This is a genomic window from Aeromonas sp. JL9, from assembly GCF_024436075.1.
GTDB lineage: Bacteria > Pseudomonadota > Gammaproteobacteria > Enterobacterales > Aeromonadaceae > Aeromonas > Aeromonas veronii.
This window is the reverse complement of sequence record NZ_JANFNV010000001.1, coordinates 227,756-340,553: the sequence shown is the minus strand read 5'-3', so window position 1 is coordinate 340,553 and position 112,798 is coordinate 227,756. Positions and strand designations below refer to the sequence as shown.

111 protein-coding genes, 1 tRNA gene and 1 other annotated feature are annotated in these 112,798 nt (G+C 58.6%); of the genes, 67 read left to right on the top strand and 45 right to left on the bottom strand.

Annotation, left to right across the window (positions count from 1 at the left end; genetic code table 11):
- The first annotated feature begins 49 nt into the window (after positions 1-49).
- Together NOM06_RS01625 and NOM06_RS01620 are read left to right on the top strand one after the other, a co-directional pair.
- The gene (locus NOM06_RS01625) at positions 50-658 is read left to right on the top strand and encodes a LysE family translocator (protein ID WP_255909378.1); all 609 of its coding nucleotides are present in this window, start codon (positions 50-52) and stop codon (positions 656-658) included.
- 97 nt (positions 659-755) lie between these two features.
- Positions 756-2,615, top strand: coding sequence for a U32 family peptidase (locus NOM06_RS01620; RefSeq protein WP_255909377.1), 1,860 nt, complete (start codon positions 756-758; stop codon positions 2,613-2,615).
- 68 nt (positions 2,616-2,683) lie between these two features.
- Here NOM06_RS01620 and NOM06_RS01615 read toward each other — a convergent pair whose 3' ends face one another.
- A complete protein-coding gene (locus NOM06_RS01615) occupies positions 2,684-3,157 on the bottom strand; it encodes a methylated-DNA--[protein]-cysteine S-methyltransferase (protein ID WP_201994675.1) in 474 nt (157 codons plus the stop codon).
- Entirely contained in the window at positions 3,154-4,692 is a 1,539-nt protein-coding gene (locus NOM06_RS01610) for an AlkA N-terminal domain-containing protein (RefSeq protein ID WP_255909376.1), read from the bottom strand. The genes NOM06_RS01615 and NOM06_RS01610 overlap by 4 nt, the downstream gene beginning before the upstream one ends.
- Before the next feature lie 401 nt (positions 4,693-5,093).
- Between NOM06_RS01610 and NOM06_RS01605 the strand changes: the two genes are divergently transcribed.
- The 6 genes from NOM06_RS01605 to NOM06_RS01580 all read left to right on the top strand — a co-directional run bounded on the left by NOM06_RS01605 (position 5,094) and on the right by NOM06_RS01580 (position 8,971).
- Positions 5,094-5,483 carry a type IV pilin protein gene (locus NOM06_RS01605; protein ID WP_255909374.1) on the top strand — a complete coding sequence of 130 codons (390 nt, stop codon included), beginning with the start codon at positions 5,094-5,096 and terminating at the stop codon, positions 5,481-5,483.
- 1 nt (position 5,484) lies between these two features.
- Positions 5,485-5,904 (top strand): GspH/FimT family pseudopilin, encoded by a 420-nt coding sequence (locus NOM06_RS01600; protein ID WP_236381868.1) that lies wholly within the window; start codon positions 5,485-5,487, stop codon positions 5,902-5,904.
- Entirely contained in the window at positions 5,901-6,293 is a 393-nt protein-coding gene (locus NOM06_RS01595) for a prepilin-type N-terminal cleavage/methylation domain-containing protein (protein ID WP_255909373.1), read from the top strand. The genes NOM06_RS01600 and NOM06_RS01595 overlap by 4 nt, the downstream gene beginning before the upstream one ends.
- Positions 6,287-6,847 (top strand): PilW family protein, encoded by a 561-nt coding sequence (locus tag NOM06_RS01590; protein ID WP_255909372.1) that lies wholly within the window; start codon positions 6,287-6,289, stop codon positions 6,845-6,847. Before NOM06_RS01595 ends, NOM06_RS01590 begins: the two co-directional genes overlap by 7 nt.
- Positions 6,844-8,475 (top strand): hypothetical protein, encoded by a 1,632-nt coding sequence (locus NOM06_RS01585; protein WP_255909371.1) that lies wholly within the window; start codon positions 6,844-6,846, stop codon positions 8,473-8,475. The genes NOM06_RS01590 and NOM06_RS01585 overlap by 4 nt, the downstream gene beginning before the upstream one ends.
- Positions 8,476-8,569: 94 nt before the next feature.
- On the top strand, positions 8,570-8,971 hold the full coding sequence (locus NOM06_RS01580) for a VOC family protein (RefSeq protein WP_160881887.1): 402 nt from the start codon (positions 8,570-8,572) through the stop codon (positions 8,969-8,971).
- A gap of 135 nt (positions 8,972-9,106) precedes the next feature.
- Here NOM06_RS01580 and NOM06_RS01575 read toward each other — a convergent pair whose 3' ends face one another.
- The 4 genes from NOM06_RS01575 to NOM06_RS01560 form a co-directional block, all read right to left on the bottom strand.
- Positions 9,107-10,585 carry a carboxypeptidase M32 gene (locus NOM06_RS01575; RefSeq protein WP_255909370.1) on the bottom strand — a complete coding sequence of 493 codons (1,479 nt, stop codon included), beginning with the start codon at positions 10,583-10,585 and terminating at the stop codon, positions 9,107-9,109.
- 138 nt (positions 10,586-10,723) lie between these two features.
- Entirely contained in the window at positions 10,724-11,305 is a 582-nt protein-coding gene (gene smrA / locus NOM06_RS01570) for a DNA endonuclease SmrA (protein ID WP_255909369.1), read from the bottom strand.
- A gap of 175 nt (positions 11,306-11,480) precedes the next feature.
- Positions 11,481-11,660, bottom strand: coding sequence for a DUF3149 domain-containing protein (locus tag NOM06_RS01565; RefSeq protein WP_005338733.1), 180 nt, complete (start codon positions 11,658-11,660; stop codon positions 11,481-11,483).
- Positions 11,661-11,796: 136 nt separating this feature from the next.
- Positions 11,797-12,684 carry a TraB/GumN family protein gene (locus NOM06_RS01560; RefSeq protein WP_255909368.1) on the bottom strand — a complete coding sequence of 296 codons (888 nt, stop codon included), beginning with the start codon at positions 12,682-12,684 and terminating at the stop codon, positions 11,797-11,799.
- A gap of 88 nt (positions 12,685-12,772) precedes the next feature.
- Between NOM06_RS01560 and NOM06_RS01555 the strand changes: the two genes are divergently transcribed.
- Positions 12,773-13,156, top strand: coding sequence for a DUF1904 family protein (locus tag NOM06_RS01555; RefSeq protein ID WP_255909367.1), 384 nt, complete (start codon positions 12,773-12,775; stop codon positions 13,154-13,156).
- 40 nt (positions 13,157-13,196) lie between these two features.
- Here NOM06_RS01555 and NOM06_RS01550 read toward each other — a convergent pair whose 3' ends face one another.
- The 6 genes from NOM06_RS01550 to NOM06_RS01525 form a co-directional block, all read right to left on the bottom strand.
- Positions 13,197-14,024, bottom strand: coding sequence for an SDR family oxidoreductase (locus NOM06_RS01550; RefSeq protein ID WP_255909366.1), 828 nt, complete (start codon positions 14,022-14,024; stop codon positions 13,197-13,199).
- Between the two features lie 137 nt (positions 14,025-14,161).
- Entirely contained in the window at positions 14,162-15,604 is a 1,443-nt protein-coding gene (locus NOM06_RS01545; protein ID WP_255909365.1) for an OprD family outer membrane porin, read from the bottom strand.
- A gap of 503 nt (positions 15,605-16,107) precedes the next feature.
- On the bottom strand, positions 16,108-18,045 hold the full coding sequence (locus NOM06_RS01540) for a methyl-accepting chemotaxis protein (protein ID WP_255909364.1): 1,938 nt from the start codon (positions 18,043-18,045) through the stop codon (positions 16,108-16,110).
- A gap of 105 nt (positions 18,046-18,150) precedes the next feature.
- A complete protein-coding gene (locus tag NOM06_RS01535; protein WP_255909363.1) occupies positions 18,151-19,035 on the bottom strand; it encodes a DMT family transporter in 885 nt (294 codons plus the stop codon).
- Positions 19,036-19,222: 187 nt separating this feature from the next.
- Positions 19,223-19,299 (bottom strand) — tRNA-Arg (locus tag NOM06_RS01530).
- A 50-nt stretch (positions 19,300-19,349) separates the two neighbouring features.
- A complete protein-coding gene (locus tag NOM06_RS01525) occupies positions 19,350-20,504 on the bottom strand; it encodes a flagellar assembly protein FlgT (protein ID WP_255909362.1) in 1,155 nt (384 codons plus the stop codon).
- Positions 20,505-20,710: 206 nt separating this feature from the next.
- Here NOM06_RS01525 and NOM06_RS01520 point away from each other — a divergent pair, with 206 nt between their 5' ends.
- Together NOM06_RS01520 and NOM06_RS01515 are read left to right on the top strand one after the other, a co-directional pair.
- Complete coding sequence (locus NOM06_RS01520) at positions 20,711-21,331, top strand: FlgO family outer membrane protein (protein WP_005338718.1); 621 nt, start codon at positions 20,711-20,713, stop codon at positions 21,329-21,331.
- A gap of 10 nt (positions 21,332-21,341) precedes the next feature.
- Positions 21,342-21,767 (top strand): LPP20 family lipoprotein, encoded by a 426-nt coding sequence (locus NOM06_RS01515; RefSeq protein WP_005349622.1) that lies wholly within the window; start codon positions 21,342-21,344, stop codon positions 21,765-21,767.
- 76 nt (positions 21,768-21,843) lie between these two features.
- On the opposite strand, the gene pheA is transcribed toward NOM06_RS01515, so the two are convergent.
- Positions 21,844-23,016 (bottom strand): prephenate dehydratase, encoded by a 1,173-nt coding sequence (pheA, locus tag NOM06_RS01510; RefSeq protein ID WP_005343631.1) that lies wholly within the window; start codon positions 23,014-23,016, stop codon positions 21,844-21,846.
- A 38-nt stretch (positions 23,017-23,054) separates the two neighbouring features.
- Positions 23,055-23,176 (bottom strand) — a sequence feature (Phe leader region).
- A 170-nt stretch (positions 23,177-23,346) separates the two neighbouring features.
- On the opposite strand from pheA, the gene NOM06_RS01505 reads away from it, so the two are divergent.
- From NOM06_RS01505 to NOM06_RS01425, 17 genes are all read left to right on the top strand, one after another.
- Positions 23,347-23,958, top strand: coding sequence for an HAD family phosphatase (locus NOM06_RS01505; RefSeq protein ID WP_255909361.1), 612 nt, complete (start codon positions 23,347-23,349; stop codon positions 23,956-23,958).
- A gap of 18 nt (positions 23,959-23,976) precedes the next feature.
- Complete coding sequence (locus NOM06_RS01500; protein WP_069554313.1) at positions 23,977-24,255, top strand: DUF6482 family protein; 279 nt, start codon at positions 23,977-23,979, stop codon at positions 24,253-24,255.
- A gap of 79 nt (positions 24,256-24,334) precedes the next feature.
- A complete protein-coding gene (locus tag NOM06_RS01495) occupies positions 24,335-25,171 on the top strand; it encodes a hypothetical protein (RefSeq protein WP_255909360.1) in 837 nt (278 codons plus the stop codon).
- 106 nt (positions 25,172-25,277) lie between these two features.
- Positions 25,278-25,850, top strand: a complete 573-nt coding sequence (locus NOM06_RS01490) for a DUF3157 family protein (RefSeq protein WP_255909358.1) — start codon at positions 25,278-25,280, stop codon at positions 25,848-25,850.
- Positions 25,851-26,040: 190 nt separating this feature from the next.
- Positions 26,041-26,688, top strand: coding sequence for an autotransporter (locus tag NOM06_RS01485; protein WP_255909356.1), 648 nt, complete (start codon positions 26,041-26,043; stop codon positions 26,686-26,688).
- A gap of 189 nt (positions 26,689-26,877) precedes the next feature.
- On the top strand, positions 26,878-27,825 hold the full coding sequence (locus NOM06_RS01480) for a DUF523 and DUF1722 domain-containing protein (RefSeq protein WP_255909355.1): 948 nt from the start codon (positions 26,878-26,880) through the stop codon (positions 27,823-27,825).
- 69 nt (positions 27,826-27,894) lie between these two features.
- Positions 27,895-28,779: a MerR family transcriptional regulator gene (locus NOM06_RS01475; RefSeq protein WP_255909354.1), complete on the top strand. Its 885-nt coding sequence runs from the start codon at positions 27,895-27,897 to the stop codon at positions 28,777-28,779.
- Positions 28,779-30,200, top strand: a complete 1,422-nt coding sequence (phrB, locus tag NOM06_RS01470; RefSeq protein WP_255909352.1) for a deoxyribodipyrimidine photo-lyase — start codon at positions 28,779-28,781, stop codon at positions 30,198-30,200. Before NOM06_RS01475 ends, phrB begins: the two co-directional genes overlap by 1 nt.
- Position 30,201: 1 nt before the next feature.
- Positions 30,202-30,630: a nuclear transport factor 2 family protein gene (locus NOM06_RS01465; protein ID WP_255909351.1), complete on the top strand. Its 429-nt coding sequence runs from the start codon at positions 30,202-30,204 to the stop codon at positions 30,628-30,630.
- Complete coding sequence (locus NOM06_RS01460; protein WP_255909349.1) at positions 30,627-31,361, top strand: SDR family NAD(P)-dependent oxidoreductase; 735 nt, start codon at positions 30,627-30,629, stop codon at positions 31,359-31,361. Before NOM06_RS01465 ends, NOM06_RS01460 begins: the two co-directional genes overlap by 4 nt.
- Entirely contained in the window at positions 31,358-32,617 is a 1,260-nt protein-coding gene (locus tag NOM06_RS01455; RefSeq protein WP_255909347.1) for an NAD(P)/FAD-dependent oxidoreductase, read from the top strand. The genes NOM06_RS01460 and NOM06_RS01455 overlap by 4 nt, the downstream gene beginning before the upstream one ends.
- Positions 32,614-33,396 carry a DUF1365 domain-containing protein gene (locus NOM06_RS01450; protein ID WP_255909345.1) on the top strand — a complete coding sequence of 261 codons (783 nt, stop codon included), beginning with the start codon at positions 32,614-32,616 and terminating at the stop codon, positions 33,394-33,396. The genes NOM06_RS01455 and NOM06_RS01450 overlap by 4 nt, the downstream gene beginning before the upstream one ends.
- On the top strand, positions 33,396-34,652 hold the full coding sequence (locus tag NOM06_RS01445) for a cyclopropane-fatty-acyl-phospholipid synthase family protein (protein WP_255909343.1): 1,257 nt from the start codon (positions 33,396-33,398) through the stop codon (positions 34,650-34,652). Before NOM06_RS01450 ends, NOM06_RS01445 begins: the two co-directional genes overlap by 1 nt.
- Before the next feature lie 2 nt (positions 34,653-34,654).
- Positions 34,655-35,131, top strand: a complete 477-nt coding sequence (locus NOM06_RS01440) for a DUF2878 domain-containing protein (protein WP_021230328.1) — start codon at positions 34,655-34,657, stop codon at positions 35,129-35,131.
- Positions 35,128-35,349, top strand: coding sequence for a TIGR02450 family Trp-rich protein (locus NOM06_RS01435; RefSeq protein WP_019445887.1), 222 nt, complete (start codon positions 35,128-35,130; stop codon positions 35,347-35,349). The genes NOM06_RS01440 and NOM06_RS01435 overlap by 4 nt, the downstream gene beginning before the upstream one ends.
- On the top strand, positions 35,306-35,848 hold the full coding sequence (locus tag NOM06_RS01430) for a chalcone isomerase family protein (protein ID WP_255909341.1): 543 nt from the start codon (positions 35,306-35,308) through the stop codon (positions 35,846-35,848). Before NOM06_RS01435 ends, NOM06_RS01430 begins: the two co-directional genes overlap by 44 nt.
- A 14-nt stretch (positions 35,849-35,862) precedes the next feature.
- Positions 35,863-36,402 (top strand): DUF3833 domain-containing protein, encoded by a 540-nt coding sequence (locus tag NOM06_RS01425; protein ID WP_255909339.1) that lies wholly within the window; start codon positions 35,863-35,865, stop codon positions 36,400-36,402.
- Between the two features lie 73 nt (positions 36,403-36,475).
- Here the strand turns inward: NOM06_RS01425 and nqrM are convergent, their stop codons facing one another.
- The 9 genes from nqrM to NOM06_RS01380 all read right to left on the bottom strand — a co-directional run bounded on the left by nqrM (position 36,476) and on the right by NOM06_RS01380 (position 44,336).
- Positions 36,476-36,700, bottom strand: a complete 225-nt coding sequence (nqrM, locus tag NOM06_RS01420; protein ID WP_005338668.1) for a (Na+)-NQR maturation NqrM — start codon at positions 36,698-36,700, stop codon at positions 36,476-36,478.
- Between the two features lie 9 nt (positions 36,701-36,709).
- Positions 36,710-37,747 carry an FAD:protein FMN transferase ApbE gene (locus NOM06_RS01415; RefSeq protein ID WP_005338666.1) on the bottom strand — a complete coding sequence of 346 codons (1,038 nt, stop codon included), beginning with the start codon at positions 37,745-37,747 and terminating at the stop codon, positions 36,710-36,712.
- A gap of 3 nt (positions 37,748-37,750) precedes the next feature.
- Positions 37,751-38,974, bottom strand: coding sequence for an NADH:ubiquinone reductase (Na(+)-transporting) subunit F (gene nqrF, locus NOM06_RS01410; RefSeq protein ID WP_005338656.1), 1,224 nt, complete (start codon positions 38,972-38,974; stop codon positions 37,751-37,753).
- Between the two features lie 32 nt (positions 38,975-39,006).
- Positions 39,007-39,603: an NADH:ubiquinone reductase (Na(+)-transporting) subunit E gene (nqrE, locus tag NOM06_RS01405; protein WP_005338645.1), complete on the bottom strand. Its 597-nt coding sequence runs from the start codon at positions 39,601-39,603 to the stop codon at positions 39,007-39,009.
- A 3-nt stretch (positions 39,604-39,606) separates the two neighbouring features.
- Positions 39,607-40,239 carry an NADH:ubiquinone reductase (Na(+)-transporting) subunit D gene (locus tag NOM06_RS01400; protein ID WP_005338644.1) on the bottom strand — a complete coding sequence of 211 codons (633 nt, stop codon included), beginning with the start codon at positions 40,237-40,239 and terminating at the stop codon, positions 39,607-39,609.
- Positions 40,232-41,020, bottom strand: coding sequence for a Na(+)-translocating NADH-quinone reductase subunit C (locus NOM06_RS01395; RefSeq protein WP_005338643.1), 789 nt, complete (start codon positions 41,018-41,020; stop codon positions 40,232-40,234). Before NOM06_RS01395 ends, NOM06_RS01400 begins: the two co-directional genes overlap by 8 nt.
- On the bottom strand, positions 41,010-42,239 hold the full coding sequence (locus NOM06_RS01390) for an NADH:ubiquinone reductase (Na(+)-transporting) subunit B (RefSeq protein ID WP_005338642.1): 1,230 nt from the start codon (positions 42,237-42,239) through the stop codon (positions 41,010-41,012). Before NOM06_RS01390 ends, NOM06_RS01395 begins: the two co-directional genes overlap by 11 nt.
- A 3-nt stretch (positions 42,240-42,242) precedes the next feature.
- On the bottom strand, positions 42,243-43,586 hold the full coding sequence (locus tag NOM06_RS01385; protein ID WP_005349684.1) for a Na(+)-translocating NADH-quinone reductase subunit A: 1,344 nt from the start codon (positions 43,584-43,586) through the stop codon (positions 42,243-42,245).
- 435 nt (positions 43,587-44,021) lie between these two features.
- Positions 44,022-44,336, bottom strand: coding sequence for a BolA family transcriptional regulator (locus NOM06_RS01380; RefSeq protein WP_255909331.1), 315 nt, complete (start codon positions 44,334-44,336; stop codon positions 44,022-44,024).
- A gap of 205 nt (positions 44,337-44,541) precedes the next feature.
- Between NOM06_RS01380 and NOM06_RS01375 the strand changes: the two genes are divergently transcribed.
- The 5 genes from NOM06_RS01375 to NOM06_RS01355 all read left to right on the top strand — a co-directional run bounded on the left by NOM06_RS01375 (position 44,542) and on the right by NOM06_RS01355 (position 49,383).
- Positions 44,542-45,675: a methyltransferase gene (locus NOM06_RS01375; protein ID WP_255909329.1), complete on the top strand. Its 1,134-nt coding sequence runs from the start codon at positions 44,542-44,544 to the stop codon at positions 45,673-45,675.
- A gap of 17 nt (positions 45,676-45,692) precedes the next feature.
- A complete protein-coding gene (locus NOM06_RS01370; protein ID WP_005349692.1) occupies positions 45,693-46,277 on the top strand; it encodes a YajG family lipoprotein in 585 nt (194 codons plus the stop codon).
- A gap of 2 nt (positions 46,278-46,279) precedes the next feature.
- Complete coding sequence (locus tag NOM06_RS01365; RefSeq protein WP_042053243.1) at positions 46,280-46,867, top strand: peptidylprolyl isomerase; 588 nt, start codon at positions 46,280-46,282, stop codon at positions 46,865-46,867.
- 173 nt (positions 46,868-47,040) lie between these two features.
- Positions 47,041-48,420, top strand: a complete 1,380-nt coding sequence (locus NOM06_RS01360) for an MFS transporter (RefSeq protein WP_255909327.1) — start codon at positions 47,041-47,043, stop codon at positions 48,418-48,420.
- Positions 48,421-48,576: 156 nt separating this feature from the next.
- Positions 48,577-49,383 (top strand): outer membrane protein OmpK, encoded by an 807-nt coding sequence (locus NOM06_RS01355; RefSeq protein WP_005349699.1) that lies wholly within the window; start codon positions 48,577-48,579, stop codon positions 49,381-49,383.
- A gap of 107 nt (positions 49,384-49,490) precedes the next feature.
- On the opposite strand, the gene NOM06_RS01350 is transcribed toward NOM06_RS01355, so the two are convergent.
- On the bottom strand, positions 49,491-49,973 hold the full coding sequence (locus tag NOM06_RS01350; protein ID WP_005338634.1) for a YajQ family cyclic di-GMP-binding protein: 483 nt from the start codon (positions 49,971-49,973) through the stop codon (positions 49,491-49,493).
- Between the two features lie 200 nt (positions 49,974-50,173).
- Here NOM06_RS01350 and NOM06_RS01345 point away from each other — a divergent pair, with 200 nt between their 5' ends.
- Together NOM06_RS01345 and NOM06_RS01340 are read left to right on the top strand one after the other, a co-directional pair.
- Positions 50,174-51,127 carry a ketopantoate reductase family protein gene (locus NOM06_RS01345; RefSeq protein WP_255909325.1) on the top strand — a complete coding sequence of 318 codons (954 nt, stop codon included), beginning with the start codon at positions 50,174-50,176 and terminating at the stop codon, positions 51,125-51,127.
- Positions 51,128-51,164: 37 nt separating this feature from the next.
- Positions 51,165-51,725, top strand: a complete 561-nt coding sequence (locus NOM06_RS01340) for a DJ-1 family glyoxalase III (protein ID WP_255909323.1) — start codon at positions 51,165-51,167, stop codon at positions 51,723-51,725.
- A 110-nt stretch (positions 51,726-51,835) separates the two neighbouring features.
- Here NOM06_RS01340 and NOM06_RS01335 read toward each other — a convergent pair whose 3' ends face one another.
- Entirely contained in the window at positions 51,836-52,042 is a 207-nt protein-coding gene (locus tag NOM06_RS01335) for a hypothetical protein (RefSeq protein WP_040068504.1), read from the bottom strand.
- 131 nt (positions 52,043-52,173) lie between these two features.
- Between NOM06_RS01335 and dinB the strand changes: the two genes are divergently transcribed.
- The 6 genes from dinB (at position 52,174) to rlmM (ending at position 58,789) form a co-directional block, all read left to right on the top strand.
- Positions 52,174-53,229, top strand: a complete 1,056-nt coding sequence (gene dinB, locus NOM06_RS01330; protein WP_255909469.1) for a DNA polymerase IV — start codon at positions 52,174-52,176, stop codon at positions 53,227-53,229.
- Positions 53,230-53,295: 66 nt separating this feature from the next.
- Complete coding sequence (locus tag NOM06_RS01325; protein WP_255909289.1) at positions 53,296-55,437, top strand: methyl-accepting chemotaxis protein; 2,142 nt, start codon at positions 53,296-53,298, stop codon at positions 55,435-55,437.
- Between the two features lie 284 nt (positions 55,438-55,721).
- Positions 55,722-56,642, top strand: a complete 921-nt coding sequence (locus tag NOM06_RS01320; protein WP_255909287.1) for a transcriptional regulator GcvA — start codon at positions 55,722-55,724, stop codon at positions 56,640-56,642.
- On the top strand, positions 56,635-57,264 hold the full coding sequence (locus NOM06_RS01315) for an alpha/beta family hydrolase (RefSeq protein ID WP_255909285.1): 630 nt from the start codon (positions 56,635-56,637) through the stop codon (positions 57,262-57,264). Before NOM06_RS01320 ends, NOM06_RS01315 begins: the two co-directional genes overlap by 8 nt.
- A 51-nt stretch (positions 57,265-57,315) precedes the next feature.
- On the top strand, positions 57,316-57,702 hold the full coding sequence (locus NOM06_RS01310) for a DUF423 domain-containing protein (RefSeq protein ID WP_204380776.1): 387 nt from the start codon (positions 57,316-57,318) through the stop codon (positions 57,700-57,702).
- Positions 57,695-58,789 carry a 23S rRNA (cytidine(2498)-2'-O)-methyltransferase RlmM gene (gene rlmM, locus NOM06_RS01305; RefSeq protein ID WP_005338617.1) on the top strand — a complete coding sequence of 365 codons (1,095 nt, stop codon included), beginning with the start codon at positions 57,695-57,697 and terminating at the stop codon, positions 58,787-58,789. Before NOM06_RS01310 ends, rlmM begins: the two co-directional genes overlap by 8 nt.
- A gap of 82 nt (positions 58,790-58,871) precedes the next feature.
- Here the strand turns inward: rlmM and NOM06_RS01300 are convergent, their stop codons facing one another.
- From NOM06_RS01300 to queF, 7 genes are all read right to left on the bottom strand, one after another.
- Positions 58,872-59,330 (bottom strand): hypothetical protein, encoded by a 459-nt coding sequence (locus NOM06_RS01300; RefSeq protein ID WP_370688890.1) that lies wholly within the window; start codon positions 59,328-59,330, stop codon positions 58,872-58,874.
- 117 nt (positions 59,331-59,447) lie between these two features.
- A complete protein-coding gene (locus NOM06_RS01295; protein ID WP_255909280.1) occupies positions 59,448-60,455 on the bottom strand; it encodes an isocitrate dehydrogenase in 1,008 nt (335 codons plus the stop codon).
- A 159-nt stretch (positions 60,456-60,614) separates the two neighbouring features.
- Positions 60,615-61,415, bottom strand: a complete 801-nt coding sequence (gene xni / locus NOM06_RS01290; RefSeq protein ID WP_255909278.1) for a flap endonuclease Xni — start codon at positions 61,413-61,415, stop codon at positions 60,615-60,617.
- A gap of 138 nt (positions 61,416-61,553) precedes the next feature.
- Complete coding sequence (gene ppnN, locus NOM06_RS01285; protein WP_019445906.1) at positions 61,554-62,909, bottom strand: nucleotide 5'-monophosphate nucleosidase PpnN; 1,356 nt, start codon at positions 62,907-62,909, stop codon at positions 61,554-61,556.
- Positions 62,910-63,057: 148 nt separating this feature from the next.
- Positions 63,058-64,674, bottom strand: a complete 1,617-nt coding sequence (locus NOM06_RS01280) for a diguanylate cyclase (RefSeq protein ID WP_255909276.1) — start codon at positions 64,672-64,674, stop codon at positions 63,058-63,060.
- 83 nt (positions 64,675-64,757) lie between these two features.
- Complete coding sequence (locus NOM06_RS01275) at positions 64,758-67,040, bottom strand: hypothetical protein (RefSeq protein WP_255909274.1); 2,283 nt, start codon at positions 67,038-67,040, stop codon at positions 64,758-64,760.
- A gap of 210 nt (positions 67,041-67,250) precedes the next feature.
- Complete coding sequence (gene queF / locus NOM06_RS01270; protein WP_255909272.1) at positions 67,251-68,099, bottom strand: NADPH-dependent 7-cyano-7-deazaguanine reductase QueF; 849 nt, start codon at positions 68,097-68,099, stop codon at positions 67,251-67,253.
- Between the two features lie 204 nt (positions 68,100-68,303).
- Here queF and syd point away from each other — a divergent pair, with 204 nt between their 5' ends.
- Complete coding sequence (gene syd / locus NOM06_RS01265; RefSeq protein WP_255909270.1) at positions 68,304-68,852, top strand: SecY-interacting protein; 549 nt, start codon at positions 68,304-68,306, stop codon at positions 68,850-68,852.
- A 92-nt stretch (positions 68,853-68,944) separates the two neighbouring features.
- On the opposite strand, the gene NOM06_RS01260 is transcribed toward syd, so the two are convergent.
- The 5 genes from NOM06_RS01260 to NOM06_RS01240 form a co-directional block, all read right to left on the bottom strand.
- Complete coding sequence (locus tag NOM06_RS01260; protein ID WP_255909268.1) at positions 68,945-69,730, bottom strand: Zn-ribbon-containing protein; 786 nt, start codon at positions 69,728-69,730, stop codon at positions 68,945-68,947.
- 3 nt (positions 69,731-69,733) lie between these two features.
- Complete coding sequence (locus tag NOM06_RS01255; RefSeq protein ID WP_255909266.1) at positions 69,734-70,030, bottom strand: DNA-binding protein; 297 nt, start codon at positions 70,028-70,030, stop codon at positions 69,734-69,736.
- Positions 70,031-70,114: 84 nt separating this feature from the next.
- Positions 70,115-70,351, bottom strand: coding sequence for a DUF2789 family protein (locus NOM06_RS01250; RefSeq protein WP_005338602.1), 237 nt, complete (start codon positions 70,349-70,351; stop codon positions 70,115-70,117).
- Positions 70,352-70,425: 74 nt separating this feature from the next.
- Positions 70,426-70,725 (bottom strand): DUF3301 domain-containing protein, encoded by a 300-nt coding sequence (locus NOM06_RS01245; protein ID WP_005338600.1) that lies wholly within the window; start codon positions 70,723-70,725, stop codon positions 70,426-70,428.
- Positions 70,726-70,836: 111 nt separating this feature from the next.
- On the bottom strand, positions 70,837-71,877 hold the full coding sequence (locus NOM06_RS01240) for a DUF3549 family protein (RefSeq protein WP_201952222.1): 1,041 nt from the start codon (positions 71,875-71,877) through the stop codon (positions 70,837-70,839).
- A gap of 276 nt (positions 71,878-72,153) precedes the next feature.
- Between NOM06_RS01240 and NOM06_RS01235 the strand changes: the two genes are divergently transcribed.
- The 6 genes from NOM06_RS01235 (at position 72,154) to ptsG (ending at position 78,563) form a co-directional block, all read left to right on the top strand.
- Positions 72,154-72,489 carry a YqcC family protein gene (locus NOM06_RS01235; RefSeq protein ID WP_005338596.1) on the top strand — a complete coding sequence of 112 codons (336 nt, stop codon included), beginning with the start codon at positions 72,154-72,156 and terminating at the stop codon, positions 72,487-72,489.
- On the top strand, positions 72,486-73,259 hold the full coding sequence (gene truC, locus NOM06_RS01230; RefSeq protein WP_041202291.1) for a tRNA pseudouridine(65) synthase TruC: 774 nt from the start codon (positions 72,486-72,488) through the stop codon (positions 73,257-73,259). Before NOM06_RS01235 ends, truC begins: the two co-directional genes overlap by 4 nt.
- A gap of 90 nt (positions 73,260-73,349) precedes the next feature.
- The gene (locus NOM06_RS01225) at positions 73,350-73,790 is read left to right on the top strand and encodes a flavodoxin (RefSeq protein WP_042055099.1); all 441 of its coding nucleotides are present in this window, start codon (positions 73,350-73,352) and stop codon (positions 73,788-73,790) included.
- Between the two features lie 542 nt (positions 73,791-74,332).
- On the top strand, positions 74,333-75,646 hold the full coding sequence (locus tag NOM06_RS01220; protein WP_305120708.1) for a maltoporin: 1,314 nt from the start codon (positions 74,333-74,335) through the stop codon (positions 75,644-75,646).
- Between the two features lie 91 nt (positions 75,647-75,737).
- Complete coding sequence (locus NOM06_RS01215) at positions 75,738-76,709, top strand: MalM family protein (RefSeq protein WP_255909262.1); 972 nt, start codon at positions 75,738-75,740, stop codon at positions 76,707-76,709.
- A 423-nt stretch (positions 76,710-77,132) separates the two neighbouring features.
- A complete protein-coding gene (ptsG, locus tag NOM06_RS01210; protein ID WP_005338586.1) occupies positions 77,133-78,563 on the top strand; it encodes a PTS glucose transporter subunit IIBC in 1,431 nt (476 codons plus the stop codon).
- Positions 78,564-78,847: 284 nt separating this feature from the next.
- Here the strand turns inward: ptsG and NOM06_RS01205 are convergent, their stop codons facing one another.
- From NOM06_RS01205 to map, 4 genes are all read right to left on the bottom strand, one after another.
- The gene (locus NOM06_RS01205) at positions 78,848-79,231 is read right to left on the bottom strand and encodes a DUF3461 family protein (protein WP_005338583.1); all 384 of its coding nucleotides are present in this window, start codon (positions 79,229-79,231) and stop codon (positions 78,848-78,850) included.
- 127 nt (positions 79,232-79,358) lie between these two features.
- On the bottom strand, positions 79,359-80,186 hold the full coding sequence (gene dapD, locus NOM06_RS01200; protein WP_005338581.1) for a 2,3,4,5-tetrahydropyridine-2,6-dicarboxylate N-succinyltransferase: 828 nt from the start codon (positions 80,184-80,186) through the stop codon (positions 79,359-79,361).
- 174 nt (positions 80,187-80,360) lie between these two features.
- Positions 80,361-82,997, bottom strand: a complete 2,637-nt coding sequence (gene glnD / locus NOM06_RS01195; RefSeq protein ID WP_100654337.1) for a bifunctional uridylyltransferase/uridylyl-removing protein GlnD — start codon at positions 82,995-82,997, stop codon at positions 80,361-80,363.
- Between the two features lie 86 nt (positions 82,998-83,083).
- A complete protein-coding gene (gene map, locus NOM06_RS01190) occupies positions 83,084-83,872 on the bottom strand; it encodes a type I methionyl aminopeptidase (RefSeq protein WP_255909260.1) in 789 nt (262 codons plus the stop codon).
- Between the two features lie 371 nt (positions 83,873-84,243).
- Here map and rpsB point away from each other — a divergent pair, with 371 nt between their 5' ends.
- The 17 genes from rpsB to accA all read left to right on the top strand — a co-directional run bounded on the left by rpsB (position 84,244) and on the right by accA (position 103,550).
- Complete coding sequence (rpsB, locus tag NOM06_RS01185; protein ID WP_005303470.1) at positions 84,244-84,972, top strand: 30S ribosomal protein S2; 729 nt, start codon at positions 84,244-84,246, stop codon at positions 84,970-84,972.
- A 104-nt stretch (positions 84,973-85,076) separates the two neighbouring features.
- Positions 85,077-85,958: a translation elongation factor Ts gene (tsf, locus tag NOM06_RS01180; RefSeq protein WP_005338578.1), complete on the top strand. Its 882-nt coding sequence runs from the start codon at positions 85,077-85,079 to the stop codon at positions 85,956-85,958.
- A 71-nt stretch (positions 85,959-86,029) separates the two neighbouring features.
- On the top strand, positions 86,030-86,764 hold the full coding sequence (gene pyrH, locus NOM06_RS01175) for a UMP kinase (protein WP_005338577.1): 735 nt from the start codon (positions 86,030-86,032) through the stop codon (positions 86,762-86,764).
- A gap of 101 nt (positions 86,765-86,865) precedes the next feature.
- Positions 86,866-87,423 carry a ribosome recycling factor gene (gene frr / locus NOM06_RS01170; protein WP_005338576.1) on the top strand — a complete coding sequence of 186 codons (558 nt, stop codon included), beginning with the start codon at positions 86,866-86,868 and terminating at the stop codon, positions 87,421-87,423.
- 72 nt (positions 87,424-87,495) lie between these two features.
- Positions 87,496-88,272, top strand: a complete 777-nt coding sequence (gene uppS / locus NOM06_RS01165; protein ID WP_005338574.1) for a polyprenyl diphosphate synthase — start codon at positions 87,496-87,498, stop codon at positions 88,270-88,272.
- A gap of 27 nt (positions 88,273-88,299) precedes the next feature.
- A complete protein-coding gene (locus NOM06_RS01160) occupies positions 88,300-89,157 on the top strand; it encodes a phosphatidate cytidylyltransferase (RefSeq protein ID WP_255909258.1) in 858 nt (285 codons plus the stop codon).
- The gene (gene ispC / locus NOM06_RS01155; RefSeq protein WP_255909256.1) at positions 89,157-90,353 is read left to right on the top strand and encodes a 1-deoxy-D-xylulose-5-phosphate reductoisomerase; all 1,197 of its coding nucleotides are present in this window, start codon (positions 89,157-89,159) and stop codon (positions 90,351-90,353) included. Before NOM06_RS01160 ends, ispC begins: the two co-directional genes overlap by 1 nt.
- Positions 90,353-91,705: a sigma E protease regulator RseP gene (rseP, locus tag NOM06_RS01150; RefSeq protein ID WP_005338567.1), complete on the top strand. Its 1,353-nt coding sequence runs from the start codon at positions 90,353-90,355 to the stop codon at positions 91,703-91,705. The genes ispC and rseP overlap by 1 nt, the downstream gene beginning before the upstream one ends.
- 34 nt (positions 91,706-91,739) lie before the next feature.
- Complete coding sequence (bamA, locus tag NOM06_RS01145; protein WP_255909253.1) at positions 91,740-94,256, top strand: outer membrane protein assembly factor BamA; 2,517 nt, start codon at positions 91,740-91,742, stop codon at positions 94,254-94,256.
- A 149-nt stretch (positions 94,257-94,405) separates the two neighbouring features.
- Complete coding sequence (locus tag NOM06_RS01140; RefSeq protein WP_005338563.1) at positions 94,406-94,918, top strand: OmpH family outer membrane protein; 513 nt, start codon at positions 94,406-94,408, stop codon at positions 94,916-94,918.
- Positions 94,919-94,921: 3 nt separating this feature from the next.
- Positions 94,922-95,941, top strand: a complete 1,020-nt coding sequence (gene lpxD / locus NOM06_RS01135; protein WP_005338561.1) for a UDP-3-O-(3-hydroxymyristoyl)glucosamine N-acyltransferase — start codon at positions 94,922-94,924, stop codon at positions 95,939-95,941.
- A 24-nt stretch (positions 95,942-95,965) separates the two neighbouring features.
- Positions 95,966-96,427, top strand: a complete 462-nt coding sequence (gene fabZ, locus NOM06_RS01130; protein ID WP_005338559.1) for a 3-hydroxyacyl-ACP dehydratase FabZ — start codon at positions 95,966-95,968, stop codon at positions 96,425-96,427.
- Between the two features lie 5 nt (positions 96,428-96,432).
- On the top strand, positions 96,433-97,224 hold the full coding sequence (gene lpxA, locus NOM06_RS01125) for an acyl-ACP--UDP-N-acetylglucosamine O-acyltransferase (protein WP_255909251.1): 792 nt from the start codon (positions 96,433-96,435) through the stop codon (positions 97,222-97,224).
- Complete coding sequence (gene lpxB / locus NOM06_RS01120) at positions 97,217-98,356, top strand: lipid-A-disaccharide synthase (RefSeq protein ID WP_040098041.1); 1,140 nt, start codon at positions 97,217-97,219, stop codon at positions 98,354-98,356. Before lpxA ends, lpxB begins: the two co-directional genes overlap by 8 nt.
- A gap of 119 nt (positions 98,357-98,475) precedes the next feature.
- Entirely contained in the window at positions 98,476-99,066 is a 591-nt protein-coding gene (gene rnhB, locus NOM06_RS01115; protein WP_255909249.1) for a ribonuclease HII, read from the top strand.
- 38 nt (positions 99,067-99,104) lie between these two features.
- Positions 99,105-102,584: a DNA polymerase III subunit alpha gene (dnaE, locus tag NOM06_RS01110; RefSeq protein WP_255909247.1), complete on the top strand. Its 3,480-nt coding sequence runs from the start codon at positions 99,105-99,107 to the stop codon at positions 102,582-102,584.
- Positions 102,585-102,599: 15 nt separating this feature from the next.
- A complete protein-coding gene (gene accA / locus NOM06_RS01105; RefSeq protein ID WP_005338549.1) occupies positions 102,600-103,550 on the top strand; it encodes an acetyl-CoA carboxylase carboxyl transferase subunit alpha in 951 nt (316 codons plus the stop codon).
- A gap of 287 nt (positions 103,551-103,837) precedes the next feature.
- Here the strand turns inward: accA and NOM06_RS01100 are convergent, their stop codons facing one another.
- On the bottom strand, positions 103,838-104,020 hold the full coding sequence (locus NOM06_RS01100) for a DUF3545 family protein (RefSeq protein ID WP_005338547.1): 183 nt from the start codon (positions 104,018-104,020) through the stop codon (positions 103,838-103,840).
- 160 nt (positions 104,021-104,180) lie between these two features.
- A complete protein-coding gene (tal, locus tag NOM06_RS01095) occupies positions 104,181-105,131 on the bottom strand; it encodes a transaldolase (protein WP_255909245.1) in 951 nt (316 codons plus the stop codon).
- A 701-nt stretch (positions 105,132-105,832) separates the two neighbouring features.
- On the opposite strand from tal, the gene NOM06_RS01090 reads away from it, so the two are divergent.
- Positions 105,833-107,263: a sodium:alanine symporter family protein gene (locus tag NOM06_RS01090; RefSeq protein ID WP_013724018.1), complete on the top strand. Its 1,431-nt coding sequence runs from the start codon at positions 105,833-105,835 to the stop codon at positions 107,261-107,263.
- A 62-nt stretch (positions 107,264-107,325) separates the two neighbouring features.
- Here the strand turns inward: NOM06_RS01090 and NOM06_RS01085 are convergent, their stop codons facing one another.
- Genes NOM06_RS01085 through NOM06_RS01075 form a run of 3 tightly spaced genes read right to left on the bottom strand, consistent with a single transcriptional unit; the run spans position 107,326 to position 111,243 of the window.
- Entirely contained in the window at positions 107,326-109,341 is a 2,016-nt protein-coding gene (locus NOM06_RS01085) for a DUF3488 and transglutaminase-like domain-containing protein (protein ID WP_255909243.1), read from the bottom strand.
- Positions 109,328-110,323, bottom strand: coding sequence for a DUF58 domain-containing protein (locus tag NOM06_RS01080; RefSeq protein ID WP_110303292.1), 996 nt, complete (start codon positions 110,321-110,323; stop codon positions 109,328-109,330). Before NOM06_RS01080 ends, NOM06_RS01085 begins: the two co-directional genes overlap by 14 nt.
- Positions 110,323-111,243 carry a MoxR family ATPase gene (locus NOM06_RS01075; RefSeq protein WP_110303291.1) on the bottom strand — a complete coding sequence of 307 codons (921 nt, stop codon included), beginning with the start codon at positions 111,241-111,243 and terminating at the stop codon, positions 110,323-110,325. The genes NOM06_RS01080 and NOM06_RS01075 overlap by 1 nt, the downstream gene beginning before the upstream one ends.
- A 212-nt stretch (positions 111,244-111,455) precedes the next feature.
- On the opposite strand from NOM06_RS01075, the gene ampC reads away from it, so the two are divergent.
- Positions 111,456-112,604: an FOX/MOX family class C beta-lactamase gene (gene ampC / locus NOM06_RS01070; protein ID WP_110303290.1), complete on the top strand. Its 1,149-nt coding sequence runs from the start codon at positions 111,456-111,458 to the stop codon at positions 112,602-112,604.
- Positions 112,605-112,798 lie beyond the last annotated feature (194 nt).

The following is a 112,798-nucleotide window of genomic DNA, read 5'->3' as shown; positions in this document are numbered from 1 at the left end:
CCCGTACCCTGAGTGCAGGTCATTATATCGAGCGCAAAAGAGGAAAAGCATGGAACTGACGAGTTGGCTGGCACTGGCCGCAATCTGCGTGATGGGGGCCATCAGCCCGGGGCCGAGTCTGGCGCTGATCATCCGCAACACGGTGCAGGGCGGGCAGGGGCATGGCGTCGCCACCGCGCTTGGCCACGGCCTCGGGGTTGGTATCTATGCGCTGGTTACCGCGCTTGGCCTCTCGATCCTGATCACCCAGACCCCTATCCTGTTTGATCTGATCCGCTACGGCGGCGCCGCATTTCTCGCCTGGCTCGGGGTGAAAGCCCTGCTGGCAAAACCAGCCAGTGACGAAGGGAATGAAGAGGTGCATCAACTGCTCGGTCGGCAGGGGGCCTTTGAAGGTTTTATGGTTGCTTTCCTTAACCCCCAGCTGGCGGTTTTCTTCATCGCTCTGTTCAGCCAATTTGTGCGGGCCGATACCGGCTGGAGCGAAGGGGGCATCATGATGCTCACCGCTGGCGGGATCGATGCCGTCTGGTACGTGCTGGTGGCGCTGGTGCTCTCGCGCGGGCCGGTGCTGGCGTGGCTCAAAGCCAAATCCTTTGTTATCGACAAGGTGAGCGGGCTGGTGCTGCTCGGGTTGGCGCTCAAGGTGGTTATCTAATCCTGCATTTCGCAGATACCTTAAGCGGGATCAAGGCACGAGGGTGGTGAATGGGCTAGAGTGGCGTCCATTTGCTGTCCGCCCTGATCCCGAGACCATGCACCAGAACAAGCACCCGTTAAGCCACAACAACCGGTTGGAGCTGCTGGCTCCGGCCAAGAACCTCGCCTACGGCATCGAAGCCATCAACCATGGCGCCGATGCCGTCTACATGGGGGGGCCAGCATTTGGCGCCCGTAGTGCGGCGGGCAACTCCATCGAGGATATCGAGGCGCTGGCGCGCCACGCCCACCGTTTCGGCTCCCAGGTCTTTGTCGCCTTCAACACCCTGCTGCACGATCACGAGCTGGAGCAGGCCCGGCGGCTGACTCACCAAATATATGAAGCGGGAGCAGATGCGCTCATCGTGCAGGATATGGGGCTGTTGGCCCTCGATCTGCCACCCATCGCGCTCCATGCCAGTACCCAGACCGACAACCGCACGCCAGAGAAGGTGAAATTTCTGCAGGATGTGGGCTTCTCTCAGGTGGTACTGGCGCGCGAACTGTCTCTTGCGCAGATCCGCGAGATCAGTGCGTCGACCAATGTGCAGCTGGAGTTCTTTATCCACGGCGCGCTCTGCGTTTCCTACAGCGGTCAGTGCAATATCAGCCATGCCCGCACCGGCCGCAGCGCCAACCGAGGTGAGTGTGCCCAGCTCTGCCGTCTGCCCTGCTCACTGCAAAAGCCGGACGGTGAAGTGCTGGTGGCCGACAGCCACCTGCTGTCACTCAAGGATATGGATCAGACCGATAACCTGGAGGCCTTGATCGAGGCGGGGATCCGCTCCTTCAAGATCGAGGGGCGTCTCAAGGGGCTCGATTACGTCAAGAACGTTACCGCCTGGTATCGCCAGAAGCTCGACGCCATTCTGGATAGTCGCAGCGATCTGGTGGCCGCTTCGGCGGGTCGTTGCAGCTACAGCTTCACGCCTGACCCCAAGAAGAGCTTCAACCGCGGCAGCACCGACTATTTCCTCCATGGCCGCCAGCAGGGGATCGACTCCACCAAGAGCCCGAAATATGTGGGTGAACCGCTCGGGCGTGTCACCAAGGTGACCCGTGACGGTATCGAGATCGATGGCAAACAGGTCACCCTCAACAACGGCGACGGACTCGGCTTCTTCAAGCCGAACAACGAGCTGGTGGGGATGCGCCTCAACAAGGTCGAAGGTAAGCAGTTACTCCTGTCTGAACGCATGCCGGGGTTGAAGGTGGGGACCGAAATCTACCGCAACCACGATCAGGCGTTCAGCAAGATGCTGGAGAAGGCGAGCGCGGATCGTCGCATCCGGGTCGATATGGTGCTGGCAGAGTGCGATGAGGGCGTGAGCCTCACGCTCACCGACGAGCAGGGCATCAGTGCCACGGTGACCCTGCCTTGCGACAAACAGCCTGCCGACAACCCGGAGCGGGCGTTGCAGCAGGCGCGGGATCAACTTGGCAAACTCGGCAATACCCTGTTTGTGGCGCGCAAGATTGAGTTGGCAGTAACGAGGCCGCTCTTTATCGCCGCATCACAGCTCAACGGTTTGCGCCGGGACGGCATCGCCGCGCTGGAGGCGGCACGGGTGGCCAGCTACCAGCGCCCCGAGCGACGCATCGCCCTGCGGGATATCAGCTATCCCCAGCACCGCCTCTCCTACCTTGGCAACGTGCTGAACAGCGCCGCCGAGCAGTTCTTCCGCGAACACGGGGTGGAGCGGATTGCTCCCGCCTATGAGGCGAACAAGGAGGAGCGGGAAGTGGTGCTGATGATCACCAAGCATTGCATCCGCTATAGCCAGAACCTCTGCCCGAACGAGGTGCCCGGTCTCAAGGCCGAGCCGCTGGAGCTCAAGATGGGTAAAGACACCTTCCGTCTGCGCTTTGACTGCAACCGCTGCGAAATGCATGTGATGGGCAGCCTGAAACGCTGATCAATGAGCCCCTTTCTCCATCTGGAAAAGGGGCAATTTTTTATCGCAGGTGCTCTACTCAGACTCCTTTAATTGCCCCTCTCCAGCGCCAGCAGCGCTTTTTTAATCTCCAATCCCCCCGCATAGCCGGTCAGGCTGCCGTTTTGGCCGATCACCCGATGGCAGGGAACGATGATCGAGAGTGGATTGCGGCCGTTTGCCGCGCCCACTGCCCGCACCGCATCGGGTTTGCCGATGGCGCGGGCAATATCGCTGTAGCTGCGGGTCTCGCCGTAGGGGATGTCGCACAGCGCTTGCCATACCGCCTGCTGAAAGGCGGTGCCACGGGCGGCAAGGGGCAGGGAGAAGCGCTGCAAGCGACCGGCAAAATAGGCGTCAAATTCGGCGAGGAAGGGGGCCAGCGCCTCGTGATCTTGCTGCCAGCCGCTCATGTCAGGCAGTGCCCGCAGGCCCGCCACAAAGTCCACGTGTACCAGACCAGATTCATTGATGGCGACCAGCAGATCGCCACAGCGGGTCGGCAGGATATCGTAGCGGATCATGGGGTTATCTCCTGTTGCTGGGTATCTGGCTGTTGTTCGTTGCTGGTGGCATGGAGCAGCAAATCGGGCGCTTCACTCATTGCGTACCACAGCCAGCTGGCCGCATAGCTGCGCCACGGTTGCCACGCTGCGCTTTGCGCCAACACCTCCTTCACCGGCAGCTTGGCTCCGCCCCCGAGCGCCTTTTGCAGCACCAGATCGGAAGCGGGGAAGGCATCGGTATCCATCCCGCAGCGCAGCCGCCAGTAAGCGACCGTCCAGGGGCCTATGCCCGGTAGTGCCAGCAACTGCTCATCACTGGCTGTAGTGAGGGTCAGCTCGCCGCTGGCCAGCGCCTTCGCCACTCCACGCAGGGTACGAATGCGGCTGCCGGGCATGCCGATGCCGTCGAGATCGAGTTCGCACAACTGGCCGGGGGTCGGTAGTTGCGCCACCCCGAATTGCGCCTCGGTACGAGCTACCAGCCGCCCGAGTATGGTGATGGCTCCCTTGACCGAGACCTGCTGGCCGACGATGGCGCGCAGCATCACCTCGTATTCGTCCCAGCCTCCCGGCAGTCGTACGCCGGGCCAGCGCGCCTGCAAACGGGCGAGCAGCGGATCCTGACCGAGCTGATCGCCGATCCGCTGCATGTCGGCATCGAGGTCCCACATCCTGCGCACCCGATAGAGCAGATCGGGCAGCGCTGCGAGCGGCAGATCATGGACTGTGAGTTGCAGGCTGTGCACCTTGCCCTGCGCGATGCGCACCAGCGCGACCTGATCGCCGACCCGGTAGCGTCGCTCATACCCCTCGCCATCTACCCGCTCCAGTCCGGGGATCGCCCGTAGCCGATAAAACGCCAGCATGGCCGCCACGTCATACGGGGGGCGATAGGGCAGTTGCAGCGTCAGGGTTGCGCCGCGGGGCTGCGTGCTCATGTGCTCTGGCGCATGATCCTCTTGTTGGCGCAGGGTGCGCGGGGCCAGTCCGTAGGCGTTGAGCCAGGCGTCATTGAAGCGGCGGATGCTGGCAAAACCGGCGGCAAACGCGATGTCGGTGATGGGCAGCCCGGTTTCGGTCAGCAGCCGTTTCGCGAGCAGCAGGCGGCGCGTCTGTTCCACCTGTTTTGGTGAGGCGCCGAGGTGCTGCTCGAACTGGCGGCGCAGCGTGCGTTCGCTTATTTCGGCCTCTGCAGCCAGTTCGGCGAGCGTGCCATCAGCCAGCTCACCACGATCGATGCGTGCCAGCAGGCGTGCCAGCTCAACCGGCAGATCGCCACGGGCGGCGGGGGCCAGCTCCGGCCGGCAGCGCAGGCAGGGTCGCAGCCCATATTGCTCGGCGGCAGCGGCGCTTTGGAAGTAGCGCACATTGTGCTCGTGCGGTGGCCGTGCCGGGCAGACCGGGCGGCAGTAGATGCCGGTCGAGAGCACGCCGGTAAAGAAGCGGCCATCGAAGCGAGCATCGCGGGCGAGCCGTGCGGCGTGACACTGTTCGCGGCTGAGGGTGTTGATCACCTCATCCGGTGACGACTCTGGGCTGGGCTTTGCATTCATGGTGTTGGCGGCTTTGCTGGAATAGATGGCAAGAGAGTAAGGGGGCTCGGGGGCCATGACTAGCCAGAAACGGACAGGGATAGCAAAAATTGGCCAAAGGTTATTTTGCTCTTTCATTGCACGGCCGGGTTTCACTCTTCGTCACGCTGTTATTCATATGTCTCGGCTCGACAGAAGGGGGCATAACGGATGTCGATTGGCCTAGCTTTATTTGCTTAGCGAGATTAGTGGCGGTGAAAACTGCTTAAAAATTAATAACAGATCACATAATTATCTTTTTTACATTGAGTGTGGCGATTTAGTGTTGTTCAATCGAGTCAGTTAATTTTTTATGATTATTAAGTCATTGCATTTGCGGCCCAGGGCCGACCAATAACAACAACACTTGCCAAGGATGATAAGTGAACGACTGTAAGGCATGGCCCCATTGCCGGGGCTTTAGTCTGATCGAGTTGTTGATCGCCATGACGGTTGTCAGCATTCTCGCGGCCATCGCGTTGCCAGCGTATCAGGGTTATCTGCAACATGGACGCCGTTACGAAGCGCAGCAGCAATTACTGGAGCAGGCGCTCGTCCTCGAACGTATCTATACCCAACAGGGCCGTTATCCCGATACGTTCGCAACCCCTTCCAACACGGATTTCTACCAGTTCAGCTACAGCCAGCAAGATGCTGGCGACTACCTGCTCAAAGCCATTCCAACGACGCGACAACAGGATGGGTGCGGCACTCTGACCCTCGATCAGACCGGTTATCGCGCGGCCAATCGCCATGACTGCTGGGGATCATAAGATGAATGTGCGCGGATTTACTCTGATTGAGTTGATGATCACGGTCGGCATCGCCGCCATCTTGCTATTGGTCGGGTTGCCCTCCATGAGTCAGCGCCTCGCGGCCGAACGGCTCGATCGCAGTGCGACCGAACTCGCGTCAGCCTACCGCTTTGCCCGCAGCGAAGCGGTCAAGCTGACCCTGCCGGTGGTCCTGCAGGGCACCGATAACGGTGGCTGGGAGGTGATGGCCGACAGCCAGCGGTTGCGTCAGGCATCAGCTCCCGGTGGCGGCGTGGTGATCAAGCCGTTTGACCCCATCCAGATCGCGCCAACCGGCAGCAGCAGCCACGCCGAGATCATTCTGGCCAATCGCCTCGGTGAGCAGCGGGTGCTCTGCGTGGCCCCGAGCGGCCAGCTGCTGCAAGGGAGCTGCTCATGAGATACGCCGCACTTGCCCGCCAGCAAGGCTTCAATCTGGTGGAGATCATGGTCTCCATGGTGTTGGCGGTGATGGTGTTTCTCGGTCTCGCCAAGGGGCAGGTGGTCTCGTTGCAGCAGGCGGATTACAGCTTGCAGAGCACGCTGGCCACGATCGAGGCGAGCAACAGCGTGGAGCAGATCTGGAGCTCGCTGTGTGAAGTGCAGCGCAAGCCCGAGCGGTTCACCCAGGCCGATTTTCTTGCCCGCTTCACCCTGCAGGATGGCCACCGGCTGGTGCTGCCGAACCGTTATAGCGACAACTTTGTGGTCGCTATCGAGTGGCAGGATGAGCGGGTCTCCGGCGCCAAGCGAGTGGAGCTGAACGCAGGATTTCCGCCTTTATGCTGAGCGTCCCCTCACGGCAACGAGGCGTCAGTCTCGTCGAGCTGATGATCTCCATGGTGCTCGGTCTGATGCTGATGCTGGCGATTTTTGCCGGTTACGCCCCGATCAAGAGTACGGTCGAACAGAGCAAGGCGCTGGAGCAGGCGAACGAAGTGCTGCGCTTTGCCACTCTCACCTTTACCAACAGCATCAAGCAGGCGGATCAGCTGATAGCCGTGACCCCTGATCGCCTGACGCTGGCCTTCAAGGTAGAGGGGGGCAATCAGGTGCTCTCCTGCCTTGGCAACCAGAAAACCGCCGATTTTACCGAGCAGTACCGCTTCACGCCGCCGGTACTCAGTTGCGATGACGGAGATGGCCCGCGCCTGTTGCTGGCCCATCTTCAGGATCTTGAATTCGGCCAGCAGGGTGCGTTGGTCAATATCCGCATCTTGCCCGAAGGGCTGCCGAGCTATCTGGCACCGGGAGTAGAGGTGCAGGTGGCCCGCCGCAAGGCGGTCTGGGCGGCAGCGTTGGCCACATCCGGTGCCAACGCCACAGCAGGGGGATCGGGATGAACAAGGGATTGCAGGGGCAGCGAGGAGCCGTACTGCTGGTGGTGCTGGTGGTGAGCCTGCTGTCGAGTCTGCTGGTGTTTACCAGCATTCAGGAGAACCAGTTGCAGACCCGCCTGAGCGGCAATTTTCACAAGAAGATCAATGCGCAGCTCAGTGCCGAGCAGGGGATGAACGAGAGTTATCGCGCCCTGCATCAGGCCCTTGGCGCTGAACCACGGATAGAGTGGGCTCAACTGGTGCAGAAGGTGCCAAGCAAGGGCGAAGGGGCAATGGCGGGCAGCCGCTTCAGCATCGATCAGCTGGATGCCTCCGCCGGCAGCAAGTTGGCGTTGCAGAGCCATGGCCGCTATCTGGAGGGAAATGCCAGCCTCAACGCGCTGTTTGCCCTCAAGCGCGAGCCCGGCAATCTAATCTTTCAGGATTCGGTGGTGGCATGCGAAGGGCTAAGTCTTTCCGGTAGCGGTTTTATTGACAGCTACGATTCGCGCAAGGGGGCGTACAAGGAGTCTGTTTCCGGGACTCTTAATCAGGGGCAAAACGCCAAGGTGGCGACCGTCAGCGATAAGGCCAATGTAGTGCTCGCCGGGCACTCCCCCATCTGGGGTGATGTGCGGGCGACCGGCTCGGTGACCTTGAACGGCTCTTCACCTGTTGCGGGTAATGTACTTGCTGGCGGCGATATCACCATTTCTCCCTCTGATGGGGTCGTCAGGGTTGAGGGCAGCGTGAACGGGAGTGGAAATTTTGCCTTGCAAGGGGGGCATATTGCCGGAGCTGTTGCGATCAATGGTGATGTCTCTATGGGTCATGGCACAAGCATTGCTGGCGACAAGTTGAACTATGGTGGGAACGGGGCATTCCTTGATGCCAAGCATCAGAAGTATCTGGATCCCCAATACCGCACTCATCCCAAGCTACCGCCTGTTGCCGGACAGGTGTGTGACCCGCTCAATGTGGCCGCGCTGCCCAAATCGTTTCCCCCTGCCACACTGCCCATCAATGGGCCGCTGACGCTGGGCGCCACCCAGCAGATGGTGCTGACCACGGATCCCGCCACTGGCTCGGTAACCAGCAGCAACCAGCACAAGCCCGGGCTGCCGCTCCCCGGCAAGGGGGAGCTGTTTGGCAAGGATCAGACCATTTATCAGCTCGACAGTCTCAATATGGGGGCCGATGCCACACTAACCATCAAGGGGGATGTGGTGCTGCTGATCGACAAGGATTTCACCATGACAGGCAGCAACAAGTTGACGGTGAGCGAGGGGAGCAGCCTGACCCTGATCGTCAGCGGCAAGGTCGATCTCGGGGCCGGTGCAGAGGTGACGGCAGCCAAGCAGGGGCTGACCACTGGCGGTACGCCTGCTATCTCCATCTATTCCGCGTATAGTGGCAAGGATGGGGTCAAGCTGTCGGGTAATACCCCGCTCTATGCCGCCCTCTATGCCCCGCTCACCGAGATGAAGATCAGCGGAAGTGGCGGTCTGTACGGGGCGGTGCGGGCAAAACACTTGACCGAGAGCGGTGCGGGCGGGGTGCACTATGACGAGGCGCTGGGCATGGCGGATATGGGCGAAGATCAGGGGCCGCCGCCGACACTGGCGCTGCGGCAGTGGCACTTTGTGCAGTGAGGCTGGCGAGCGGCTAAAAAGGATCGAACGGGGCGCGCAACTGTGAGAAGGTGGAGATCTGTCCACCCAGCCGTTCACTGTTGAGGAGTGCTCCATGCCAGGCCCCGCTCGTGCCGGTGCCCTGATCTATGCCAAGGATCCGGGCCTGCTGACCCACTTTTACCGTACCCTGCTGCAGATGGTGGTCTGCAGTCAGGATGAGCAGCTGGTGGTGCTGGAAAACAGCGATATCCAGCTGCTGATCCACGCCATTCCAGAGCCCTATGCTGAGCAGGTCGTTATCAACCGCCCGCCAGAACTGAGGGAAGAGGGGGCCATCAAGCTGTTCTTCACCGTCTCCAGCCTCGCCTGGGCAGAAGCGAAGGCGGCGGATCTCGGCGGCGGCCTGCTGCCACAGCAGTGGACGGGGCCCGGCTTTGTGGTGCGCAATGCCTTCGACCCTGAGGGCAATATCCTGCAACTGCGCGAGTTGCTGGGTTCCCCGGACCCCCTCTGAACCCTCTCTTTTTACAGCATTGCCGTGACGGCGTGCTGTGCCATGCACCGCCATAAAAATGAACCGCCATAAAAACGGGGCCCTGTAGTGGTTAACTAAAAAGGGCCCCGTTCTGCTGTTAGCATACTGCGCTCATTACTTCAGATAACGCTGTTCCAGATGCTGGCGCAGCCAGTGCGGATTGAGCGCTTCACCGGTGGCGCGGCGCACCAGCTCGTCGGTGCTGTGCAGGCTCCCCTGTGACCAGATGTGGCGTCCGAGCCAGCCGAAGATCTCCGGCAAGCGACCCGCCGCGATCACCTCCCCCATGCTGCCCAGCTCTTTTTCGAGGGCAAAACGCAGCTGGGCGGCATACATGGCACCCAGGGTATAGCTCGGGAAATAGCCGAACGAGCCGTCGGTCCAGTGAATATCCTGCATGCAGCCATTGCGGTAGTTGCCCTTGGTGGAGAGCCCCAGCCACTGCTGCATTTTGGCATCCCACAGCTCGGGGATGTGGGCCACCTCGATCTTCCCTTCCACCAGATCGCGCTCCAGCTCGTAGCGCAGGATAACGTGGGCCGGATAGGTCACCTCGTCCGCATCAACCCGGATAAAGCCCGGCTCGACCCGGCTATAGAGCTTGGCCAGATTGTCCGGCGCAAACGCCGCCTGTTCGCCGAAGTGGTGACGAATGCGTGGTGCCAGCAGCGCGAGGAAGGCCGGATGATGCCCCAGCTGCATCTCGCAAAACAGGCTCTGGCTCTCGTGGATCGCCATGGAGCGGGCCTCGGCCACCGGCTGGCCCAGCAGATGGCGCGGCAGCCCCTGTTCGTAACGGGCGTGGCCGGTCTCGTGCACTATGCCCATCAGGCTGGAGACAAACTCCTGCTCGTTGTAGCGGGTGGTGATCCGCACATCGGTCGGCACGCCGCCACAGAAGGGGTGACTGCTCACATCGAGGCGGCCGTGTGCGAAATCAAAGCCGAGCAGCCCCATTACCTCCTGACCGAGCGCCTGCTGGTTGGGGATGGGGAAGGGGCCTTGCGGCAGCAGCAGGGCATCGCCCTTTTGTTGTTCACTCACGGTCTGGATAAGAGCCGGCAGCCAGCTGGCGAGATCGCCGAAGATCTGATCGAGCCGTGCGCTGGTCATGTCCGGCTCATAGAGCGCCAGCATGGCGTCGTAGGGGCGCACGCCAAGCGCATCGGCCCGCAGCTGCGCCACTTCACGGGAGAGTTTCACCACCTCCTCGAGATTGGGGGCAAAGCCGGCCCAGTCGTTGTTCTTGCGCTGGCTGCGCCAGGCGTGCTCGCACTTGCTGCCAGCGAGCGACAGCGCTTCGACCAGCTCACCGGGCAGCAGGCTTGCATCTTGCCACTGGCGCTTTATCTCGCCGAGGTTGGCGCGTTGTACTTCATCGAGCGGTTCGCTCTCGGCCCTGGCAATCCAGTCGCCCAGCTCGGGAGCGGTGCGCTTCTGGTGGATCAGCAGACCGAGTTCGGCCATCGCTTCGGCGCGAGCATCGTTGCCCCCTTCCGGCATCATGGCCGCCTGATCCCAGCCGCAGATGGCGGCGAGGTGGCTAAAGCGGTGGATCTGTTGCTGATGTTGTTCAAGCTTTTGATATGACATGGGATTGTCCTTGTTATCGTCCCTGATGGTATGCCGCCCCGTACCTGGCATGCTCGGGGCCGTTCGATGCTAACACCGCCGCTGTATAGTTGACCACCTTCATGCAGGCGGGCCAAAGGCGTAGTGGCGAGAGGCGGATTAGCCGAGCCGCTTCTGGTGCCGTTCGCGGTTTTCCGCTTTTTTGCGTTCGCTTTTGCGCAGCAGCACATAGAGCGCGCCGCTGCCGCCGTGGCGACGTTCGGCGCTGTGGATCGCCATGACGGCGGGCAGTTGCGGCAACCAGGCGCTGACATAGCTTTTCAGCAGGGCGCGCGGGGTGCTGCGCTCCCCCTTGCCGTGCAGGATCAGCAGACAGCGGATATCCCGGACTTCACAATCCGTAATGAACTGCACCAGCGTCTGGCGCGCTTCGTTGAGGGTTTTCTGGTGCAAATCCAGGCTGGCCTGCAGCTCGTATTTGCCGAGCCGCAGCTTCTTGTAGACCCCCTCCTGCACCCCATCACGCTTGAAGCCGATGATTTCGTGCGGATCCCGCATCTCGATGGCCTCCATGGTGAGGTGGTCGAGGGCGAGTTGCTCGGCGGTGGCAGCCTGACGGCGAGCGAGCTGCGCCTCGGTCGGGGCGGATTTGGCCGCATGGGGATGGATGTTGTCGCTGCGAATGGGCCGCACGTCGGCCACTTCATTCATGAATAGCGAGAGTTCGTCGTTATGAGACACGGCAGGCTCCCCATAAGAAAAAGTGGGGGCCATTATAACGGCCGCAACCGGCACAGAAAACGGGGAAAGGGGGAGGCCCAGCATGGATACCAGTGCTGCCTGGCCCGGGAATCACAGTCGCGAACCATAAAACAGCACAGGCGGTCAGTGTGAACTGCCGCCTGTGGTCAGAGGATTATTTGCCCTCTTTGGGTTGTTGAGAATGGGGTTGCTGTGAATGAGGCGGTTGCGAGTGCATCACCTTGTAGATGAAATAGGCCGCGTAAGAGCTGATGAGCAAGAAGGTGCCGATAATCACCAGCATCGACATCAATCCCACGCTGTTGCCAAACATCAGGTCCAGCCAAAAGTCCATTTTATTGCTCCTGTCACCCGGTTGATGACAGGCATGATAAATACCTCTTTGCCCCGTCCGGGATGATCCCGATCAACTCCCTTGCAGGTTGTTTAATAACCAGCGCGATCTGTGATCGTTCTCACTGGACTCCTTGCTAGAGAGCCTGCACAGGGCCCGGTGTGGTGAGCGGGGTAATGCGCCACCCTTGCTGCTCCAGCAACGCCAGCAACCCCTGTTCGCCGTAAAGGTGCAGGGCGCCTACCACGATAAAGCTCTCGTTGGGCAGGGTGGACCATTTCTTCAGCCAGTTGTGGTTGCGCTCGGCCAGCAGGGTCTGCTCCATCCAGCTTTGTAGCGCGGGCGGGGCCATCTCCTCCTTGAGCAGATTGATCAGCGTCGCCTCATCCCCCTGCTGCCATGCCTTCATCACGGCGGCGAAACCACTCTCCAGCATCGGTAGCTCATCCAGGGTGCTGGCGAGCATCAGGGTCTGGTTATCACCCACGCTGGCCAGATAACCTAGCTGCTCCAGCAGGGTCTCAAAGCCCACCACCGGTTTGCCCTCTTTGGCGGCCCGGACGGCAAAGTGCTGGTCTATCCCGAGTTCACTCTTGAAGTCGGAGCGGGCCATGGCGGCCTGGGTCAGGGTAATGGCGGCAAACCAGGGGCGCAGGGTGGCGAGGGTCGCCTCGTCGATGCCATAGCGGGCCCCCGCCATCAGGGTGCGTTGATAGAGCTCGGCAGGCAGATGATCCTTGAGCGGTTTGCCATCCACCAGTCGGGTGAGGGAGCTGGTCTGTTGCCACTGATCCGGCGTGATGCTGTTCATGTCCACCTCCATCACCAGTGCGTGACTCTGCAGCCAGGCACGCTCCACCGGCTCGGGCAGAGGATAGAGTGCTGGTTTGCCCGCATGGATGGAGCCCAGAAGCCAGTGTTGCTGGTTGCCCTTGCTCACCCGATAGAAGGCGGGATCGGCAAAGGCGTGCAGCGGTAGCAGCAGGCAGAGCAGGAAGGCAAAGAGGGTGCGATGAAATCTCATGGGGATCCTTAATATGAGCCGGGTGACTTCTCTTGCTGACAATAACTCCTATGATAAGTCCTCATTTCAGATAACCAAGAGGTTTGCCATGCCCCATCTTCGTTTTCGCGCCGTGACGCTCGATACCCTGCAACAGGTGAGCGGCCCGCTGCTGGCCGAGCTCTGCGAGCTGACCGGCGGTAAGCCGGAGTTTGTCACCATGGAGCGGATTGATAGCTGCTGGATACGCAACGGTGAGTCAGAGGTGGGTTTTCCGTTTGTCGAGCTGCACTGGTTCGAGCGGCCGCAGGAGATGCAGGACGCCGCCGCGCGCCTTATCACGCGCCATTTGAAACGGGTGCTGGGGGAGCAGACCTATGTGGTGGTGCAGGTGATACCTTTGGTCAAGAGCGCCTACTACAGCAATGGCGAGCACTATCGAAGAGAGGGGCAAACAAGGTTGGCGGATTGGATTACGCCGCTATACAGCTAACGCAATCCGGGCGGCAGGATGCTTGTCGCCCATCACGGGATCAGGTCGATTTGGCCAGCAGTTTGTCGAGCCAGCGAGTGGGCAATACCCGTCGCAAGAAGGCAAACAGCCGGGTCGGAGTGGTCACCGGATAGCGTGCCTTGGGATGGGCGTGGGTCAGCGCATGGAGCAGCGGAGGGATGCAGGCTTCGCTCGGGAGGGTAAAGCCGCTGGTGGCCCCCTCTTTTTCCAGCCGCGTCAGGGTCTGGCGGTAGGCCGACTGATGACGGCTCTGAGCCGGATCGATGTGGCGCAGGAAGGCGTTGCGAGCATTGGCACGAAAACGGGTATCGATGGGGCCCGGTTCAATCAGGCTGATATGTACCCCGCTACCCGCCAGTTCGAGGCGCAGAGTGTCGCTATAACCTTCCAGCGCAAACTTGCTGGCGTTATAGGCGCCGCGATACTTCATGGCAACCAGTCCCAGTACCGAGCTGTTCTGCACTATCCGCCCCTCTTTGGCCTCCAGCATAGGCGGCAGCACCTGACGGATCAGATGGTGCCAGCCAAACAGGTTGGTATTGAACTGTTCCCTGAGCGCTTCGGTGGGCAGATCTTCCAGCGCCCCGGGTTGGCCATAAGCGCCATTGTTGAACAGGCCATAGAGGCGCCCGCCTGCCAGATGGAGCGCCGCACTGGCACCCAGCTCGATAGAAGCAGGGTCCGCCAGATCCAGCTGTACTGCCAGCAATCCCTGTTGCTGCAAACGGGTAACATCTTCCGCCTTGCGCGCCGAGGCGATCACGGTAAAACCGTGCTGCCCGAGCGCTTGCGCGGCGGCGAGGCCAATACCGCTGGAACAACCGGTGATCAGAACAAAACGGGGCATGATGGCGTCCTTGTGACTGCTGACAAAAGCGTGCGGGTGAGTGGATAAAACCCTTATCCGGCTCGCATGTTAGCCTGCCAACCGGTAAAAAGAAAACCGGGCCAAGTGGCCCGGTTTGCTGACATCGTATTGCCTGATTACATGATGGTAAACGGCATGATGATGTGGAACTTGACGTCTTTCTCTGACGCAAATACGTTCGGGTATGCCCAGCTAGGCAGATCGTTGTTGTAGTCGGTGTAGTGCAGCTTGAACAGGGTGCCTTTCAGCTTACCATCCTGCACGGTATAGCTGACATCGAAGTTGGCTGCCCATTCAGTATCTTCACCGGAAGCATGCTTCTTGCCATAGCCATCCTCAATATCCCAGCCATAAGCACCGGATACACCGACAGACCAGCCAGGGGCACCAACCAAGTCATCCAGAGAACGTGTCACGCCGAAGAACAGCGCTTTTTCGTTGTTGGCGTTCCAGTCAGAGCGGGAGTCCCACCAAATTTCGTTGGCGCCCTGAGAGTTGGCGTAGCCACGGGTCAGACGGGGCAGGTAGTTGCCTTCATCACCCTCAGCCTTGGTCCACAGACCTTCCAGACGGAAGCCGTATTGGGCGTAGTTCCAAGCTGCGGTCAGCGCTTGTTGCCATGCCAGCCCATCGTAGGTCTTGCCTGAATCGCCGCCAGCAACGGTACTTGCATCAAAGTCAGATGTTTCGGAACCGTAGAATTGGTAGCTGGTGGAGAGACCGCCAATCACATCAAACTTATGAGCCAGTTTGAAGTGGTAGCTATCCATATAGTCTTTGGATTGACCGAAAGAACCGGTTACAGCAGTGCCATTTTCGAAGGTATAGCGCGCAGCGATACCATGGATGTAATCGATCTTGTATTGCTCTTCTTGCGGGCTGTAGCCAGAAACCCACGGCTTGGATTTAGCTCGTGAGAAAATTTGGGTTTCTTTGAACCATGGTGCTTTGTATTCATCTGCGATGGCGTAGGTCAGGTAGAGACCGCCAAAGTTGCCTTCGACTTGACCACCACGATAGGTACCCGGCTGATAAGACCAGTTAACACCGATAACGCCTGGAACATAGAGCTGGGTATAGCCGCCTTTGGCTGTAACACTGTCACCAAATTTGAACTTCAGAGCTGCGTTAGTGACGCTAAAACCGTTGCCGGCATTTCCATCTTTAAAGTTGTTATCCCAGTTTCTACCGGCGAAAGAAAATTCATTCTCTTGGTTGGCAGGAGAGCGATCATCGGTGAGGTCATAGGCTCCATAGCCACCCAAGTCCAATCCAACGACATTCCAAGCGTAACCGGAGTTAAAGTTCAGTGCCGCTTGAGTCGTTGCGTGACTCAGATTGGATGCGTACTCACCTGTGCCGCCAGTATCTTTGCGGTCGCGATCACGCTGGAAGTAGAACAGACCGCCGGTCAGTTTGGAGTCTTTAACGAAGGTTTCATAGGACTGGCCGTATTCCGGGCTCATCATATCCTGAGCTGCCAACGCCATACCGGGGGCGACCAGAGCGGCTACCACAGCGGCACTCAAAGCGGCGCGCTTGAAGATCACTTTTTCCATTTTTATTGCTCCTGATTTTATGGACTTAGCTTTTTTTTCCGGCAGTTGGCATCGGGCCTACCGCTCGGTATTGGCATTGCAATCAAAACCCCGAAGGGCAAAAGATCTTGTCTTGGCTACCTGCAAACCCGGATGTCTTGGCACATCTGTAGTTGGCAGTCCTGATCATCACATGTTGTTTTTTTATGTTCCGATTCTTGGCTATCGGACAACCTCAAGAGTACGTTCGCGGTGCGAAATATCAATGAAAAGTTCCCTCAACGTTTCAAAAGTATGACCGAGTGCAAATAATCATGGGCAAGGTCGTAAACCGCCTCATGGCAGGTATCACGGTGATGAGAGCGTTTTCTTGAGGCTGCGGCCAGCGCCAGTGCGGGTTTTCATCCGGTACGGCGGAAGAGGTGTCAGTTAACCTGCCGATAACAGATAATTTTGTGCCACAAAAAAACTTTCCCTCTGGTCGTAGGGAAAGTGATCTGGTGGGGATGCGGGGCGAATAGGGTTCAGCCTTGCTGGCCGAGGATGCGGGGGATCTGCTGCGCCTGATGGTGGATATGGGAGGAGACCTGCACCGAGAGCTGACTCACCTGACGGGCATGCTGATGGATACGGGTGATCAGATCGGCAAAACTGGCCAGCTTGTGTTCCTGACTTTTGGCGTTGTCGGCGCCCTGCAGGGCGATCACTGCGGTGTTGCGGGCGATCTCCCGCACTGCCTGGGTGGTCTGGCGCAGTTGTTCCGCCTGCGCCCGCTGGCGGCTTGATTCGCTGGTGATCCGGTTCAGTACAGTGCCAAGCTGTTCACCGGATTGGGTCAGACGTCCCAGAATATCGGTGATCTGGTTGAGGGATTGCTGGGTATTGGCCGAGAGGTGGCGCACCTCATCGGCAACTACGGCAAAACCGCGTCCCTGTTCCCCTGCGCGGGCCGCTTCGATGGCGGCGTTGAGGGCCAGCAAGTTGGTCTGCTGAGCGATATGACCGATCACATCGACAATGGCTGTCACATCGGCAACCGAGCGGGTGAGGGCTTGCAGCGCCTCATCGCTTTCGTCAATCGCCAGTCCTGTCTGATGAGTGGCGTGCAGCATGCTCCCCACCAGATCTTCGCTCTGGCTCATCGCCTGTTCGTTATGGTGGGCATGCTGGGCGATGTCGGCGGCGACCTGATGGACCTCTCCGGCCAGCTGGTTCAGCTCATCCATCATCTGGCCGCTCTCGTCGACCACCTGTTCGGTGGTGCGGGTGCTGTGGTGGATCTCGTCAACCTGACTGACCATCCCTTGCAGACTGAGGGATACCGCTGACAGCTGCCCCTCTTTTTGTTGTTGGTCCAGTTGCAGGCGACCGATCAGCCGGTTGTAGCTGGCAACAATATCGGCCAGCTCGTTGCGATCGCGCCCGGTAGGCAACGGCTCGGCCTGCCCCGTCTGATCGAGCTGCAGAAAGGCTCCGCGCAGTCGCAACAAGGGGGCGAGCAGCCAGCGTCGTTGCACCAGCGCAAACAGCAGGGCGACAACCACCAGGCAGAGCGCCAGCGTACCGAGGATGGTGGCCAGCTCCTGATTGACTGCTTGCCGTTCGCGGGCAAGTTGTTCCCCCATCTGTCTGGTCGCTTGCAACATGGCCATGATGTCTTGCTGCACGGTCTGGCGGCCAGCCTGTTGCTGTTGTAGCGCCGTGCGGCTGTTGGCCAGCTCCTGCGGATAGCGGCCCAGCAGCGAGCGTAATTCGCTGCGCGGTTGATCTCCCAGCTCCTTGCGTACCGGCTCCCCTAGGGTGAACTCATCGGCGGGCGCCTCTTCATACAGGCCGAGCAGCGGCAAGGCTTGCAGCGCTTGCGCCTGTTTCTGCAGCGCTTCCAGCTCGAAGCGGATCCCTGCGAGCAGCTTCTCATTGCCCTGTTCCATATAGCTTTGGCGCAAATGGGCGAGGCGCGGCAGGCCCGCCAGGATCTCGGCTGCGCCGCGGCGATATTGCTGTGCTGCGGCAGATTGTTCCGTGCTGAAGCCTTGCTCCCCATAGCGGATCAGCGCCATGGCCTGGCTGCCCAGCTCACTCTCGGCATTTTGTAGCAGCAACTGGCTGTTGCCCGAGAGCTTGCCTGCTGCCTGGTAGTCGTGCGCGATGCGCTGCGCCATCTGTTCGAGTTGCTGCCTGAGCGGGGCCGCCACGGCATCATCCTGAGCGGCCAGCGAGGAGAGCGCTTGCTGGCGGATCTTCTCCGCAGCGGTCAGTTGCTGTGGATCGCCGCTGTTGAGGTAGTCACGCAGGCTGTTTTGCAGGGTCACCGTCACCAGTTGCTGCAGCGTCTCGTGCTGATGCTGGGCCTGATTGGTATGGGCAAGCTGCTGCCAGCCGTGGTAGAGGGCCAGCGCCTGTCCTCCCGCAACCAGTAGCAAAACAAGGGAGGATAGGGTGGCGTAATGGGCGATTTTCACGGGGTAATTCCTGTCAGCACAGACCATGGGGGAGCGTGGCCCGAGCCTAAACAGGGATGATGGCGTTTTTATGACAGCATGGTCAGGTGGCCCTATTATACCGACTTAACTGGCTGGTGATGCCAGTGCTCTGTTGTGTTGGCCAAGCATACCGAGCAGGGCGCCTCCCATGATAAGTGCACCGGCCAGCAGATGGCGCGAGGTCAGTGCTTCTCCATTGAGCAACACCAGCAGCAAGGTGCTCAGCAGCGGTGTCAGGTAGGCAAGGGCACCGATCCGGCGTGGATCGCCGTCTCGCAGTGCCAGATACCAGGTCACAAAGGCCGCCCCCATCGGGCCCAGCGCCAGCCCGATGATCAGCCACCAGTCACTGGTGGGGATCTGCGCGAGTGGCAGGGGCCCCTCCAGCAGACGGGCGAGCAGCAGCGCCAGCAAACCAGCGGGCAGGCAGGCTGCCGCAGTGACCACGGCAGGGGCTGGCGGCAGACGGCGTGACAGCACCGAATAGGCCCCCCAGACGACAGCTGCACCGAGCGCCAACAGGTATCCCGGCAGATAGGTCTGCTGTAGTTGCAGCTCGCCGTTGACCATCACCAGCATGGAGCCCGCCAGACCGAAGGCGCCAGCCAGCAGGTGACGGGCATGGAGGGGATGGCCGGGCAACAACAGCGGGGTGAACAGAATGATGCAGAGCGGCCAGAGGTAGTTGATGAGGTTGGCCTCCAGCACCGGGGCGTGGCGAAAGCTCATAAAGAGCAGCAGATGGTAGAGCAGCAATGCCGTAACCGTCACCAGCCAGGTAATAGGACGAGCGCGCCATTGGCGCCAAAACGGCAAGGCCCCAACCCCGCAGAAAAACAGCACCAGCCCGACCAGCACCAGCGGTGACACGCTGGTGACCCGTGACGTCAGCGCCGCCAGCGAGGCCCACAGCACAATGGTCAGCAGTGCAAAACCGGTGGATCTATCCCACCAGGAACATCCGGACATCCAACACTCCTTTGCAAGATGAAACAGGGCTTGGCCTCAAAGACAAGCCAAAGAGAAGCAGTCTATCAGAGAGCGCATGCTCTGAACGCAGAAAGGAGAGGGTCATTACGGTTGGATGGTCGGATTCATTGTCGCCAAAAAAGACCAAGGGGTTGGCATCATGATGATGCCAACCCCTTGTTTTATATGGCGCTCCCGACTGGAGTCGAACCAGTGGCCTGTCCCTTAGGAGGGGACCGCTCTATCCTGCTGAGCTACGGGAGCTGTGTGGCGGGCATTATACAAGAAGCAACTCCCTTTTAAACCCTTGATTCTTATTCCAATACTGCCAAATCCCCATTCTGGATGTTAAACGGCGAATATTTGTTCTGGCTGCTGATGATGGCGCCATCGTCGAATACCTGTATTACCTCAAACAGGCCGTCGGCCGGGTTGCGCATCATGCGGGACTTGCCGTATGGGTCGATGAAGTCAGCGTTGTGCTGGATGCGGAACTGGTCGCCGAGTTTGACACCATTGCGCCGCCCCAGATTGATGTAGGGACCTCGCTCGTTCTGACCGACCACTCTTGCAGTGACCGGGGCACAGGTGAGCTGGGCTACCAGATCCTGAGCCGCCTGTTGCAACTGGTAGTTGACCTCCTGGCCATAACTTGACTGCCAGAACTGGCCGCTGCTGCTGCCCACTTGCTCCCGCTTGCCAAAGGTCCAGGTGGCGCGCCCTTCGTAGACCTTGCGGTTGACCAGACTGCCGTTGATGCCATCGAACAGGTAGAGCTGCATGCGAAAGTTGCGTACGGGATCCTCATACCAGCTGGTCAGCTGGTTGCCCTGCGGCTCGATGGAGAGATCGTCGATGCTGCCGAGCACCAGATACTGGCTGTCGGTACGCAGGCTGAGCGCCTTGATCTCTTCGAGGGCACTGCGATCCCCCTGTTGCAGATGCAGCGGATCGATGCGCAGGTTTTCATCCAGCCACTGGCGCACCGCGACCCCTTGCGGCGCGTTGGCGAGGGTTTCGAACAGCCGGCGTGAGAGGTTTTCCGGCATGTCGTCCATGGCGCCGTAGCTCGCTTGGTCCGGATAGCGCATCCGCAGCCTGACCAGTGTCAAATCCTTGGCGAAGTGCTGGGTCTGGCAGATCTGGCGCTCGGCCTGAATGTCGGCCACTAAGGTGATATACATGCGGCCGTTGCGCACCTCTTCCCGCTTGAGCCGGTACTGGCGAATGTCGCCGCCGGAGCGGATCTGGATCTGCTCGGATCGCAGGCTGCCATTTTCCAGACGCTGGACGCTGGAAACGGCCGCGCCGCTGGCCAGCAGCGCCTGACGCAGGGCGTCGCGGGTCGCCTGCTCGCGGGCATAGACCTCATCGCCCCCCAGAATGGCGGCGCTGCCCTGCGCTTCGATAAGCTCGGCGCGGGCGCTCAGGCTGGCCAGCAGCAGGGTCAACAGCAGCGGTAATTTCATAGCAGATACCTTGAGTTGGCGGGCAGCCGAGCCATTTTGAGGAAATGGCGCCTGCTGGCCGACATGGATCACAACACGTTCCAAGTGGCAGCGCACGTTGGCGCTGACGATGTCCATTAAAAAGCAAGAATCATGCCTCATTCCCGGCTCAAGCTTTGTCCGGCGCGTCCGATAATAAGTCAGGTGCAGATACAGGAAAGGTATCCATGAACAAACTCATCACGGCGTTGGCGCTTGCCTTGGCATTGACAGGGTGCGGCTCCGACCCTATCAATCGGGATCAGGGGGACCCCCGTCAGGCGGCGCAGGGGATGGAACTCAACTGGCTGGTGGCGCGCATGACCGATCAGCTGATGGAGCGCAAATCGCTGACCACTCTGACTGAACCCATCGCGGTGGCCTCTTTCGTCGATCTCGATACTCTGCAGGATACCAACTGGATGGGGCAGCAGATTGAGGAGAGCTTTATCTACGAGCTCAACCGCCGCGGCGAGGTGGTGGTGGACTTCAAGCTGACCGGTAGCATCAAGGTGACGCCGCAGGGGGACTTCGTGCTGAGCCGAAACTACAAGGAGCTCTCCTCCCGTTTGCCGATCTCCCGCATTCTGGTCGGCACCTTCAGCCGCAACAGCAAGGGGATCCTGGTCAACGCCCGCGTTATTGATATGCGCACCAAGATGGTGGAGACCACAGCCCAGAGCCTGATCCCGCAAAAATATCTGTTCGGTGCCAACAACTCGTTTGGTCGGGCATCGATCAATCGCGGTTATCTGATGCGTGACAGTCAGGCCCGGCCGGGCGGTCATCTGGTCAACCTGACCCCGTGAGGAGCGAGTCATGAAGATTCTGTTTGGTTGCCTGTTGGCACTCTTGCTCACCGGTTGCAGCTACAACCGGGTGGTGGATTACACCCAGGGTGGCAAGCCCGATGATTTTCCGGTGCTCAAGGCGGTGGGGTATGCGGTGATCGACATCCAGCCTGGCCCCTCCCAGTCGGAGAAAATGCTGCAAGCCATTCGCGCTTCCAAGATGGATGCCTATCGCGAGCTGGCCGAACAGCTCAATGGTCAGCAGGTGCGCGGTCAGAGCAGCTACCGCGATCTGACCCAGACCTCCAACTCGCTGGATGTCTCTGTGGCTGGGGTGGTGCGTGGTGCCCGGGTGGTGGCCTCCTATCCGCGCGGTAACACCTATGCCACCGAGATGGAGCTCGATACCCGTGCCCTCTACAACATCAATCAGTTGATGGCGGGTCAGTTCTGAGTTGATTGCCTGACCTGAAAACAGGCATCAAAACAAAAGGCGAGCAGGGTGCTCGCCTTTTGTCGTTGTGGGCTGGTTAGCTCCCCATCAGCACCGGCGGCACTGCGGTGGGTTTCACATCCTCACTCGGGTAGCAGCCAAGCACCTTGATATAGCGGGTGATCTTGGTCAGCTCCACCAGTGCGGCCTGCATCGCCGGGGTCTGCAGGTTGGCGGAGACGTCGAGGTAGAACATCTCTTCCCACGGGTTGCCCTGCACCGGACGGGACTCCAGTTTGGTCATGTTGATCTCGTGGCTGCGCAGCACCAGCAGCGCCTCGACCAGCGAACCCGGTTTCTGGGAGGTGGACATGATGAGGGTGGTCTTGGCCGGGATCTGCGGCGCCACGTCGATGGGCTTGCGCGCCACCACGATGAAGCGGCTGTAGTTCTCTTTCTGGTTGGCGAGCTGCTCGGCCAGCACATCCAGGCCATAGAGCTCGCCACCGGCGGCGCTGCCGATGGCGGCGGCCTCCGGGCTTGCCAGTTCTTTCACCTTCATCATGGCGCTGGAGGAGGAGTCGCAGATCTCGTGACGGGCCCCTTCCAGCTTGCTCAGATAGTGGGAGCACTGCTGAAACACCTGCGGGTGGGCATAGAAGGTCTTGATGCGACTCAGCTCGGTCGGGACTGCGGTGAGAATGCAGTGCTCGATGGGGTAGGTGAGCTCGCCGACGATGGAGAGGCTGGTGTGCTGCATCACGTCATAGACTTCGTTGATGGAGCCAGAGCTGGTGTTCTCGATGGGCAGCACGCCAAAGGCGGCGCGCCCCGACTCTACGGCATCCAGCACTTCGCGGAAGTTCTGGCAGTTCACCTCGATCACCTGATCCTTGTAGCGCGCCAGATATTTGCGGGCGGCCAGGCTGGAGTAGGAACCGCGCGGTCCCAGATAGGCGACGCTGGTCATCGGCTCCTGCTGCTCCGGGTTGAGCAGGCTCTGCAGATAGGCCTGCTGGGAGAGCACAGAGTCTTCGATGATGGTGTGATAGATGCGAGTGATGTACTGGGCATCCAGCCCCAGCACGCGCCCTTTCTGGATCAGGGCAACCAGCAGCTCCTGCTCCCGCTGGTGGTCACGGATGGGGCGCGGGTTGGCTTGCTTGGCACGGGCCACCTCGATGCTGAGGGTCTTGCGTTTCGCCAGCAGGGCAAGCAGCTCCTGATCCAACCGGGTGATGTCTTGTCTGATCTCGTCGAGCGTTGCCATGATTGTTCCCTATCCAAGTAATCGATTGATATTAATGCAAAAAAAAACCTCCGCTAGGGGAGGCTCAATTCGTCTTTGCTTTCTGTTCACACGACGACAGGCCTTCCCTCAAGCGGGCCGGATAAACGAGAAAGCAAAGAAGAATGGTGCGTGCATAGGTGTGTCCTTGAAGTAACGTCATAACCATTAAGGGATTTGCCGGTCTGATGCAAGTAAAACTTGCCCGCGGGCGGGGATGGGGGCAGGGTATCCGGTTAAGAAAATGACGTATGAGCGATGTTCTATTGACTCTGTTTTGATGACTGACACCCAGTGGGGGAGGTAAAGACGATGGCGATCATTTTCGATCTGGGACGGGTGGTGGTGAGCTGGGATCCGGTAGGCATAGTGCGTTCGGTGCGTGGCCCGCAAGGGGCTGAACAGTTGGCTGAGCAGCTCTTTAACCACCCGGATTGGCTGGAGGTGGACAGAGGCACCATGTCGCTCCACACCATGGCCCGGGAAGCGCAAGCGCGCACTGGCCTCTCGGCGGCACAGAATCTGGCCATTTTACAGGCAGTTCCCGCTTCCCTGCTGCCAGATCCCGCTATGCTAACCCTGATAGCCGAGCTGCACGGGGCGGGGCACACCCTGTATGCCCTCTCCAACATGGGTCATGCCAGCATCGACTGGCTGGAGCAGCATCAGGATTTCTGGCGCTTCTTCAGCGGCAAGGTGGTCTCGGCGCGGGTGCGGATGATGAAGCCGGAGCCGGATATCTACCGCTATCTGCTGGTGTCGTTCGATCTGAAACCGGCAGAGTGCATCTTCATCGATGACAGTCCCGCCAACATTGCGGCCGCCGAGGCCCTCGGTATCAGGGGGATCGTCTTTACCGACGCGGCGAGTTGCCGCCAGCAACTGGGTGAGCTGGGCTGTTTGCCCGCCACCGGCAAGGGGTGATGCCCCTCTAGGAGCACTATGGAGCATGGCCGGTTTCGCAATTGGCTCAGTCACTATCCCGAGGCGACCCTGATCATCGCCTGCAAGGATGGCAGCGGTTATCAGCTCTGTATCGAGGCGGAAGGGGAGTGCCTCTGCCTGACCGACAGCGAGGGAGGGCGCCTGACCTTCACCTCGCTGGATCAGGCGCAGGGTTTCTTGCGAGCCCATCGGGTTCACCAAGCAAGATTAAGAATTTATGACGCCCAAAATGAAGATTTAGCAGCAGAATCACAGGAAATAATCATCAAGTTTTAATTTTAACCAGACTCTTTAAGGGTCTATTCAGTTTGTTTGCCGCACAATACTGCACCTGTTCATCATCCGGAGCTGTTTAATGGGTGCCAATGTAGTTGTACTGAATCAGGGATATGATCACTCTTTTCAAGCCAGGGAACAGCTGCTGATTGAGCGACTGGCAAATTTTGACGAGCTGGTTGTCTCTTTTTCGGGACGGTTGGAATCCTGCTACAGCATCGAGCTGTGCCGCGCTGCCGGTGTGAAAATCCACGCAATTACCCTCGATAATCCGACCCGCAGTCGCAGCGAAGTGGCCCGTGCCCGCCGTTATTGCCAGCGTTATGGCATCGATCACTGGGTCATCAAGAGTGACGAGATCGTCTTTTGCGATCGCCTGCCAAATATGGAAGGGCTGATCGACCCGGTTCGCCGCATTGGTGAGTATGTGCAGACTCGTCCGGAATGGACTCATCTGCCGTTGCTGGTTCCGGCAGCGGTGGAGGAGCGTGATGATTATCTTGCCCAGTTCGGGTCTCTGCCTGCCAACTCAATCTGGTTTTTTGCCGACAACGGATTGATGCGCCGCGATTATCGTTACGGCTTCAACAAGCGTCAGCTCGGTCGTTGGGGCAAGGGGAGCAACGGTTGCCTCAGCAATCGCTTCACCAATCCACAGCAGCTTGAGCAGCGTTATCTGCGAATGGTGGATCAGGCCGAGCAGATGCTGGCCGACATGGGGCTGGACGAGGCACAGGTCTTTTTCCATACCCTGTGTGACTGCTCCACCACCCTGGCCCGGGTGCGTCTGCCCGAGCATCAGCGTGCGCAGGCTTTTGACATGCAATCGGATATTTTGTCCGCCCTCAAGGGGAGCAAGTTCGATCTGGTGACCCTGGATATGGCACAGAAAGAGCGGCACGATCTCGCCATCTAGCCTGCGGGCAAGCGATGCGGGTGCCAGAACGTGAGTGCTGTCATAGGCAAGGGGCGACGGGACTGTTTATACTGTCGCCCTTTCACCCGTTACCGAGCTTCGCCCTATGAAACCCTTCTCCCGTCTGCTGATTGCCCTGTGTCTCACTCCCGTGCTGGCACAGGCGGCTCCTCTTTCTCAGGTGACGCTGCCCGATGGTCGGCAGGTTCAGCTTAACGACGACTTCACCTGGGAGTATCTGGTGGTCAAACCGGCCGAGCCCGTGCAGGGCGTGGCTGCTGATGGGAAGGCCGGGGCCATGGTGGCCGTCGCTGCTCCGGTGCTGACCGATCAGGCCAAGGCCAATCCGGAGCTGCTTGCCCAGATAGCGCGTGACGGTGTGGTGGTCAAGCTGGACAAGATCGAGGGATCTGACCCGCTGGTGCTGACCTTTATGGTGAGCAATACCGGTACCCGCAATGTAGTCGGGGTGCGTGGCATGGTGACCCTGTTCAGTGCTGACGGAGTGCAGCTGAGCCGTCAGGAGGCCCGTTTCTGGGTTGCAGAGAACCGCCTGCCGGAGACCTATCTGCGCAAGGGGCAAGCCCGCCCGTCACTGGCCCTCGAGATCCCCCGTCCTGCCGGATTGACTGGTCAGCCGCTGGTGCGGGTCGAAATTGACGAGGTGGTCTTCCGCTGATTTTTTCGCGGATCCGGCCCATGCAAACCGTGTGGGCCGGCAACTTGTTGCCGCTGACACCCTCTGCAATATCTGCTTACATCTGACATGGTTCTGCAACAGCTTGCAGCTCGGCAAGCCGGGAACCTGATCGCACAATGACTCCATACCAGCTCGCTAGCAACGGGCCCAATCACATGGAGTTATCATCATGAAAAAAGCAACTGTCTCTCTTCTGGTTCTGGCCGGGTTTGCCTCTACTTCCGTCATGGCGCAGGATGCCTTCAGCTACGCCAAGGGTTCCGCCACCTGGGCGCACACCAAATCCGACTATCTGAACAACAACCCGCTGTTCCCACGTGATGCCAGCAATCAGGGTACTCGCGATTTTGGCGGTGTGACGCTGGATCTCTCCAAATCGTTCTCCAACAACTTCTACGGTCGTCTGCTCTCCGAGGGCACCTCTGCCCAGCACGGCAATGACAGCATGGGTATCGGCAGCCTGGGTATCGGTGTTTTCACCCCGCTTAGCACCGGCTTGAACCTCTACGGTGAAACCGGTCTGATGGGTTACACCATGGAGCGCGAGCAGGCGTATGACGTCAAGGGCTGGGATCTGGTGAGCCGCAAGAGCAGTGGCAGCATGTACGGTGAAGTCGGTTTGCGCTATGACATCGGTAATGTCGAGCTCTCCACCGCTTATCGCTACGCCAACATGACCGACGATATGCACGACTTCAAGGTGGGCGGTGCCTACAAGCTCAACCAGAACTGGGCGCTGACTGCCGATTACACCTATCGCAACTGGGATCAGCAAAAAGGTTCCATCTCCAGCCTGGGTGTGAAGTACAGCTTCTAATTCCCCTTCCCGTAGTCCGTAGTGTCTTGATTTTTACCCATGGCGTTCGCCATGGTTTTTTTCTTTTTCCGGTGATCCCTTTTTTCTCCTTGTGTCGTATCAGTCGCAAATAGTTATACAACTTTAATTTTTTTGTATAACTGCTATAACTGCTATAACTGAATCAATGCTTATACAAGGGGCGTCATCATGTACAAGATTAAAGTCGGTATCAGTGCCTGCCTGCTGGGTCAAGAGGTACGTTTCGATGGGGGCCACAAGCGCTCCAGCTTCTGTGAACGGGATCTTGGCGCTCACTTTGACTATCACCCCGTCTGTCCCGAGATGGCCATCGGTCTAGGGGCGCCTCGCGCCGCCATCCGGCTGGTCAAGCGCAACGGCGAGATCCGTGCCGAGGCGAGCAACGGCAGCTTCGATGTCACCGAAAAGCTGATTGCCTTCAGCGAGCAGAAAGCTCGCCAGCTCGACTTTATCTCCGGTTATATCCTCTGTGCCAAATCACCCAGCTGCGGCATGGAGCGGGTCAAGGTCTATGGCGCCAACAACGAGGGGAGCGCCAAGGAGGGGATTGGCCTCTTTGCCAAGGCCTTGATGGAGGCCAACCCCCTGCTGCCGGTGGAAGAGGATGGCCGCCTGTGCGACCCCATCCTGCGCGAGAACTTTGTGCTGCGGGTCTTCGCCTACCACGACTGGCAGCAACTCAGTGCCCGCGGCATCACTGCCTCTGCGCTGATCCGCTTCCACTCCCGCTACAAGTATCTGGTGCTCTCCCACGCCACCACCCACTACCGCATCCTCGGCAAGCTGCTCGGCAATCTGGGCAAGTCCACCAATTTGCAGGAGGTGGCCGACAACTACATCAAGGGATTGATGACGGCGCTGACCCTGCGGGCCAACCGCCGCAGTCACACCAATGTGCTGATGCACCTGCAGGGCTACTTCAAGCGGGTGCTGACCCCAGCCCAGAAGCAGGAGCTTGCCGATACCATCGACAAGTACCGCACTGGCATCTTCCCCTTGTTGGTGCCGCTCACCCTGATCCGCCACTACCTGCGCGAGTACCCCAATCCCTATCTCGCCGAGCAGGTTTATCTCAATCCGCACCCCGATACGCTCAAGCTGCGTTACGGGCTCTGAATCCGTTCTGTTGCCCCGGCGCATGGTTTGCGCCGGGGAGCCTTGCCCCTCTGTTTGATGGACGTTGTCATGTCTGATTTATCGCAAGAAATTGCTCCTCTCGCTGATGAGGGGATCTACCCCATTCGCGAGGTCTCCCGTCTCACCGGCGTCAACGCCGTGACCCTGCGCGCCTGGCAGCGCCGCTATGGTCTGGTGCAACCGGCCCGCACCGAAAAGGGCCACCGCCTCTACAGCGAGCAGGATATTCGCCAGATCGGCGAGATCCTGAGCTGGCTGGAGCGGGGGGTGAGCATCGGGCAGGTGAAGGGGCTCTTGAGCGAACCCCATTCCGAGCCGGTGAGCGATCACTGGCAGCAGACCCTGGAGCAGTTCAGTCAGGCGCTGCTTGCCTTCAACCAGCGCAAGGCGGAGGCTGAGCTCAACGATCTGCTGGCGAGCTACCCGTTCGAGCTGGTACGAAGCCGGGTACTGCAACCGCTGGTGGAGCGGCTGCTGGGGCTGTGGCGCGAGCGGCCGGATGGCGAGCTGCTGCAACAGGTGTGGCTGGGCTGGCTCCATACTCGCTTCGCCCGCCACCTGATCGAGCAGGAGAAGGCCGTGCCGATAACGCTGGCGAGCTGGGGACAGGTTGGCCCCCTCGATCTGGTCTGGGCCGCCTACGAGTTGATCGGTCAGGGCTATGAGGTGCAACTGCTGGGGGCGGTCGAGCCGCGCCATGCCAGCTTGCTGGAGGGGCGTGCCGTTACCCCCTGGCTGGTATTGCTGGGGGCAGGGCTTGGCAAACAGGAGCTGGCCGCCGGGTGGCCCGCAGGCACGCGCCTGTTTGGCGAACTGGGTCGTCTCTACGATGATGAGTGGCTTAAAGCCCACGGCTGGCAGGCGAACCTTGCCGAGCTGATGGCGGATGCCCCAGATGCTGCTGGTACCAGCGGACGCGGGAGGAAAAAATAATGAAACTGGTCTGGTTGCGCAATGATCTGCGCCTTGCCGACAACCCGGCACTGCGGCATGCCTGCGCCGGTGACGAACCGGTTGCCGCGCTCTTTATCATCTCCCCCACCCAGTGGCGGCAGCACAAAATGGCCCCCATCCGTCAGCGCTTTATGTTGGCGCAGGTGGATGAATTGGGCCGCGAGCTGGCGGCCCTCGGCATCCCGCTCCATCTGCTGCGAGTGGAGACTTTTGCCGAGGCGCCCGCTGCGTTGTCAGACCTCTGCCGCGAGCTGGGGGTGACCCAGCTCTATGCCAATCAGGCTATCGAGATCGACGAGCAGCGCCGCGATCACGCCGTCAGCGCCGTACTGGCAGAGCAGGCGGTGAGCTGTCACTGGCTCAACGGCTGTTGCGTATTGCCGCCGGAGCGGGTGCTGACCGGCTCGGGTGAGATGTTCAAGGTCTTCACCCCCTTCAGCCGAGCCTGGCTCAAGGCCCTCGACGAGGATGGCTTTGTTATTCACCGAGCCCCAGCGCGCCGTGGCGAGCCCTTGCCTTGGCTACCGCTGGCCGAGCGGGACTTCGTCGATGCCGCCCTTGGTGAACTGACGGCAGACCCCCGCTGGCCTGTGGGCGAGGTGGAAGCTCTGCGTCGTTTGAACATTTTTCTGGAGCAGGCGGTGCTCGACTATGGCGAGACCCGGGATTTTCCTGCCATCGCGGGTACCTCCGTGCTCTCCCCCTATCTGGCGGCGGGCATCATCAGTCCCCGCCAGTGTGTGGCGGCGCTCCAGCAGCGCCTTGGCTACCGGCCCCAGTCCAAGGCCCAGCCCGGCTTTTTCTGGCTCAATGAGCTCATCTGGCGTGAGTTCTATCGCCACCTGCTGGTGCTGATCCCGACCCTCTCCATGAATCGCCCCTTCAAACCCGAGACGGCAGCCTTGCCGTGGAGCTGGGACCCGGATGCCTTCGCCGCCTGGTGCGAGGGCCGTACCGGCTACCCCATCGTTGATGCAGCGATGCGCTGTCTCAACACCACCGGTTGGATGCACAACCGGCTTCGAATGATAGTGGCGAGCTTTCTCACCAAGGATCTCCATATCCACTGGCGGCTCGGGGAGGATTACTTCATGAGTCGGCTCATCGATGGAGATCTGGCGGCCAACAATGGCGGCTGGCAGTGGGCTGCGGGCACCGGCGCCGACGCGGCGCCCTATTTTCGGGTATTCAACCCCACCACTCAGGGGCAACGATTTGATCCACAAGGGGAGTTTATCCGTACTTGGGTAACTGAACTGGCCGATATTCCCGCCGCTTATGTGCATCAGCCCCACGATTGGCTGCGACTCAAGGGGCGACAGGATTATCCGGCTCCCATGGTGGATCACGCCGTTGCCCGGGTGAGAGCCATCGAGATGTTTCGCTCTCTGGAGAAATAGGATGAACGAGCCGCTGGCCCGCTTTATTGGCCTCTATCAGCAATTGGACAAACAGCAGTTGCACCGCTTGCCCGAGGTCTATGCCGAACAGGTGCTATTTACCGATCCGGCCCACCGTATCGAGGGGCTGGCGGCCCTTGGCGACTATTTTGCCGCTCTCTATCAGCGCCTCGCCTACTGTCGCTTCGTCATCACCAGTCAGCAGCAGCAGGGGCCGCAGGCCTGGCTCGGCTGGACCATGACCTTCTCTCACCCCAGATTGCGTGGTGGTGAGCCGGTGACGGTGGAGGGGGCCACCCGCCTCGAATTTGACGAGGCGGGCAAGGTGTGCCAGCACAGGGACTATTTTGACCTGGGCGCCATGCTCTACGAGCAGTTGCCGCTGCTCGGGCCCGTGGTGCGCACTATCAAGATGAGGCTTGGCGCATGAGCGGCCGGGTGCTTATTACAGGCGCGACCTCCGGCATAGGTCGTCAACTGGCGCTCGATTACCGGCGGGCAGGCTGGCAGGTGTGGGGTTGTGGCCGCGATGGCGAACGGCTGCAGGCGCTGGGGCTGGATGGCGTCACGCCGCTGCAGTTTGATGCCCGGGATCTGGCCGCAATGAGCGGGGTGGCTGCTACGCTGCCATCCCTTGATCTGCTAATCCTCAACGCAGGCAACTGCGAGTACATGGATGTGGCGGAGGGGTTTGACAGCGAGCTGTTTGCCCGTGTCATCGACACCAATCTGACCGCTACCGGCCATGCTTTGGCCGCCTTCTTGCCGTTGCTCGGGGCTGGGTCACGGCTGGCCATCGTCAGCTCGTCGGTGAGCTGGCTGCCGCTGCCGCGAGCCGAGGCCTATGGCGCCTCCAAGGCGGCCCTCGACTATCTGGCGGATACCTTGCGCCTCGATTTGGCCAGCAAAGGGATTGGGGTGACCCTGATCCGCCCCGGCTTTGTCCAGACGCCGCTCACCGCCAAAAATGATTTTCCCATGCCCTGTCTGGTGACGGTGGAGCAGGCCTCCCGCGCCATCATGGACGGGCTGACCGCCGGTCGTCACCAGATCCACTTTCCCCGCCGTTTCATCTGGTTGCTGCGCCTGCTTGGTGCGCTGCCGGTGGGGCTCTGGCTGCGCCTTGGCCGCACACTCGTATCGAAAGGAAGCCATTCATGAAGAAAAAGATCGCCATCGTCGGTTCAGGGATCTCGGGGCTCACCGCCGGTTTTCTGCTCCACAAACTCCATGACATAACCCTGTTCGAGGCTGCGCCGACCCTGGGCGGCCATACTGCGACCGTCGATGTGAATCAGGCTGGCCGCAGCTATGCCATCGACACCGGCTTTATCGTCTTCAACGATCGTACCTACCCCAACTTCTTGAAGTTGCTGGCGCAGATCGGCATGGCGCGGCAACCTGCCGAGATGAGCTTCTCGGTAAAGAGCCCGGAGGGGCTGGAGTATAACGGCCACAATCTAGATACCCTGTTTGCCCAGCGCAGCAATCTGCTGAGCCCTCGTTTCTACAGTTTTGTCGCCGAGATCCTGCGATTCAACCGGGAGGCGCGGGCCTGGCTGGCGGATAGGCAACATCAGGGGGCTGGCCCCGAGCTGACCCTGGGGGATTTTTTGCTGGCGGGGGAGTTTAGCGACTACTTCGCCCGCCACTACATCTTGCCGATGGGGGCGGCAATCTGGTCATCGACCCTGGCCGATATGCGCGCCTTCCCCCTTGGCTTCTTCCTGCGCTTTTTTGCCAACCACGGCCTGCTGGATGTGGCCAATCGCCCCCAGTGGTACGTGATCCCGGGTGGCTCGCGGGAATATATCGGCCCCCTTACCGCGGGTTGGCAGTCGCAGATCCGCCTCGCCTGTCCGGTGCAGAGCGTGCGGCGGGACGCGGATGGCGTGGTGATCCTGAGCAGTTACGGCGAGGAGAGGTTTGACGAGGTGATCCTCGCCTGCCACAGCGATCAGGCGCTGGCGCTGCTGGCGGATCCCGGCGAGCGGGAGCAGGCCATCCTCGGCGACATGCCCTATCAGGCCAACGATGTCTGGCTCCATACCGATGCGCGCTGCCTGCCCACCCGCCGCAAGGCATGGGCCAGCTGGAACTATCAGCTAGATGGCAATGACGAGGCGCGGCCGCTGGTGAGCTACAACATGAACATCCTGCAGGGGGTGAACTCGCCGGAGCCCTTCTGCGTCAGCCTCAACCCCAGGGGCAAAGTGGATGAGAGCAAGGTGCTGCGCCGCTTCGTCTATCACCATCCGGTGTTCAATCAGGCCTCTATTGCCGCCCAGCAGCGGCGCGCGGAGATCTGCGGCCAGCAGTACACCCATTTCTGTGGCGCCTACTGGTACAACGGCTTCCATGAGGATGGGGTGCGCAGCGCGCTGGATGTCGCCAGGCGCTTCGGGGCCGAGCTATGAACGGCGCCACCGTGGCCACCGAACATGAGCGTGCCGACGAACTGGCTGGCGTCACCAGCGCCATCTGGCAGGGCTCGGTGCGCCACCGCCGTTTTGCGCCGCGGGCCCACGCCTTCTCCTACAGCCTCTTTATGCTGGGACTGGATCTCGACGAGTTGCCGCAGCTCGATCAGGGGCGCTGGTTCGGGGTGGAGCGGGCAGGGCTGCTTTCGTTTCACCGCCATGACTATCTCAAGGGGAGTGAGGGAAGCCTCAAGCAGGCGGTGTGGCAGAAGGTGAGCGAGCTGGGTGGCGATGCCGAGCCCGAGGGGCGGGTGCTGCTGCTCGGCAATGTGCGCTGTCTGGGGTTCTACTTCAGCCCGGTCAACTTCTACTTCTGCTACCGGCAGGGCGAGGCGCGCTATCTGCTGGCAGAGGTGTCGAACACCCCCTGGAACGAGCGTCACTACTACCTGCTGGATCTGGCGGCGCTGGCACCCCATGACAAGGATTTTCACGTCTCTCCCTTTATGGGGCTGGCGATGCGTTATCACTGGCGGATCAGGCCGCCCGCGCAGGAGACTCTGATCCATATCGAGAGTCATCCCGTATCCGGTGAAGCCAAGCTGTTTGACGCAACCCTGGCGCTCACTCGCGAACCCTTGTCACGCAAGGGGCTGGTGGCCCTGCTGGCTCGCTGGCCCTGGATGACCATGAAGGTGCTGCTCGGGATCTACTGGCAGGCACTGCGTCTATTTATCAAACGAACCCCGATTTTTACCCATCCGGAGAGCCGCTAATGGAACTTGCTCAATCAACCCTCTCTGCCTCTTTCATCGACAAGGGGGCAAGACAACTGCTGCTCAATCTGCTGGGTCGCCTCGAACATGGCCAACTGCTGCTGCGGGATGGCGGTGAGCGCCACAGCTTTGGCGTCGCGGGCACCGATCTGCATGCCGAACTGGTGGTGCAGGATCCTGCCTTCTATCGTCGCCTGTTGCTGGGGGGCAGCATTGCCGCTGGGGAAACCTGGGTGGAGGGGCTCTGGACCAGCCCGGATCCGGTGGCGCTGGTGCGGCTGCTGGCCCGTAATCTGACCCTGCTCGACTCCCTCGAACGGCGCCTCGGCTGGCTCAGCTTCCCCTTCAACAAGGTGCGCCACTGGCTCAACCGCAATACCCTGACCGGTTCGCGCTCCAACATTGCCGCCCACTACGATCTCGGCAATACCCTCTATCAGGGGTTTCTCGACAGCCATATGCAGTACTCGAGCGCCATCTATCCGAGCGCCGAGGCCACTTTGGAAGAGGGGCAGCAGGCCAAGCTGCGCACCATCTGCGAGCGGCTCGAGTTAGGGCCTGACGATCATCTGCTGGAGATCGGCACCGGCTGGGGCGGCCTTGCTGTCTATGCCGCCCGCCACTATGGCTGCCGGGTGACGACCACAACCATCTCCCGGGCCCAGCATGATTATGCCAAGGAGTGGATTGCGTGGGAGGGGCTGGGGGATCGCATCACCTTGCTGCTGGAGGATTACCGCAAGCTGGAGGGCACCTATGACAAGCTGGTCTCCATTGAGATGATCGAGGCGGTAGGCCACGCCTTCCTGCCCGACTATTTCCGCCAGTTGTCACGGCTGCTCAAGCCCGGTGGTCGCCTGCTCATCCAGGCCATCACCATCGCCGATCAGCGCCATGCCCAGTATCTGCGCGGAGTCGATTTTATCCAGCGCTACATCTTCCCCGGTGGCTGCCTGCCGAGCGTCTCCCAGATGGCGGGTTTGCTGGCGCGGGAGACCGACATGCAGCTGGTGCGGTTGCACGATCACGGCCATCACTATGCCCGCACCCTGGCTCACTGGTGCGAGCGGTTTCTGGCGTTGGCGCCCGAGCTGCCCAAGCTCGGTTACAGCCAGGATTTCATCCGGTTGTGGCACTTCTACTTTGCCTATTGCGAGGGGGGATTCTGGGAGCGCACCATCAGTCTGGTGCAGCTGGAGGCCGCCAAGCCGGGGCCCGCTGGCTGGTCGGGTGATGTGCCAGTAAGCGGTCACTGACCATGTGGCAGTGGGCTCACCTGCTGGGGTTCAACCTCTACTGGTTGCTGGCGGTGAAGTGGCAGCAGCCGGGCCCGCTGCTGGCAATGTTGCTGCTGCACTTTCTCTTCTCACCCAGCCGCCAGCGTGACTGGCGGCTGCTCCCCATTGCGGTTGCCGGCTGTCTGCTGGATGTGCTGCTCTGGCAGCTCGGCCTGTTCCGGTTCCCGTCCGGTTTTCCCCTCTGGCTGGTGCTGCTCTGGCTCGGTTTTGCCCTGACGCTGGCCCATGGTATGCGCTGGCTGCTGCGCTTGCCTCGTTGGCAGCAGGCGCTGTTTGGCGTATTTGGCGGTGCTTCCTCCTATGTGGCGGGGGCTGCCATGGGGGCAGTAAACTTACCCTGGGGCATCTGGATCAGCACGGCGCTGCTGGCAGTGATCTGGATGTGGTGGTTACCCGTACTCCTGTGGGTAATGGTCAAGCTGGAGGGTGAGTCATGACAAACACCTTTTCGACCGACTCGTTGCTTTTTTCCAAATGGACTAAAGAGAGCCAGCATGAGCTGACAGATCGTTTCTATCTGGTGGTTGCCTGCCAGCGGGATGCGCAAGGTCGGCTGGTGCAGGTGGTGATGCAGGATATCAACACCCTGCAGGAACAGGAGATGGACTGGCATGAACTGGAAGACCCCAACCACTGGCATATGGGGTGGAATTAACCCGCTACTGCTGGCGTTTACGCTCTTGGCTGCAACCGCGGTGCATGCTTCTGCCGCCCCCTGGCAGCAGCTGCGCCCGGTCGGGCAGGGGGAGATGAACTGGCTCTGGTTCAAGCTCTACGATGCCACCCTCTACAGTGAAAGCGGGCGCTATCAGCCCGGTCACTATCCGCAGGCCCTGACCCTCACCTATGCCAGAGCCATCGAGCGGGAAGATCTGCTGAGCGCCACTGCCGCCGAGTGGCAGCGACTCGGTCTTGGCTCCAACGCCGAACGTCAGCGCTGGCTCGGCCAGCTCGCTGCACTCTGGCCCGATGTGCAGGCAGGCGACAAGCTCACCTTCTATGTCGACAAGGGCGGGGCAGGCCACTTCTGGTGGCAGGAGAAGTCCCTCGGGACTCTGGCCGATCCGCAATTCTCGGCCGCTTTTCTCGCCATCTGGCTGGCTGACAACAGCCGCGATCCCGCCCTTACCCGCCGCCTGCGTGGCCAACCCTGAACATGGAGTCTCTGATGTCTTTCTATCGTGCATACCGCTGGTTGCTGTTGCTCCCCTTTTTGCTGCTGAGTGGCTGTGGTGCCAGTCTCGATGACTATCGGGGGCAGGGGCCAAACTGGGATCTTGCCCGTTTCTTCAACGGCAAATTGGTGGCTCACGGCCTGGTGACCGACCGCAGCGGCGAAGTGACCAGTCGCTTTCGGGTCGAGATGGTGGGTCGTTGGAAGGATGGCAAGGGAGAGCTGTTCGAGCAGTTCTACTTTGATGATGGCCGCCAACAGACCCGTACCTGGTATCTGAGCAAGGGGGTTGACGGTCACTGGCGAGGTACTGCTTCCGATGTGGTGGGGGAGGCGGTAGGTAAAAGCCAAGGGTTTGCCCTCAACTGGCGTTATCTGCTCGATCTGGCGCTGCCGGATGGCGAGGTGGTGCGGGTTAGCTTCGATGACTGGATGTACCTGCTGGACGAAGAGCGTCTGATCAATCGTGCCGAGATCAGCAAGTTCGGTATCCATCTTGGCGAAGTGATCCTCTATATCGAACGTCAGCCCTGACCGTTAACGCAAGATAACGCCCAGTAAAAAGCGCGCCGATGGCGCGCTTTTGTTTACCGAAAAACCAGAGTCATCAGATGATGCGGTTCTCTTCCAGCATCTTGCGACGGGCCTCTTCCTTGGCCATCTTCTTCTTGCGGTTGTCGCAGGGTTCCGGGCAATCGCACTCTTTCTCGATGCCGACACTACCCAGACCGCCACAGGAGCCGGAGATGGTCTTCTTCTGGAAGATGTAACCGATAGCCATGGCGGCTATCACCAGCATGAATACCCCGAAGGTGATCAGAAAAATCTGCATCTCTACCTCTTACTTCTTGACCAGATAGGGCTTGAAGGCATCGGAGTAAGCCTCTTCAAAGCCATTGTCCGTCTTGGTGATCACGAAGATCGCCAGGCCGCGCTCGTTGGCATAGGCCAGGCTTTTCTCGGTCCCCATCACCATAAACACGGTAGCCAACCCGTCTGCGGTCATGCAGGAGGGGTGGATCACGGTGACCGACACCAGACGGTGCTGGATCGGCTTGCCGCTGCGCGGATCTATGGTGTGGGAGAAGCGCTGACCATCCAGTTCATAGTAGTTGCGGTAATCGCCGGAGGTAGCCACCCCGTTATCACCGGGCACGATCACCTCTTGCACCGTGCCGGTGCCTGCGGTGGGCTTCTCGATGGCCACGCGCCAGGGGTGACCCTTGCCGTTGACGCCATTGATCCGCAGCTCGCCGCCAATCTCCACCAGATAGTTGCGCGCACCCAGTGACTCCAGATACTCGGCTACCTTGTCCACACCAAAGCCCTTGGCGATGGCGGAGAGATCAACGTAGAGATCCGGAATGTCTTTTTGCAGGGTATCGGCATCCACCGAGGTGATGACGTGCAGGTTGCCCAGACCGGTCTTCTGGCGAGTCTGGGTGATCAGCTCATCGGAGGGGACCTTGGTCGGTTTCTTGTCCGGGCCAAAGCCCCACAGATTGACCAAGGGGCCAACGGTGACGTCCAGCGCCCCCTGACTCTCACGGCCAATGTGAATGGCCTCTGTGACGACCCGTGCGGTATCACGGGAGACCACTACCGGTTTGTTGTCACGGCTCTGGTTGAAGCGCGACAGTTCGGAATCGGGGCGATAGGTCGACATCTGGTCGTTGACCCGCTCCAGCAAGACATCGACCTCAGCTTGAAGCTTGGCCGGATCGCTGATGGCGCTGTCCGCCACCTTGATGGAGTAGTAAGTGCCCATGGTGCTGCCGGTGATGTGGATCTCCGGTTTGGATTGGACCGTCTCCTGACCGCACCCAGTCAAGAAAAAGGCTAGCCCGAAGGCTAGCCAGGTCTTTACAACACTGTGCATGGATTAACCACCAAAGTCATCCAACAGGATGTTTTCGTCTTCAACGCCCAAGTCTTTGAGCATGTTGATGACGGCAGCGTTCATCACCGGAGGTCCACACATGTAGAACTCGCAATCTTCCGGGGCTTCGTGGTTCTTGAGATAGTTCTCGTAGAGCACGTTGTGGATGAAGCCGGTGTAGCCGTCCCAGTTGTCTTCCGGTTGCGGATCAGACAGGGCGACGTTCCAAGTGAAGTTCTCGTTCTCGGCGGCGAGCATGTCAAAGTCTTCGACATAGAACATTTCGCGCTTGGAGCGGGCACCGTACCAGAAGCTCATCTTGCGCTTGGACTTCAGGCGACGCAGCTGGTCGAAGATATGGGAACGCATCGGCGCCATACCTGCACCACCGCCGATGAATACCATTTCGGCATCGGTGTCTTTGGCGAAGAACTCACCGAACGGACCGGAGATAGTCACCTTGTCGCCAGCCTTGAGGCTGAAGATGTAGGAGGACATCTGTCCCGGAGGGGCAGTCCAGTTGCTGGGCGGCGGGGTCGCGATACGCACGTTCAGCATGATGATGCCGAACTCTTCCGGATAGTTGGCCATGGAGTAGGCACGGATGATTGGCTCATCGACCTTGGACTCCAGCTCAAAGATCTTGAAGCGATCCCAGTCACCGCGATACTCCTCGGGAATATCGAAGTTCTTGTAGTGCACGTGGTGAGCCGGGGCTTCAATCTGGATATAACCGCCGGCGCGGAACGGCACGCTCTCGCCATCGGGGATCTGCAGCTTGAGCTCCTTGATGAAGGTGGCCTTGTTATCGTTGGAGATAACAGTACATTCCCACTTCTTCACCCCGAAGATCTCTTCCGGCAGTTCGATATCCATGTCGGAGCGAACGGTAACCTGACAGGCCAGACGCTCGCCATGACGGGCTTCGCCCTTGCTGATGTGATCCAGTTCGGTCGGCAGAATGTCGCCGCCACCGGATTTCACCCGTACCTTGCACTGGCCGCAGGAGCCACCGCCGCCACAGGCGGAGGAGACGAAGATACCGCTGCCAGCCAGCACGCCGAGCAGCTTGCCACCGGCCGGGCTGGTCACAGCCTTGGCCGGGTCACCATTGATGCTGATTGTCACGTCGCCCGCGGTCACCAGCTTGGACTTGGCGAACAGAATGACTGCCACCAGTGCCAGCAGGATCACGGTAAACATGACCACACCCAAAATAATTTCCATCTATCGTTCCTTTCTGATTGCAGGAAAGCCGATTACAGGGAGATACCAGAGAAGGACATGAAGCCCAGCGCCATCAGACCGGCGGTGATGAAGGTGATGCCCAGACCGCGCAGGCCTTCCGGAACATCGGAGTACTTCATCTTCTCGCGGATACCAGCCAGCGCAACGATCGCCAGCATCCAGCCTGCCCCTGAACCCACACCGTAGACCACAGACTCCATGAAGTTGTAGTCACGCTGCACCATGAAGGAGACGCCACCGAAGATGGCGCAGTTCACGGTGATGAGCGGCAGGAAGATACCCAGCGCGTTGTAGAGTGCCGGGAAGTACTTGTCCAGCGCCATCTCCAGGATCTGTACCAGTGCTGCAATCACACCGATGAAGGTGATGAAGCTCAGGAAGCTCAGATCCAGACCGGATACCAGAGCGCCATCTTTAAGCACGTAGTTGTAGATCAGGTTGTTGGCAGGAACCGCGATGGTCTGCACCACAATAACGGCAATACCCAGACCCATGGAGGTCTTTACCTTCTTGGACACCGCCAGGAAGGTACACATCCCCAGGAAGAAGGAGAGTGCCAGGTTTTCGATGAAGATCGATTTAATCAACAGACTCAGATAGTGTTCCATACCTTAATCCTTCGCCTCCACCTGCTTGGGATCCTTGGTGCGCACGCCCCAAATGATCAGACCAATGATGAAGAATGCACTCGGCGGCAGCAGCAGCAGGCCGTTGGGCACATACCAGCCACCGTTGTTCACCAGCGGCAGCAGCTCGATGCCAAACCAGGTGCCGGAGCCCAGCAGTTCACGCACGGTCGCGACACTCAGCAGAATGGCACCATAGCCCAGACCGTTGCCGATACCATCCAGGAAGGAGGGCAGCGGGGCACTCTTCATGGCGTACGCTTCGGCGCGGCCCATTACGATACAGTTGGTGATGATCAGACCCACGAAGACCGACAGTTGCTTGGAGATGTCATAGGCATACGCCTTGAGCACCTGGTCAACCACGATAACCAGTGAGGCGATGATCGCCATCTGTACGATGATCCGGACGCTGTTCGGGATCTGGTTGCGGATCAGGGAGATAAACAGGTTTGAGAAGGCGGTGACCGCCATGACCGCGAGGGTCATTACAAACGCAGTTTTCATCTGGCTGGTAACCGCCAGTGCAGAACAGACACCGAGCACCTGCAAGGCGATGGGGTTGTTGCCCAGCACAGGCGTCAACAGCAACTTCTTCATTTCGCTCTTGTCAGCCATTGTTGATTTCTCCTGCACGAACCTTGGCCAGGAAAGGACCGAAGCCCTTGGGACCCATCCAGAAGTCGAAGGTATGCTGTACGCCGTTACCGGTCAGAGTGGCACCGGAGAGACCATCGATCTCGTGCTCGGAGCCCGCCGGAGCATGGCCCTTGATGACGCGCAGCGCCGGCATGCCATTTTGGTCGAACAGTTTCTTGTCCTTGAACAGCGCCTGCCAGGCCGGGTTTTCGATCTCGCCACCCAGACCCGGGGTTTCACCGTGGTCGTAGTAGGTGATGCCCTTGATAGTCTGGCCATCAGCAGCAACGGCGACGAAGGCATACATGGTCGACCACAGACCCTGACCGTAGATGGGCAGGATGATGCTGTCGATCTTGCCTTCGGCATCCTTGGCGAAGAATACCGGGATCTGCTTGGAGATCTGACGCAGGCTGGCCTTGTCGTCAGCGGCGGCAAGACGGATGCTGCGGGCCGGATCTTTGGCTGCCTGCTTGGTGTCGAAGTTGTCGGCATCGCCATCAACAAAGTCACCGGTCGCCAGATCCACCAGACGGGCTTCGATCTTCTCGCCGTACAGTTTGGCCAGGTCGCGCTTGGCCACTTCGCTTACATCCACACCGGCTACGGCGAGAATGTTGCTCTGCTTGTCCAGCGCTTTGTTTTCCTGCTGGGTAGAACGCAGGCCCACAGCGGCAACGGATACCACGATGGAACAGGCCAGACAGAGGCCGGTGACCACGCTGACGGTGCCGAGGGTTGAATCTTTATTAAACGCCACGAGCAATCCTCCGCTTGATGTTTGCCTGAGCGACGAAGTGGTCAAACAGGGGAGCAAACAGGTTCGCAAACAGAATGGCCAGCATCATGCCTTCCGGGAACGCAGGGTTGACCACGCGAACCAGCACGACCATTACGCCGATCAGGGCGCCATACCACCACTTGCCTTTGTTGGTAAAGGCTGCAGAGACAGGGTCGGTCGCCATGAAGGCCATACCGAAGGCAAAGCCACCCAGTACCAGATGCCAGTGCCACGGCATGTTGAACATGGGGTTGGTATCGGAACCGATGACGTTGAACAGCAGGGAGGTGGCGATCATACCGATCATCACGCCGGCGATGATGCGCCAGGAGGCGATGCGCATGTAGACGATCATGGCTGCACCCAGCAGGATCATCAGGGTAGAGACTTCACCGATGGAACCCGGCAGGTTACCCAGGAAAGCGTCCATCCAGCTGATAGCCTGGCCGGTTGCACCGTTGATCAGCGCCATCTGGCCGCCTTGGGCCCACTGGCTCAGGGCAGTCGCGCCGGAGAAGCCGTCAACGGCAACCCACACGGCGTCACCGGAGATCTGGCCCGGGTAGGCGAAGAACAGGAACGCACGACCAGCCAGCGCCGGGTTCAGGAAGTTCTTGCCGGTACCACCGAACACCTCTTTGGCCATCACCACACCGAAGGTGATACCCAGCGCAGCTTGCCACAGTGGCAGCTCGGGCGGCACGATCAGGGCAAACAGAATTGAGGTTACGAAGAAGCCTTCGTTGATCTCGTGTTTGCGCACCATGGCGAACAGCACTTCCCAGAAACCACCGACAAAGAAGACGGTGATGTAGATCGGGAAGAAGTGGGTGGCGCCAATCAGCATCTTGCTGCCGATACCGGCTACAGCCGGATCGAGGGAGGCGCCCAGCATGGTAGCCAGGGCATATTGCCAGCTGCTGGCACCAGCAGCCGAGCCCATGTGGGCAATGGCGGCAATCGCCTGGTTACCAACGTTGTACATGCCCCAGAACATGGCCGGGAACACGGCCAGCCACACCATGATCATCATGCGCTTCAGATCGAGCGCATCACGAACGTGGGAGGCGTTGCGGGTAACGCTACCCGGGGTGTAGAACAGGGTGTACGCCGCTTCGAACAGGGCATAGTACTTGGCGTACTTTCCACCCGGTTCGAAGTGGTGTTCCATATTTTCAAGAAGTTGCTTGAAACTCATCGCTTAACCTTCCAGTTCAATCTTGGTCAGGCACTCACGCAAGATCGGGCCGTACTCTGTCTTGCCGGGGCAGACAAAGGTACAGAGCGCCAAATCTTCCTCATCCAGCTCCAGGCAGCCCAGTGCTTGCGCACCGTCGGTATCGCCGGAGACCATGTCCCGCAGCAGCAGGGTCGGCAGGATGTCGAGTGGCATCACCCGCTCATAGTTGCCGATAGGCACCATGGAACGGTCACTACCGTTGGTAGTGGTGGTGAAGTTGATCAGCTTGCCCTTCATCAGATGAGAGAGGGTGGTACGGGTGATAGAGAACTTGTTGGCACTGGGGTTGATCCAGCCCAGGAACTCTTTCTCGCGACCTTCACCCAGCACGCAAACCTGATTGTGGTAGCGGCCCAGGTAGTCGTGAACACCTTCGGCTTTGGCACCACTCAGGATAGAACCGGAGATGATACGGTTTTCGTCGGCACGCAGCTCATTGTTGGTGAGCTGGCTGATGCAGGCGCCCAGACGGGTACGTAGCAGACGCGGCTTGAGCACGTTCGGGCCAGCCAGGGCGATCACCTTGTCAGTGAAGATCTGACCTGTGGTGAACAGCTTGCCGAATGCAATCACATCCTGATAGTTGATGTGCCACTGCACCTTGGTGCTGCTAACCGGATCCAGGAAGTGGATATGGGTACCCGGCAGACCGGCAGGGTGCGGACCAACGAAGATCTCTTCCTTGACCTGAGCCAGCGGAGAGTGGGGCAGACTGCCTTCGCCTTTACAGACGTAGACGGCGCCATCGGTCAGGCGGGTCAATACGGCCAGACCATCGAGGAAGGCCTGCGGCTGTTCCTTGATAATCAGCTCGGCATCGGCAGCCAGCGGGTTGGTGTCCATTGCAGTCACAAAGATGGCGCGCGGGGCAGACGCTACCGCGGGGACTTTGCTGAACGGACGGGTGCGCAACGCAGTCCACTGACCTGATGCGACCAGGATCTCTTGCACCTTGCTGCGCTCGAGCTTGGCCAGCTCGGCAGAGGCAAAATGCTCAAACGTCACCTGTTCATCGGAACCGTCGAGGTCGATGACCACTGACTGGAGAACACGTTTGGCACCACGGTTGATCTCTGAAACCACACCGGTGGCAGGAGCTGTGAATTTAACGCCCGGATTCTTCTTGTCTTCAAAAAGATCCTGACCTTTGATGACGCGATCACCTACTTTGACGAACATAGTAGGTCGCATCCCCACAAACTCCTCGCCCAGTGTCGCAACACGGGTGATGGCGGGGCCATCGTAGATTACTTGCTCTGGCGCACCCAGCACGGGGATGTCCAGTCCTCTTTTGATTGTAATCATACTTACTTGCACTACCGTTACGGGAGAGGTTGGTTAGCGCCGAGAAATACATCACGACGGGTGGTTGAATGAGTCGATGTTGTGGTTGTGCCAGGTGGGCAGGCTCAACAATTATTCAACATGCAGGCTCACTCAAAAGCGCTTGAGTTTACCACTTAAGGTGCATTTTCTGCCATGCCAAATGGGCAAAATCCCCGTGCCATCACAAAATTAACCTGCAATGAATAAGCCCCTGACACCTTGTAAGTAGTGGTTTTAAAGGTTTTTTTATTTCGATACCTCGATGGGGGTATTTGCCGTTGCCTCCACTATCAACAAAAAGCCTTGATGCCGAAATATACCCCCTTGGATGTAGCCTTTTCGGGGCCAATGGGGGAAATTTGTTTAATTTTTGTTGGCAGGTTCTCGAGGGGAAATCCTGTGGTACAACCGGTTTCAGGAGAGTGACGGTTTGCCAACGCAGCTCGGGGTGCGCGGGGCATGGCCTTTTTCCTGCCACTCGGTCTCGGTGTAGGTATGCAGTGCCAGTGCATGAACGGCACCGGCCAGCTCGTCGGCCAGCACCGAATTGACCTGACGATGGCGTGCCAGCAGCCGCTGCCCTGCAAATTGCTCGCTGACGATCACCACCTTGAAGTGGCTCTCCGAGCCCGGTTCAACCCGATGCATGTGGCTTTCGTTGATCACTTCCAGCACGGTGGGGGAGAGGGCGGCGGTCAGCTTGGCTTCAATCAGTTGTTGCATGGTCATCTGTGTTGTTTCCGAAACGTGAATGTCGGGCCATTCTATCGGCAGTTGCGGGGCTGAATAACCCCCTTGCGAGGGAAATCATCCATCAGCAGCGCGCTCTGACGCGCTTGCAACTGGTGAAATTCCTGCTCCTCGCTAGAATAGCGCCACTTTGCGTCGTCCCTGGCGCCTGTTATCCGAATCAAGCCGAGGTTGGACTCATCCTATGCAAACCCTTCTCGAGACGCCCCATTGCCAGCTCACGCTCTACCGTTATCCGCGCCAGAGTCAGGAGACTCTGCAAGCCTGGGATGCGGCTGACGAATATCTGATCAACACCCTGGCGGAGTCTCCCCTCGAGCAGGCGGGCCCCGTCATCATCATGAATGACGGTTTTGGCGCGCTGGCCGCCTATCTGCATCCGCACTCCCCCTGCTGCGTCACCGACTCCTACATCAGTGAGCGGGCGACCCTGGACAATCTGGCCGAAAACGGACTGGATGCAGGCGGGATCCGCTTGCAGGATGCGCTGGCGCCGCTGCCCGATGCCCCTGCGCTGGTAGTGATCAAGGTCTCCAAATATCAGGCTCTATTGGAGCAGCAACTGCTGGCATTGCGTGCGGTGGTGACACCGGCAACCCGCGTTATCGCTGCCGGCAAGGCGAAGGATATTCATACTTCCACCCTCAAGTTGTTTGAGAAGTATCTGGGGCCTACCCGTACCTCGCTGGCCTGGAAAAAGGCGCGCCTTATTCACTGCGAGCCGCAGGCCGGACAACCCGCGCTGGCCAACCCCTTCCCGACTGTCTGGCCGCTGGAGGGGAGTGGCATGCTAATCCACAACCATGCCAATGTCTTCTCGCGCACCAGTCTCGATATTGGTGCCCGCTTTATGCTGGATAACCTGCCCATCCACAGTGCCCGCAAGGTGATCGATCTGGGCTGTGGCAACGGGGTGCTGGGTCTGTCGCTGCTCGCCAAAGACAGCGAGGTGGAGGTGACCTTTATCGATGAATCCTATATGGCGGTTGCCTCGGCACAGCTCAACGTCGAGCACAATCTGCCCGATGCACTGCCGCGCGCCCGCTTTATGGTCAATAACTGTCTCGACGGGGTGGAGATCGGCTCGGCGGATCGGATCCTCTGCAACCCTCCTTTCCATCAGCTGCAGGCGATCACCGATCATATCGCCTGGCAGATGTTCAGCGATGCGCACCGGGTGTTGCCTCAAGGGGGTGAACTCTGGATAGTAGGCAACCGTCATCTGGACTATCACAACAAACTCAAGCGCTTGTTTGCCAACGCACAAGTCGTTGCGTCGAACAGCAAATTCGTTATTTTGAAAGCCATCAAACGCTAAAGCCAAAGGAAACCATGATGAAAAAGTCACTCTTGCTGCTGGCCGCCCTGATGCTGGGCGGGTGTGCCACCCATTGGCCGGAGACAGCGCTGCTCAATCCGCAGGTGATCCCCGCCAACCAGCAATACTACTCTGGCAATCGCATCACCATGGAAGGGGTGGACAAGCGTGAGGCTGCCTACGTCTTCTCCATCAAACATAAAGAGAAAGCGCCCGTGTTGGTCAACAGCGAGCGTCCGCTCAACCTGCTGATGGCCGAGCGGCTGGCCGAAGGGCTGCGCAGCCAGGGTCTGGAAGTGGGCAACAGTGGCACTACCAACCTGACGCTGGTGATCTCCAACGCCGCAGTCAATGTGGAAGAGAAGACCTTTACCTATGTCACCAAATCCCGCGTCAGCCTGCAGGTGATCGCCGATTTCCAGGGCAACCGTCTGACCAAGCAGTTCAACATGTCCTCCAGCAAGGAGAGCCCGAGCGAGCCAAGCATGGCCGACCTGGAGTCTACACTGAACCTGCAACTGGGTAGCGTGCTGCAGCAGATCATGGCGGATGATGCGCTGCGCGGTTACCTGAAAGGTCAACCGAATGGTGCAGGGGTCTGATGATGAAAAAACTCTGGTTGCTGGCCATGCTGATCGCCCCGCTGGCGTTCGCAGGCCCGAAAGTCAGAATGGAGACCAACCACGGCAATATCGTGGTGGAGCTGGCGTCCAAGCAGGCGCCCCAGACGGTGAAGAACTTCCTGCGCTACGTGGCTGATGGCAGCTATGACGGCAGCATCTTCCACCGGGTGATCCAGGATTTCGTGGTACAGGGTGGGGGCTACAACCAGCAGTTCCAGCAACTGCCGACTTATGAGCCTGTGGTCAACGAGTCGCGCGGCGGTCTGCCCAACAAGCGTGGCTCCATCGCTATGGCCCGTACTCAGGCAGTTGACAGCGCTACTCGCCAGTTCTACTTCAATCTGGTCGACAACAATAACCTCAACGCCGGTGGTTCTGCGGGTTATACCGTGTTCGGTCAGGTGGTTCAGGGGATGGAGGTGCTGGACAAACTGGCTCAGGTACAGACCGGTTACAGCCCCATTTTGCGCGCCAACGATGTGCCGACCAGTCCCATCATTCTGAAGAAGGTGGTCTTGCTGGCAGAAACTCCGGCAGACAAGAAAGTCGACAAAAAAGCGGGCAAGTAACTCTCGCCGGACGCGGCTCGTCACCTCGCCCTCGTCAGGCCACAATACAAAGCTCATCCCGTTCGGGATGGGCCTTTTCTCTATCCGGGCTTCTTTTGCCTATCTCTTTGCTCGCCTTGGCTATCTGCCATCAACCTGCCAAAATGACGCACTTTTCCAAAGTCGTCAGGTAGTTGAACATGATCCGCAAACCAAGCTGGAGAGAGTCCCTCGCCGTCTATCTCGAATTTCGGGTGTTTATTCTCTTTGCCATGGGTTTTTCATCGGGTCTGCCGTTGCTACTGGTGTTCGGTACCCTCTCATTCTGGTTGCGCGAGGCCGATGTCAGCCTGACCGATATCGGCTATATGAGCTGGGTGGCGCTCGCTTATGGCTTTAAATGGTTGTGGTCGCCGCTGGTGGATCGCATGCCGCTGCCGTTGCTCTCCGCGCTGCTGGGGCGTCGTCGTAGCTGGATGTTCTTCTCCCAGTTGCTGATTGCCGCCGCGCTGGTCGGCATGGCGTTCTGCGATCCCAAGACCGAGCTGGCCCAGCTGGCGATGTTTGCCCTGCTGGTGGCCTTTGCCTCGGCGACTCAGGATATCGTTATCGACGCCTATCGCATCGAATCTGCCCCCGAGCGGCTACAGGCGGCGATGGCTGCCTCCTACATGACTGGCTACCGAATGGCGATGATCATGGCGGGCGCCGGTGCGCTGGCGCTGGCAGCCTGGTTTGGCAGCAACAGTGGCTATGACTATCGTGGCTGGCAGATTACCTATCTGGTGATGGCGGGTCTGATGTCACTCGGGGTCATCACCACGCTGTTTTGCCATGAGCCGGATATCGATCTGGCCGAGCAGGGTAAACAACAGGCCGAACGCAAGGCGCAGCTCCTGGAAAAAGGGTGGCCTGCGCTGCTGGCGAGTGCCGGGGCCTGGGCCTATGAGGCGGTCTGGTGTCCGTTCGCCGACTTCTTTCGTCGCTATGGCAGCTCGGCGCTGCTGATCCTGGCTCTGATCGCCTGCTATCGGGTTGCCGATGTGGTGATGGGGGTGATGTCCAACAGCTTCTATGTGGATATGCAGTTCAGCAAGACTGAGGTTGCCACTATTACCAAGGTGTTTGGCGTCATCATGACGCTGGTGGGGGCGGCACTGGGGGGCGTGCTGGTGATGCGCTTCGGCACGCTGCGCATCCTGTTCTTGGGGGCGCTGCTCACCGCCAGCACCAACCTGCTGTTTGCCCTGCTCAATCAGGTTGGTCACAACCTGGAACTGCTGACGCTGATCATTTCCCTCGACAACCTCAGTGCCGGTATCGCTACCGCAGCCTTCGTGACCTATCTCTCCAGCCTGACCAATGTGGCATTTTCGGCCACTCAGTACGCCCTGTTCAGCTCGGTAATGTTGCTGCTACCCAAGTTGCTGGCCGGTTTTTCCGGGCAGGTTGTGGAGCAGATTGGCTACAGCGCCTTCTTTGTCGGAACCAGTTTATTGGGCTTGCCCGTGTTGTTGTTGATTGTGCTTGTCGCCAGAAAAGGGAGTGAGTTGCTCTCAACGGCTGACAAATAGCAAGCGTTTGCGTAGAATCGGGGGTGATTAGATTCACACTTCCGGATAAAGTTCCCGAGAAGTTGTTTCACCCCCAATTTTATTTGATTAGAATCCCTCTCGCTCCTTGTGGGCAGGCTACGGAAAACCTCAACTAACGCACAAGAGACCAATAAAATGGCCAAATTTACCAAGACTCTGATCGCTGCCGGTCTGCTGGCTGCTGCCGCTACCCCGGCCTTCGCTGCTGACTACAGCGGTGATATCCACAAGAATGACTACAAGTGGATGCAGTTCAATATCATGCACACCATCGATCAGAAGCCCCATGGTCCGGATGGTTACAACGATACTTATTTCGAGATGGAGTTTGGTGGTCGTTCAGGCATTTTTGACCTGTATGGTTACGTCGATTACTTCGATATTTTTGACTCCAAGCACAGCGACAAGCACAAGCAAGAAAACCTCTTCATGAAGTTTGCTCCGCGTGTATCTCTGGATGCATTGACTGGCCAAGACCTCTCTTTTGGTCCGGTGCAAGAAGTTTACGTTGCCACCCTGTTTAACATCGGTGGTGTACAAGGCCTGAATGATGCATTTGTAGGTCTGGGTGCTGACGTTATGGTGCCGTGGTTTGGCAAAGTTGGTATGAACCTGTACAAGCGTCATGCTAACGAAACCTTCAGTGGTCAAGGCGAAGGCTGGAACGGCCAACAGTTCTCCATGAACTGGTTCAAACCTTTCTATACCTTCTCCAATGGCAGCTTCGTCTCTTACCAAGGTTATCTGGATTACACCTGGGGCATGAAAGAAACCAGTCATTCTGATGGTCTGGGAACCTTCCACGGTATCTACTGGCATTCCGACCGTTATGCCGTTGGCTACGGTCTGAAGTACTTCAACGAAATCTACGGTATCGACAACTCTGACGCGTTCAAGTCTACCGGTTTCGGCCACTACTTCTCTGTTACCTACAAGTTCTAATAAAACTTGGGGTACAAAAAACCGGAGCATCTGCTCCGGTTTTTTTATGGCCGCGATTTAGATAGCGTGGCGCGAGTCATCAAGTGCGCCACGGCTGAGTGGATAAATCAGTCGCGGAAGTTCTGGAACTGCATCGGTTGACCCAGTTCGGCGCCACGGACCAGTGCCATGGTCTCTTGCAGATCGTCACGCTTCTTGCCGGTGACACGTACTTCATCACCCTGGATGGCGACCTGTACCTTGATCTTGGAGTCCTTGATCAGCTTGACCAGCTTCTTGGCGATCTCTTTCTCGATCCCCTGTTTGAACTTGACGGTCAGGTGGAAGCGTTTGCCGGAGTGAACGGAGTCACCCACTTCCATGGAGCTGTTTTCGATGTTGCGCTTGAGCAGGGCACCGCGCAGGATTTCGACCATCTGCTTGAGCTGGAAATCGGCATCGGCTTCCAGCTTTACCTCTTCCTTGTTCAACTCGAAGCTGGCTTCTACCCCACGAAAATCGAAACGGGTGGCCAGTTCACGATTGGCGTTGTCGACTGCGTTCAACACCTCGTTCATTTTGACTTCAGAGACAATATCGAATGACGGCATAGCCGGAGCTCCTCATGTTGCGTTATCGGGGGGCAAATCTACCAGAAAACGGGCAAATTTGCTGATTTTGATGGGGTTGCTCTGCTAGAATCCCCTGCGCACAGGACGGGTGGACCCGTTAGTGTCCACCAGCGACATCTTCACTTATCCCCGGTAACAGGTTGAGAGGATTGCAACCCTTACCCTGACAGAGTCACACCATGCCAAGCGGATTAAAAAATTCCCGACAGCCCGTTATTCCACCCGTTACTCCGAAGTGGTCACTGTTGGGTTGTGGCGCCCTCGGCGGCGTTTTTGCCTCCCTGCTGACCCAGAGTGGTCAATCCACCCGTGTCTTGTTGCGCGAACATCATAAGTCCACGCTCCATCCTGGGATCGATTTCACCTCGCTGGAGGGGCATGTCCAGCTGCTCAATATCGAGCGCGGATTTGTCAGCAAACCCGGCAAGATCCAGCGTCTGCTGGTGATGACCAAGGCCAGTCAGGTGATTGCCGCACTGATGCCGCTGGTGGGTAAGCTGGATGCCGGCGTGCCGATCGTGCTGCTGCACAACGGGATGGGCATTGCCGAGCAGGTGGTCGAGATGTTCCCGCACAATCCGGTGATTGCCGGTGTCACCAGTCATGGTGCCATGCAGTGCGGCCATTTTGTCTTCCGTCATACTGGCAAGGGGGAAACCTGGCTTGGCCCGATCAACGATGCCGCCAAGGCCCATGCCGCGCTCGCGGACGAGCTGGCGCTGGCACTGGGGCAGGCTGGCTGGGATGAGCAGGTATTGGCGCGCCAGTGGCAAAAGCTGGCCATCAACTGTGCCATCAATCCCCTGACGGCCCTCTACAAGCTGAAAAATGGCGAGCTGGCTGGCCCCCGTTTTGCCGATGCCCTGCAGCAGATCTGCGTGGAGGTGGCGGATGTGATGTGCGCCGAAGGAGTTGCAACAACGGCAGAGGAGTTGCAGCGTCGGGTGATGACAGTGGTGGAACTGACCGCTGACAATTACTCCTCCATGCATCAGGATATGGAGCTGGGACGCGAGACCGAGATTGAGGCCATCACCGGCTTCCTGCTGGTCAAGGCTACCCGGCATGGCATTGCCGTACCGGTCAATCAGGGTCTCTATCAGGCGATTAAAGAGAAGAGTCAGGCCGTCTGATCTTTTACATGGCAGAGCAAGCTGCAAGGAGGCGAACGTGAGTGTACTGGTGCTGGTGGCCCCCGGGTCGGAAGAGATCGAGACGGTTGCGATTGTCGATACCCTGGTGCGCGCCAGCATCGAGGTGGTGCAGGCCTCTTGCTGCCCTGCCGGGTCTCGGCAGGTGAAGGCATCGCGTGGGGTACAGCTGGTGGCCGATTGTCATATCGACGAGCTGACACGTCGGGATTTTGAAGCCATCGTGGTACCCGGCGGTTTGCCCGGCAGCGAAGTGATCCGCGATACCCCACTGGCCATCGATCTGCTCAAAGAGCAGGCCGCTCTTGGTCGCTGGCGTGCTGCCATCTGCGCCGCCCCTGTGGTGGTGTTGCAACATCACGCTCTGCTGGGGGATGCCATCGTCACCTGTCATCCCGGCTTTCAGTCCCGACTACCGACATCGCAGCTGTCACATGAGCGGGTAGTCAGGGATGAGGCTCATCACCTTATCACCAGTCAGGGGCCGGGCAGTGCCATTGAGTTTGCCCTTGAACTGGTTCGGGTGCTGCGCGGGGATGAGGTGGCGGCCACTGTCGCTGGCCCTATGGTGCTGCCTTGAGCGCACTCTGCTGCAGAATCAAGCTGGCCATGCATTTAAAACGGGCCCCGGTCATCTTGATCGGGGCCCGCTTGTTATCTGCCGTTGTCGGTCACGCCATCTTGTCCGGCTCAGTAGTCGTACTGTGAGCACTGTTTTTTGTTGTACTCAGTTTTCCAGCGTGACAACTCTTGCTCTGTGCCGAGCTTGTCCCCTTTCTTGATGGCCTGTTCCAGTATCTCAATCCGGTCGTACAGCCAGCGGCACTCTGCCGTTGGGTTGTTCTTGCCGATGCCGGTCAACGGCAGCAAACAGAGTCCCAGCCAAAGATATTTCATCCCGAACGCTCCTTGTCATTGTGGTAGTAAAGGTCTCCTTGGAGTCTACTATTTTAGCCGCAACGAGAGAGATAGAGCTGCGGTTATCCTTGGGGTAAGATGGTTCCATGTCTGTTTATTTATACAGTGGTATGCGCAAGATCATCCATATCGACATGGACTGCTTTTTTGCCGCGGTGGAGATGCGGGACAATCCGGCGTTGCGGGAGGTGCCGCTTGCCATCGGTGGGTCCTCCGAGCGGCGCGGTGTCATCTCGACCTGCAACTATGTGGCGCGCCGGTTCGGTGTGCGCTCCGCCATGCCGAGCGCACTGGCGAAAAAACTCTGCCCGCCGTTGGTACTGATCCCGGGGCGAATGGCGGTGTACAAGGATATCTCCCGTCAGCTCAGGGCCATTTTCCTGCGCTATACCGATCAGGTTGAACCACTGTCGCTGGACGAGGCTTACCTCGATGTGACCCACAGTCGCTGTTGTGGCGGTAGCGCCACCCTGATGGCACAAGAGATCCGGCAAGCCATTGTTACCGAACTGGGATTGACCGCTTCGGCCGGAGTGGCCCCCAACAAGTTTCTCGCCAAGCTCGCCTCGGAGCAGCGCAAGCCTGATGGTCTGTTTGTCATTCGTCCCGATGAAGTGGCCGAATTTGTCTGCCAGTTGCCCCTCGGCAAACTGCCCGGGGTGGGGCGCAAGACTGCCGAGCGGCTGGAGGCGCAGGGGCTTTACACCTGTGAGGATGCGCGGGCCTTGTCGGCACAAGAGCTGTGCAGCCGTTTTGGCAAGCTGGGGGAGATGCTGACGACCCGGATCTGGGGGCTGGATGAACAGCCGGTGCAGGCGCACCGGATCCGCAAAACCATCGGGGTGGAGACCACCCTGGCGAACGATGTTTGTGACGAAGCCGCTTGCCTGACGGTATTGCAGCAACTGTTGCCGGAGCTGGAGCGGCGATTTCAGCTGGCGTGTCCTGCCGAGCAGGTGATGGGGCAGGGGATTAAACTCAAGTTTGCCGACTTCCACCAGACCACCGTCTATCGCAGTCAGGGTGGCTATCAGCCAGCCCTGTTCGTTCCTCTACTCAAAGAGGGGCTACAGCGGGCGCAAGGGCGTTCGGTTCGTCTGCTGGGCTTGGTGGTGGGTTTGCCAAAAGAGGGTGAAGTTAATCAACTCTCGCTGGATTTGCTGTGAGAGAGTTAAGTTTTTGTTTATAAAGTCGATAATCTATCCATATCTATATGACGTAGGAATATTGGCATGAGCGCTCTTTCTGTCCAGGGTCGGATTACCCTGATCGCCGGTTGCTGTCTGTTGGTGACAGCCGCCGCTCTGGTTGCCTCCTCGATTTACAACGCGAACAAGATGCAACAGCAGGTGCGGCAAGCCACCATGCACGAGGCGCAGCAGTCTGCCGAGAACTGGATGAAGGCGATGGGGTCGGAGCAGGCGGCCAAGGTGACCAGCTATCTCGACGAAGCCTATTTCCGCGCCAGTTTGCTGGCGGAGAGCGTGTTGTTCCAGCGCAAGAATGCGGCTGAGAACTTTGTCCATTCGGAGGCGCTGCGCAGCGCCGTCAATCAGCAACTGCACGATGCCGTTGCCTCATCGACCAATCTGCTTGGTGTCTATGCGGTGTTCGAGCCTGACCAGCTGGATGGGGAAGACAGCAACTATCAGGGCTCAACGGCGCTAGGTTCCAACGACAAGGGGCGTTTTTCCAGTTACTGGGCCTACGACAACGGCAAGATTGAGCCGGAAGTGCAGAATGAGGATGTACTGGCCGATGAGAGCCCGACCGAGGCTGGTGGAATCGAAAACGAGTGGTATCGCTGCAGTATTCGCACCCGTGCCCTCTGCCTGCTGGAGCCCTATCTGGACGATGTGGGCGATAAACAGATATTGATGACCTCGGTGACGGTCCCGCTGCTGGAGCAGGAGACCCTGTTGGGGATGGTCGGGGTCGATATCTCGCTGGCCACTTTGCAGAGTCTGGTCAGTGCCATGGACAAGGAGCTCTATGACGGCAAGGGCAGAATCTTGCTGGTCAGTCACGAGGGGCGTGTGGCGGGAGCCGATGAGTTCGATGTGACCATGGGGCGCGGGCTGGATCAGAAGTATCAGGGGCTGGCCAGCGAGCTGAAAAGCTGGCTCAGTCAGGGTCAGGAGCTGACTCGCTGGAGCAGCGATGGCGCCCTGTTGCAGACCTTTGTCCCGGTATCCATGCGTGGCACCGACCGTAAATGGGGCATCTACATTGAATTGCCACGGGCCGTAGTGCTGGCCTCGGCCCAGCAACTGCAAGATGAGCTGGCCAGTGAGGCCAATCGCAGCGTGGTCTCGCAGCTGTCAATCGGGGTGCTGATCTCGCTGGTGGCCCTGAGTTTTATCTGGTTGATGGCGCGCCAGATTGTGGCGCCCATCCGCGCCGTTGTTGCCCGTCTCAAGGATATCGCCAGCGGCGAGGGGGATTTGACCCAGCGTATCGAGATCCAGCGGCAAGACGAGATCGGCGAGCTGGCCAAGTGGTTCAACAGCTTCCTCAACAAGTTGCAATCCACCATCAGTCAGGTGATTGATACCGTCTCCGGTACGCGCAACAGTGCCGAGCGAGCCGCGCAAGTGGCCGAGCGCACCAGCAGTGGCATGCAGGCCCAGTATCAGGAGATCGATCTGGTGGCGACGGCATTTGAGGAGCTGAGCGCCACGGCGTTGCAGGTCTCCGGTAATGCCGGCTCGGCGGTGGCGGCTGCCAACACCACTGACGCTGCAGCGCAAGAGGGCAAATATGTCGTTGCCGACACCCAGGAGGCGATGCGCAAGCTGATGACCATCATCAACGATGCTCAGCCGGTGGTGGAGCGGCTCTCGGCTAACAGCGACAACATTAATGACATTCTTATCGTGATCCAGGGGATTGCCGAGCAGACCAACTTGCTGGCGCTGAATGCGGCTATTGAAGCGGCGCGGGCCGGTGAGCAGGGCCGTGGCTTTGCCGTGGTGGCTGATGAGGTGCGCAATCTGGCGGGTCGCACCCAGAATGCCATCGTCGAGATACAGACCCTGATCAGCCAACTGCAATCCGGTACCGGCGCCGTGGTCAAGGCGATCCGCGATGGTCATGGTCAGGCTGACGAGACGCTCGCCAAGGTGGATCTCTCGGTGCAGGTGCTGGAGCAGATTATCCAGTCGGTCTCCACCATCCATCAGATGAACGAGCAGATTGCCCGGGCGGCACAGGAGCAGAGCCGGGTGGCGGACGAGATCAACCGCAACGTCAGCAACATTCGCGATGTGAGCCACACCATACGGGCCGAGGCGGCGACCTCCGCCGAAAATGGTCGCGAGCTCTCTGCGCTGGCTGACAAACAGCAGCAGCTGGTGGGGCAGTTCAAGGTATAGAAGAGATGAAAAAAGGCGCCATCCAGCTGGAGGCGCCAAACACATTCAGATGACAGACTGGGTCAAACCGGTGAGATTTGAGCCCCTCTTCCCGCAGAGGAAGAAACACAACACCACAATCGCAGTCGAAAGACTCACTAAAAACACATGTAAACCAACACGTAGTAGAAAATGTGAGCCATATGACGACTGATTGCTGGGCGAATTATGTTTATTCACTGGTCGACCCGCAACCGACAAATTATAATGCGCCCCATTAGAAAAACTCATCGTCGGCTGGTGTCATGTCTCGTCGTTTACCCCCGCTCAATGCCCTCAAGGCCTTTGAAGCAGCGGCTCGTCACTTAAGCTTTACCCGCGCAGCAGAAGAGTTGTTTGTGACTCAGGCTGCCATCAGTCACCAGATCAAGGCGCTGGAGGAGTATCTTGGCATCAAGCTGTTCCGCCGCAAAAATCGCTCCTTGTTGCTGACCGAAGAGGGGCAGGGCTATTTCCTGGATATCAAGGACATCTTTGCCTCCATCTCTGAGGCGACCGACAAGCTGCTGGCCCGCAGTGCCAAGGGGGCGTTGACTGTCAGTTTGCAGCCGAGTTTCGCCATCCAGTGGCTGGTGCCGCGGCTGGTCAAGTTCAGCGAGCGCCACCCCGATATCGACGTGCGGATCAAGGCGGTCGACCTCGATGAAGGGTCGCTTACCGACGATGTGGATGTCGCCATCTACTACGGCCGCGGCAACTGGCCGGGTCTGCGCTCGGACAAGCTCCATACCGAATACCTGATCCCGGTCTGTTCCCCCTTGCTGCTGACCGGGCCCAAACCGTTGCGTACGCCGCAAGATTTGACTCTTCATACCCTGCTGCACGATACCTCCCGCCGCGACTGGAAGGCCTGGTTCCGCCAGCTCGATATCGATGCACCCAACGTCAATCAGGGGCCCATCTTCAGCCACTCCACCATGGTGATCCAGGCGGCGATCCACGGCCAGGGGGTGGCGCTTGGCCACAGCGTGCTGGCACAACCCGAGATTGAGGCCGGCCGCCTTATCTGCCCATTCGAGCAGGTGCTGGTGAGCAAAAATGCTTTCTATCTGGTGTGTCAGGAGCAGCAGTCTGATCAGGGCAAGATCGTTGCCTTCCGCGACTGGATGCTGGAGCTGGTGGAGCAGGAAGAGGCGCGTCGCAGGGCAAGGCTCGCCGATGTCTGATGTAATCCGCGAGGGGGCAATTGATGCCCCCGTTCGCATTTTGCTGGCCCACGGGGCAGGCGCGGGGATGGATCATGCCTTTCTTACCGAGTTGTCACGTCTGCTGGCTGGCCCCGACATCGAAGTGGTGCGCTTCAACTTTCCCTACATGACAAAGCGTGCACAGGATGGCAAGCGCCGCCCGCCGGACAGAGCACCTGTGCTGCTAGCCCATTGGCGCGACATGATCCGCGAGTTTGCCCATCCACGGCTGTTTCTGGCGGGCAAGTCGATGGGCGGGCGGATGGCGGCGGAACTGTACAGCGAAGGCGAGGGTGAGATGAATGCTGCAGGATTGCTCATTCTCGGGTATCCTTTCTACCCTCCGGCCAAGCCCGACAGCTGGCGAGGCGAGGTACTCAAGCATATTGCAGTACCAACCCTGCTGTTGCAGGGGGAGCGCGATACCTTCGGTAGTAGCGCCGAACTGGCCGATTTCCCCTTCTCACCCGCCGTATCGGTCCATTGGTTGACCGATGGTGATCATGGTTTCAAACCGCATAAAGCCAGTGGCGTGAGTGAGCAGGAGAATATGCAGCATGCAGCGGCGGCCATCAGCCATTTTGTGGCCCGGCATGGATAGCACGAGAGGGTTGGCTTTATTGCCAGCCGCGATGAGAGAGGGAGAGTGAGGATGCAGATCCATCGACATTGGCTGATACTGGCCGGTCTCTTCGGGTTGACGGCCACCATGCTGGGGGCTTATGGCGCCCATGGATTGGCGGCGACCGGCATTACGCCTGAGCGTCTGGCGGCATTCAATACCGCCGTGCAATATCAGTTTTTTCACGCATTGGCCCTGCTGGTTCTGGGCTGGTGTGGTGTGCGCAGCAAGGTGATCCACCTGGCTGGCACCGCTTTTGTGCTGGGGATCATCGGATTTTCCGGCAGTATTTACGCCATGGTGCTGCTTGACAGCAAGGGGCTGGGGTTGATTACCCCGGCCGGTGGCCTCTGTTTTATGTTGGGATGGACGGCCCTGATCTGGGCTGGCTGTCGTCTTGGAGGAAAAAATGAATAATCTGCTGCTTTATTGCCGCCCCGGTTTTGAGAAAGAGGCGGCTGCAGAGATCACCGAGCGTGCCGGTAACATGCAGTGCTACGGTTTCGCCCGGGTCAAGGACGACAGCGGTTATGTGATCTTCGAACTGTATGACGAGGAGCAGGCGGACCTGCTGGCTCGCAAGCTACCATTCCGGGAGCTCATCTTCATCCGCCAGATGCTGGTGGTCACCCATGAGCTGAAGGATCTGGATGTCGCGGACAGGATCTCCCCCATCCTTGAGGCGGTGAGTGACTACACCATTTGCGGCGATTTGCGTGTCGAAACCGCGGACACCAACGAAGCGAAAGAGCTGTCGGCCTTCTGCCGCAAGTTCACCGTGCCGCTTCGTCAGGCGCTGCGCAGCAACGAGATCCTGACCAAGAAGGAGACGCCAAACCGTCCGGTGTTCCACGCCTTCTTCATGGCCAATGATCATGTCTTGCTGGGCTACTCCTATTCGTTCAACAACTCCGGATTCCACATGGGGATCCCGCGCCTGCGCTTCCCGGCCGATGCACCGAGCCGCTCCAGCCTCAAGCTGGAGGAGGCGTTTTACGTGTTCGTGCCGCGGGAAGAGTGGGATGTGCGTCTCTGCTCAGGCATGAAGGCAGTGGATCTGGGGGCCTGCCCGGGTGGCTGGACCTATCAGCTGGTGCGCCGTGGCATGATGGTGACGGCGGTCGACAACGGCATGATGGCCCAATCCCTGATGGATACCGGTCAGGTCAAGCATATCCGGGATGACGGTTTCGTCTGGCGTCCGAGCAAGAAGAACACCTACTGGCTGGTGTGCGACATGGTCGATAAACCGGCGCGGGTCGTTCACATGATTGCGGACTGGTTCCGTGAGGGTGACTGCCAGGAGGCGATGTTCAACCTCAAGTTGCCGATGAAGAAGCGTTATGCTGAATCGGTACACAATATCGAAGTGCTGCGCGAGATGCTCAAGGAGATCGACAACGCGTTCGTGATCCAGGCCAAGCAGCTCTATCACGATCGAGAAGAGATCACTGTGCATGTTTACAACAAGTACTGGGTCTCCAAACTCGAGCCCAAGGCGTGATGTAGCAGTTCTGCCCGTACGATAAATACCAAGGCCGACAGGGAAACCTGTCGGCCTTTTGCTATTCGGCTGCCGGAAAATATCAGAAACGGTAATCGAGGCGCAGGGAGGATTCGTCGTCGGTCACCTTGATCTCTATCTGCAGCGGGATGGTTTTGTCGACCGGATTGAATTGCATCTTTATCCCGTCTCCTCTCAGCCTGAGGGCGGTGTTCATTCCGCCAGCCTTAAACTTGACCTTGGGTCTGAAGCGTTCGACCGACAGACTGACGCTCTTTGCCGGGGTCAGATTAAGCTGCGGGTAGGAGGTGATCTTTTGATTACCAAAGTTGTCGGTGGAGACTTCAATACCAAACGACAGGGGTTTGGGTGCCTTGAGCAGGTCGTTGGTATCCAGGCTTGAACGCCATACCTCGGTGGCAGTCCGTTTTTCCTGCTGCGGCAGTTTGGCGGTTTGGGTTGATTGAGCATGTTCGAAGGCACTTGCAGCACCACAAACCAGCATCAAACCCGAAACCAGATAGCACCCGTATCCCTTCATGAAAAACACTCCCTGTTCTTCTTCTCTATTGAACATAGTTGCTGTTTGGGGAGTGGCAAAGGATTCGGAAACATAAAAAAGGGAGCCGAAGCTCCCTTTTGAAATCAATGAATTAACTCACAGGCGATCGATGATTGCCTGGGTGAATTCGCTGGTGGAGGCCGTGCCACCCAGATCTCGTGTGACCCGATCACCGGATTCGATGGTGGCTCGTACTGCCTCGCGGATCCGCTCGGCCTTATCCTGCATGCCGAGGTACTCCAGCATCTGGATAGAGGCGAGGATCACCGAGGTCGGGTTGGCGATATTCTTGCCAGCTATGTCAGGCGCAGAGCCGTGGACCGCTTCGAAGATGGCCGCGCCATCGCCGATGTTGGCACCCGGCGCCATGCCCAGCCCGCCGACCAGACCTGCGCAGAGATCCGAGAGGATGTCGCCGAACAGGTTGGTGGTGACCATGACATCGAAACGCTCCGGGTACATCACCAGGTTCATGCAGGCGGCATCGACGATCATCTCTTCGCTCGGGATATCCGGGTAGTGACTGGCGATTTCACGTGCCACTTCGAGGAACAGGCCGGAGGTCGACTTGAGGATGTTCGCCTTGTGGATGATGGTGACCTTCTTGCGCCCTTCCTGACGGGCCAGCTCGAAGGCGAACTTGACGATGCGCTCGGCCCCTTCGCGAGTGATGATGCTCATCGCCTCGGCACTCTTGTTGTCATCGCTGCGCTTCTGACCTGCTCCCGAGTACATCCCTTCGGTGTTTTCACGCACTGTGATGATGTCGATGTTGTCGTAACGGCTTCTGGTGCCCTTGAAGGAGATGACCGGACGCACGTTGGCGTAGAGGTTGAATTTCTTGCGCAGGGAGACGTTGATGGAGGTAAAACCGCCGCCGACCGGTGTGGTCAATGGCCCTTTCAGGCTCACCTTGTTCTTCTCAATCAGATTCAGGGTAGCCTGGGGCAGCAGCTCGCCATGCTTCTCGAGGGCAACCAGACCCGCATCAGCGTATTCGTACTCAAAATCACAGCCCGCATGAGTCAGGATCTGGATGGCTGATTCAATGATGCTGGGGCCGATGCCGTCGCCGGGGATCACGGTAATTTTTCTTTTGGACATGAGAGGGTTCCACTTCCAGGGTATAGGGGAGGATGGGGCTGCTTTATAGCATTTACTCAGCAAACCAACCACATTCCTTTACATTCTACTCACTTTTATCAACAGCGAGGGTGAGTCTCGTCATGGTTCACGCCCTTGTCTGCATTTTTGTTCGGCACTTTAGTCCGGCTGGGGCGGGTAGCGGATGTCCCGCAGGTTGAATCCCAGCGGAATATCCCGCTGCAAGCGCACCAGCCGCTGGGCCAGCAGGGCCTCATCCTGATGTTGGCGCAGCTTGATCAGGGGCTTGGCGGCGTCCTCTTGCTGGCAGGCTTCGAGCATGGCTGCCAGATTGCCATATTGCTGCAACAGCTGGGTGGCGGTCTTGGGGCCGATCCCCGGAACCCCCTTGATATTGGAGCCCCCGATACCGGTAAGCGCCCAGAAATCGACCAGCTGAGCAGGGACTACCCCATATTGCTGCTGGACGAAGGCGGCATCCAGCCAGCGCTTGTTGAAGTAGTCGCGCACCCGGATCTGCGGGCAGATCAGTTGGCAGAACCCCTTGTCGGTGGAGATGATGGTCGCCTGATGGCCATGGCTGGCGATGCCGCTGGCGAGGGTGGCGATGAGATCATCCGCTTCATCGGTCTCGGAGAGCAGGGCATCGACCCCGCACTCCCAAAAGGCATCCTGCAGGGTTGCCAACCCCTCACGCAGTTCGGGGGGCATGGGGGTTCGCCCCGCCTTGTAGGCCGCATAGACCTCTTTGCGCCAGCTATGCACCTCGCCATCAAACACGGCAATGACATGGGTCGGCTCGCTATTGGCCAGCAGCTTGCGGCAGGTATTGATAAGGTTGGCGCGGGTTGCAACCAGCGCCTGGGCAGGTGTCAATGCCTGCTGGGCCTGTACCGCGTGCAGACGGCGAATGAGGTTGAGGGCATCGATGATGAGCAGGTGTGGCCGGATAGTTGACATGGGGCACTCTTGGCGGTCGGGACACCCCATTGTAACAAACCGCTCGCCTTATGGGAGATTGATGGCGGTCGGGAAGGTATAGCGCCAATAAAGAGGGGCGCCGATGCGCCCCTCTGTCGATGATGTGGCTGTCGTACCCTAGCGGACGATTTCGTAGCAGGGCACATACTGGCTGCCCGGCAGCTTCATCCGCTGCTGCTTGACGAAGCTCTCCAGCAGTTTGTCCATCAGGTGCATCAGCTCCTTGTCGCCATGCAGCTTGAAGGGGCCCTTCTTCTCGATGGCGCGAATGCCCCCTTCCTTGACGTTGCCGGCGACGATGCCGGAGAAGGCACGACGCAGGTTGGCGGCCAGCAACTGGGGCGGCTGGTTGCGGTGCAGATCCAGACTGGCCATGCTGGCGTGATCCGGCTCGAAGGGGAGCTGGAACTCCGGCTCAATCTTGAGGGACCAGTTGAAAGAGTAGGCATCGCCGACAGATTTGCGGTATTCGCGGATTTTCGGCATCGCCTCTTTCATCACCCGGGCCACTTCCGGTGCATCGCCGACAATGATCCGGTAGAGCTTGGTCGCCGGTTCACCGAGGGTCGCCTTGATGAAGTCGTCGATGGCACGGAAGTAGTCGGCACTCTCTTTCGGGCCGGTCAGGATGATGGGCATCGGCTGCCGCTCGTTGGCCGGATGCATCATGATGCCGAGCAGATAGAGCAGCTCTTCGGCGGTGCCGACCCCACCCGGGAAGATGATGATGCCGTGTCCGAGGCGTACGAAGGCTTCCAGCCGTTTCTCGATATCCGGCAGGATCACCAGCTCGTTGACGATGGGGTTTGGCGGTTCGGCCGCGATGATGGAAGGCTCGGTCAGGCCGATGTAGCGGCCGTTTCTTACCCGCTGTTTAGCATGGCCGACGGCGGCCCCCTTCATCGGGCCCTCCATGGCGCCAGGGCCACAGCCGGTACAGATGTTCAGCTCACGCAAGCCCAGTTCGCTGCCCACGGCGCGGGTGTACTGGTACTCGATCTCGTTGATGGAGTGGCCACCCCAGCAGACGATCAGGTTGGGATCGGCGCCGGGCAGGATCACCTTGGCGTTGCGCAGGATGGCGAACACCACGTTGGAGATATGAGTCGAATTGGTGAGGTTGACCAGCCGGTTCGATTCGAGCTGATTGGAGACATAGAGAATGTCGCGCAGCACCGAGAAGAGGTGCTCCTGAATGCCGCGAATGATCTCGCCATCGACAAAGGCGTGCTCGGGGGCATTGAACAGTTCCAGCTTGACCCCGCGCTCGCGCCGGATCACATGAATATCGAACGATTTGAAGCGCTCCAGTATCTCCTTGGAGCTGTCGGTATGGCTACCGGAATTGAGCACTGCCAGCGAGCAGTTGCGAAACAGTTGATAGATATCGCTGGAGGCAGTCTGCTTGAGGCGATCCACCTCAAGCTGTGACAGCAAATCCATGCTGCCGACGGGATTGATGTGCGTAATCATAGGTTCCCCTTTACTCACTTGTTATCGTTGTGTTTTTCCCTGGGGAGAAAAGGGGACGCTATGTTGCATCCCCTGAGATCGATAGTAGTGGTAACAGAGGGTGGAGGGAAATAGGGCGACGACTGTTCGCTGTTTTTTTAGCCGCTTGTCAGGCCAGTGTCACTTGATCCCGACCGGTGTGCTTGGAGTGGTAGAGCGCCTTGTCCGCCCGTTCAAAGACATCTGACGGGTTGTCCCCATCCTTGAACAGGGTTGCGCCGATGGAGATGGTGATCTCCACCTTGGCATCGCGAAAACGGAACGGGATACTCTTGATGGTCTGGCGCAGGGTCTCCAGCGGCTTCTGGAACTTGTCCGGGTTGATGTTGGGCAGCAACACCACGAACTCTTCCCCACCAAAACGGGCGATGAAGTCGGTGTCACGCAGCGCGCTCTGCAGCGCTTTGGCGACCACTTTCAGTGCCTTGTCACCCGCCATATGGCCGTAGTTGTCATTGATGTTCTTGAAGTGATCGATGTCGATGATCGCCATGCAGAGCGGAGTGCGGTAACGAAGCCAACGTTTGTACTCCTGCTCCAGCCGTTCATCGAGGGCTGCCCGGTTGTGTACCTGGGTCAGGCTGTCGAGGAACAGCTTGTGTTTTTGAATGGTCAGCCGCTTCTTGTACTCGGCGGTCTCCTCCTTCATCAAGCGCAGCTTGGACTCCATGGTGGAGAGGCGGGTAAGCAGGTGACGCTCCCGCGCCGCCGTGCTGTCACGCTCTTGCAGCAGCAGGTTGATGGCGCCCATATGGCCGGAGATGGCGCGCTTGAGCGCATCGATGGAGTTATGGCTGGCCAGGGAGTGATCGATCGCCTGCAACTCGTTGACCAGCGCTTCGCGGGTCTCTCGGGTTTCGTTTTGCAGTGCACGCCCCTCATCGAGGGATTCGGTAAACCCGACATGTACCGCGGACAGGCTCTCGTTGAGGGAGCTGAGGAAGGCGCGGGAGGCTTTGCGCTCCTCACGGGTGCCTTCGATGATGAGCTCGATCACCTGCAGGCAGGTTTCCGCCAGCAGGGCAGGGTTGATCCCGATCAGCAGTTGGCGGCGAATATCGCTCAGGCTCTCGCCGATGGCGCCGGCAAAGTCGAGTTCGGTGATAAGCCGCTGCAGCTCATCGGCGATACGGGCGTGATCCTTGAGATCAAACGGGTCGACATCGGGCTGGCCATCGTTGCTGGCAGTATCGCTTTCTTGTTGAGTTGCACCTGAAGGTGCCAACAGGGGCTGACTTGGCAGCAGCTGGATCTTGATCGCCTGCTGGTAGAACTCCAGCAGCTTGATAACCTTCTTCTGGTGATCGGCAATGCCGTAACCGGCGGGACTTGCCAGAAATTCCTTGAGGGACTTGCGGGTCTCTTCCGGGAAGCCCTTGATGTTTTTCAGCTGTTTGGAACCAAGTTCAATAGCGGTCTGGGTCAGGGTGATCGACTCTTCCAGCACATTGCTGTGCTGCTGCAGCAATTTTTCAATGGCCAGCAGATCCTCGTCTAGCGCGGTAAATGCGGGATTGTTATCCAGTTTCTGCTTGAGCTTGGCGAAGCGATTGTCCAGCTCGCGGTCGAAGCCACGGCAGGAGAGCATCAACTTGTTGATAAACTGGATACCACGGGCACGCTCTGCATCGGAAAACGACAGTACGCCGTCGAGTTCCAGCTGTTTCTGCTGGAGGGATTCCCTGAGTCTTGCCAATTGTCCTGCTACGGCAGCGATGTCATTCATTATCAGGTCGCCCTGTTGTCATTATTGTTTTTGGTGTTGGATAGCAACAGTGGTCGAACCTGGTTTCGATCCTCGCCTGTTATCTACATTATTTCCTGGTGGTTATCGGCTGCCGGCTTCCTTGCAAGGCTGGGCCAATTAACCCATTGCTTTTCATGAGAAGAATTGACTTTTACCAGTCCCTTGTCAATTGCCATCAGGCCGCATTGCCACACATCTCCATTAAAAAATGCCGCTTGTTGGCAATCGATCGCCGCGAGCTCCAACCAGGCGTTTTGCTGGCATTTTTCACTGAGCTGAATGGCTCCCGACAGGGCGAGATAGCAGAGGTCAAACAGGCCATTGTGATCGAGCGCGGTTGCCGCTTTCGGCAGGAAGGGGTGACTGACAATCCCGAGGCTGATCCGGCGATCCAGCGGATAGTTGCAAGGGAAGGCGGCGATGGCGGTCAGCAGGTCTCCCGCCAGTTGATGCAGGTTGGTGACGTGGCGCTGTGGCACCACATAGAGCATGTGTCCTTCACGCAAGTCATAGATACGGCCATCTTGCGGGGTCAGGGTGTCCATATAGGCACCGAAGGCCTGCTCGATTTCTCTGCTGGCCTGATAGCCGTGGCGCTCCAGGGTGTTGACCAGGAAAGGCACCCGGAACAGCAGATAGTGCAGCTTGTCATCGAACTCGCTGGATGGCTGTTCGCTGAGGTACCAGCGATCCGATTTCAGCTGGCGCTTTGCCATCTCCCGCGGCCAACGGTTCATTAGCCGCTGCCAGTTGGCCAGCCCCGAGCGTGGCTCGATCAGCAGGGCCTCATTGGTCCGTTTCAGTTGCAGGCGGGCAGTACGCAGCTTGAGCCAGAGGGTGAAGAAGAGGTAGATAAAGAGCGCCAGCAGCAGGCTGGTGGTGATGCTCGACCAGAGATAGCGCTCTTGCTGATGCTGGCTGTTGTTAAGCCGCTGCTCCAGCTCCTTGATATGTTGCACCCGCTCGACCTGAACATAGTTGTCACGGATCGCCGCCTGCTCCATGGCTTGCTCCTGCTGGCGCACCTCCTCGCCAAGACGGTGGAAGCGCTTGTAGCTGTCGAGAGCCTGACGCAGATACCCCTTCTGCTCATAGGCCAGCGATAACAGGCGGAATACCTCGTACTGACGGCGAGTATCGCCGAGCTGATTGGCCAGCGCGCGGGCGTTCTCCAACTGCAGGATGGCGATGGCGGCCTCCTGCTTCTTCAGATAGAGCTCGCCGAGCAGCAACAGGGTATCGATCAGCGGCTCTTTGGCATCGCTCAGCTCATGGGACTGACGGGCCGCATTGAGGTAGTTGCTGGCCAGCGAGAGGTTGCCGCTTTGCAGGTAGGTTTTGCCGATTTCGTATTTGAGCAAGGAGGCCTGCGGTCGGTTGCTCCCCTCATCGAGCAGATCCAGCGCATTGAAGAAGTAGACCAGCGCCATATTGAGGTCGCCCTGCTCGCGGTTGAGTCGCGCCAGCACCATCAGGGAGTCACACAGCAGGGAGGGGTTGCCGATGGAGTGGAAGTAGTTGGCCGCCTCATTGGCATACTGCAGCGCTTTCTGGGGCTCCTGCTCCTGCTGGTAGAGTTTTACTATCTGGTTCGACAGCAGGCCAAGAAAGAGCGGGTCGTTGAGGCTTCTGGCCTGTTGCTGGGCATCGATATATTCCCCCAGCGCCAGCTGTGGCTGCTGCAGCGCGCGATAAAGGTCGCCGCTGATGGCGCTGACCCAGGCACTGGCGAGGGGATTGGGGGTCTTGGCGGCCCAGATCCGCGCATCTGCCAGATGGGCCTTGGCATCATCGAAGTGCTGGTTCTCGATGTCGTAGCTGGTGCGTTGCAGGCGGCCATAAATCTGCAGCTGGCTCTGCTTGAGCGTGGGGACGGCCAACTGTTCGTCCAGTTGATCCATCAGGGCGCGGCTGGTGCTCTGGTTATCCGGTTTGAGGGCCTGACTGCGGATCTTGAGATAGAGGCCGTGGGCCTTGAGTTCCGGTTGCCGCTCTTTGTCTGCCAGCACCATTGCCTTGTCGAGCGCTTGCTGGGTGGCCTGATATTGGCCCAGTTGCAGTAGACACTCCCCTTTGAGCAGATGGGCGCCTATGGTCTGGGCCGCCGTGCTGTAACTCAGGATGGGCTCGCGATAACCGAACTCCTGGCGATTGCTGATGATTTGCTGGGGATTATTGGCTGCGCGCGTCAGGAAGGCGGTGGTGATCTGGACGCATCTGGCAGGATCGGTCAGTACCATCGATTGCGCTTGTTGCAGATCGATAGAGAGTTGCTCCTTGTCCAGATCCAGATTCGGAGCTGACAGGGAGGACATCATCATGGCCAGAAAAAACAGTTGATTCATTGGATTAAGGACGGCGCAGAGGTGTTGGCATGTTATCCAAGCCCCCCCCTGCGAGTCCAGCGTTTACTGTGGTTTGCTGGTGGACGGCAAGTGGGTTTCGTCTGGATTTTATTATCCAGCACCCTTATCCCTGCCGCGTAAAGCATCGATTGAAACCTCTTTACCAGTCATGGAGGGCAGTGCGACTGCCCTCTCTGTCGCAACTCGACTTTATTGGCGGATCAGACGCAAGTTGGCGGGCACAGCTTCGAAATCGGAGCGGAACGGGTTGATGTCGAGGCCGCCGCGGCGGGTATAGCGGGCATAGACGGTCAACTGCTCAGGCTGGCAATAGTGCTTGAGGTCGATAAAGATCCGCTCGATGCACTGCTCGTGGAACTCGTTGTGCTGGCGAAACGAGATGAGATAGCGCAGCAGCTTCTCCCGATCGAGTTTCGGCCCCTTGTAGCGGATCACTACAGAGCCCCAGTCCGGCTGGCTGGTGACCAGACAGTTGGATTTGAGCAGGTGGCTGTGCAGGGTCTCTTCTACCTGATCGCTACTGGCTGCCCCTTGCAGCAGGGACGCATCAAACTCGTAATTGTCTACCTCGATATCCTGCTCGTCGATGCACTCGCCGGGCAGCTGGGCAATCTGGTGCGGCGCCTTGTCGAGGGGGAACAGGGTCACCTTGACGGTCTCACCCGCACAGGCACTGAGATCCTTGGTCAGCATGGCGGCGACTGCCTCGATAGAGTCGCAACGGGTCTGGTTGAAGGAGTTGAGGTAGAGCTTGAAGGATTTGGATTCGATCAGGTTCGCACTGGTGGCCGGAATGGCCACTTCACCCACCGCCACCATCGGCTTGCCCTTGGCATTGAGCCAGGAGAGCTCATAGAGGGTCCAGACATCGCAACCGCTAAAGGGCAGATCATCGCCCAGCTTGAGATCATTCCGGTTCAGGCTACGTGGAACCGGCTGCAGCAGGGAGGGGGTGTACTGGCTGATGTAATCGGATTGCTGGCCCAGACTCAGGCCGGTCAGGGCGCTGGCCCCGGCGTATCTATCTTGTTTGCTCACAGGGTTGCTCACGTAATGTGCTCATGATGAGTGGAATGAAACGGGCCATTGCAGGGCCGGATAGTTGCAGCCGTTTGGCTTGGGCGTCGGCCTCTCTGTATCCCGTGTTCTGTATCCCGGGTCGCAAGGTCGGCTGGCAACCTTGTCTGTGACCGGGTTTGGTGGTGCAATAGCGGACTTTGCCAGCAATTGTGGGGATTTTCGATGTCGGATCAAGTTTTGTCTGCCCTGGAGCACTTTTTTGCCCGCTGGCAACGGGATGGCGAGGCCAGACGAGGCCTGCCCCTGTGCGAGTGGGAGGCGGACTGGCGTTCCCCCTGCCAACTTGGTGAGCCCGCCGATGGTCGGGTGGCCTGGCGCCCTCACCAGCGCCCCGAACCCGCCGATTTTACGGCTATGGCCGATGCTCTTGAGCTGACAATTCATCCCGGCGCCATTGCCCTGTTCGGGCACTGGTTCAGCCGCCCCATCCCCTGCCTCTTCAAGGGGCTGCGCCTTGAACTGATCTTGCCGTGGAACGAGGCAGATCTCGACCTGCTCAAGGAGAACCTCATCGGCCACCTGCTGATGCTGCGCAAGCTAAAACGAACCCCCTCCATCTTTATTGCCACCACCCGCAACGAGATGACGCTCATCTCGCTGGATAACGAGAGTGGTCAGGTGTGGCTGGAGTGGCTCGATTCAGGCCGCCGTTTGACGCTGGCGCCCTCTTTGCCGGCGTTTCTGGAACGGCTGGAGACGTTGCCGCAATAGCGCCGCTTCGAGCCAAGGTTACCTATCGGAACGAAAAGAGCCTTGCCATGCGGCAAGGCTCTTTTTTATGGCATCGCGTACAGGGAACGCGCTTAATCCTTGAAATCCCAGGAGAGGTTGGAGACCAGACGGCAGCTGTCGCACTTGAAGTCGAAGATCTCGTGCAGCGGCTCTGCCAGCGCCCACTCACCGCCACAGCTGGGGCAGGGGCGCGCCTTCTCCTCGGCAGCGCTCAACCCGCCCACCCGGTAGAGGTGGTAGTAGGTGGGGATGCCGCTCAGCACTTCCAACCGTTTGGCCAGATCGCTGCCGCGCCGGTAGAGGCGGCTGCCCACTTCGCCGATTTCGTGCAGCGCCGCATGTTCGGCGATGGAGCCGTTCATCTGCAACTGATCGCACGCCTCCCAATCCTCCTGCCACTTGATGATCTGCTTCTGATCGCCGTTGGCGACCGCGGGCAGTTGGTAGAGTGGAATGGGGGCGAAGTGGTCGCCACAGCGCAGCGGCGAGCAGGTGTGCAAAAAGCTGGTGTAGAGCATCATCCAGCTCGGCCGCTCGCCCTGCTTGCCGCAAGGATCTGTGCTGTCGGAGAGCAGATCCGCCCCTTGCAGTTGGAGTTTCGGCGCCAGCAGCCCGGCCTGATTGAGCTGCTGTTCGGCCAGTTTGACCTGATCGCTCTGGTTGTCGGGGTGCAGGCTATCCTGCTCCGGGCAGACCACCCGACTGACGAAATAGCCGTCGTGCATGCTGGTGGGGAACTCCCGCCCGAGGATCTGGCCCTGATAACGCAGCATGTCGAGGTAGTTGACGATGGCCCGCTCGGCTTCGCCAAGGGAGGTATCGCGGTAACACTCAAAGCAGAGTTCGACGATATACATGGTTCAGCCTTGCCCCTGCTGGAGGAGCAGGTCGGTCAGGCGATCCACCTTCTGTTCGATGCGCGCGAGCTGTTCGGCGAGTTGCTGCAGGGTGAGCTCCGGTGCTGGCTGAGGCACAGCCTCTGGCAGGATCTCGCTCTCGGCGGTCGCAACTGGCTGCTGCTTCCACTGGCTCAGCACTTTCAGCAGCTCGGCCATCGACACAGGCTGGGTGAGGCGGGCCTTGATCATGGCGGTGGTGGGCGTCAGGCCCTTGGCGGCCAGCTCGTTGGCAATTCGGATGATCTCGTGGGCGGACATAAGCATGCTCTGGGTGAGAAGGGGGGATCGATATCGGGGCGGGATCTTAACCAAAGCCGGCAGGGGAGGAAAGGGGCGGGCGGCTTAGCGCGGCTGGCGCAGCATCACATCGAGCTGGTCGATCGCCTCGCACCAGTCGGAGTCGTTCCACAGAGCATCGCGCAGAAAGCTTGCTTGGGCGGCGTTCCAGAAACCGGCCTCCGGCAGCAGGGTCTCATTGTCGAGGTGATGGTCGTGCACAAAGCGGTGCAGGCTCAGCTCGTCGTTGGCCATCCCGAGCTGGGCAAACAGGGCTGGCAGATCGTGGACAAGGGGTTCCATCTCGTCTCTCCCTTTGTTTAATCCCTGAGATTATAGACAGGCACAGCCATCGGGCGCAGAGACGAGATTGGGGATCAGGCAGAGGGGATGCGATGGGGTGGCAGATCAACGCCCACGACGTGCAGCCCCTGCATCTTGAGGGTGCCCTGATAGTGGCTCTCGCCATCGCTGGAGAATTCAAACTGATAGTGGGTCAGCAGCCGCAGGGGATTATGCGCCAGCTCCCGCCGATGGCGAGCCAGTGACAGCAGTTGCAGATCATGGTGCTGGCAGTAGCGGCGCATATATTGCCAGGCCACTTCTGCCTGTTGGCGTTGCAGCCAGAACAGGCCGGCAACGGCAATCAGCAACAAAATTCCGAGCATCTCTCCCATAGGCGGGCTTCCTTATCGTGATGTCGATAACCGGGAGTCCTGCTCGGCACTCCCGATCTCCTTTTCTATTTCCCGCCGTGTTGCCTCGTTGCGTGAGGGGGAGGCGAGGGATCAGGCCGAGGCAAACAGACGGCCGATGGCCTTGCCCAGCGCATCGCTGCGCTCGGGGTCGCGCAGTCTGGCCAGCATATCATTGCGCAGGGTCGGTAAAGTGACCAACTCGGCAAAAACCTGATTGAAGAACTGGGTCGGTTGTAGCGCCAGTTGTTCCAGATAGTGGCTGAGCAGATTGGCATCTTTCAGATCGGGCCAGAGCCGGCCCGCAATGGCGAGCAGCAGCGCCGGGCTTGGCTGGGTTTGCAGCAGGGTCAGCAGCTTGTTGGTCCGCAAAGTGCTGCCGGGGCAGGAGGCCATGGCGCGGCAGAGGTAGGCCAGGGTCTCCGGGTTGGGGGCGGCGCACTCCTGCTCCTTGCCGATCCGCTCAAGCAGGGCGCCTTGTACTGCCGGCGGCAGCGGGGCGTTTTCAAGGCTCTGGCAGAGGGCATAGAGCGGCTCTTGCGGCAGTTTGGGCAGCGCCTTGCAGATCAGCGCCAGATTGCGTTCATCATGGAGTCGCTCGGCCAGATCGGCAAAGCCCTGCAGTCCCAGCGTTTGCCAACCGGTGTCGTTGGGGGCGGCCAGATAGTGGCAGAGGGCATCGTAATAGGCGGAAGGGGCCTGCTCCAGCTGGCGCGCCAGCTTGGCGTGCAGACTGGCCATTTTTGCCTCCGCCGGGCGGAAGGTGTAGGGATTGTCGGCCAAGCGCTGGGCTTTCTCTTCATCCAGATCGCCGGTGAGCTTGTAGCCCAGGGTCTCCACCACCTGATCCATGAACAGCTTGGGACCATTTGACATCAGCAGGCCGCGCTCATCGAGGGCAAACTTGAGGAACCAGAGGTAGTGGCGAGACTCGCTCGGCTGGAAGAAGTGCACACCGAGCCAGGCGTGCTGTTGCAGCGGCCAGGGGTAGGGCTCCTGCTGCTGTTCGATGCGCACAAAGGTATCGCTTGCCAGTGACCGCACCTGGCGGCCCATGTCAAACAGCTGGAACTGGGTGCCAGCCTGAGTCAGAAATTCGGTCAAGGTATTGATGGCAGTAGGCGTCGCAGACATGGTGAGATCCGGCTAATGGTGATGCGGGCCGATTATAAGGCCCTTGCCGAGGATAGCCAGTGGCAGCAGACGTGCGCTGCGGCAGATATCAACATGGCAGCCATGCGGGGGGAGGTGTATAGTATCGCCCTTTTTTAACGGCGGCAGGCCGCGCTGGCTGCCGTGTGTGTCGATGAGCCGGCTGAATCGCCGGTGCTGCGCGACCGAATGTATCGGCATCCTGGCTGGCCCTGTCGGATCAGCGGATCAATCTGTGGTTATGAGGAAGAGAGCGAGATGAATCAATATTTGCTGGTAGCTGGCCTGTTGGGGGAACTCACCGCCGAGTTGCAGCGCCTCGAGCGCTGGCAAGCTGACCATCCCGGTGACGAAGCCCTGGCAAGCACCCTGCCTTTTTGTGTCGATACCCTGAGCTTTGATCAGTGGCTGCAGTTCGTGCTGATCCCGCGCATGGAGCAGCTGGTGATGTTGCAGGCGCCGTTGCCCACCAGCGTCTCCCTTTATCCCATGGCCAGCGAAGTCTACAAAGAGGATCTGGCCGAAGCAGAAGCGCTGCTGCGCCTGATCGCCCGCTTCGATCTGCTGCTTTCCGGCAAAGTGATCGAACAATGATGCCAGATCAAACCCGAGAAGAGAGTGACTTGAAGCTGACCCTGCTCTATCAGGATGAGTGGCTGGTGGCGGTCAACAAGCCGTCCGGTCTGCTGGTGCACCGCAGCTGGCTCGACAAGGGTGAGACCCGTTTTGCCATGCAGATGACCCGGGATCTCATCGGTGGTCGCCATGTCTATCCGGTGCATCGCCTCGACCGTCCCACCTCCGGCGTGCTGCTGTTTGCGCTCGATCCGGTGATTGCCCGCGCACTCACCGAAGCCTTTACCCAACGTCAGGTACATAAGGAGTATCTGGCATTGGTGCGGGGCTGGGCACCCGAACAGGGGGTGATCGACTATCCCCTCAAGGAGCAGTTGGACAAGATTGCCGATGCCATGAGCAACCCGGATCGTCCGGCGCAGGATGCCGTCACCACCTTCCGGCGCCTGCATCAGGTCGAGCTGCCCCACGCGGTCTCCAAGAAGCACCCCACCAGTCGCTACAGTCTGGTCAGATTGTTCCCGAAGACCGGCCGCAAGCATCAGCTGCGCCGCCATATGGATCACCTGTTCCATCCCATTGTCGGGGATACCACCCATGGGGATGGTCGTCACAACCGTTTCTTTCGCGAGCACTTTGGCTGCGAACGGCTGCTGCTGGTGGCCCGCACCCTGAGCTTTACCCATCCGGTGCTCAAGGTGCCGATGCGGATCCAGGCGCCACTCGGTCAGGATGTGCTGCGCCTGTTTGCCGAGCTGGGCTGGCCCGCCAGCGAGAGCGACTACTAAGCCCCTGATCCTCAGCCTTGAACCGGTGGCATCTGACGCCAGCTTGCTGATAGAGTTGCTCAAAAGAGTGACTCACGCGGGGAGCGGAGAATGGCGCAGATCGATATCGTGGTAGGAACTGTCTACGGCGCAGCCATGCTGGTGGCCGAGACCTTGGCAGATGAGCTGGAACGCAAGGGGCATCACTGTTCTCTGCACGAAGAAGCACGGCTGGCGGACATTGACCCCGGCCGTTTTTTATTGCTGGTCAGTGCCACTACAGGACAGGGGGACATTCCTCCCAATCTGCAGCCCTTTGCCAGCGAGCTGGCTGACAAGGCGCCCTGGCTCAAGGGGCTGCGGTATGCCCTGATTGCCATGGGCGACAGCAGCTATGACCATTTTTGTGGCGCGGGCCGTCGGCTGGACGGATTGCTGCAAGAGCTGGGCGCCACGCGAGTGATTCCCCCGCTGGAGCTAGATGCTACCGTGCACGATGAACCCGAACAGGTGGCACTCAGCTGGCTGAAAAAGTGGGATATTCAGCCCTGAATATTCTCTGAAATAGAGCCATATCAATCCCCTGATCCTTAACCGGCAGGGGATTGTTATTTGCACAAATGTCATCTCACTCAGCAAGCATATTTCCCACTCTTATTGTCGATAGTGGCGGAGGGATATTTTCCCCTTTTGGCATTCCATCGGCGTAATGGTTTCAAGCGCACCGCAGACCCGTTCTCCAAATAAAAGTTCAATCTTGAAAGCGATCTCAGTCATGTTTTTGTCATTCGAACGTAAAATAATGACTTTGGTTCAGTCGCGAATTAATTGCTGGTAACGCTTTCAGGTTTGCTTTAATTGCTGATTTTGTTGTTTTGTTGGCTACATATTGCCTCTTTGGTCGTTTTTTTACCTGCTTGTGTTGTGGCGATCGTTTGCCGAGCGATTTGTCGCCATTTTGTGAGTCGCTTCATATTTGTCGTGAAATACGCTCCCTATAATCAACCTCGGTTATCACCAACAGGATTACATGGTGATAAGAAGTTGAATATTCAGGATCACACTCCTCACTGCGGGAAATAAGGAATATGACAATGAAAATGAAGTGGCTCCCGATTGCAGCAGCTGTTACTGCCGCCCTGGCTTCCCAAGCCGCCTTTGCCGTAGATTTCCACGGTTACTTCCGTTCCGGTGTCGGTGTTTCCGGCGACGGCGACATGGTTAAATACAACGTCAATAAAGTTGGCCGTCTGGGTAACGAAAATGATACCTACGGTGAAGTGCAACTGGGTCAGGAAGTATTCAACAAAGATGGCAAGACTTTCTATGTTGATTCCATGTTTGCCATGGCTTCCAACGGTTCAAACGACTGGGAAGGTACCGGTACTGTTTGTAACTTCGATGCCAAACAGTGCAATGGTGATTCTGACTTCGCTCTGCGTCAGTTCAACGTACAAGCCAAAGGCTTGCTGAACTTTGCTCCTGAAGCAACCCTGTGGGCTGGTAAGCGTTACTATCAACGCCATGACATCCACATCTCCGACTTCTACTACTGGAACATCTCCGGTGCTGGTGCTGGTATCGAAGGCATCCAGGCTGGTCCGGGTAAAGTCTCTTTCGCATGGGTACGTAACGACCGTAGCGCAAAAGACGTGTTCGGCGAGTACACCAATACCGGAACCAGTGCAGCTCCAAACTACGTGAAGAACGAAGATCTGAACGTAAATACTCTGGATCTGCGTTATGCCGGCATCCCGCTGTGGACCGATGCCTCTCTGGAACTGGGCGTGGATTACGCTCTGGTAAATGAAACCAATGATCAGAAAGCACTGAAGAAAGATCCGCAAGATGGCGTTATGCTGACTGCTGAACTGACCGCAGGCATCCTCGGTGGTTTCAACAAAACCGTGCTGCAATACGGTACCGAAGGTTACTCCAAGACTATGGCTTTCTATGGCGATGGTTCCTGGTACGGTGCTGAAGCCAAAGACGGTGCCGATGGTTTCCGTATCATCAACTGGGGCGTTGTTCCGATGGGCAACTCCTGGGAGATGGGTCATCAGTTGGTCTACGGTGTAGGCAACGAAATGTGGGATGGCAACGACAAGTACGAAACCATGTCCGCTGTTATCCGCCCGATGTACAAGTGGGATGACTTCAACAAGACCATCTTTGAAGGCGGCTACTTCAAGGACAACAACAAGTCTACCAATGGTAGCGAAGACAAAGATGCTGGCTACAAGCTGACCCTGGCACAAGCCTGGTCTGCCGGTTCCAGCTTCTGGGCCCGTCCGGAAATTCGTGTGTTCGCCTCCTATCTGGCTAACGACGAAGACAAGAAAGTCTTCGAAGGCAATACCTCCAAAGACACCTACCAAGTTGGTGTTCAAGCAGAAGCTTGGTGGTAAGCAAAAGTTTAAGTTAAGTTAGTGACTGCCCCCTTATGGGGGCAGTTTTGTTTCGCCGGATCACGGCCACCGGATTATGGAGATAAGAAAAATGAAACGGGTAAAGATGTCTATTGCAGCCGTAATCACTGCGCTATTAACCGGTTGTGCCGGAAACATGGTTGTTCCTCTGCAAGAACACGGCTCTATCTTGAGCGATGCAGATCAAGCCAAGCAAGTGTTGGCCAAAGCCTCCAGCTGCTGTGTGGAGTTTAAAGATTTCAGTTATGCCCCCTTGCCTGAAGGTGAGACCTTGCTGGCCATCGATGGCAAGCAACCCACTTTTCAGTTTGATGAGGGGATGAGTTACTTTGCGGCTTATCGCCTGCCGGCCAACACCGGCAATCTGGCGATCAGCCTAGCATCACAGGTGAGTAAAACCGTGATGGTGCCCAAGGTCATTATGCTGGATGCCGAGTTCAAGGTGACTCGCATACTGGGTGAGTCAGTATTCAGCTATCAGCCTGCTCACTTGCTCGATAACGACCGTATTGAAGGACGTGTTTTTGTTGACCGCAGCATGCCTGGCAACCCGGCCAGCGAAACATACATGATCGTTTATGCGCCCGCGGATAAGCTCTCAGGCAGCACAACAATCCTGCATCCATCAAAAGCATTTGCTCGCGCTAATGGAACCGTTGAGCCTGATATCAAGGATCCGGTGATCCCGCACTCCCCGTGGGGTTTGGTGCAGATCAAAGTCAAAGATATGGCCCGTGGAAGTGGTCTTGAAGCGGTATTCAAACCCGAATATGCCGACAAGGTGGCTATGAGCCAGGGTCAGCAGGTTGCAGCGATAGCGACTACCGCAGCCGTTACCACAACTGCAACAGCTGCGGTCGTAGCCAAACCTGCTCCTGCCATGTTGAGTGAAACTGAAACCTTCTATCAGAGTCAGATCGAAAAAGCGGTCAAGGCGGGGGATATCGACAAGGCGATGAAGCTGGTGAACGAGGCCGAGCGGGCCGGTTCAACCAAGGCAAAAAGCGTGTTTATTGATGCGGTCAAGCGCTCGCAAAAATAGAATAATACGACCATTTACTGGTCAGATATATTTATTGAGGCCTCCCTTGTTGGAGGCCTTTTTAATCGGTAGACTGTAATAAATAAAAGTCACGCCGTTACATTTGGTTACAGTGAGTTGCTTTTTGATGTAAGTGGTATTATTAAAATACAAAGTGAAACTGCTATTTATATGTCTTTGTAATAGAGTGATAATGCAGATTATTAACTTGTATTAGATGCGTTTTTTAGCCGCTAAACAAGTTGTGATCTTCCCTCCAAATTCAATATTCCCCCGCCTTCGAAAGCAGCAATTTATTACCCGCTGGGTTATATTCTGATGGTCAAAATAAACAAGCCCGACTCGAAGATATCTGAATGAATCAGTGCTTATTTCATCCAGATAGATCGTTCAGGGACGACAATCCATTCAGGAGCGCACACAATGTTCAAAAATGCTTTCTCTAATCTGCAAAAGGTTGGTAAGGCGCTGATGCTGCCAGTATCAGTCTTGCCAGTCGCAGGTATTCTGCTGGGGGTGGGTGCTGCCCACTTCAGCTGGATGCCGGAAATTGTCTCCCAGTTGATGGAGCAAGCCGGTGGTTCCGTATTTGGCCAGATGGCCCTGCTGTTCGCAGTGGGTGTTGCTCTGGGCTTTACCAATAACGACGGTGTATCCGGTCTGTCAGCTATCGTTGGCTACGGCATCATGGTCGCAACCCTGAAGGTCATGGCACCTGTGATGGGTGTTGAAACCATCGAAACCGGCGTGCTGGGTGGTATCCTGGCCGGTGGTATCGCTGCCTGGGCGTTCAACCGTTTCTACAAGATCCAGCTGCCAGAGTACTTGGGCTTCTTCGCGGGCAAACGTGCCGTACCCATCATCACCGGTTTCCTCTCCATCGGTCTGGGTGTGATCCTGTCCGTGATTTGGCCGCCAGTGGGTGGCGCCATTGGTGCCTTCTCTGACTGGGCTGCCAACCAGAACCCGGTACTGGCCTTCGGTATCTACGGCGTGGTTGAGCGCTCCCTGATCCCGTTCGGTCTGCACCACATCTGGAACGTACCGTTCTTCTATCAGGCGGGTACCTGCGTCAACGGTGCCGGTGAAACTGTTCACGGTATCATGACCTGCTTCCTGACTGCTGATGACGCTTCCCGAGCTGCCGGTAACGGCTTTGGTCAGCTGGCTGGTGGCTACCTGTTCAAAATGTTCGGTCTGCCTGCTGCTGCGTTCGCCATTGCTCACGCTGCCAAGCCGGAAAACCGTGCCAAGATCGTTGGTATCATGGCCTCTGCAGCCCTGACCTCTTTCCTGACCGGTATCACCGAGCCGATTGAATTCTCCTTCCTGTTCATCGCTCCGGTTCTGTACGCAATTCACGCGGTACTGGCTGGCCTGGCTTATGTGCTGACCAACTCTCTGGGTATCGTACACGGTCACACCTTCTCCAACGGCTTCATCGACTTCGTGGTGCAATCACCGCGTGCCGACAACATGCTGCTGCTGGTTGGTCTGGGTCTGGTTTACGCGGCTATCTACTACGTGGTATTCAGCTTCGTTATCCGTGCCATGAACCTGAAAACCCCGGGTCGTGAAGACGAGACTGCTGAAGAGGCCGTTGGCCAAGGCAAAGACGAGATGTCTGCTGCTCTGGTTGCCGCCTTCGGTGGTAAAGAGAACATCGCTTCTCTGGATGCCTGCATCACCCGTCTGCGTGTTGGTGTGAAAGATGTTGCCAAGGTTGACCAGGCTGGTCTGAAGAAACTGGGTGCTGCCGGTGTGGTAGTGGCTGGTTCCGGCGTTCAAGCCATCTTCGGTACCAAGTCTGACAACCTGAAAACCGACATGGACATCTGGATGAAGAGCAACTAATTCTGTTGCCTGAATATCAGCGTGTTTGAAGAGGGAGGCGAAAGCCTCCCTCTTGCTATTTGTGGTTATGGAGCGTGCGAGTCGCTGTAGATCGATCTCGGCAGGAGTCTCTTTGCCCAAGGGGCGATATATAGCGGGATGCCCCATGTTGGCACAACTGCTGGTGTGCTTCGTTTACCTTACAGCACACCATCACCAGATCAACCTATCGCCAGATAAAGTCATCCAGTAATCAGCCAATAAAAAGAGCGCCATCTGGGCGCTCTTTTGTCGAGTCGAGGGGATTAGAGTTTCTCCAGATCCCGTTCGATTTCGCTGATCTTGTTCTGCACCACTTTTTCCAGATGGCGCAGGTCGCGCAGGATCTTCTGCTTGATGTCCGGGTCGGCCTGCTGATGGACGCCCTGGGTCAGGTTGTCCAGCTCATCCACCACATATTTGAGGTTGGCGTTGATCTCGGTGACATCCTTGTACTCATGGGTACCGGAGTCGACCAGCATGGTCTTGCGCTGGCGGGGATACTTGAATTTGACACTCTTGGCGAAGAACTCGCCTTTCTGCTTCTTGAAGTAGATCTTGAGGATGTCGTGGTTGGCCTCCTGGCGCAGGGTGTAGCTATCGACGGAGGCGGGATCCTGGATCCCCAGGCTCTTCAGATTCTCGTACATCAGGCTTCCTCGGTTTGAAACGATCCTGTCCCATCCATCTTAACCGATGCCTCATGGCTTGCCTGTGACAGGGGCGCCAAAATCAAAAGGGCGCCATCAGGCGCCCTTTTCATCACAGCAATGCTGATTACTCGTCGATGGAGCGCAGCAGGGCGTTGATGCCGACTTTGGCGCGAGTCTTGGCATCAACCTTCTTGACGATCACCGCCGCGTAGAGGCTGTACTTGCCGCATTTGGAGGGCAAGGAGCCGGAGACTACTACAGAGCCAGCCGGTACGCGGCCGTAGTGGATTTCGCCGGTTTCGCGGTCGTAGATGCGGGTGGACTGGCCGATGAAGACGCCCATGGAGATGACGGAACCTTCCTCGACGATGACCCCTTCAACCACTTCGGAGCGGGCACCGATAAAGCAGTTGTCTTCGATGATGGTCGGGTTGGCCTGCAGTGGCTCCAGTACGCCACCGATGCCGACGCCGCCGGAGAGATGCACGTTTTTACCGATCTGGGCGCAAGAGCCGACAGTGGCCCAGGTATCGACCATGGTACCTTCGTCAACGAAGGCGCCGATGTTGACATAGGAGGGCATCAGCACAGTATTGGGGGCGATAAAGGAGCCTTTGCGGGCTGTTGCCGGCGGCACCACGCGCACACCCGCTTCCTTGAACTGCTCGGCGGTGTAGTTGGAGAACTTGAGGGGAACCTTGTCGTAGTACTGGGCATCGTCGCCCTTGATGATGCCATTGTCGTTGATGCGGAAGTAGAGCAATACCGCTTTCTTCAACCACTGATGGACAACCCACTCACCGGCGATCTTCTCGGCAACCCGCGCCTTGCCGGAGTCCAGCAGGTCGATGGCTTGCAGGATGGCGGACTTGGTGGCGCTATCCACGGAGCCCGGAGTAATGGTGTCGCGGCGCTCGAAGGCCGCTTCAATGATCTGTTGCAACTCGGTCATGACAGGTTTCCTTTAAAAAATTCTGTTTGTTGTATCACACTTTTCCGACCCTTTTTAAGGGGTTGACCGGAATTCTTCCGGCCAGCGACCATTTCTTCATCCGATGTGCGCCAACCAGTTGTTTGGCATGGCAAAAAATGCCCGATAATCAGCTTCTTTCGAATCAGGTTTCACTTAATCCAGCACCGACTGCTGGGGGTTGAGTTGGTGTACCAGTCGCTCTTCCAGCTGTTTTTGCTGTTCGGCGGTCAAGGGCTCGCCATCGAGGCTGGTCAGGCTGAAAAAGTCCTCGACCCTCTCACCGAAAGTGGCGATTTTGGCTGCGTGCAGCGACAGCCCGCACTGCTGGAAAACGGCACCGATCCGCGCCAGCAGGCCGGGGGTATCGAGGGCCGTCAGCTCCATCAGGGTGTGACGGCTCTCCCCTTTATGAGGCAGGAAGACTACCCGGGTCGGTACGCTGAACTGGCGGTGGCGCCGCGACAGCGGCTTATTGCGCAGCACCAGCTTGCCAGGCTCCTGCAGCGCCTTCTCCAGCGCTTTCTTGATGGTGGCTGTGCGGTTGGGGCTGATGGGCTCGCCGCTCGGCTCCAGCACCACGAAGGTATCGAGCACATAGTTACTGCGCGAGTTCATGATCTGGGCGTCGTGGATGTTGAGGTTCTTCTGATCCAGTGCCGAGGCGACGGTGGCAAACAGATTCGGGGTATCGCGGCAGTAGATAAATACCTCGCTGCCGCCGCGGGTCGGGTGTTTGCCGATGATCACCAGCGGCGCCGGATTGTCACCATGCTCGATGATGTGGCGGCAGTGCCAGGCGATCTGCTCCGGGCTGTGACGCAGGAAGTAGTCGGCCTTGAAGTCGGCCCAGAGCTGGTTGATCGCTTCTTCCGATACATCCCGTTGCGCAAGCAGTTGCTTGGCCTGACGCTGGTTTTCGCGAATGCGCAGCCGCATGTCGGGCGGGTTCTCCAGCCCCTGGCGCAGCGCCTTCTGGGTCGCGAAGTAGAGCTCCCGCAGCAGGGTGCCCTTCCAGTCGTTCCACAGGGTATCGTTGGTGGCGCAGATATCGGCCACGGTGAGGCAGTAGAGCAGGTCTAGATGCTGCTCGTCGCGCACCTTCTGGGCAAAGTCGGTGACCACGTCGGGATCGTAGATATCGCGGCGCTGGGCGGTGACCGACATCAGCAGATGGTGGCGCACCAGCCAGGCGACCAGTCGGCTCTCGTAGCGATCCAGACCGTGCAGCTGGCAGAACTCCAGCGCATCGACGGCGCCGAGTTCCGAGTGATCGCCGCGCCGCCCCTTGGCGATATCGTGGAACAGGGCGGCGATGCTGAGCAGCTCCGGTTTGCGCAGCCGGGTGAACACCTCGTGGCAGAGCGGGTGGCTCTGGCGACTGGCCGGATTGGGGAACTGGTGGATGTTCTTGAGCAGCCGGTGGGTGTGCTCATCCACCGTGTAGGCGTGGAACATGTCGAACTGCATCTGGCCGACGATGAGGTTCCACTGCGGCAGATAGGCGGCGAGGATGCCGTACTTGTGCATCAGGGTGAGCGGCAGGCCGATGCCGTTGGGGTGGCGCAGCAGCGCCATAAAGAGGCGACGGCAGTCGGGCAAGTCCTGCAACCAGCAGTTGAGTTTGCGGCGTGCCTCGCGCAGTTGGCGCAGGGTGGCCGAGTGGATGCCTGCAATCTCGGGATGCTGGGCCATCTGATAGAAGAGGCGCAGGATAGCGGCCGGTTCACGGCTAAACAGCTCCGCATCCACTGCATCGATGAGACGGCCACGGAGCTGGAACTCGTCGGAGAGGCGGCGCACATCCATGGCGGTGTTGCCGAGGATCGCCTCGTCAAACAACTGCAGCAGCATCTCGTTGAGTTCGGAGACCCGCCGCACCGTCTGGTAGAAGCGCTTCATCATCTGCTCGACCGGGGTGTTGCCTTCCCCTTCGAACCCCAGCATCTGGGCCACGGTGCGCTGGCGATCGAACAGCAGGCGGTTGTCCCCCTTGTTGATGGCCATATGCAGGGCGAAGCGCACCTTCCAGAGAAAATTCTGGCAGTCGAGCAGCTCACGGTACTCGGCACGGTTGAGAAAGCCGTGGCTGGTCATCTCGAACAAGGTGGTGGCGCCAAAGTGGCGGCGGGCGACCCAGGCGAGGGTTTGAATGTCGCGCAGGCCGCCCGGATTGCTCTTGAGATCGGGCTCCAGCTTGTAGGCGGTGCCGAGAAACTGTTGATGACGCTCCGCCTGCTCCTGCCGCTTGGCGCGAAAGAAGGCTTCACTCGGCCAGAAGTGCTGGGGGCCGGTGGCCTCTTTCAGTTGCCGGAAGCCCTCCTGGCGACCTGTGATGTAGCGCGCTTCGATCAGGTTGGTGGCGACCGTGATATCGGCGCGCCCCTGCTCGAGACACTCCGCCACGTTGCGCACCGCCTGACCCACCTCCAGCTTGAGATCCCACAGCAAGGTGATGAACTCGCCGATGCGTAGTCCCAACACCTCGTCCAGCTCGTCGCCATCATAGAGGATCAGCAGGTCGATATCGGAGTGGGGGTGCAGCTCGCCGCGACCATATCCCCCCACCGCGATGAGGGTGAGGTCGCTCTTGTCGAAGCCGAACTTCTGCCACAGCCGGCAGAGCAGCTGATCCATGTACTCGGAGCGGGTGGCAACCAGCTCGATGATGTTGTCACCGGCATCGAAACGGGCGTGCAGCCAGCCGAGAAAGCGGCTCAGGTACTCTTTGCAGTTGTCGCGAGTGAGCTGGTCATCGGGTAACAAATGGGGGGAAAGCAGGCTGGCGTCCATGGCATCTCACACGCAAGTGGCAGGCAAATGGCAGAAACAGAAGTAAAAACCCCGGCGCTTTGGAAGTTCAGGGCCGGGGTTCGATGTTAGCTGTGTTTGATGAAGCGGTCGATAGTGTCATCGGGGCGCAGGGTGAGCACCTCGCAGCCATCCTCGGTCACCAGCAAGGTGTGCTCCCACTGGGCGGAGTCGCCGCCATCCTTGGTGGTCACGGTCCAGCCATCCTTCGGATTGACCTTGCAGTGATACTTCTTGCTGTTGACCATGGGCTCGATGGTGAAGCACATGCCTGCTTTCAGCTCCAGCTTGCCACTGTTGCGGTAGTGGAGGATCTGCGGCTCTTCGTGGAACTCGGCACCGATGCCGTGGCCGCAGTAGTCACGCACCACGGAGAAGCCGGCCTTCTCGACGATGGGCTGAATAACGGCGCCAATCTCGGTGATGCAGGCACCCGGACGCACCTTTTTGATGGCAGCATAGAGGCCCTCTTGCGCCACTTTGCAGAGCTGGCGGCGCAGCGGGGTGGTCTCGCCCACGATGAACATGGCCGAGGTATCACCGTGGTAGCCATCCTTGATGACGGTGATATCCAGGTTGATGATGTCGCCATCGCGCAGCTTCTTGTGATTCGGGATACCGTGGCAGATCACATCGTTCACCGAGGTGCAGATGGATTTGGGGAAGCCGTGGTAGTTGAGCGGAGCTGGAACCGCATGTTGTACGTCGACAATATAGTCGTGGCAGAGGGTGTTCAGTTCGTCAGTGGTGACGCCAGCTTTGACATGGGGCGCAATCATGACCAGCACATCGGCGGCCAATTGGCCGGCAACGCGCATCTTTTCAATCTCTTCCGGTGTCTTGATTTTAATGGACATGGGATCTCTCTTGCGGCCTGCCGCTGGGCCTGCGAGGGCAGACAGGACAGGTAATGAAAAATAGATGCGTTTGCAATCAGGGCAAAATTTTATCCGCAACCCCCGCGTACTTCCAGTGTGATTGTCATCACAACGTCAAATCGGCGTCGCAGCATCCTCTGGCGGGATCCATATTTACACCTGTTTAGGGTGTCGGCCGGTGGTGTCCTGGACAAAGTTATGGTATAAAGCGCGCCGGAATGGGGAACTTGCGTCCCGATTTCATCACCCTTACTTAAACAACACACACACATCGACACATATGCCGGGGTGCCTTAACGGGTCGGTTATATGGGATGTGTGGAGGCCTAACCCCAATACAGAGGTATAAAATGGCTAAAGTTTCTATGCGCGACATGCTGCAAGCCGGCGTTCACTTCGGTCACCAGACTCGTTACTGGAACCCGAAAATGAAATCCTACATCTTCGGTGCCCGCAGCAAAGTTCACATCATCAACCTGGAAAAAACCGTTCCGATGTTTGACGATGCCATGAACTTCATCAGCTCCGTAGCTGCCAAGAAAGGCAAGGTACTGTTCGTTGGTACCAAGCGTGCCGCGTCTGAAGCCGTAAAAGAAGCCGCTGAGCGTTGCGACCAGTTCTATGTAAACCACCGCTGGCTGGGCGGTATGCTGACCAACTGGAAAACCGTTCGTCAGTCTATCAAGCGCCTGAAAGATCTGGAAACCCAGAGCCAGGACGGTACCTTCGACAAGCTGACCAAGAAAGAGGCGCTGATGCGTACTCGCGAAATGGAAAAGCTGGAGAAGAGCCTGGGTGGTATCAAGAACATGGGCGGCCTGCCTGACGTTCTGTTCGTTGTCGATGCCGACCACGAGCATATCGCTATCAAAGAAGCCAATAACCTGGGTATCCCGGTAGTTTCCATCGTTGATACCAACTCCAACCCGGACGGCGTTGACTATGTCATCCCGGGTAACGACGACGCTATCCGTGCCGTACAGCTGTACCTGAATGCTGCTGCTGACACCGTACTGGAAGCTCGCGCTCAGGACATCGTTGTTCAAGCCGAACAAGATGGCTTCGTTGAAGCTGAGTAATTGATAAGGACTGTAAAGCCCTTATTAACCAAGCTGATGTAATTGGTTAGCAGGGGCCCTTGTGGCCCCTGTTTCTTGTCAATTCAAGACCGAGGATACTGGACATGGCTAACGTTACTGCCGCCCTGGTAAAAGAACTGCGCGAGCGCACCGCCGCTGGCATGATGGATTGCAAAAAAGCACTGGAAGAAGCTGCTGGTGATATCGAGCTGGCAATTGAGAACATGCGCAAATCCGGTCAGGCCAAAGCCGCCAAGAAAGCTGGCCGTATCGCCGCTGAAGGCGTTATCTTTGCTCGCACCGAAGGCAACGTTGCCGTCATGATCGAGCTGAACAGCGAAACCGACTTCGTCGCCAAAGATGCCAGCTTCATGGCAATGGGCCAGAAGATCGCTGACATCGCTGCGACCCAGAAAATTGCTGACGTTGACGCGCTGAAAGCCGCTGACTTCGGTAACGGCGAATCCGTCGAGCTGACCATCACCAACCTGATCGCCAAGATCGGTGAGAACATGAACCTGCGTCGCGTGATGCTGGTTGAAGGTGACAACCTGGGTACCTACGTTCACGGTTCCCGCATTGGTGTTATCACCAAGCTGACCGGTGGTTCTGCCGAGCTGGCCAAAGATCTGGCCATGCACGTTGCTGCCAACAGCCCGCAATTCGTCAAGCCTGAAGACGTGTCTGCTGAAGTCGTTGCCAAAGAGCGCGAAATCCAGATCGACATCGCCATCAACTCCGGCAAGCCGAAAGAGATCGCCGAGAAGATGGTTGAAGGCCGCATGAAGAAGTTCACCGGTGAGGTTTCCCTGACTGGTCAACCGTTCGTGAAAGATCCTTCCATGACAGTTGCCGAGCTGCTGAAGAAAGAAGGCGCTGACGTTGTCTCCTTCACCCGTTTCGAAGTGGGCGAAGGCATCGAGAAGCAAGAGACCGATTTCGCTGCTGAAGTTGCAGCCCAAATCGCGGCCGCTCAAAAGGCCTAATCGAACCGGTTTTTCCGTTTCCCCAGACCGCGACTTATGTCGCGGTCTTTATATGACCAGGAATCAGTGACATGAGTACCAATCCCAAACCTGCATACAGACGTGTTCTTCTGAAGTTGAGTGGTGAAGCCCTGCAAGGATCCGAGGGTTTCGGCATTGATCCGGCGGTGCTGGAGCGGATGGCCCAAGAGATCAAAGAACTGGTTGAGTTGGGTGTTCAGGTCGGTCTGGTCATCGGTGGCGGCAACCTGTTCCGTGGTGCCGGTCTTGCCAAAGCGGGCATGAACCGCGTGGTGGGCGACCACATGGGTATGCTGGCAACCGTGATGAACGGTCTGGCCATGCGTGATGCCCTGCATCGTGCTTATGTGAATGCCCGTCTGATGTCTGCCATCTCCCTGCAGGGTGTCTGTGACTCCTACAGCTGGGCCGAGGCAATCAGCCAGCTGCGTGCTGGCAAAGTCGTTATCTTCTCTGCCGGTACCGGCAACCCCTTCTTCACTACCGATTCTGCGGCTTGCCTGCGCGGGATCGAGATCGAAGCTGATGTGGTGCTCAAAGCCACCAAGGTTGATGGTGTATACAACGAAGATCCGGTCAAGAATCCGGATGCCGTGCTGTATCATGAACTGAGTTATGATGAAGTTCTTGAAAAAGAGCTCAAGGTGATGGATCTTGCTGCCTTTACCCTGGCACGTGACCATGATCTGCCGATCCGCGTGTTCAACATGAACAAACCGGGTGCCCTGCGCCGGGTTGTCATGGGTGAACCGGAAGGCACTCTGATCCACCACGTTGGTAAATAAGATAAAAGTGAGCCACCTGGCGCTCTTATCCTATCCATCACGTCAGTAAATAAGATAGACACGGGCCGTGTAGCGGCTCGTTCGCCAAAAGGAAAACCACTGTGATCAACGAGATTAAAAACGACGCCAAGGACCGTATGGGCAAGAGCGTAGAAGCGCTCAAGACTCAAATGTCCAAGATCCGTACCGGCCGCGCTCACCCGAGCCTGCTCGACGGCATCCAGGTTGAGTATTACGGTGCTGCCACTCCGCTGAAACAGTTGGCCAACGTCGTGGCAGAAGATGCTCGCACCCTCTCCATCTCCATTTTTGACCGCTCCATGATCCAGGCGGTAGAGAAGGCGATCCTGACCTCCGATCTGGGCCTGAACCCGTCCAGCAATGGCCAGACCCTGCGCGTGCCGCTGCCGCCGCTGACCGAAGAGCGCCGCCGCGACTTGACCAAGATCGTCCGTGCCGAAGCGGAAAACGCCCGTGTTGCCGTGCGCAACATCCGTCGTGACGCCAACGCTGATCTGAAAGCGCTGCTGAAGGACAAAGAGATCTCCGAAGACGACGACCGTCGCGCCCAGGAAGAGATCCAGAAACTGACCGACTCCTACATCAAGCTGGTCGATGAGGCCCTTGCCGTAAAGGAGAAGGAGCTAATGGAAATCTAACCGTCTGAAAGGTATATTACGAGCGCCGTGTAGTGCCCCTGCACGGCGCTTTTGTCTTTGTGGGAGAATTACATGTCGCTTTTGGCTGCGTTGGGTGATTGTGCCAACTCGTCTTTACCCCGTCACGTCGCCATCATCATGGATGGTAACGGTCGCTGGGCCCAGAACCGAGGCAAGATGCGGGTTTATGGCCACAAGGCGGGCGTCAAGTCAGTGCGCGAGGCCGTTACCTTTGCTGCGCGTGCCAAGATCGAGGCATTGACCCTGTTTGCATTCTCCAGCGAGAACTGGCGCCGCCCGGAAGGGGAGGTCAGTGCCTTGATGGAACTGTTCATCACAGTGCTGGGTCGTGAGGTGCAGAAACTGCACAACAACGGGATCCGGCTCAAGGTGATTGGCGATACTGCTCGCTTTAGTGAGCGGTTGCAGGCCAAAATCGCCAAGGCGGAAGCCTTGACCGCCAATAACAAGGGGTTGACCCTGAACATTGCGGCCAACTATGGCGGCCAGTGGGATATCGCCCAGGCGGCCCGCAAGCTGGCTAAAGCAGTGGCAGCCGGTGAACTGGCCGCTGACGACATTGATGAATCCATGCTGACCCGCGAGGTTTGCATGGCCGATCTGCCACCTGTGGACCTGTTGATCCGTACCGGTGGCGATCATCGCATCAGCAACTTTGTGTTATGGCAGCTCGCCTATGCCGAGCTCTATTTTACCCCGGTATTGTGGCCCGACTTCAACGAGGCCGAGTTCAGTGAGGCGGTCGCCTCTTTCGTTGCCCGCGAGCGTCGCTTCGGTTGCACGGGTGAACAGATACGGGAATTGATCGCCGAGCAGCAGACCGGCTAAACCCCGCTCCCAAGAGAGAGGTTTCTTTTGCTAAAACAACGAATTATTACTGCTTTGATGTTGATCCCCCTGGTGTTGGGGGCGCTCTTCTTTCTGCCATTGAAATTTTTTGCCCTGTTGGCTGCGCTGGTGTTTTTGTTGGCCAGTCGCGAATGGAGTGGGTTTGTCTCTGCTGCTCCGCAGCAATGGTTACCCATCGTATTTTGTCTGTTGCTCGGTGCCAGCCTCTTTTGGCTGCCGGTGGAGCAACTCTGGACGCCTCACCTGCATCCTCTCGTGATGGGCGTGCTCTGGACCGCGGTAAGCTGGTGGTCGCTGGGTCTGCTGCTGGTGCTGCGCTATCCCCAAAGCGCCAAGCTGTGGAAAGAGTCTATCTGGCTCAAGTCGCTGTTTGGTCTGGTGACCCTGGTTCCCTTCTTCTGGTCGCTGGTCGCAATCCGTGGTTACAACTTTTACCATGACCCCATGATGGGGGCCTGGATCCTGTTGTTTGTGATGGGACTGGTCTGGGCGGCAGATTCTGGCGCGTATTTTTTCGGCAAGGCGTTCGGTAAGCACAAGCTGGCACCGGCTGTGAGTCCGGGCAAAACCATCGAAGGGATGTGCGGCGGCCTCTTTACCGCCAGCCTGCTGGCCATCGGCGTTACCTGGTCGATGGGATTTGTTCCTGCCAAGATGATCACCGTGCTGTTTTGCTCTCTGCTGGCGGTGCTAGCCTCCGTACTCGGCGATCTGACCGAAAGCATGTTCAAGCGCGAAGCGGGCATCAAGGATTCCGGCACCCTGCTGCCGGGTCATGGCGGTATTCTCGACCGGATCGACAGCCTGACCGCCGCTCTGCCGGTGTTTCTGCTCAGTTATCTGCTACTCAGTCAGGAGTTTTGATGCACAAGTCACTGGTTATTCTGGGAGCCTCCGGCTCCATTGGTCAGAGTACCTTGAAAGTGCTGCGCCATAACCCGGGCAGTTGGCAAGTGTTGGCGTTGACCGCCGCCCGCAACGTGGATGCCATGTTGCGGGACTGCCTCGAATTCTCCCCCCGTTTTGCCGTGATGGTCGATGAGGAGGCCGCCCGTGAACTGGCTGCCCGTCTGAAAGCACACGGCAGTGCGACCCGGGTCATGTCTGGTGCAGCAGCCCTCTGCGAGGTGGCCGCCCATCCCGATGCCCATAGCGTGATGGCCGCCATTGTGGGGGCGGCCGGACTGGCCCCGACCATGGCCGCGGTACGTGCCGGCAAGCGTATTTTGCTGGCCAACAAGGAGGCGCTGGTGATGTCCGGTGCTTTCTTCATGGAGGCGGTGCGCGAGCATGGCGCCGAGCTGCTGCCCATCGACAGCGAACACAATGCCATCTTCCAGTGTCTGCCGACTGCCGTGCAGCGCCAGCCCGGTTTTTGCGATCTGGCGGCGGCGGGGATCAGCAAGATTTTGCTGACCGGTTCCGGCGGTCCGTTCCGTTACACCGAGATCAGCGAGCTGGCGAAGGTGACGCCGGCGCAGGCCATCGCTCATCCCAACTGGTCGATGGGGGCCAAGATTTCGGTCGACTCCGCCACCATGATCAACAAGGGGCTGGAGTACATCGAGGCGCGCTGGCTGTTCAATGCTGCGCCCGAGCAGATCCAGGTGGTGATCCACCCGCAGTCGGTGATCCACTCCATGGTGCAGTACAAGGATGGCTCCGTGCTGGCTCAGCTTGGCAATCCGGATATGTGTACCCCCATCGCCCATGCGCTGGCTTATCCCAATCGCATCCCCTCCAGTGTGGAACCTTTGGATTTCTTCAGTGTCGGAGAGTTCAGCTTTATCCGGCCTGATTATGATCGCTACCCTTGTCTGGCGCTGGCCATCAATGCCTGCCAGAAGGGACAAGCGGCGACTACTGCGCTTAATGCTGCCAACGAGGAGGCGGTTGCTGCCTTCCTGGCCGGGCGCATCGGCTTTATGGATATTGCCCGGATCAACGAGGCCGTGATGCTGGCGCTGGAGAGCAGTGCAGTCGGCTCGCTCGATGATCTGTTTGCCCTGGACGGTGCGGCAAGAGCCCGTGCTCAGACTTTGATTGAGGAGCTTGGCTGATGGGCGGTGTGTTGTGGAATATCGGTGCCTTTGTTGTTGCGCTGGGCCTGCTGGTCGCGGTGCACGAGTTTGGTCACTTCTGGGTGGCCCGTCGTTGTGGCGTCAAGGTTGAGCGCTTCTCTATCGGTTTTGGCAAGGCGATCTGGCGCCGGATGGGTAAAGATGGCACCGAATATGTGCTGGCGCTGATCCCCCTCGGTGGTTACGTCAAGATGCTCGATGGCCGGGTCGATGAACTCAAGCCCGGTGACGAGCAGTATGCCTTCAACCACAAGAGTGTCTGGGCGCGGATGGCGATTGTCGCCGCGGGTCCTATGGCCAACTTCGTGTTTGCCCTGTTTGCCCTCTGGCTGATGTTTATCATCGGGGTGCCGAGCGTCAAGCCGGTGATCGGTGAAGTGCGTCCGGCATCCATCGTGGCCGAGGCGGGTGTGCTGCCGGGGATGGAGATTGTCGGGGTCGGCGATGAGCAGACCGGTGACTGGGAGAGCGTCACTTACGCCCTTATCAGTCATCTGGGTGATGATGCAGTGACTCTCAAGGTGCAGGCACCCAATACCAGCTATGCCACCGACAAAACCTTGTCGCTGACCGGCTGGACCTTCGATCCGGATAAAGAGTCGCCCATCGGCAGCTTGGGAATTGTCCCCTTGAGTGGCAAAGTGCTGCCAGTCGTGGCTGCCGTGGTGGCCAAGAGTGCCAGTGAAAAGGCGGGGCTGCAGGTCGGTGACCGTATCAAACAGGTCGGCGATCAGCCTATTACCGCGTGGGCCCAGTTTGTCGAGCTGGTGCAGCAGGCTCCGGGCGAACCCCTGCAAGTGGTGGTTGAGCGCAACAACAGTGATCTCAACGTGACCCTGACCCCGGATAGCCGCAAGGTGCAGGGCAAGCTGGTAGGATTCGTCGGTCTCTCACCGCAACTGGTTCCATTACCGGATGAATATCGAATTCTGTTACAGTATGGGCCTTTGCAGGCGCTGTGGCATGGCGCGGACAAGACCTGGAGCCTGATCACGCTCACCTTTGACATGATTGGCAAGTTGATCGGTGGCATCGTGTCGCTGGACAACCTGAGCGGCCCCATCTCCATTGCCAAGGGCGCCGGCAGCAGTGCCGACTATGGTCTGGTCTATTTCTTAAGTTTTCTGGCGCTGATCAGCGTCAACCTGGGGATTATCAATCTGTTCCCCCTGCCGGTGCTCGATGGTGGCCATCTGGTCTATTTCCTGATCGAAGCGGTCACCGGCAAGCCGGTATCAGAGAAAATACAGGAAGTGGGTTTCAGGATCGGCGCCGCCATTCTGATGTTATTGATGGGCATTGCGCTGTTTAACGATTTCGCTCGCCTCTGAGGCCAGAGCATCAACAAGGACACATAAGAACAAAATGGCTGTTAAAAAAGCATTGGTGTTGAGTTGCCTGCTGGGTGCCAGTTTCCTGGCCCAGGCGGCCCCTGCCTCTTTTGTGGTGCAAGATATCCAGGTCGAAGGTCTGCAACGGGTGACCCTGGGTGCCGCACTGTTGAACCTGCCGATCCGGGTCGGTGATACCGTCGACTCCGTGGCTCTGGCCAGCGCCATCAAAAAGCTCTATGCCTCGGGTAACTTCGAGGATGTGAAGGTTTACCGTGACGGCCAGGTGCTGCAGGTGATGGTCAAGGAGCGTCCGACCATCTCCAGCATCGAGTTTGCCGGCAACAAGGATATCAAAGAGGAGCAACTGACCCAGAGTCTGGAGTCCTCCGGTATCCGTGTGGGTGATCCGCTGGATCGCACCGTACTCACTTCCCTTGAGAAGGGACTGGAAGATTTCTACTATGGCGTGGGTAAATACTCCGCCAAGGTCAAGGCCATCGTCACCCCGTTGCCGCGCAACCGGGTCGACCTCAAGTTCACCTTCGTGGAAGGGGAAGCGGCCAAGATCCAGCAGATCAACATCGTCGGCAACAGCGTCTTCCCTGAAGAGAAGCTGATTGCCCAGCTCTCCCTGCGCGACGAAGTGCCCTGGTGGAACTTCACCGCCGATCAGCGCTATCAGAAGCAGAAACTGGCCGGTGATATCGAGACCCTGCGCTCTTACTACATGGACCGCGGCTATATCCGCTTCCAGCAGGAGTCTACCCAGGTCTCCATGACCCCCGACAAGAAGGGCGTCTACGTCACCCTCAACATCAAGGAAGGGGATCAGTACAAGGTCTCCGGTGTCCAGCTCAAGGGTGACCTGATCGACCGCGGTGGCGAGATGAAGGGATTGATCCCGATCGCTGCCGGCAGCATTTACTCTGCCAGTCAGGTGACTCATACCGAAGAGGTGCTCTCCAAGTTCCTCGGCCGTTATGGCTACGCCTATCCGAAAGTGGTCACCTTCCCACAGGTCAATGACAAGACCAAGGAAGTCGAGCTGATCGTCAACGTTGAGCCGGGCCCCCGTGTCTATGTGCGCAATATCAACTTCAGCGGTAATGCCACTACCGAAGATCAGGTACTGCGTCGCGAGATGCGCCAGATGGAGGGCACCTGGCTCTCCTCCGACAACATCGAGCAGTCCAAGAGCCGTCTCAACCGCCTTGGCTACTTCGAGAGCGTCGAAGTGGACACCAAGCGGGTGCCGGGCAACGATGACCTGGTTGACCTCGACTTCAAGGTCAAGGAGCAGCCAGCAGGCTCCATCAACGCCGGTATCGGTTACGGTACCGAATCGGGTCTGAGCCTGCAGGCGGGGATCTCTCAGGACAACTTTATGGGTACCGGTAAAAAGGTCTCCATCAACGCCAGCACCAACGACTATTCCAAGAACGTTGACCTGAGCTACAACGACCCCTACTTCACCGTTGATGGTGTCAGCCTGGGTGGTCGGGTCTACTACAACCAGTTCCGCGCCGATGATGCCGATATCGTCGATTACGAGAACGAAACTATCGGTTTCCGTCTCTCCAGCGGCTTCCCGGTCAACGAGTTCAACCGTCTCGACTTCAGTACCGGTATTGAAAGCTCCAAGCTGAGCCGTCCTACCTTCAATGAATCCAAGTTCAATGAGTGTATCGCCGACAACAAACCATCAGCAGACAATACCTACTGCTACGACCTTTGGAATGACAACCGTCAATCGGTACAGATGGATCAGTTTTGGGATCTCTATGCAAAAGGTGAGGATAGCGTTGAGTTCGTAACTGTCGATCTTACTGCTGGTTGGACTCGTTCTACCCTGAACAAGGGGATGTTCCCGACCGCTGGTGACCGTCAGCGTGTCAACGGCAAAATCACTATTCCTGGCATGGATCTGCAGTATTACAAACTCTCCGCCGAAGATGCCCACTACTTCCCGCTCGATGCGGATCACAGTTGGGTGATGATCGGCAAGGGACGAGTCTCCTATGGGAACGGCTATGGCGATAGCAGCATGCTGCCGTTCTTCGAAAACTACTATGCCGGTGGTTTCGATACGGTACGTGGCTTCAAGAGCAATACTATTGGTCCCAAGGCTATCTATAAGCAGTACAAGAACAATAACTCCAGTGCTCCGACTGAGACTGGGTATTACGAAGGTTCCGATACCTCGGTGGGCGGCAATGCGCTTGCTGTGGCTTCTTTCGAACTGGTCTTCCCGACCCCGTTCGTTTCCGAGACCTATCGTCCGCAGATCCGTTCTACCGCCTTTATCGATGCCGGAACTGTCTGGAGCACCGATTTCGCCAATGGTGCCTACCCTTGTGCCGCTGGGGCAGATTGCAACTACTTGAGCCAGGACTACTCCAGCCCGGGCAATATCCGGGTCTCTGCCGGTGTCTCCCTGCAGTGGCTTTCGCCGATGGGCCCGCTGGTGTTTGCCCTGGCCAAACCGATCAAGAAATACGAAGGGGATCGTACCGAGTTCTTCTCCTTCAACATCGGTCGTACTTTCTAAGTAGAGTTTCGCCCCCACCCATGCGGTGGGGGTCTTCAATGATGGGACGCGCGGTATGCGTGCCTCACCAGGTAACAAGACGGTCCTAACGCCGCTTGCATAATCGGGTAAATCAGGTAGCCCTCGCCATGAGGGAACAAGGAGTAAGTGTGAATAAAGCGTTGAAAGTAGCTGGTTTGAGCTTTGCACTGATGGCTGCCGGCATGGGTTCTGCCTTCGCTGAGACCAAGATCGCCGTGGTTGATATGGGCGAAGTCTTCCAAAAGCTGCCCCAGCGTGAAGCCGTTGCAGCCAAGCTGAAAGGTGAATTCGAGCCGCGTATGCGTGAGCTGCAGAAGCTGGAACAGGAAGGCCAGAAGCTGGTCGAGAAGTTCCGCAAGGATGAGGCCTTCATGAGCGCCGAGCAGAAGAAGCAGAACCAGGAGAAGCTGGCCAAGCTGCAGATGGAGTTCAACCAGAAGCGTCAAGCCTTTGAACAGGACAACGGTCGCCGTCAGTCCGAAGAGCGCAACAAGATCCTGACTAAGGTGCAGGCTGCCATCGATTCCATTGCCAAGAGCAATGGTTACGATCTGGTGCTGGAGCGCAATGCCGCCCCGTATGCCGCCAGCAAGCTGGACATCTCCGGCCAGGTTATTTCTCAGGTAAGCAAGAGCAACTAATTGATGGCATTTACTCTCGCACAGCTGGCCCAGCAACTGGGGGCCCAGGTCCATGGCGACGGAACCCTGGAAATCCGCAAGGTAGCGACACTGGAAAAGGCCGGGGAGGGGGATATCACCTTCCTGTCCAACAAGAAGTACCGGCACTATCTGGAGCAGAGCAAGGCGACCGCCGTGCTCATTACAGAAGCGGATCTGCCATTTTGTCCCACCAATGCCCTGGTGCTCAAAGACCCCTATGTGGGCTTTGCCCGGGTAGCCCAACTGCTGGACACCACCCCGCAGCCGGCCACGGATATTCATCCGAGTGCCGTTATCGCGGCTGACGTGCAACTGGGCGAGAGAGTGGCCATCGGCGCCAATGCAGTGATCGAATCCGGCGTCGTGCTGGGTGACGATGTCCGCATTGGCCCGGGTTGTTTCGTTGGCAAGAATACCCGGCTGGGAGCTCGCTCCCGGCTGTGGGCCAACGTCACCCTCTATCACAATGTGACCATGGGCACCGACTGTCTGGTTCAATCCGGTACAGTGATCGGGGCCGATGGTTTCGGTTACGCCAACGAGCGTGGCGAGTGGATCAAGATCCCCCAGCTCGGCGGTGTGACCATTGGCAACCGGGTCGAGATCGGTGCCTGTACCACCATTGACCGCGGTGCGCTGGAAGATACCCGCATCGCAGACAACGTCATCATCGACAACCAGTGCCAGATCGCCCACAACGTGGAGATCGGTTACGGCACCGCCGTGGCGGGCTCTACCGTGATGGCTGGTAGTCTCAAGGTCGGCAAATACTGTATCATTGGCGGCGCTTCCGTCTTTAACGGGCATATGGAGATCTGCGACCAGGCCACCGTTACCGGTATGGCCATGGTGATGCGACCCATTACCGAGCCCGGTGTCTACTCTTCCGGCATCCCTCTGCAAACCAATAAAGAGTGGCGCAAGACCGCCGCCCGGGTGATGCGTATCGAAGAGATGCACAAGCGGTTAAGCAAGCTTGAGAAGAAGCTGGATCAAGAATAATCACGATTGGTATAGGGTACTGTTTTGACTACTGAAAAGAAGAGCCTGGGCATCCAGGAAATCATGGATCTGCTGCCCCACCGTTATCCGTTTCTGATGGTGGATCGTGTAGACGACTACGAGATCAGCGATGAACGCAAAACTCTGCGCGCCATCAAGAACGTCTCGTTCAACGAGCCGATCTTCCAGGGGCACTTCCCGGCCAAGCCGGTGTTCCCGGGCGTACTGATCCTGGAAGCGATGGCACAGGCCACCGGTATCCTGGCCTTTACCATGGTGGGCAAGCCGTCTCCCAACGAACTCTACTATTTTGCCTCAATCGACAACGCTCGCTTCAAGCGTCCGGTCGGCCCCGGTGACCAACTGGTGCTGGACGTGGAGTTCCTGAAAGAGCGTCGCGGTATTGCCAAGTTCACCGGTGTCGCCACCGTCGACGGTGAAGTGGTCTGTACCGCCGAGCTGATGTGCGCCAAACGCGAGGTTTAACACACGTGATCGACCAGACTGCCATCATTCACGATACTGCCATCGTCCATGAGTCTGCCGTGATCGGTAAAGGGGTTGAAATCGGCCCCTTTTCTGTCATCGGCGCCGAGGTGGAAATCGGTGACAACACCTGGGTAGGTTCCCATGTGGTGATTAAGGGCCCGACCAAGATTGGTCGCGGCAACAAGATCTTCCAGCACACCTCCATCGGTGAGGATTGCCAGGATAAGAAGTACGCCGGTGAGCGCACCTTCCTCGAGATTGGCGACAACAACGTCATTCGCGAGAACTGCACCTTCCACCGTGGCACCATTCAGGATCAATCCCTGACCAAGGTGGGCAGCGGCAACCTGTTCATGGTCAACGTTCACGTTGCCCACGATTGCATCATCGGTGACAACTGCATCTTCGCCAACAACGCGACCCTGGCGGGCCACGTGGTGATCGGTGACTTCGTGATCTTTGGTGGTCTCTCCGCCATTCACCAGTTCGGCCGCGTCGGCTCCCACGCCTTCGTCGGTGGCTGCGCCGCTCTGAACAAGGACGTGCCGCCTTACGTGATGGCCGCCGGCAACTACGCCAAGCCGTTCGGGGTCAACTCCGAAGGTTTGCGTCGCCGCGGTTTCAGCGCCGAGGCCATCTCCGCCGTCAAGCGTGCCTACAAAGAGATCTTCCGCTCCGGCAAGACCATCGAAGAGGTGCTGCCGGTGCTGATCGAGATGGCGCAAGCCGAGCCGGCCGTCCAGCTCTATGTGAACTTCCTCAAAGATAACGAGCGCGGGATCATCCGTGCCTGATCCGGTTCGTATCGGTATCGTCGCCGGAGAAGTCTCCGGCGACATTCTGGCTGCCGGTCTGGTGCGCGAGCTGCAGGCCCGCTACCCGGATGCGCAGTTTGAAGGGATCGCCGGGCCGCGGATGCAGGCCCTCGGCGTCAAGGCGCTGTTCGAGATGGAAGAGCTCTCCGTCATGGGGATCACCGAGGTGCTGGGCCGTCTGCCGCGCATTCTCAAGGTCCGTCGCGAACTGTTGCGCCACTTTATTGCCAATCCGCCCGATATCTTCATCGGCGTGGATGCACCGGATTTCAATATCGGAGTGGAGCTGAAACTGCGCCGCGCCGGTATCAAGACGGTTCACTATGTCAGCCCCTCGGTGTGGGCCTGGCGCCAGAACCGCATTCACAAGATCAAGGCCGCTACCGACATGGTGCTCGCCTTCCTGCCGTTCGAGAAAGCCTTTTACGACCGCTTCGACGCCCCTTGCCGTTTTGTCGGTCACACCATGGCGGATGATATTCCATTGGTGCCGGATCAGGCTGCCGTGCGTCGCAACCTCGGTATCGATGCCAATCGCCGCTGGCTGGCGGTGCTGCCGGGCAGCCGCACCGCAGAAGTGGGCTTTATGTCCCCCCTGTTTCTCGAAGCGTGTAAACACCTGACGGTGCGCTATCCGGATCTCGGCTTTATCGTGCCGCTGGTCAACCAGAAACGGCGCGAGCAGTTCATGGCCATCAAGGCCGAGGTAGCGCCGGGTCTCGACATGGTGCTGCTGGAAGGGCAGGGCCGCGAGGCGATGATCGCCGCCGACGTGGTGATGCTGGCCTCCGGCACAGCGGCGCTCGAGGCCATGCTGGTGAAAAAGCCGATGGTGGTGGGTTACAAGCTCAAGCCCTTCAGCTACTGGCTGGCCCAGCGACTGGTGAAGACCGAATTTGTCTCTCTGCCCAACCTGCTCGCCGGTCGCATGCTGGTGCCGGAACTCATCCAGCACGAGTGCACCCCGGAGAATCTGGTGGAAGAGGTGAGCAAGTACTTCGAGCACGACAACAGTGCGCTGGTCAACACCTTCACCGAGCTGCACCAGCTGATCCGCTGCAATGCCGACTCGCAGGCCGCCGATGCGGTGGCGGATCTGCTCGGCAGATAACGCTATTTCGGACCGTCGATTGCGCCGCGCAGCCCGTTAATCCGTTTTCCGAGCGGTGATGTCGCGCCAGTCGACCCCTGTCAGGCCCCACGGGGCCTGTTTTGATTCAAGGCTACAAGATGATGATCGATATTCCTGACGACAAGCTGGTTGCCGGTGTGGACGAAGTGGGCCGTGGCCCCCTGGTGGGTGACGTGGTCACCGCTGCGGTCATTCTCGATCCCGCTAATCCGATCGCGGGGCTCAACGACTCCAAAAAGCTCTCCGAGAAGAAGCGGCTGGCGCTGTTTGACGAGATCAAAGAGAAAGCGCTCGCCTGGTCCATCGGTCGCGCCACTCCGGAGGAGATGGACGAGCTCAACATCCTGCATGCCACCATGCTGGCGATGCAGCGAGCCGTGGCGGGGTTGAAGGTCACCCCCGAGCTGGTCTTTATCGATGGCAACCGCTGCCCTGCATTGCCGATGGAAGCGCGTGCCGTGGTCAAGGGCGATAGCCTGGTGGCCGCCATCAGCGCCGCCTCTATCCTCGCCAAGGTGACCCGAGATGCGGAGATGACCGAGCTGGACAGCCGTCATCCCGAGTACGGCTTTGCCCGCCACAAGGGTTATCCGACTGCGGAGCACCTCGCCATTCTGGCCGAGCGTGGCCCGTTGCCCGAATATCGCAAGAGCTTCAAGCCGGTGCGTCGCGCACTGGGGATCGAGTAGACCATGCCATTTAGTTTGAGCAGCGAGAGGAGATGACGATGGCTGACCCCCGTTTTATCCACCTGCGAGTCCACTCCGACTTCTCCATGGTCGATGGCCTGCAGAAGATCAACCCCATCGTCGGGGCGGCGGCGGCCAACAACATGCCGGCGCTGGCGCTGACCGATCAGATGAACATGTGTGGTCTGGTGCGCTTCTATGGCGCAGCCCACGGCAAGGGGATCAAACCCATCGTCGGTGCCGACTTCTGGGTGCAGAGCGATGAGCTCGGCGACGAGCAGTTCCGTCTCACCCTGCTCGCCATGGATAACGACGGCTACCAGAACATCACCCTGCTTATTTCCCGCGGTTACCAGCGCGGCCACGTGCAGGGGCGTCCGGTTATCGACAAGAGCTGGCTCGCCGAGCATGCCAAGGGGGTGATCGTCCTCTCCGGCGGGCGCGAGGGGGATGTGGGCAAGTTCCTGCTCAAGGGCAACCGGCAGATGACCGAGCAGTGCGTCGCCTTCTATCAGACCCACTTCCCCGATGCCTACTACCTCGAACTGCTGCGTACCGGTCGACCCGACGAAGAGGTCTACCTGCACATGGCGGTGGCCATCGCCACCGAGTTCGAGCTGCCTGTGGTCGCCACCAACGAGGTGGTGTTCCTCAACGCCGATGACTTCGACGCCCACGAGATCCGGGTTGCCATCCACGATGGCTATACCTTGATGGACAAACGCCGCCCCCGTCGCTACAGCCCCCAGCAGTACCTGCGCAGCCAGGAGGAGATGGCGGAGCTGTTTGCCGACATTCCCGAGGCGCTGGAAAACACGGTGGAGATCGCCAAGCGCTGCAACGTGACGGTGCGTCTTGGCGAGTACTTCCTGCCCAACTTCCCGACCGGCGACATGACCACAGAAGATTTTCTGGTGGCCAAATCGAAAGAGGGTCTGGAGGAGCGTCTCGAGTTCCTGTTCCCGGATCCGCAAGTGCGGGCCGAGCGTCGTCCCGAGTATGACGAGCGTCTCGACATCGAGCTGAAAGTGATTAACCAGATGGGCTTCCCGGGTTACTTCCTCATCGTGATGGAGTTTATCCAGTGGTCCAAGGACAACGGCATTCCCGTTGGCCCTGGCCGGGGCTCGGGGGCGGGCTCTCTGGTGGCCTACGCCCTCAAGATCACTGACCTCGACCCGCTGGAATTTGACCTGCTGTTCGAACGTTTCCTGAACCCCGAGCGGGTATCCATGCCCGACTTCGACGTCGACTTCTGCATGGACCGACGCGACGAGGTGATCGAGCACGTCTCCGACATGTATGGCCGGGATGCGGTCTCCCAGATCATCACCTTCGGTAGCATGGCGGCCAAGGCGGTGGTGCGGGATGTGGGCCGGGTGCTGGGCCATGCCTACGGCTTTGTGGATCGCATCTCCAAGCTGATCCCGCCGGATCCGGGCATGACGCTGGCCAAGGCATTTGAGGCCGAGCCCAAGCTGCCCGAGCTCTACGAGCAGGATGAGGAGGTCAAAGACCTCATCGACATGGCCCGCCGCCTGGAAGGGGTGGTGCGCAACGCCGGTAAACATGCCGGTGGCGTGGTGATCGCACCCACCAAGATCACCGACTTTGCGCCGCTCTACTGCGATGACGAAGGCCATCACCCGGTCACCCAGTTCGACAAGAACGACGTGGAATACGCCGGCCTGGTGAAGTTCGACTTCCTGGGTCTGCGAACGCTCACCATCATCGACTGGGCGCTCGGCATGATAAACCCGCGTCTTGCCAAAGAGGGCAAGCCGCCGGTCGATATCGCCGCCATCCCTATCGATGACAAGAAGTCGTTTGACCTGCTGCAGCGCTACGAGACCACCGCGGTATTCCAGCTGGAATCCCGCGGCATGAAGGATCTCATCAAGCGGCTGCGCCCCGACTGCTTCGAAGACATGATCGCACTGGTGGCCCTGTTCCGACCGGGCCCGCTCCAGTCAGGCATGGTGGATAACTTCATCGACCGCAAGCACGGTAATGAAGCGATCTCCTATCCGGACGAGAAGTGGCAGCACGAGAGCCTGAAACCGATTCTGGAACCGACCTACGGCATCATCCTCTATCAGGAGCAGGTGATGCAGATCGCCCAGACCCTGGCTGGCTACACGCTCGGTGGCGCAGACATGCTGCGCCGGGCGATGGGTAAGAAAAAGCCCGAGGAGATGGCCAAGCAGCGAGCCGGTTTCGAGGAGGGCGCCGTCAAAAATGGCGTCGACGGCGAACTGGCGATGAAGATCTTCGATCTGGTGGAGAAGTTTGCGGGCTACGGCTTTAACAAATCCCACTCCGCCGCCTATGCGTTGGTCTCCTACCAGACCCTCTGGCTCAAGACACACTTCCCGGCCGAGTTCATGGCGGCGGTTATGACCGCCGATATGGACAACACCGACAAGATCGTGACTCTGGTGGACGAGTGTCAGCGGATGGGGCTCACCGTGATCCCGCCGGATGTGAACACTGGCCGCTATCGCTTCTCGGTCAACGAAGATGGCCATATCGTCTACGGGATCGGGGCGGTGAAAGGGGTGGGTGAAGGCCCCATCGATGCGATCTTGAGCGCACGGGATCAGGACGGCCCATTCCGCGATCTGTTCGACTTCTGCAACCGGGTCGACATCAAGAAGCTCAACAAGCGGGTGATGGAGAAGCTGATCCTCTCCGGCGCCATGGATCGGCTCGGCCCCCACCGCGCCGCCCTGATGGCGACCCTGGAGGAGGCGATGCGGGCCGCCGAGCAGCACGCCAAGGCGCAGGCAGTGGGGCAGGTCGACATGTTCGGCGTGCTCACCGAAGAGATTGACGACGTCAAAAAGGCGTTTGCCAACGTGCCGCACTGGCCTGACAAGGTGTGGCTGGAAGGGGAGCGCGAGACCCTCGGGCTCTATCTCACCGGCCACCCCATCAACCAGTACAGCAGCGAATTGCGTCGTTATACCTCGGGTCGCCTGTGCGATCTGCATCCCACCTCCCGCGATACCGTGACCACGGCGGCGGGGCTGGTGATCGCGGCCCGCAGCATGGTAACCAAGCGTGGCAACAAGATGGGGATCTTCACCCTGGACGACCGTTCCGGTCGCCTCGATGTGACCCTGTTCAGTGAAGCACTGGAAAAATATGAAGAATTGATGCAAAAAGACCGCATTTTGGTGGTTTCTGGACAGGTCAGCTTTGATGACTTCTCCGGTGGCCTTAAAATGTTGGCTCGAGAATTACTGGATATCAACGATGCGAGGGAGCGTTTTGCCAGAGCAATCCGCATCTCCCTCGATGAACAGCGGATTGATGATCGCTTTTTCCCGCGTTTGTGCGAGATTTTGGAGCCCGCCCGTGCCGGAGTCTGTCCGGTTCAGGTAAACTATCGTCGCCCCGGCTCCCGGGTGCGATTGACGCTCGGTACCGAGTGGCGGGTGACGCCCACCGATCAACTGATAGATGACTTGCGAGTCCTGCTTGGACGAGAGCGGGTTGAATTGGTTTTTGATTAGAGGTTCTAAGGCCCTATGAGTCTTTTTCTGGATTTTGAACAGCCGATTGCCGAGTTGCAGGCGCAGATTGATGAACTCAAACATGTGAGTGAAGGCAATCACGCCGTGGATCTGAAAGACGAGATCCGCCGGCTGGAGAAGAAAAACGAAGAGCTGACCAAGAAGATCTTCGGTGATCTGGGTGCCTGGCAGGTATCCCAGATGGCGCGTCATCCCCAGCGCCCCTACACCTTTGACTATATCGAGCATATCTTCACCGATTTCGACGAGTTGGCTGGCGATCGCGCCTATGCCGATGACAAGGCTATCGTCGGCGGCATCGCCCGTCTCGACGGTGAGCCGGTGATGGTGATTGGTCATCAGAAGGGTCGCGAGACCAAAGAGAAGATCAAGCGCAACTTCGGCATGCCGCGTCCGGAAGGGTACCGCAAGGCCCTGCGTCTGATGGAGATGGCCGAGCGCTTCAAGATGCCGATCATCACCTTTATTGACACCCCGGGCGCTTACCCCGGCGTCGGTGCCGAAGAGCGTGGCCAGTCCGAAGCGATTGCCCGCAACCTGAAAGTGATGGCCGGTCTGACCGTGCCGGTGGTCTGCACCGTGATCGGTGAGGGTGGCTCCGGTGGTGCGCTTGCCATTGGCGTGGGTGACCGCGTCAACATGCTGCAGTACTCCACCTACTCCGTCATCTCGCCGGAAGGGTGTGCCTCCATCCTGTGGAAGAGCGCTGACAAGGCCTCCGTGGCTGCCGAAGCGATGGGGATCACTGCCCAGCGTCTGAAAGAGCTCAAGCTGATCGACCACGTGATCGACGAGCCCCTCGGCGGTGCCCATCGCGATGTGGAGAAGATGGCCAAAAACCTCAAGGCCCGCATCAAGCAGGATCTGGACGCACTGCGTCCGCTCGATACCGAGCAACTGCTGGAGCAGCGTTACCAGCGTCTGCTGGGCTACGGCTACTGCTAAGCGCAGCCGTCAGCCCCGAGTATTCAGGCCCCCGTCAGCGACGGGGGCTTTTTATTGCGGTTGTTCTGTAATTCAGGTGAGTGCCCCAACGTGCCCTGAAACGGCACAGCTCAGTCTTCGCGGGTGAGGGGCAGGGTTGGTATGCCATGTTATTGGTGATGGCTGTCATTAGCCTGCAGCATCCTTTGGCATTGCTAGCGGTGGCATGACAAGCCGCTTGATCATCCGATTGCGGCATAAAAAAGCGCCCCGGCTGTGCGGAGCGCTTTTACAGGTGTCTGGCAGTATTACAGTTCAATCTCGTCTGTAAGACCTTCATAGGCGATATCGATGGATTGCAGCTCCTTCTGCAGGCGATGTTTGTCTTTCAACGCCTCGATTTCACGCCATTTACGTTTTTTTCCCGTTGTCCCGCGGCTACGCGAACCGAGTTCAACCACTTCGTCATAATCGAAGTTGAACATTTCCATGGCTCCCTCCTTGGTTTTTATCGTTTTCACCACCCGTATAACATAACGAATCTGAAATTAAAACGTTTTCGTGACGACTCTATGACAGCGCTAAAAAAGCCCATGAAAAAAAACCGGGCCCCTTGGTAGGGGCCCGGTTTTTATCAGAAAAAAGAACCGATTACAGGCGGCTTGCCAACATGGTTTCCAGCTTGCCTTGGTCGATGGCAAACATGCGGATGCCTTCGCCCAGCTTCTCGTGAGCCATGGCGTCCTGGTTCAGTTCCCAGCGGAATTCGGCTTCGGTCATCGGAGTCGGTTTGGCCTTGCGCTCACCGGTGTAGTCCAGTCTGCGTACCACGGTTCCTTCGGTCTTGCTCAGCTCTTCCAGCAGGGCCGGGCCAATGGTCAGGCGGTCGCAACCGGCCAGTTCCAGGATCTCGCCGGTGTTGCGGAAGCTGGCGCCCATCACCACTGTCGGGTAGTCGTGCTGCTTGTAGTAGTTGTAGATGGAGGTGACGGAGACCACGCCCGGATCTTCGCTGGCGGTATAATCACGGCCATTTTTGGCCTTGTACCAGTCGAGGATGCGGCCTACGAACGGGGAGATCAGGAAGGCACCGGCTTCTGCACAGGCACGAGCCTGGGCGAAGGAGAACAGCAGGGTCAGGTTGCACTGGATACCCTCTTTCTCCAGTACCTCGGCGGCACGGATCCCTTCCCAGGTGGAGGCCAACTTGATCAGAATGCGGTCGTTGCTGATACCCGCTTCGTTGTAGAGACGGATCAGCTTGCGGGCCTTGGCGATGCTGGCTTCGGTATCGAAGGAGAGACGGGCATCCACTTCGGTAGAGATGCGGCCCGGAACGATCTTCAGCACTTCCAGACCGATGTTGACGGCCAGCTTGTCGCCCGCGTCGATGATTTGCTGTGCCTTGTCCTGGCTCTGGGCTTTGGCCCAGTTGATGGCGTCTTCGATCAGCGGAGCGTACTCGGGGATCTCGGAGGCCTTCAGAACCAGAGAGGGGTTGGTGGTGGCATCGATGGGCTGATAGCGTTTGATGGCTTCGATATCACCGGTGTCGGCAACAACAGTGGTCAGGGCTTTCAGCTGGGTTAATTTATCGGCCATAGCGAATATCATCTCTTAATGAGGGAGTAATCCCTGGGTTGCGGGCTTGAGACGGTGGTTCTGAAATAAAATTACAGGATCTTGGTGCCTCAGGCTCAGAAAAGCGCGATGGGGGCGGCCCATCGTCATTGCCTGCCTAATTAATACTGATGTGCTGCATCCTGCAATAGGGGCGCTTGGTTGTTAAACATTCAGGCTGTTGAGTTATCCCGTTTTACGGCCTGAAACTATATGATTAGTAAGGTTTTTTACATTTCCTCCCGACCTCGATCCGGTTTGCTTTCAGTTGAACTTTTTTAGCCAATATCCATATTTGTGTCGTCGATCACATAAATTATCTCGCTACGTACTTGAAATTTAATTACAGCGAAAACGTTTGGCGAAATATCTCCGTTTGAAAGCCATTTCATGCAAGCGTTTGCGTTTTCGGATAGCTCATCAGGGATATATCAAAATGGTTCTCTTATGGGGCTTAATGGTGGCCTGTCTGATTGAATTATTGAGTTTGTTGAAAGTTTGCGATTTAAATGGAGCTTTATGGGCTTTTACCGTTCGTTTTTTGTGTCTCGCGTGACCGGGATCACTATTCCGGGCTCTCCCGCTGTGCTAGATTCCGCCCCTTTAGCGAAACGCTAATTAAACGACAGACAGAAAACGGTCAGCGCAGACTGGCCATGGATGTGAATAACAACGAGAGAATTATGGACACCTTGATTGCGATGCTAAACGACCTGATGTGGGGAGCCGTGCTCATCTACCTGCTCATCGGGGTCGGTATCTTTTTCACCTTCCGCCTGGGTTTTATCCAGATCCGTCACTTTGGCCACATGTTTTCCGTGCTGAAAAACAGCCGTAAATCGGACAACGCGGGCATCTCCTCTTTCCAGGCCCTCTGTACCAGCCTTGCCGCCCGTGTCGGCACCGGCAACCTGGCCGGTGTGGCTGTCGCCATCTATCTGGGTGGCCCCGGTGCCATCTTCTGGATGTGGCTGATTGCCTTTATCGGCATGGCGACCGCCTTCGTCGAAAGCACCCTGGCCCAGCTCTACAAGGTCAAGGATGAGGATGGCAACTACCGTGGTGGCCCGGCCTACTACATGGAGAAAGGCCTTGGCATGCGCTGGATGGGGGTGGTCTTCTCGCTCTGCCTGATCCTGGCATTTGGTCTGGTGTTCAACGCGGTGCAGGCCAACTCCATCAGTCTGGCGATGAAGGTGGCGTTTGGCATTCCTGACTGGGTCAGCGGTCTGGCGCTGGTGGCGCTCTCTGGCCTGATTATCTTCGGCGGCATTCGTGGCATCGCCCGTTTTGCCGAGCTGGTGGTGCCCTTTATGGCACTGGCTTATATCCTGCTGGCGCTGGTGATCGTGGCGATGAACATCACCGAGTTGCCCCATGTCTTCATGCTGATCATCAAGTCTGCCTTTGGGATTGAGCAGGCAGGCTCTGGTGCGCTGGGTTATGCCATCTCCCAGGCGATGATCAACGGTATCAAGCGCGGTCTCTTCTCCAACGAAGCGGGGATGGGCTCTGCGCCCAACGCGGCAGCGACTGCCACGCCCTATCCGCCGCACCCGGCCTCCCAGGGGTATGTGCAGATGCTGGGGGTCTTTATGGACACTATCGTCATCTGCAGTTGTACCGCCGCCATCATCCTGATGTCCGGTCAGTTTGAGCCGGGATCCGGCGTGACCGGTGTCGAGCTGACCCAGCGGGCGCTCTCCTCCCAGATTGGCAGCGGTGGCAACATCTTCATTGCGGCGGCCATCTTCTTCTTTGCCTTCACCTCTATCGTGGCGAACTACTCCTATGCCGAGACCAATCTGGTGTTCCTCGAGCACAACCACAAGGGCGGCCTGATGCTGTTCCGGGTGTTCGTGCTGGGGATGGTGATGTTCGGTGCCGTGGGTGAGTTGCCGATTGTGTGGGCGATGGCGGATGTCTCCATGGGACTGATGGCCATCGTCAACCTGGTGGCGATCCTGCTGCTCTCCAGCGTCGCCATCAAGCTGGCGAAGGATTACAACGACCAGCTCCGGCTGGGCAAGGTACCCACCTTCGATGCCAACAAATACCCCGAGATCCGCTCCCAGCTGGAAGAGGGGATCTGGGACAATCCGACCAAAAAGTAACAAGCGGTGAATCAAACCTCTTGATTAAAACCTGAAGGGGGAGGCGGTGGCTCCCCCTTCTTTTATGGTGCACTCGTTGGCTGTTGATCCCAGCGCCGAACGAGTTGCCTGATACGCCGTCGCAACTGGTGCCAGCAGCGCCCTTGTTGCCGTTCGCTGAGGGGGGCATAACGCCAGAGTCGATAGAGCCACGCACTCTTTAGCAGGGAGTGGGCAAGGTCGGGACGCAGCCGTGCCAGCCGCTCGCACCATGCCCCCATGCTCTCGGCGGGCTGGGGTAGGTAGCCGCTGCGTTTACCCCGTTTGAGCAGGGGCTGCCAGATGCGCCGCTCTGGCGGCAGGCGGGCGGGCAACAGCAGGGGCAGGCTCACCAGCAGAGCGACCAGCATCAGGCTGGCGAGGATCAACCAGGGAGTGTGCCTCGCCAGTGCGGGCCAGCGTAGGCCGATTTGTTGCCAGAGTTGGCCCGCATCGTAACCAATCACCCAGCGACTCCACTGGTAGTCGATATTGTTGCCCCACCAGCGCAGCTGATTGAGCAGGGCCCAGTTGTGATAACGCTGCAAAGCGAGGGGGTCGGCAGCGGTAAACTCGTCGCTTAGCGCCTCCCTCACGCCGCCTTCAATGCGCTCCGGTGCCACTGCCGCCGTGGGGTCGATTCGCCGCCATGTTCCTCCTTCATCGAGATACTCCACCCAGGCATGAGCATCGAACTGGTGTACCGCCAGATAGTTGCCCGTGGGATTCCACTCGCCGCCGAGATAACCGGTGACCAGCCGTGCCGGAATACCGGCAGCGCGCAGCACGAAAGTGGTCGCCATGGCGTAGTGGCCGCAAAAGCCCTGCTTGGTATCGAACAGGAACTCATCTACCCCTTCACTGCCAAGTTGTGGCGGGGTCAGGGTGTAGTAATAGGATTGGCTGCGAAACTGCGCGAGCAGAGCGGCGACCAGCGCTGCGCGATCCGGATGGCGCGCAGCCAGCGCCTGGCCGTGGGCACGCGCTCTCGGGTTGCCCCCGGCTGGCAGTTGCAGGTTGTGCTGGGCGGCTTGGCTGTCATCCTCGGGCTGCGCTTCGCCGCGGCCAATGCGATAGCGGATCGCCACTTCGCCGCTTCCCTGCCGATAGAGGGTGTCGAGAGGGGTAAGCAGCACCGGGCCCGCCAGCAGGCGGGGGGCACTCAGGGCAAAGGCCCAGCGGTGACGCTGGGGCTCGGCGATCACCTCGTAGCTCCCGGCGGGTAACGGGCTATCTGCCTGTTGAGTGTTGGCCTGAGAAGAGGATGCCAGAAGGGTGAGCCCGGTTTGCACCGGCACTGTCTGCTGCCATGCTTTGACCTCGGGGCTCAGCAACCAGCGCTGACCATCGAAAACTTCTTGGCGCATCACCGGAAAATAGCGCTCGCGGGCAGGGGGTGGGCCATCGGCAAAGGTGACCCGAAACGCCAGTTCCGAGGAGTTGACCAGTTCGCTGATCTCGCCGGGGGCCAGCTCTTCCGAGAGGCCCGACAGGGCGCGGCTGGTGGTGGGCATCTGCCAGAGGGGCGGCAGCCTTGGCAGCAGCAAAAACAGGGTGATGAGCAGGGGAAGCGCCAGCAGCAGGGCGCCACCCGCGCTGCGCCAAGGCCGTTTCTGTTCGGGGGCGACGGCGGCCACCAGCGCGGTCACTGCCAGCCAGAGCGCTATTGTCATTCCGGCCGTCCAGCCGATGCTCTGTCGCTGCACCAGCGCCAGCGCGATCAGAAAGAAGGCGAGCAGCAGCACCTGCTCGATATCCCGCTCGCGCCGTACCTCGATCATCTTGAGGCTATAGCCGAGCCAGAGCAGATTGATAAGGGTAGGCAGGGTGCCCAAGCCACGCCACTGTAGTCCCAGCAACAGCACAGTTGTGATGGCCAGCAGCGCTAACCAGCGGGCAGGCAGGGGCTGCCAGCCGCGCCACAGCATAATGGCCCGGAGGCCGAGGGTGATGGCGCCCACTGCCACTACCCAGAGTTGCAGTTGGGGCCAGAGCGCCGCGACCAGCAGCAGCTGTTGCAGGGCGATGAGTGGCAACAGGCGGCGGTTATCGAGCAGCATCGGGCGTGCTCTTCGGTGGTGTGGCATCGAACTGGGCCAGTGCCAGCAGGCAGCGCTGCACAAAGGCGGCGCCACTATCGGGCCCCAGCGTCTGGTTTGCCAGCGTCAGGGTGAAGGGGATACCCCGCTTGCCGTAATCGGCGCACCACCAGGCCAGCACCGCCAGCCGCTGCTCCAGATCCCCGCCCGCGACCCGCTGCAAGGTGAGGTGAGTGTCATCCTGCTGCGGTTCATGGAACTGCTTGGTCAGCAGGCCGCGCCCCTGGGCAAGTTGCTTCCAGGCGACCCGGCTCAGTGGTTCACCGGCCTGATGTGTCCGCAGGGTATCAAAGTCACCGAGAGTGGCTGGAGCGGGCTGGCCTTGATGTCCCTCGCTTTCGGTCGCATGTTCCCCTCTTAGCGCCCCGAACATCGGTTTGGGGGCGAGCCAGCCCTCCAGTTGCAAGTCCAGCAGGGACCAGCAGCGAAACAGGCCGAGAGGGTAGCGGCTCTCGACCCGCAATCGACCAAGGTGCAGTGGCCCACGGCGCGAGCCCGATACTGGCAGGATAACTGTGCTGGGCACAGCGTCGGCCTGTGCCAGCCAGAGGGTGCCTTCGTTGAGGCTAAACCGGAGCGCCTGCACCGGGCGCGTGCTCTGCACCAAGATACGGATAGGTAGCTGGCTACCCGCTTCCCCCAGCACCAGCGGCCCACCCAGCAGTTCCAGCCCCAACAGGTTGCGGTGTGTAAGCCACATGGCGGCCATAAACAGGCTGCCGAGGCAGTAGGCCAGCAGCAGCACCAGATTGTTCTGGTAGTTGGTGCCGAGCAGATAGATGACGAGCAGCACCAGCAGATAGAGCAGCCCCATGCGGGTGGGGAGAATAAAGAGGGTTCTCGGTCCCAGCGTTATCTGGCGGGCCGGAGGAATGCGGCGGTCGAGCCAGCGCCGCTGCCAGCGGGCTCGCCACTGCTGCCAACGGTTTAGCAATTTGCTCATCAGGGATTGTCCGGATCGACCCGGGCCAGCAATCGCTGGCTAAGGGGACAGGCTTCACCGTGCTGTACGCCAAAGCTGCCCCGCAGCCGATGCTCGGCCACATAGGGGAAGACTGCCTGCACATCCTCCACCGTGACGAAGCGCCGTCCCGCTACCAGCGCCCAGGCCCGGCTCACCGCCAGCAAGGTCTGGGCTGCACGGGGGGAGAGGGGCTGTGGCAGATCCCCATCAAAGCGGCTCTGGTGCACCAGCGCCAGCAGGTAGTCGAGGGTGGCATCGGAAACATGGATAGCATCACCTTCCGCTTGCAGGGCAGTCAGCTCGGCGGCATTCAGCATGGCGGGCAACGGGCCAGTCGGCTGGTTGCCGCGCAGCAACTGGCGCTCCGCCTCTCGCGGCGGAAAACCCAGCGAGAGTCGCACGGCGAAGCGGTCGAGTTGGGACTCCGGCAGTGGATAGGTGCCCGCCTGATCCGCCGGGTTCTGGGTGGCGATGACGAAAAACGGATCGGGGAGGGGATGCGTATTCCCCTCAATGCTCACCTTGCCCTCTGCCATCGCCTCCAGCAGGGCGCTTTGTACTTTGGGGCTGGCGCGGTTGAGCTCGTCCGCCAGCAGTACCTTGGTGAAGATGGGGCCGGGGTGAAAGCGAAATGTTTGCTGCTGGGGGTCAAAGATCTGCAACCCCAGCAGGTCGGCGGGGAGCAGATCGGCGGTGAACTGCATCCGCCGGCATGCCAGCCCCAGTACCTGTGCCAGCGCGTGGGCCAGGGTGGTTTTGCCCATACCGGGCAGATCCTCGATCAGCAGATGACCGCGCGCCAGCAGGGTGACCAGTGCAACCTTGAGCTGCAGCGGTTTACCCAGAATCACCTGTTCCAGCGCCGTCAGCACCGCCGTGATCTGTTCCTGTGATTTCACTATTCCTCCCGCTTTCGGCTTGTCCGTATCTTGCTTCTCTATTTTGGCTCCTACAGCTTATACGCCAGTCGCTCAGGGCGGGCTCAGTACGCCGTAAAACCATAGAAATGGCCCGTTTTTTCAATGACTTCACACCGACTTCACAGTTGTTCACGCTCAGCTCACCAAGCGTCCTTATGATGCACTTTTCAACTCACCACAAGACAGATGTCATGAAACAACCAACAACTCTCTCGCTGCTGACGCTGGGTTCCCTGCTGATTTCTTCATTCGCTTCTGCTGCACAGGATGCTCCTCTCACCGCCATCGTGGACGGCGCCATTCAACCCGTGCTCAAGGAGTACCGGATCCCGGGAATGGCGGTTGCCGTACTGAAAGATGGCAAGGCCCACTACTTCAACTATGGCGTTGCCAACCGGGAGAGTGGTCAGCGCGTCAGCGAGCAGACCCTGTTTGAAATCGGCTCTGTCAGCAAGACCCTGACCGCGACCCTCGGCGCCTACGCTGTGCTCAAGGGGGGCTTCAAGCTGGATGACAAGGTGAGCCAGCACGCAGCCTGGCTGAAAGGCTCTGCCTTTGATGGTGTGACCATGGCCGATCTTGCCACCTACAGTGCTGGCGGCTTGCCCCTGCAGTTCCCCGATGCGGTCGACTCGGCAGAGAAGATGCAAGCCTACTACCGCCAGTGGACGCCGCTCTTTGCCGCCGGTACCCAGCGGGAGTACTCCAACCCCAGCATAGGTCTGTTCGGCTATCTGGCTGCGAGCTCTCTGGGCCAACCCTTCGAGCAGCTGATGAGCCAGACCCTGTTGCCGGGGCTCGGCCTTGTCCACACCTACCTCAAGGTGCCTGCGGCAGCCATGGGCGATTACGCCTACGGCTATGCCAAAGAGGAGAAACCGATCCGGGTCAATCCGGGAGTGCTGGCTGACGAGGCTTATGGCATCAAGACCAGCTCGGCAGATTTCATCAAGTTTGTCGAGGCCAACATGACTAGGCGCGGTGACGCAACCATGCAGCAGGCCATTGCCATGACTCACACCGGTTTCTTCTCGGTAGGAGAGATGACCCAGGGGTTGGGTTGGGAGAGTTATGCCTATCCCGTCACCGAGCAGGCGCTGCTGGCGGGCAACTCGCCGGCGGTGAGCTACAAGGCCAATCCGGTAGAACGCTTTGCCGCGCCCAAAGATATGGGGGAGCAGCGGCTCTACAACAAGACGGGATCGACCAACGGCTTTGGTGCCTATGCTGCCTTTGTCCCGGCCAAGGGGATTGGCATCGTCATGCTGGCCAACCGCAACTATCCCAACGATGCCCGGGTCAAGGCGGCCTACGCCATTTTGAGCAAGCTGGCTGACTAATCACGGGGGCAGCGTTTTATCGCAAGCAAGTGCGCCGGGATTGCCCGGCGCACTTTTTATCGCGTTTATTTTTACTCAGCTCACGGTGCTCTTCTGCCCGGCGGCTTGTCCATCAAGTTGCCTTAATCACACATCGGCAGAAACAATATTTCCAATTTGGAATGTATCGATCGCTATCTCTTCACTAGGTGTGG

What these genes read in the sequence shown, in the direction of transcription:
- NOM06_RS01625 (WP_255909378.1), top strand. Translation starts at nt 50, where the DNA reads ATGGAACTGACGAGTTGGCTGGCACTGGCCGCAATCTGCGTGATGGGG.
- NOM06_RS01620 (WP_255909377.1), top strand. Translation starts at nt 756, where the DNA reads ATGCACCAGAACAAGCACCCGTTAAGCCACAACAACCGGTTGGAGCTG.
- NOM06_RS01615 (WP_201994675.1), bottom strand. Translation starts at nt 3,157, where the DNA reads ATGATCCGCTACGATATCCTGCCGACCCGCTGTGGCGATCTGCTGGTC.
- NOM06_RS01610 (WP_255909376.1), bottom strand. Translation starts at nt 4,692, where the DNA reads ATGAATGCAAAGCCCAGCCCAGAGTCGTCACCGGATGAGGTGATCAAC.
- NOM06_RS01600 (WP_236381868.1), top strand. Translation starts at nt 5,485, where the DNA reads ATGAATGTGCGCGGATTTACTCTGATTGAGTTGATGATCACGGTCGGC.
- NOM06_RS01595 (WP_255909373.1), top strand. Translation starts at nt 5,901, where the DNA reads ATGAGATACGCCGCACTTGCCCGCCAGCAAGGCTTCAATCTGGTGGAG.
- NOM06_RS01590 (WP_255909372.1), top strand. Translation starts at nt 6,287, where the DNA reads ATGCTGAGCGTCCCCTCACGGCAACGAGGCGTCAGTCTCGTCGAGCTG.
- NOM06_RS01585 (WP_255909371.1), top strand. Translation starts at nt 6,844, where the DNA reads ATGAACAAGGGATTGCAGGGGCAGCGAGGAGCCGTACTGCTGGTGGTG.
- NOM06_RS01580 (WP_160881887.1), top strand. Translation starts at nt 8,570, where the DNA reads ATGCCAGGCCCCGCTCGTGCCGGTGCCCTGATCTATGCCAAGGATCCG.
- NOM06_RS01575 (WP_255909370.1), bottom strand. Translation starts at nt 10,585, where the DNA reads ATGTCATATCAAAAGCTTGAACAACATCAGCAACAGATCCACCGCTTT.
- NOM06_RS01565 (WP_005338733.1), bottom strand. Translation starts at nt 11,660, where the DNA reads ATGGACTTTTGGCTGGACCTGATGTTTGGCAACAGCGTGGGATTGATG.
- NOM06_RS01560 (WP_255909368.1), bottom strand. Translation starts at nt 12,684, where the DNA reads ATGAGATTTCATCGCACCCTCTTTGCCTTCCTGCTCTGCCTGCTGCTA.
- NOM06_RS01555 (WP_255909367.1), top strand. Translation starts at nt 12,773, where the DNA reads ATGCCCCATCTTCGTTTTCGCGCCGTGACGCTCGATACCCTGCAACAG.
- NOM06_RS01550 (WP_255909366.1), bottom strand. Translation starts at nt 14,024, where the DNA reads ATGCCCCGTTTTGTTCTGATCACCGGTTGTTCCAGCGGTATTGGCCTC.
- NOM06_RS01545 (WP_255909365.1), bottom strand. Translation starts at nt 15,604, where the DNA reads ATGGAAAAAGTGATCTTCAAGCGCGCCGCTTTGAGTGCCGCTGTGGTA.
- NOM06_RS01535 (WP_255909363.1), bottom strand. Translation starts at nt 19,035, where the DNA reads ATGTCCGGATGTTCCTGGTGGGATAGATCCACCGGTTTTGCACTGCTG.
- NOM06_RS01525 (WP_255909362.1), bottom strand. Translation starts at nt 20,504, where the DNA reads ATGAAATTACCGCTGCTGTTGACCCTGCTGCTGGCCAGCCTGAGCGCC.
- NOM06_RS01520 (WP_005338718.1), top strand. Translation starts at nt 20,711, where the DNA reads ATGAACAAACTCATCACGGCGTTGGCGCTTGCCTTGGCATTGACAGGG.
- NOM06_RS01515 (WP_005349622.1), top strand. Translation starts at nt 21,342, where the DNA reads ATGAAGATTCTGTTTGGTTGCCTGTTGGCACTCTTGCTCACCGGTTGC.
- pheA (WP_005343631.1), bottom strand. Translation starts at nt 23,016, where the DNA reads ATGGCAACGCTCGACGAGATCAGACAAGACATCACCCGGTTGGATCAG.
- NOM06_RS01505 (WP_255909361.1), top strand. Translation starts at nt 23,347, where the DNA reads ATGGCGATCATTTTCGATCTGGGACGGGTGGTGGTGAGCTGGGATCCG.
- NOM06_RS01500 (WP_069554313.1), top strand. Translation starts at nt 23,977, where the DNA reads ATGGAGCATGGCCGGTTTCGCAATTGGCTCAGTCACTATCCCGAGGCG.
- NOM06_RS01495 (WP_255909360.1), top strand. Translation starts at nt 24,335, where the DNA reads ATGGGTGCCAATGTAGTTGTACTGAATCAGGGATATGATCACTCTTTT.
- NOM06_RS01490 (WP_255909358.1), top strand. Translation starts at nt 25,278, where the DNA reads ATGAAACCCTTCTCCCGTCTGCTGATTGCCCTGTGTCTCACTCCCGTG.
- NOM06_RS01485 (WP_255909356.1), top strand. Translation starts at nt 26,041, where the DNA reads ATGAAAAAAGCAACTGTCTCTCTTCTGGTTCTGGCCGGGTTTGCCTCT.
- NOM06_RS01480 (WP_255909355.1), top strand. Translation starts at nt 26,878, where the DNA reads ATGTACAAGATTAAAGTCGGTATCAGTGCCTGCCTGCTGGGTCAAGAG.
- NOM06_RS01475 (WP_255909354.1), top strand. Translation starts at nt 27,895, where the DNA reads ATGTCTGATTTATCGCAAGAAATTGCTCCTCTCGCTGATGAGGGGATC.
- phrB (WP_255909352.1), top strand. Translation starts at nt 28,779, where the DNA reads ATGAAACTGGTCTGGTTGCGCAATGATCTGCGCCTTGCCGACAACCCG.
- NOM06_RS01465 (WP_255909351.1), top strand. Translation starts at nt 30,202, where the DNA reads ATGAACGAGCCGCTGGCCCGCTTTATTGGCCTCTATCAGCAATTGGAC.
- NOM06_RS01460 (WP_255909349.1), top strand. Translation starts at nt 30,627, where the DNA reads ATGAGCGGCCGGGTGCTTATTACAGGCGCGACCTCCGGCATAGGTCGT.
- NOM06_RS01455 (WP_255909347.1), top strand. Translation starts at nt 31,358, where the DNA reads ATGAAGAAAAAGATCGCCATCGTCGGTTCAGGGATCTCGGGGCTCACC.
- NOM06_RS01450 (WP_255909345.1), top strand. Translation starts at nt 32,614, where the DNA reads ATGAACGGCGCCACCGTGGCCACCGAACATGAGCGTGCCGACGAACTG.
- NOM06_RS01445 (WP_255909343.1), top strand. Translation starts at nt 33,396, where the DNA reads ATGGAACTTGCTCAATCAACCCTCTCTGCCTCTTTCATCGACAAGGGG.
- NOM06_RS01440 (WP_021230328.1), top strand. Translation starts at nt 34,655, where the DNA reads ATGTGGCAGTGGGCTCACCTGCTGGGGTTCAACCTCTACTGGTTGCTG.
- NOM06_RS01435 (WP_019445887.1), top strand. Translation starts at nt 35,128, where the DNA reads ATGACAAACACCTTTTCGACCGACTCGTTGCTTTTTTCCAAATGGACT.
- NOM06_RS01430 (WP_255909341.1), top strand. Translation starts at nt 35,306, where the DNA reads ATGAACTGGAAGACCCCAACCACTGGCATATGGGGTGGAATTAACCCG.
- NOM06_RS01425 (WP_255909339.1), top strand. Translation starts at nt 35,863, where the DNA reads ATGTCTTTCTATCGTGCATACCGCTGGTTGCTGTTGCTCCCCTTTTTG.
- nqrM (WP_005338668.1), bottom strand. Translation starts at nt 36,700, where the DNA reads ATGCAGATTTTTCTGATCACCTTCGGGGTATTCATGCTGGTGATAGCC.
- NOM06_RS01415 (WP_005338666.1), bottom strand. Translation starts at nt 37,747, where the DNA reads ATGCACAGTGTTGTAAAGACCTGGCTAGCCTTCGGGCTAGCCTTTTTC.
- nqrF (WP_005338656.1), bottom strand. Translation starts at nt 38,974, where the DNA reads ATGGAAATTATTTTGGGTGTGGTCATGTTTACCGTGATCCTGCTGGCA.
- nqrE (WP_005338645.1), bottom strand. Translation starts at nt 39,603, where the DNA reads ATGGAACACTATCTGAGTCTGTTGATTAAATCGATCTTCATCGAAAAC.
- NOM06_RS01400 (WP_005338644.1), bottom strand. Translation starts at nt 40,239, where the DNA reads ATGGCTGACAAGAGCGAAATGAAGAAGTTGCTGTTGACGCCTGTGCTG.
- NOM06_RS01390 (WP_005338642.1), bottom strand. Translation starts at nt 42,239, where the DNA reads ATGAGTTTCAAGCAACTTCTTGAAAATATGGAACACCACTTCGAACCG.
- NOM06_RS01385 (WP_005349684.1), bottom strand. Translation starts at nt 43,586, where the DNA reads ATGATTACAATCAAAAGAGGACTGGACATCCCCGTGCTGGGTGCGCCA.
- NOM06_RS01380 (WP_255909331.1), bottom strand. Translation starts at nt 44,336, where the DNA reads ATGACCATGCAACAACTGATTGAAGCCAAGCTGACCGCCGCCCTCTCC.
- NOM06_RS01375 (WP_255909329.1), top strand. Translation starts at nt 44,542, where the DNA reads ATGCAAACCCTTCTCGAGACGCCCCATTGCCAGCTCACGCTCTACCGT.
- NOM06_RS01370 (WP_005349692.1), top strand. Translation starts at nt 45,693, where the DNA reads ATGAAAAAGTCACTCTTGCTGCTGGCCGCCCTGATGCTGGGCGGGTGT.
- NOM06_RS01365 (WP_042053243.1), top strand. Translation starts at nt 46,280, where the DNA reads ATGAAAAAACTCTGGTTGCTGGCCATGCTGATCGCCCCGCTGGCGTTC.
- NOM06_RS01355 (WP_005349699.1), top strand. Translation starts at nt 48,577, where the DNA reads ATGGCCAAATTTACCAAGACTCTGATCGCTGCCGGTCTGCTGGCTGCT.
- NOM06_RS01350 (WP_005338634.1), bottom strand. Translation starts at nt 49,973, where the DNA reads ATGCCGTCATTCGATATTGTCTCTGAAGTCAAAATGAACGAGGTGTTG.
- NOM06_RS01345 (WP_255909325.1), top strand. Translation starts at nt 50,174, where the DNA reads ATGCCAAGCGGATTAAAAAATTCCCGACAGCCCGTTATTCCACCCGTT.
- NOM06_RS01335 (WP_040068504.1), bottom strand. Translation starts at nt 52,042, where the DNA reads ATGAAATATCTTTGGCTGGGACTCTGTTTGCTGCCGTTGACCGGCATC.
- dinB (WP_255909469.1), top strand. Translation starts at nt 52,174, where the DNA reads ATGCGCAAGATCATCCATATCGACATGGACTGCTTTTTTGCCGCGGTG.
- NOM06_RS01325 (WP_255909289.1), top strand. Translation starts at nt 53,296, where the DNA reads ATGAGCGCTCTTTCTGTCCAGGGTCGGATTACCCTGATCGCCGGTTGC.
- NOM06_RS01320 (WP_255909287.1), top strand. Translation starts at nt 55,722, where the DNA reads ATGTCTCGTCGTTTACCCCCGCTCAATGCCCTCAAGGCCTTTGAAGCA.
- NOM06_RS01315 (WP_255909285.1), top strand. Translation starts at nt 56,635, where the DNA reads ATGTCTGATGTAATCCGCGAGGGGGCAATTGATGCCCCCGTTCGCATT.
- NOM06_RS01310 (WP_204380776.1), top strand. Translation starts at nt 57,316, where the DNA reads ATGCAGATCCATCGACATTGGCTGATACTGGCCGGTCTCTTCGGGTTG.
- rlmM (WP_005338617.1), top strand. Translation starts at nt 57,695, where the DNA reads ATGAATAATCTGCTGCTTTATTGCCGCCCCGGTTTTGAGAAAGAGGCG.
- NOM06_RS01300 (WP_370688890.1), bottom strand. Translation starts at nt 59,330, where the DNA reads ATGAAGGGATACGGGTGCTATCTGGTTTCGGGTTTGATGCTGGTTTGT.
- NOM06_RS01295 (WP_255909280.1), bottom strand. Translation starts at nt 60,455, where the DNA reads ATGTCCAAAAGAAAAATTACCGTGATCCCCGGCGACGGCATCGGCCCC.
- xni (WP_255909278.1), bottom strand. Translation starts at nt 61,415, where the DNA reads ATGTCAACTATCCGGCCACACCTGCTCATCATCGATGCCCTCAACCTC.
- ppnN (WP_019445906.1), bottom strand. Translation starts at nt 62,909, where the DNA reads ATGATTACGCACATCAATCCCGTCGGCAGCATGGATTTGCTGTCACAG.
- NOM06_RS01280 (WP_255909276.1), bottom strand. Translation starts at nt 64,674, where the DNA reads ATGAATGACATCGCTGCCGTAGCAGGACAATTGGCAAGACTCAGGGAA.
- NOM06_RS01275 (WP_255909274.1), bottom strand. Translation starts at nt 67,040, where the DNA reads ATGAATCAACTGTTTTTTCTGGCCATGATGATGTCCTCCCTGTCAGCT.
- syd (WP_255909270.1), top strand. Translation starts at nt 68,304, where the DNA reads ATGTCGGATCAAGTTTTGTCTGCCCTGGAGCACTTTTTTGCCCGCTGG.
- NOM06_RS01260 (WP_255909268.1), bottom strand. Translation starts at nt 69,730, where the DNA reads ATGTATATCGTCGAACTCTGCTTTGAGTGTTACCGCGATACCTCCCTT.
- NOM06_RS01255 (WP_255909266.1), bottom strand. Translation starts at nt 70,030, where the DNA reads ATGTCCGCCCACGAGATCATCCGAATTGCCAACGAGCTGGCCGCCAAG.
- NOM06_RS01250 (WP_005338602.1), bottom strand. Translation starts at nt 70,351, where the DNA reads ATGGAACCCCTTGTCCACGATCTGCCAGCCCTGTTTGCCCAGCTCGGG.
- NOM06_RS01245 (WP_005338600.1), bottom strand. Translation starts at nt 70,725, where the DNA reads ATGGGAGAGATGCTCGGAATTTTGTTGCTGATTGCCGTTGCCGGCCTG.
- NOM06_RS01240 (WP_201952222.1), bottom strand. Translation starts at nt 71,877, where the DNA reads ATGTCTGCGACGCCTACTGCCATCAATACCTTGACCGAATTTCTGACT.
- NOM06_RS01235 (WP_005338596.1), top strand. Translation starts at nt 72,154, where the DNA reads ATGAATCAATATTTGCTGGTAGCTGGCCTGTTGGGGGAACTCACCGCC.
- truC (WP_041202291.1), top strand. Translation starts at nt 72,486, where the DNA reads ATGATGCCAGATCAAACCCGAGAAGAGAGTGACTTGAAGCTGACCCTG.
- NOM06_RS01225 (WP_042055099.1), top strand. Translation starts at nt 73,350, where the DNA reads ATGGCGCAGATCGATATCGTGGTAGGAACTGTCTACGGCGCAGCCATG.
- NOM06_RS01220 (WP_305120708.1), top strand. Translation starts at nt 74,333, where the DNA reads ATGAAAATGAAGTGGCTCCCGATTGCAGCAGCTGTTACTGCCGCCCTG.
- NOM06_RS01215 (WP_255909262.1), top strand. Translation starts at nt 75,738, where the DNA reads ATGAAACGGGTAAAGATGTCTATTGCAGCCGTAATCACTGCGCTATTA.
- ptsG (WP_005338586.1), top strand. Translation starts at nt 77,133, where the DNA reads ATGTTCAAAAATGCTTTCTCTAATCTGCAAAAGGTTGGTAAGGCGCTG.
- NOM06_RS01205 (WP_005338583.1), bottom strand. Translation starts at nt 79,231, where the DNA reads ATGTACGAGAATCTGAAGAGCCTGGGGATCCAGGATCCCGCCTCCGTC.
- dapD (WP_005338581.1), bottom strand. Translation starts at nt 80,186, where the DNA reads ATGACCGAGTTGCAACAGATCATTGAAGCGGCCTTCGAGCGCCGCGAC.
- glnD (WP_100654337.1), bottom strand. Translation starts at nt 82,997, where the DNA reads ATGGACGCCAGCCTGCTTTCCCCCCATTTGTTACCCGATGACCAGCTC.
- map (WP_255909260.1), bottom strand. Translation starts at nt 83,872, where the DNA reads ATGTCCATTAAAATCAAGACACCGGAAGAGATTGAAAAGATGCGCGTT.
- rpsB (WP_005303470.1), top strand. Translation starts at nt 84,244, where the DNA reads ATGGCTAAAGTTTCTATGCGCGACATGCTGCAAGCCGGCGTTCACTTC.
- tsf (WP_005338578.1), top strand. Translation starts at nt 85,077, where the DNA reads ATGGCTAACGTTACTGCCGCCCTGGTAAAAGAACTGCGCGAGCGCACC.
- pyrH (WP_005338577.1), top strand. Translation starts at nt 86,030, where the DNA reads ATGAGTACCAATCCCAAACCTGCATACAGACGTGTTCTTCTGAAGTTG.
- uppS (WP_005338574.1), top strand. Translation starts at nt 87,496, where the DNA reads ATGTCGCTTTTGGCTGCGTTGGGTGATTGTGCCAACTCGTCTTTACCC.
- ispC (WP_255909256.1), top strand. Translation starts at nt 89,157, where the DNA reads ATGCACAAGTCACTGGTTATTCTGGGAGCCTCCGGCTCCATTGGTCAG.
- rseP (WP_005338567.1), top strand. Translation starts at nt 90,353, where the DNA reads ATGGGCGGTGTGTTGTGGAATATCGGTGCCTTTGTTGTTGCGCTGGGC.
- bamA (WP_255909253.1), top strand. Translation starts at nt 91,740, where the DNA reads ATGGCTGTTAAAAAAGCATTGGTGTTGAGTTGCCTGCTGGGTGCCAGT.
- lpxD (WP_005338561.1), top strand. Translation starts at nt 94,922, where the DNA reads ATGGCATTTACTCTCGCACAGCTGGCCCAGCAACTGGGGGCCCAGGTC.
- rnhB (WP_255909249.1), top strand. Translation starts at nt 98,476, where the DNA reads ATGATGATCGATATTCCTGACGACAAGCTGGTTGCCGGTGTGGACGAA.
- dnaE (WP_255909247.1), top strand. Translation starts at nt 99,105, where the DNA reads ATGGCTGACCCCCGTTTTATCCACCTGCGAGTCCACTCCGACTTCTCC.
- accA (WP_005338549.1), top strand. Translation starts at nt 102,600, where the DNA reads ATGAGTCTTTTTCTGGATTTTGAACAGCCGATTGCCGAGTTGCAGGCG.
- NOM06_RS01100 (WP_005338547.1), bottom strand. Translation starts at nt 104,020, where the DNA reads ATGGAAATGTTCAACTTCGATTATGACGAAGTGGTTGAACTCGGTTCG.
- tal (WP_255909245.1), bottom strand. Translation starts at nt 105,131, where the DNA reads ATGGCCGATAAATTAACCCAGCTGAAAGCCCTGACCACTGTTGTTGCC.
- NOM06_RS01090 (WP_013724018.1), top strand. Translation starts at nt 105,833, where the DNA reads ATGGACACCTTGATTGCGATGCTAAACGACCTGATGTGGGGAGCCGTG.
- NOM06_RS01085 (WP_255909243.1), bottom strand. Translation starts at nt 109,341, where the DNA reads ATGCTGCTCGATAACCGCCGCCTGTTGCCACTCATCGCCCTGCAACAG.
- NOM06_RS01080 (WP_110303292.1), bottom strand. Translation starts at nt 110,323, where the DNA reads ATGAGCAAATTGCTAAACCGTTGGCAGCAGTGGCGAGCCCGCTGGCAG.
- ampC (WP_110303290.1), top strand. Translation starts at nt 111,456, where the DNA reads ATGAAACAACCAACAACTCTCTCGCTGCTGACGCTGGGTTCCCTGCTG.